The following is a 112,658-nucleotide window of genomic DNA, read 5'->3' as shown; positions in this document are numbered from 1 at the left end:
TACGGCTGGCGATTGTCGGGTTGCGACCTCTGCGTACTGCATGGCGACATTCCCGCTGCCGATTGAAACGGAGACCGACCCAACAGCCCCAAGTGCAATCGAGATTGGGGCAGAAAGACCCCCTGGTCTGTTCCGCATCGAAGCAAGACCACAGCATCTGATCGCTATCAGATGCTGTGATCTTTGCACTGACGGAATTGGGTAAGCGCGCGTCGGTGCCAGACCTCTTTCGGTCAGTAAAAGGCCGATGATGATTTTTGTCTTGTAGCCTCTCGTGGAGTGTTCAGCGTGGCGATCAGCGTATTCGACCTTTTCAAAATCGGCATCGGGCCCTCTAGCTCTCACACCGTTGGGCCTATGGTCGCTGGCGTGCTATTTGTCGGTGCGCTGCGCGAGCGCAAGCTGCTGGAGCGCGTTTCCAGGGTCGAAATACGCCTTTACGGCTCGCTCTCCGCGACGGGAATCGGTCATGGCACCGATAACGCCGTAATCATGGGGCTTATGGGGGAGCGACCCGACGTAATCGATCCGCAACAGATCGCGCCTCGTATCGCGGCGCTTCGATCCACCGGGCAGCTGCGGCTCGACGACAGTTGCACGATCGCCTTCGACTGGGACAAGGATTTGCTGTTGCTCGAGGAGAGCCTTCCTTATCATCCAAACGCGGTGACCTTCGTCGCAGAGGATCAATCGGGCGTGCTTCATGAGGACACCTTCTACTCGGTAGGCGGTGGTTTTGTGGTCAATGCCGAGCAGGCGGCAGCCGGGCAGTTGGATCAGGATCACACCGAGCTGCCCTATGATTTTTCCAATGCTGTCGAACTTCTGGTGCTGTGCAAGCGCCACGGCCTGCGCGTCAGTGAGCTGATGATGGCAAACGAGATGGCCTGGCGCAGCGAGGCGGAAATTCGCCAAGGTCTGTTGCGCCTGTGGGAAGCGATGAAGCAGTGTGTCGCCAATGGCTTGCGCCATGAGGGAATATTGCCCGGCGGGCTGAAGGTCCGGCGGCGTGCCGCCAGGCTGCATCAGAACCTGCTGGAGCTGGGCAAGCCAAACGTCATCGGTACCACCATGAGCGCAATGGAGTGGGTGAATCTCTTTGCCCTGGCGGTCAACGAGGAAAACGCAGCGGGCGGGCGTATGGTCACGGCCCCCACCAATGGCGCAGCGGGCATCATTCCGGCTGTACTGCACTACTACATGAAATTCCATCCGGAAGCGTCGGATAACGACGTGGTCGACTATCTGCTCGCCGCGGCGTCGATTGGCATTCTGTGCAAGAAGAATGCATCCATTTCCGGCGCTGAGGTGGGATGTCAGGGTGAGGTGGGTTCCGCTTGCGCCATGGCCGCGGCTGGCCTGGCCGAACTGCTCGGTGCGACCCCCGAGCAGTTGGAGAACGCAGCGGAAATCGGTCTTGAGCACAACCTGGGACTTACCTGTGACCCCGTCGGCGGGCTGGTTCAGGTGCCTTGTATCGAGCGCAATGCGATCGCCGCGATGAAGGCGATCAACGCGGCGCAGATGGCGATGCGTGGTGACGGCGAGCATTTCATCTCCCTCGACCGGGTCATCCGCACGATGCGTGACACGGGTGCCGACATGCATGACAAATACAAGGAAACGTCCCGTGGCGGCCTGGCGGTGAATGCCATCGAATGTTGAGCCAAATCCGCGCACCAGGAGCGGCATCCTGGTTACTTCTGGTGCGTTGGTAATACCCGCCGCGAGCAGCATTCGCAGCCGAATCTTTCGCCTGTAGCCCACCTGCAAGCGCCTCGCTGTTACCTTCCGCTGTTACCGATGGTTAGCCGCAAAGCGCAAAAGTGGTTACGAGACTGCTACCGAAGTGCTCACGGCCAGTAGCAGCAAGGCTTTCAGATGGTTCTCATCGAGGCGTATAGCTATAGTGAACCCGCTGCGTCGCGGTTTTGACCGACGCCGGTGCTTTTATTGAACGCATGTTCAAAGTAGGCACGCGGTTTGCGTCGGTATACGCAGGAGACGACGCCATCAGGCGCCGGAACATAACAATAGAGCCTTGTCGAAGGCTCACGTAAACGCCTAGTGTGAGGGTTCGCCAGTGTCACAGATCAATCCAGGGTCACAGTCCCCGAATCGGCTGCCGCAGACCATCGGCTTCCTGCTGTTGGACAATTTCACCCTGATTTCCCTTGCTTCGGCCGTGGAGCCGCTGCGGATGGCGAACCAGCTATCCGGCAAGGAGCTCTATCGCTGGTTCACCCTGACCCACAGTGGTCAGCCGGTGATGGCCAGCGATGGGCTGCAGATCACGCCCGATGCCAGCTTCGATACAGCTCCTGCCCTGGACTCCGTGGTCGTGTGCGGCGGCGTAGATATCTTGCATAGTGTCACCCGCGAACATATTCACTGGTTGCAGATGTAGGCCCGCCTTGGCCGTCAGATGGGTGCGGTGTGCACGGGAAGCTGGGCACTGGCCAAGGCCGGATTGCTCGATGGCTACGATTGTAGTGTGCATTGGGAGTGTCTGGCCGCAATGCAGGAAGCCTTCCCTCGCGCGACGGTCACGCCCCGGCTGTTTTCAATAGACCGCAACCGTTTCACGGCCTCCGGCGGCACTGCGCCGATGGATATGGCATTGCATCTGATTGGCGCGCAGCACGGCCGTGAACTGGCCGCAGCGATTTCCGACATGTTTATGTGTGAACGCATTCGCAACGAACAGGACCATCAGCGGGTGCCGCTCAAGCACATGCTGGGCACCAATCAGCCGAAGTTGCTTGAAATCGTGGCGCTGATGGAAGCCAACCTGGAAGAGTTGATCGATCTCGACGAACTGGCCACCTACGTGAACGTATCGCGACGCCAGCTCGAGCGGCTGTTCCAGAAATACCTGCACTGCTCGCCGTCGCGTTATTACCTCAAGCTTCGGCTGATCCGAGCCCGCCAGCTACTCAAGCAGACGCCCATGTCGATCATCGAGGTAGCCTCGGTTTGTGGCTTTGTTTCAACGCCGCACTTTTCCAAGTGCTACCGCGAGTATTTCGGCATTCCGCCGCGTGATGAGCGCTCAGGGCAACATCCTGCTCAGGTAGTGGCAATGATTCCGCTTCCTTTGGAAGGGAGCAAAAATCCAGCCGTGCTGGCGGCACTGCAGCGTGCCAAGGGCGAGTCGACCTATGCCAGTGTGCGCATCTGAGCGAATGTAGCGCAGTTGAATGAGGGCCTGGGCGGGGTCAGTTCGCCCAGGCGTTACGCAAGGAGGGTGGACTCATTGATCCGCCTTTTTGCGTTGCTGCGTTACCACGATCCCAAGGGCTGGCCGATGCCAAAGCCGTTGCAGCCCGATCGGGGCGGACGGCTAAAACCGAGGGCAGTGCAGTGCGTTCAGTGCCGGTAAGTAGTGGCATCTGGCGTCGCTCAGCCGCTTGAGCTCCTGTCTGGTTATCAGGGTTTGGTATCAGCTGACGCCAGGTGGATGCTGCCGGCGTTGCGCTAGGGACGCACCAATGCCGGCAGCAATTTTTTGCAGATCGCTTCACGTACCGAGGGCAGCAGAGTAGCGGAGCCGCCGAGGAGGTCTTCAACCATCCTACGCAGTGCCTGCGCACGCTCTTGTGACAAGCCGCTGACGGCCCGTTCGCAGGCCTGCTCAGCGCTGACACCACAGGGTATTTCAAAGCCCAACGACACGAGGCGATCGCGGAAATCGTCCTGGTCGATCAGATCGGCATGCATCATCAGCTTCTGCTCCTTTGGTTTCGATACTCAGGGTGATGCGCTCAACGCAGCACGCCTTCCTCGCGTAATAACTTGAAGATTGCTTCGGCGCTGTCTTCCGGCGACAGGTCCCGGAGTACTTGTCCACCATCACCCGATGCCTTGGCTGTGGCGGCTTTCAGCCGATCCGCGGCGGTCTTTCCTTGGATCACCTTCAGCCGCTTGGGCCGTGGGCGGGCGGGCTGCAGCTGGGCATCGGCGAACAGCTCGTCTTCAGTAACAGGCACCGCTGCAGCATTGAGCTGGCCCCGGCGGGCGGGGCCAAAGGCGCTTTGCCGTGCCGCCGGCCCTGCGCTGTCAATACTGGCGAGAAAGGGCAGGCGTACCTTGAGCCGGCGCCGTTGGCCTCGTGGTAGCGCCTGCAGTACTAGCGCATTGCCATTCTCGACGCTTTCCACTTCGGCCAGACCCACCACCAGCGGCCAACCCAGTCGCTCGGCCAGCAGATAGGGCAGCATGCCCGACCCTTCCCCTGTTTCGGCCTGGCTGCCGGTCAGCACAATCTGGGCACCGGCCTTGGCGAGATGCTCGGCCAGCACGGGCAGCGCGTCGGCCCCGCGCGACTGTTTGAGCACGGTGAGTTCAGCCAGCCCCATGCCTAGGTAGCCGCGCAACGCCTCTTCTTCAGGATCACCCGCATGCACCAGTTGCAAGCGGTCGCCTGCCAGGCGCAAGCCCAGCTCGACGGCGCGGGCATCCTGTTCGGCGCGGCGGGTACGCCCAGAGGTCGGGTGTGCCCCGACCGAAACCAGAGCAACGATATTCAGATCAGCCATGGACATTACTCCTTGCGGGGGTTCGTGCTTCATCCGCACGCCGGTCCGCAGTCATGGTAAGCAAGAGGTGCGTAACGTCAGGCTGCATCACGTGCACCCTCGCTGCGGAACGCCGCGACCTTTTCCATCAGCGCCTTGAGGATCGCAGCGGAGTCGCCGATAACCGAAAGGTCCGCACGCTTGACCATGTCGCAGCCCGGATCCATGTTGATCGCCACCACCTTGTCGCAGGCGGCGATGCCCTGCAGATGCTGGATCGCGCCGGAAATGCCCACTGCCAGGTAGACCCGCGCGGTCACCCAGGTGCCGGTCGCGCCGACCTGGCAGTGGCGCGGCATGAAACCATCGTCGACCGCGACCCGTGACGCGCCCTTGGTGGCGCCCAGCACTTCGGCGGCGCGGTGGAACAGGTCCCAGTCTTTCACGCCGTTGCCGCCGGACAGAATGAACTCCGATTCGGCCATGGGAATCAGCGCGGGATCTACCGCCACCGGGCCGAGATTCTCCAGGCGCGGCAGGCTGCGGGCCACGGTTTGGTTCAGCGCTACCGGCAGCACTTCATGACGAGTCTCGGCAACAGGCTCGGCACACTCGGCGGCGGCCAGGACCAGCCTAGGCAGAGGCCGCTGCAGATCCTCGCGCCCGGCACCGGCGCGTCCGGTGCAACGGGATTCGTCTACTTGCCAGACGCGCGTCGCCGGTCGCTCACCAAGCTTGGCAGCCAGGCGCCGTCCAATCTCGCCACCGCCGCCTCGGCTGTCGGGCAGTAACCAATGACGCGGCGCGAACTGATGCTCAATGGCGACCAGTGCGTGCAACCGCTGCTCCGGCGCATAACCTTCATATTCGTTGCCCTCCAGATGCAGGAGGCGATCGACGCCGGCAGTATCCAGGGTGGTCTCCTTGTGCTCGCCAAAAACCACAGCCAGTACCGCCCCGTCTTTGCCGGCGAGCTTGCGTGCCAGGCCCAGCAGGTCGCGGTCATGGCTCGAGAGACGGCCGCTAAGCATGTCCGGCACGGCAACGATATAGAAGCTTGGCTGCTCGATGCGATGCAGCGGCAGTTGGATGACTTCGCGCGCGGCAGCGCCCTTGCCGTTGCCGCCTTGCTGGGCGCCGCTGCGGTCAATGCGCTTGATCCCGTTGGGGCCGATGAATCCAACGGCGTATGGGTTCTTGCGGATCACCCCGTTGGGGCCCATCCAGCTCGTTTGGCCTTGTGTCTGCATCGCTGCGTGCAATGGATGCAGGCGGTTGCGAGCGATCCATTCAACGCGGGGATCGCGACGGATAATGGTCATGACAGAGCCTCCTGGTTCCGGGCGCTTATCGCTGGCGCAAGCACATTGGCGAATGGTTCAGCGCAGACGCTTGGACGTTTGTCGAGCACGCTCGCTGCTGCAGGTTTGTACCGCCAGATGGGGTGCGTGCTCATGGTTGCACCTCCGCCACTGTTTCATGCTTGACCGTTTTGGCTGCCTTTGCCGGGGTCGGCGCGCTTTCGAGCAGGACCTCCGCTACCAATTCGGCGATGTCCTTGATCTCGGGACGCGGCGCTACCACACCTTCGAGCATCGCTGTGCATTGCGGACATCCAACGGCCACCAGTTCGGCGCCGGTTTCCTTGATATCGGCCATGCGCATGTCGGGGATGCGCTGCTTGCCCGGGATGTCGGTGATCGGCGCGCCGCCACCGCCGCCGCAGCAGCGTGAGCGGAAGCCGGAGCGGGCCATTTCCTTCACTTCGATGCCGATGGCCTTGAGCACGGCTCGTGGCGCTTCGTATTCGCCGTTGTAGCGACCCAGGTAGCAGGGGTCGTGATAGGTCACGCTGGCACTCTGATGCTTGCCGAGATCCAGGCGGTCGCGGGCAATCAGTGTGGCGATGTAGGTGCTGTGGTGCAGCACCTCGTAGCGCCCACCCAGTTCGCCGTATTCGTTTTTCAGGACATGAAAGCTATGCGGGTCGCAGGTAACGATGGTCTGAAAACGGTACCGAGACAGGGTCTCGATATTGCGCTTGGCCAGCTGCTGGAAGGTCGCTTCGTCACCCAGTCGGCGCGCCACGTCACCGCTGTCGCGCTCTTCCAGGCCGAGCACGGCGAAGTCGACATCGGCGGCTTTCAGGACCTTGACGAAGGCGCGCAGGGTGCGCTGGTTGCGCATGTCGAAGGCGCCGTCGCCGACCCAGAACAGCACGTCGGCTTCTTTCTTTTCGCTCATTAGCGGCAGGTTCAGATCAGCCGCCCAGTTCAGGCGACCACCAGGGGCAAAACCGCCGGGGTTGTCGGTGGCGATCAGGTTGTCCAGCACCTCGGCGCCTTTGTTCGGGGTCGAGCCCTTTTCCAGGGTGAGGTGACGGCGCATGTCGACGATGGCATCGACGTGCTCGATCATCATCGGGCATTCCTCGACGCAGGCGCGGCAGGTAGTGCAGGACCACAGCGTCTCCGCCTCGACCAGGCCCTTGCCCTCGGCAAAGACGATGGGCTGGTGCGGATTGCCGCCATGTTCGCCCACCGGAATACCCGGGTAGGGGCTGCCGAAATAGCCCTTGTCAGTGCCGCCGGCTAACCCGACGACCATATCCTGAATCAGCTTTTTCGGGTTCAGCGGCTGGCCGGCAGCAAAGGCCGGACAGGCCGCCTCGCAGCGTCCGCACTGTACGCAGGCATCGAAGCCGAGCAGCTGGTTCCAGGTGAAGTCCTCTGGTTTCTCCACGCCCAACGGTGCGTTTGGATCTGCCAGGTCGAGCGCTTTCAAACCGCTGGAACGGGCCGCGCTGGCATTGTGCGGGCTACGGAACCGCTCCGGACGGCGGTGCCAGGCCAGGTGCAGCGCGCCGGCGAAGGCATGCTTCATCGGCCCGCCCCAGGTCATGCCGAAGAACATCTCGGACACGCCCCAGGCCACGCCCACAGCGAGGACGGCGGCAAGTATCCAGCCGCCGAAGTCCTGCGGCAGGATGCCGGCCACCGGCAGGGTGACGATGAAGAAGCTGAACGAGAACATCAGCAGGCTTTTCGGCAGGCGCATCCAGGGGCCTTTCGACAGCCGCGCCGGCGGGTTGCGGCGGCGTTTGGCGACGAACAGCGCACCGGTGAACATCAGCACACAGGCGGCCAGCAGGGCGAAACCGAGAATGCGGTTGTGCAGGCCGAAACCATGCACGACGATCGCCAGCAGCGCGGCCAGTACGAAGCCGCCGGCCGTGGCGACGTGGGTCTTGGACATGTACTTGTCGCGCTCGACCACGTGGTGCAGATCGACCAGGTAGCGTCGCGGCATCTTCAGCAGACCGCCGAGCCAGTCGACCTTCGAGGGGCGACCGCGACGCCACATGGCGAAGCGCTTGCCTGCGCCGAGCACGGCGAGCCCGAGGGCGGCGAATAGCAGGATGGGAAGTATTGTATTCAGCATTGCAGCGCACCCGTTGGAGAGCTGGAAGCCGGAAGCAGGAAGCAGGAAGCAACAGCGAAATGCAGTGCATCCGTGATTCCGCTCCGAGCGGCCGTTTGCTCTTGATCGTCTCGGCGGAAGCTCAGCCTGAAGCAGGGGACCGGGATTGCACCGACCATTTCCAGCTTCAGGCTTCAGGCTTCCAGCTTCTTAAAAATCCTTGCACAGCCGGAGCGCGTCGTAGATCGCCGCATGGGTATTGCGCTGGGCCACGCAATCGCCGATGCGGAACAGCAGATAGCCATCGCCGCTCTGGGAGAGGCAGGGCTGCGGCTGGATGGCAAACAGTGCCTCGACGTCGATCTGGCCCTTGTTGCGCGAGCCTTCCTTGAGTGCGTAGTAGAGCGTTTCGTCCGGTCGTACACCGTTCTCCACCACCACCTGGTCGACCACACGCTCTTCCTTGGCGCCGGTGTATTCGTTCTCCAGCACCGCTACCAGCTTGTCGCCTTCGCGGTAGACCTTCTCCAGCATCAGGTCCCCGGTCATGATGACTTCCTTGGGGTAGAGGCTGCGGTAGTAGGTGGGGAAGCTGGTGCCGCCGATCGCCACGCCAGGCTTGATGTCGTCGGTGACAATCTCGACCTTTGCGCCTTTCTCTGCGATGAAGTCGGCCACCGACATGCCGGTGAACTCGCAAATGGTGTCGTACACCAGCACGTTGTTGCCGGGCGCTACCTTGCCGTCGAGCACATCCCAGCTGCTCACCACTAGGCCCTCTTCGGCACCCCAGTGTTCGTTCTGCTCGATGAAGGGATGCCCGCCGTTGGCCAGTACCACGATGTCCGGACGCAGGTCGAGGATGGTCTCGACATCGGCGCCGGTCCCCAGGCGCAGATCGACACCGAGGCGGGCGATTTCCAGCTGGAACCAGCGGGTGATGCCGGCCATCTGGTCGCGTTGTGGTGCCTTGGCAGCGATGCTGATCTGCCCGCCGAGGCTGTCCTTCTTCTCGAACAGGGTGACGTCGTGGCCGCGTTCGGCAGCAACGCGTGCCGCCTCCATGCCCGCTGGGCCGCCCCCGACGATCACCACCTTGCGCTTCGGTCCGGTGCTTTTCTCGATGATGTGCGGAAGACCCATGTATTCGCGGCTAGTCGCGGCGTTCTGGATGCACAGCACATCCAGGCCCTGATACTGGCGGTCGATGCAGTAGTTGGCTCCGACGCACTGCTTGATCTGGTCCACCTGGCCCATTTTGATCTTGGCGATCAGATGCGGGTCGGCGATGTGCGCACGGGTCATACCGACCATGTCCACGTATCCACCTTCGAGGATGCGCTGGGCCTGGTTCGGGTCCTTGATGTTCTGCGCATGCAGTACCGGCACCTTGACCACTTCCTTGATCCCGGCAGCCAGGTGCAGGAAGGGCTCCGGCGGGTAGCTCATGTTGGGGATCACGTTGGCCAGGGTGTTGTGGGTGTCGCAACCCGAGCCGACCACGCCGATGAAGTCGATCATGCCGGTGGCGTCGTAGTACTTGGCGATCTCCTTCATGTCCTCATGGGTAAGCCCGTCCGGGTGGAACTCGTCGCCAGTGATGCGCATGCCGACGCAGAAGTCCGGGCCGACCTCGGCGCGCACGGCCTTGAGTACTTCAAGGCCGAATTTCATGCGGCCCTCAAAGCTGCCGCCCCATTCGTCGGTACGCTTGTTCACGCGCGGCGACCAGAACTGGTCGATCATGTGCTGGTGCACGGCTGACAGTTCAACGCCGTCCAAACCACCTTCTTTTGCACGGCGTGCAGCCTGGGCATAGTTGCCGATCACCCGCCAGATCTCCTCCGGCTCGATGGTCTTACAGGTGGCACGGTGCACCGGTTCACGGATGCCGGACGGCGACATCAGGGTCGGCCAGTTGAAGCCGTCCCAGCGCGAGCGGCGGCCCATGTGGGTAATCTGGATCATGATCTTGGCGCCATGCTTGTGCATGGCATCAGCCAGATTCTGGAAATGCGGAATGATCCGGTCGGTCGACAGGTTCACCGAAGACCACCATTCCTGCGGGCTGTCGATTGCGACGACTGACGAGCCGCCACAGATCGCCAGGCCGATGCCGCCCTTGGCCTTTTCTTCGTAGTACTTCACGTAGCGCTCTGTGGTCATGCCGCCATCGGTCGCATAGACCTCGGCATGGGCGGTGCTGATCACGCGGTTACGGATGGTCAGCTTGCCGATCTGGATCGGCTGGAACATTGCTTCAAAAGCCATTGCGGCATCCTCACGGAAAAGCGGCCTAGCGTTTTCTCTGCGGCGATACTTCGGCGGCGATGATGTCGCGGCTGAAGCCCCTCACGCATAGCTTGGTTTTTTAGAGCGGCCTGACGCGGAACAAACCGTGGTCGTGGCCTTCCTGCGACGCGCCATAGACCTGCTCGGCGACGGTGCGAAGACTGCTGCCCTGGGCCTGGAGAATCTGGTCCATGGCGCCGGCGAACCAGCCGGTGAACATGTAGTCCACAGGACGGCCGCATTTGCCGTAGACGTAGACAAAGGCCGAATGGTCCAGGCGCACCTCACAGGTGCCGGCTTCCAGGTCGATGGACTGGATCTTGAACAGGCCCCAGCCGCGCTGCGACAAACGCTTCATGTAGTGCTCGAAGACGTCGACGCCGGCCAGGCCGTGGCACTCGGCTTCCTTTTCGCACCAGTGCCAGGCCGATTTGTAGCCGGCCTTGTAGAGAATGTCGGCATAGGCCTCGGCGCCGAGGACTTCTTCGATGCCCATGTGGTTGTTGACGAAGAAATGCCGTGGCACATAGAGCATCGGCAGGGCGTCGGTGGTCCAGACGCCGGTTTCGTCGTCGACCTGGATGGGCATTTCGGGGGCGTGTGTGGCCATGTGGATCAACTCCAAATCAAGTCGGACGTAGGGTGGATGGCGCTTTATCCATCCACCGTGATGGTGGTTGGTGGATGAAAAGAGCGTCATCCACCCTACGAATCTGCGGGCTGCTTCTGCCCTCTCCCCAAGGGGCGAGGGAATGGCCCGAGAAGGCCAAGGGCGATTACTCGCCCCAGACGTCAGCGAGAACCCTCATCCAGTTTTCGCCCATCACCTTGCGCACCGTGCGTTCGGGCATGCCGCGCTTGAGGAGGGTTTCTGTGAGGTTGGGGAATTCGCCTACCGTGCGGATGCCCAGCGGGTTGACGATCTTTCCGAAGTTGGTCAGACGGCGTGCATAGCCCTTGTCATGGGTCAGGTATTCGAAGAATTCCTGGCCATGGCCTTGAGTGAAGTCGGTACCGATGCCGATGGCGTCCTCGCCCACAAGATTCATGACGTACTCGATGGCTTCGGCGTAGTCGTCGACGGTGGACTCGATGCCTTTGGCGAGGAAGGGCGCGAACATGGTCACGCCGACGAAACCGCCATGATCGGCGATGAACTTCAGTTCCTCATCGGACTTGTTGCGTGGGTGCTCTTTCAGGCCGGACGGCAGGCAGTGGGAGTAGCAAACCGGCTTCTTCGACTCGAGGATGACTTCCTCGGAAGTCTTGGAACCGACATGGGACAGGTCGCACATGATGCCGACGCGGTTCATCTCGGCGACGATTTCGCGGCCGAAGCCGGACAGGCCGCCGTCGCGCTCATAGCAGCCGGTGCCGACGAGGTTCTGGGTGTTGTAGCACATCTGCACGATGCCTACGCCGAGTTGCTTGAACACCTCCACGTAGCCGATCTGGTCTTCGAACGCATGGGCATTCTGAAACCCGTAGAGGATGCCGGTTTTGCCCAGCTCCTTGGCCTTGCGGATGTCGGCGGTGCTGCGTACCGGCATGACGAGATCGCCGTTCTCGCGGATCAGGTTGTTGCTGGCGACGATGTTGTTCACCGTGGCCTGGAAGCCCTCCCAGACGGACACGGTGCAATTGGCCGCGGTCAGGCCGCCCTTGCGCATGTCCTCGAACAGTTCGCGGTTCCATTTGGCGATGATCAGACCGTCAATGACGATACTGTCAGCGTGCAGTTCGGTAGGGTTCATCAGGTTACTCCCCAGTGCGGCGCATCGAATCTTTTGTCGACGCTTTGCGGCAGCTTATCCTTGGGGGGCATGTCGTCCCGATGCAAAAACGACCGGGGTATTGCTTAAAACGTCAGGACCGCTAAACCGATGGTCAGTGGCAGCTCCGGGCGCTTGAATAGTCGAGAGGCACGGCTGCCCATACCGGCTCGCAGCATCCTCCAGCAGGAAGGTGGGCTGTACGGATCTAGCTGAGGACTGCCATTGCAATGTTCATCACCTATCGCACCACCATCCTGCCTGACTGGGTCGACTACAACGATCATCTGCGAGATGCCTACTATCTGCTTCTGTTCAGCTTCGCCACCGACGCGCTGATGGATCAGATCGGCCTCGACCAGGCTGGGCGCGAGCGCAGCGGTCATACGCTGTACACCCTAGAGTGCCATCTGAGCTACCTGGCCGAGGTCAAGCTCGGCACTGAAGTGGAGGTGCGCACACAGCTGGTGGCCCATGATCGCAAGCGCCTGCACGTCTATCATGGGCTTTACCGGCCTGGGCAAGGGCAGCTGCTCGCAGCCAATGAGCAAATGCTGATCAACATTGATCGCCACGTCGGGCGCTCTGCGTCTTTCGACGAGGCCGTGCTGGCCCAGGTGGTGGCGCTGCGGGAAGCGCAGGGCGACTTGCCCCGGCCCATTCATGTCGGGCGAGCGATCGGCCTGCCGGGCAGGACCAAATGATGGGGCGGACGAGGCACCCGCGTAGAATGTGTCGAAACCGTGCGATGACTGCCGAACGGTGAGCGTGGCCAGTGACTGTCGACTGTGGCGATTTCAAATCGTGCCCCAGTGCCCTCATTGCACTGTGCATTCGCGGCGTGTGCTTCGCGCCGGGACAACACAGTGCAAGTGGCTTCTTGGGATAGCTACACGGCACGCGCTTGTTTGACTAGCCCGCGCCGTATCTGGTGTGCGATGTCACCGCGGCGGCGCAGGGGCTGGGCGGAGGCTGGCGGCGCCAGCCAACATTGCATCTTCCCGATAACCACTCAGTAGTCTATGACTACGTCGCCCTGCGGCACGCTGCAGCAGGACAGGATATAGCCTTCAGCTACATCCTCGTCGGTGATGCCGCCGTTGTGCTCCATGATCACCTCGCCAGCGGTCTTCATTACCTTGCAAGTACCGCATATGCCCATGCCGCAAGCCTTGGGTATATGGAGACCGAGCTGTGCTGCAGCCGAATGGACAGTGTCCTGTGGGCCAACGCGGATACTCTTGCCGGTCGCGGTGAACTCCACCTGATTGAGATCGGAAAGGGGAATTTCTGGTGCATCGGCGGCCAGGTCAGCCAGTTCCTGGACATCATCGCGCACGTCAGCCGGCGTCGCGCCAAAAGACTCCTCGTGATAGCGCTGCATGTCGAAGCCATTGTTGGCCAATAGTCGCTTTACGGCATTCATGTAGGGTGTCGGGCCGCAGCAGAAGATCTCCCGGTCGAGGAAGTCCGGCGCGATCAGCTCCAGCATGCGCTGGTCGAGATAGCCGCGGTAACCCGCCCATGCCTCGCCCATGCCGTGTCGTTCACAGATGATATGAAGACTGAAGTTGTTGACCCGCGATGCCATGTGTTCGAGCTCGCGGTGAAAAATCACATCCTTGGGCGAACGGGCGCTGTGGACGAACACCATATCCACGCTAGCGTTGGTATCAAAGAACCAACGTGCCATGGACATGACCGGAGTGATACCGACACCTCCGGACAGAAACAGAACCTTGTCGCTGGGATAGTCGATAACGTTGAAAAGACCGACCGGCCCGTGTACCGGCAACTGGTCGCCTTCGCTGAGATTGTCGTGTAGCCAGTTGGACACCTTACCGCCAGGAATGCGCTTGATGGTCAACGAGAAACTGTAGGGAACCGACGGTGAGCTGGCGATAGTGTAGGAACGCATCACCTGTTGACCGTCTATTTCAAGCTCCAAAGTGACGAACTGGCCTGGCTTGAAGAAGTACATGATCGGTTGATCGGACATGAAGCAGAAGGTGCGCACATCCCAGGTTTCCTGGATCACCTTCACGCAGCGCACCAGATGGCGGCCGTTGGTCCATGTCTGGGTATTGACCGGGTTGAGGAAATTGCTGGACATGCTCACCTCGATTGCGCGCTGGCTACTACGGCCTTTTAACGGGCCCTTTCCCGGGATGCGACTACTCGACGCATGGCCCTCTGGCGCAGAATTGTGCGCAACGCGCTACCGGCCCACTTACCTACCCGCGACATCGGCATGCTTATCGCGACCAGGCAGCTCTAAGGCGGCTCGGGGCGTCGGAAACTGATGTGTGGCTGTCGCCCATGGATAAGGTTTGCCTCTTTCGCCACTCCACACTCGGCCCCAGCCGAGCAGGGAAGAAGATCAAGCCGGAGTCGCTTTTTTTGACGGCATCGATGCAATCCGGCTCGCCGCCTTGCGTATCAACTGAATAGCCATTTTTGTCGCCAGCCACAGACGCCTGCAAGGCGCGGCCGGCTTGAGGAGCAACCGATGGATGCCACTTCCAAACTAAGCCTGGGCGATCCGCTCGAATCCGCGCGCAAGGCAACTGCCGAGATGCTGCAGACGCGCCAGCCGACATTCTCCCTTCCGCAGCCGTTCTATAACGATGAGCGGCTGTTCCAGATCGACATGCAGGAGATCTTCCACAAGGAATGGTTGATCGCCGGCATGACCTGCGAAATCCCCGCGAAGGGTAATTTCCTGACGTTGCAGGTCGGCGATAACCCGATCCTGGTCATCCGAGGTGCGGAAGGAGCGGTACATGCCTTCCACAACGTTTGCCGCCATCGTGGTTCCCGCCTGTGCACGAGTGACAAGGGCAAGGTCGCCAAGCTGGTGTGCCCTTATCATCAGTGGACTTACGAGCTTGACGGCCGGCTGCTGTTCGCAGGCACAGAGATGGGTGCCGACTTCGACTTGAATGAGTACGGGCTCAAGCCTGTGCAATGCAAAACTTCCGGTGGCTACATCTTCGTCTCGCTTGCTGAGAACCCGCCCGCAATTGACGATTTCCTTGCGACGTTGGCCCATTACATGGAGCCCTACGACATGGAGAACACCAAGGTGGCGGTGCAGACCACCCTGGTCGAAAAGGCCAACTGGAAGCTGGTGCTGGAAAACAACCGCGAGTGCTACCACTGCAACGGCGCACACCCTGAATTGCTCAAATCGTTGCTGGAATGGGACGACGTTACCGATCCGCGTGCCAGTCAGGAGTTCAAGGACCATGTCGCCGCGTCAGCCGCTGCCTGGGAAGCCGAGCAGATTCCTTACGCACATGCCAGCTTCGGCTTGCGCAACCGTATCGTGCGCATGCCACTGCTCAAGGGCACGGTGTCGATGACAATGGATGGCAAGCAGGGCTGCCAGAAACTGATGGGGCGGATCAAGAACCCAGAGCTTGGCTCGATGCGCATCCTGCACCTGCCGCATTCGTGGAATCACTGCATGGGCGATCACATGATCGTCTTCACGGTATGGCCGGTAAGTGCCCAGGAAACGCTGGTCACCACCAAGTGGCTGGTGCACAAGGACGCCGTGGAGGGTGTCGATTATTCGCCGGAAAACCTGCGCAAGGTCTGGGATGCCACCAACGATCAGGACCGCCGTTTGGCCGAGGAAAACCAGCGAGGGATCAACTCCACGGCCTACCAGCCCGGCCCGTACTCGAAGACCTATGAATTCGGGGTGGTCAACTTCATCGACTGGTACAGCGAGCGCATGTTGAACAACCTTGGGGCGGCTGCAGCGCCCTATCTAAGGCAGATCAATCAGTGACCGGCCCGGCGTACCCGCCGTAGCGCGGGTACGCCCTCTGCGCTGTGCAAACAAGAACAGCCGCTGTGCTTGGAAATCCGGACCGCTCCCGGTCCTCACTGCCGGAACGCAAGCAATCGTGCGGCGCCTCCAGCAACGTCCAGCTGTATGGCAGCTCGTTGCCTAGTCCGCCAGCTCGCAGCGGTTGCGGCCGTTGCGTTTGGCCTGCAGCAGTGCCACATCGGCGCGATTGATGGTCCTTGAGTAGTTCTCGTCGGCACGCAGTTGTGCCATGCCCAGGCTTACGGTAACCGACAGCGATTCGTCGTTGATCCGTACCCGTAGCTTGGCCACGGCTTCGCGCAAGCGCTCCATGACCAGTACGGCGCTGTCGGTAGCGGTCTCCGGCATGAGCACGAGAAACTCTTCGCCGCCCCAACGACCGCAAAGGTCGTGCTCGCGAATTTCCGCCTCCATCACCCGGACCACTTCCATCAGCACGTTGTCGCCGATTTCGTGGCCATGCTCGTCGTTGATGATCTTGAAACGGTCGATATCGATCATGACGATGCACAGCGGGCGTGAATAGCGCTTGGCCCGCTCGGTTTCTTCTCGAAGCCGCTCGGTGAGCAGGCGACGATTGGCGATGCCGGTCAGGGCGTCGTGGGTGGAGGCTTCCCGCAAGGCGATGTTCAGGTCACGCATCATCGTCTGGTAGCGATCGGAAATGCGCGCCACCTTTTCCAGTTGCCGCAGCTGTTTGTCGAAGCGGGCCGACAGGCTCATTTCGCGGTCGCGGACAATGCTCTGGTAGCCGTCGGAAACGCGTGCAATCCGCTCGATGCGGTTGAGCAGGTTGTGGTGCGCTTCCCACAGCTGTCTCAGGGTTTCATGCAGCGGATGTCCCTGGTTCTCGGGATCGGATAGTGACTCCAGAACCTGGCTTTCCAGGGGGTTGTGCCCGCGCATAGGAACCTTCTAGTCGTCGCTGAGGATCATGAATGGAAAGGTGCAGTCTTCCTTGAACTCTTCGGCCAGCTCTACCACACGTTCGTTGCGGCGATCATAGTGCCAGTTGACGGCCACTGGCTTGCCTTCCAGATGGGCTGCTTCGAGCAGGTCGAAAATATCCATCACGGCCTTGATGCTGCTTGTGTTGAGGTACAGCAGGTGCAATTCAAGCCGAAGCGGGCGCCCGGCTTCGGCCAGGTAGCGCTCTATCCACTCGATGACCTGATGGAAGAGTTCGTAGGAGTTTTCCGGGTAGGAATCGCCCTGCATGGCAAGCACGCCATTTTCCCAATCGGACTGGATGGCGGGCGATGACTGGCTGCCGGCGATGGTGAAATCATTCATGTTCAATGGGCTCTTGTAGTCAGATGACCGCGCTCAGGCTGATGAACGAGCGGCCGTTGGCAACGGTTTGCAGAGAGGCTTTCAGTGGCTCGCTGGATTTGCGGGCGATGTCGATCAGCCCCAGTCCGGCGCCACTGGCGGTGTTGTCTTCTCGTGGTTTGCGCAGCTGTTCCTTGTACCGGGCCTTGAGCTGGGCCTTGTCCAGGCTCGCCAACTCGTCAATGGTCGCCATCAGGGCTTCGCCATCTGCGGTTTCGATCAGATTGCCGGCAGAGACTACGTAGCGGCCATCGGCATCGTTGCGTGCGACCACGACCGTCGCGCCGGCTTCCTGATCGGCCCAGTTTCGCACCTTGGCATAGTGGCGAATGTTCTGGGTCATCTCGATGTAGACCGCGAAGACGTCCATCGCCGACGATGGATTGGCGTGATCGGCGGCAAGGTAGTTGCGCAGCGCGTTGCCGATTTCCTCGATCAGGCTGCGCGAGATCGGACCATTGAAGCAGAGCATGATCTGCTGTCTGTTGTAGCTTTCGCGCATGGCGAACAGGTCAAGGGTTTCCATGGGTCAACTCGACTCCGGTGAATGGCACTCAATCGAAACGGAAACACAACATTGTGATGTCGTCACGCTGGGGGTAATCGCCCTGGTACTCGGCCAGGGTGGCTTTGAACGCGGCGCCTTGCTCGGCCAGGGGCAGGCGGGCATGTCGCAGTATCATTTCGGCGAAGCGGCTGTTGCCGAAGCCATAGCCTAGCTCACCACCTGCCTGATCGAGGAAGCCATCGGTGGCGAGGTAGAAGGTGCGGCCCGGCGTCAGCGCAACTTCGGCATTCCGGTATTCGCCCACGCGCCGATCGCCGATGGCACGGCGGCCGGCCGGCTGCTCCTCGAGGCTGTCGCCGTCGCTGTAGTAGAGCGCGATCTTGGCTCCTGCATAAGTAACGTTGCGGCGGGCAAAATCGACATAGGCCAGGCCCACGTCCATGTTGGTAGCCAGCGCATGCTGGGTGCTGTCGTCGCGCAGCATATGCCGCACGATTCCGTCGGTGCGCACGAGCAGTGCCGCAGGGTCATCCAGGCCGGTGTCGGCGATGGCCTGCTCGATGGCAGCATGGGCGAGCATGGTCATCAGCGCGCCCGGTACGCCATGGCCGGCACAGTCGACCACGCCGAGCAGACAGCCTCCTTCGGTGGCCCTGTAGACATAGAAATCGCCACCGACTACGTCTCGCGGATGCCAGAGTACCGCGTGCCGCTCATCGAGATCGGTGACCAGCTGGCGCGCGGGCAGGATGGCATGCTGGATCAGGCTGGCGTAGTCGATCGAGTCGTCGATCTTCTTGTGCGCCGCAGCCATTTCGCGATTGGCCTGCTCAAGCTCCTGGGTGCGTTCCAGAACGCGACTCTCCAGCTCTGTGGTGTGGCTTCGAATCTTCTGCGCCATGCTGCCAAATGCCGCGCTGAGCTCGCCGATCTCGTCGTCGCGATGGGTTGGCAGCGGCGTATGGTAGTGCCCGGCGGCAATTGCCTGGGCGCTTTTACGCAGCTGCCGCAAGGGGCGTAGTACACGCTTGTCGACGAGCCAGGCACCCGCAACGATCAACAGGGCAAACAGGAGCAGCACAGCGGCTACGGCGGGTAGAAGGGGCCTGATCTCGATGACCTGCGCGGTACGCAGGTCGACGGCGCTGGCGACAAACCAGTTCAGTTCCGGAATCCAGGTCATCGCCAGCAGGCGCGGCTCACCGTCCAGAGCGACCTGCAGGGTGGCAGTCTCGCCCGGATTGTTTCGGCTGAACTCCATGGCATTGCGCAGTGCAGTGGCCTGCTCGATGTCATCCAGCAGGCCCAGCAGACTGGTGGCGAGCGATCGGCCCTGCGAGGTGTCGGCGTTGAGGGTTACCAGGTTCTGGTTGGGATGGATCAGGATCGAGCCGAAACCATCGAGCACCATGGACTCGACGCCGGACCTGTCGACCCTGATGAAGTCATCAATGAACGCGTTCAGGCTGATGCCCGACCCGACGATGCCAAGTGGCCGGTCGCCGTCCCGCACTACGATGTTGAACCAGATCTTCAGGTCCCCGGTGACGGCGGAGCGGTCAACGTTGAGATGGTAGGGCGCGTCCGAGCGCAGGGTAGTAAAGAACCATTCGTCAGCGTCGGCGTCAGGACTCATTTCATAGCGTGCGGCGTCGCTCAGGGGCTGGTTATCCCCGTTGGAGTAGTAACGATTGCTGGCCGCAGACGCCGCGAAATAGGAGTGGTCGCTCAGCGCCCGCTGATAGCCTGCGGCTTCGCTGAAGAACAGGGCACGCTTGGCCTCATCGCTCTCATCCTGCAACCAGGCGCGGGTAATGTGCGATTCGGCGAGACGTTGCGCCAGGGCCAGTTCGCGTGTAACGGGAGCGAACAGCCGTTCCCGGTTGAGCTGCACCACGTTGCGTGCATAGGCTTCGCCAAATCGTTTCTGCACGCCCTGCAGGGCTTCATGCCCGACCAGTGTCACGACGCCGACGGCAAGCAGAAAGGTCAACAACAGCGCCAGCAGCGATTTGCCGCGTAATCCCAGTGCCGCCATGATGGTTTCGCCCTTTCCCTGCGATTGTTGCCCAGCCCGGTCAGTGGCCTACCAAGCGTCGAAAAGCGGCGATTATCCGGTATAGGGCCACTTGCTACCAGTGCCGATTCGCCATGCAAAAACGGAGCCTTTCGGCTCCGCTAGGGTTTGCTACTGGGCAAGCTTCTTGTATTTCACCCGATGCGGCTGCGATGCAGCATCGCCGAGGCGCTTTTTGCGATCGGCTTCGTACTCGGTGTAGTTGCCTTCGAAGAAGATGATCTGGCCGTCGTCCTCGTAAGAGAGGATGTGGGTCGCGACGCGGTCGAGGAACCAGCGATCGTGGGAAATCACAATGGCCGCACCGGGGAAATCCAGCAGCGCCTCTTCCAGCGAACGCAGGGTTTCCACGTCGAGGTCGTTGGACGGCTCGTCGAGCAGCAGTACGTTGGCGCCTTCCTTCAGGGTCAGGGCCAGGTGAAGACGGCCACGTTCACCACCCGAAAGATCCTTGACGAACTTCTGCTGGTCGCCGCCCTTGAAGTTGAAGCGCCCCACATAGGTGCGTGACGGGACCTCATAGTTGCCGATGCGGATCATGTCGGAGCCACCCGATACCGCTTCCCACACCGTCTTGCTCCCATCCAGATCCTCGCGACCCTGATCGACGCAGGCGACCTGTACGGTATCGCCAATCTCGATGCTGCCCGAGTCCGGCTGTTCCTTGCCCATGATCATGCGGAACAGCGTCGATTTGCCGGCGCCGTTGCCGCCGATGACGCCGACGATGGCGCCCTTGGGCATGCTGAAGGACAGGTCCTCGATCAGAACGCGATCGCCGTAGCCCTTGGTGACGTTCTTGAAGTCGATCACCTTGTCACCCAGGCGCGGGCCGGCGGGAATGTAGATCTCGTTGGTTTCGCTGCGCTTCTGGAATTCCTGCGACTGCAGTTCCTCGAAGCGTTGCAGGCGCGCCTTGGACTTGGCCTGACGGGCCTTGGCGCCCTTACGTACCCACTCGAGTTCTTCCTTCATGGCCTTTTCATGGGCCGACTGCTGCTTGGATTCCTGCGCCAGGCGTGCGGACTTGGCTTCCAGCCAGCCGGAATAGTTGCCCTCGTAGGGGATGCCCTGGCCACGGTCGAGTTCGAGAATCCAGCCGGCGACGTTGTCGAGGAAATAACGGTCGTGGGTGATCGCCACGACAGTGCCATTGAAGTCGTGGAGGAAATGTTCCAGCCAGGCGACCGAATCGGCGTCCAGGTGGTTGGTCGGTTCGTCCAGCAGCAGCATGTCGGGGGCAGACAGCAGCAGGCGGCACAGCGCGACCCGGCGCTTCTCACCGCCGGACAGGTGTTCGACCTTCGCATCCCATGGTGGCAGGCGCAGGGCGTCGGCGGCGACTTCCAGCTGGCGCTCCAGGTTGTGGCCGTCGCTGGCCTGCAGGATGGCTTCGAGCTTGGCCTGTTCAGCGGCCAGCTTGTCGAAATCGGCGTCGGGCTCGGCATACGCCGCGTATACCTCGTCCAGACGCGCCTGGGCATCCTTGATGCTGCTGACCGCTTCCTCGACCACTTCGCGAACCGTCTTGTTCGGGTCGAGTTCGGGCTCCTGTGGCAGGTAGCCAACGTTCAGCTCAGGCATGGCGCGGGCTTCGCCATCGAAGTCGGTGTCGACGCCGGCCATGATCTTCAGCAGGGTGGATTTGCCCGACCCGTTGAGGCCCAGTACGCCGATCTTTGCGCCTGGGAAAAAGGACAGGGAGATGTTCTTGAGAATTTCGCGCTTCGGCGGAACGACCTTGCCGAGCCGGTGCATGGTGTAGACGTATTGAGCCATGGAAACGAGTGCCCGTGACGAAGAAATGAGGAGGCGAATCCCGCCGCCGCGGGCGGGTCGAACCGGACTGGCAAAGCTACCGGAATGCAGGGGGCAGGGCAAACCGCCCGGCTGATTCGGTCATCCTCTTTCTGCTTGCAGTGGGCCTCATGTTGTACATGACCAGCCCTCATACCCGCGCCCTGGCGGATGAGGTAGAATCCGCGCCTCTTTTATACCCGCCAGCTGATTCTCAGAGGACTGCCATGTTCAGCCGTGATTTGACCCTCGCCCGTTTCGACGCCGATCTCTTCGCTGCCATGGAGCAGGAAGCCAAGCGTCAGGAAGACCATATCGAGCTGATCGCCTCGGAGAACTACACCAGCCCGGCGGTGATGGAAGCCCAGGGCAGCGTGCTCACCAACAAGTACGCCGAAGGTTATCCGGGCAAGCGTTACTACGGCGGCTGTGAACATGTCGACGTGGTCGAGCAGCTGGCCATCGATCGTGCCAAAGAGCTGTTCGGCGCCGATTATGCCAACGTCCAGCCGCACGCCGGGTCCCAGGCCAACGCCGCGGTCTATCTCGCCCTGCTCAATGCTGGCGACACCATTCTCGGCATGAGCCTGGCCCATGGCGGCCATCTGACCCACGGCGCCAGCGTGTCCTCGTCCGGCAAGCTGTACAACGCCGTGCAGTACGGCATCGACGATCAGGGCCTGATCGACTACGACGAAGTCGAGCGCCTGGCTCTCGAGCACAAGCCGAAGATGGTCGTCGCCGGCTTCTCTGCCTACTCGCAGAAACTGGATTTCGCCCGTTTCCGCGAAATCGCCGACAAGGTCGGTGCCTACCTGTTCGTCGACATGGCGCACGTCGCCGGCCTGGTTGCAGCGGGCGTTTACCCGAACCCGGTTCCCTTCGCCGACGTCGTCACCACCACCACCCACAAGACCCTGCGCGGCCCGCGCGGTGGCCTGATCCTGGCGCGTGCCAACGCCGAGATCGAGAAGAAGCTGAACTCCGCCGTATTCCCCGGCGCCCAGGGCGGCCCGCTGGAGCACGTCATTGCGGCCAAGGCGGTGTGCTTCAAGGAAGCACTGCAGCCCGAGTTCAAGGCCTACCAGCAGCAGGTGGTGAAGAACGCCCAGGCGATGGCCGAAGTGTTCATCCAGCGCGGCTTCGACGTGGTTTCCGGCGGTACCCAGAACCACCTGTTCCTGCTCAGCCTGATCAAGCAGGACATCACCGGTAAAGATGCTGACGCGGCCCTTGGCCATGCGCACATTACCGTGAACAAGAACAGCGTGCCGAACGACCCGCGTTCGCCGTTCGTCACCTCCGGTCTGCGCATCGGTACTCCGGCGGTCACCACCCGTGGCTTCGGCGAGACCGAGTGCCGCGACCTGGCTGGCTGGATCTGCGACATCCTCGACAACATGGGCGACCAGTCGGTGATCGAAGCGGTGCGCGGCAAGGTCGAGGCGATCTGCGCCAGGTTCCCGGTCTACGGTAACTAAGCCGTCCTGCTGTAACGAGAGCCCGGCCAGTGCCGGGCTTTCTTGTTTCTGCAGGAGAGGTTCGGCCGGCGTCGCGTCAAGGCAGAGTGCCATCTGGTACCCTGCCTTCCATGCTGCCAGGTTATTTCTCGCTCAGGTTTCGTCCAGGTTCAGGTCATCGGAGAGGCTCGATGCAGCTCAAGCACAAGATCGCCGCACTCAGCATCCTGCCATTGCTGCTGGCTGTGGCCGTGGTCTGCGCACTGGTACTGGTCCAGAACCAGCGCCTCGGCGAGCAGCAGGCCAGGCTGATCGAGAGCAGCATTCTTGCCAGCAAGCAGGCCGAGCTGAAGAACTATGTGGAGATGGCCCTGAGCACCATCGCGCCGCTTTATGACAACGGGCTGGACGATGCCGAGACCAAGCAGAAGGTTCTCGCCGCGCTGGGGCGGTTCAGTTTCGGCAGTGATGGCTATTTCTTCGTCTACGACCGCAGCGGACGCAACCTGATGCACCCTCGGCAGAGCGAGCTGGTCGGCAAGGACCTTTGGAACATGACCGATCCCAACGGTCTGCCGGTGATCCAGGCCCTCATGCACAGTGCCGAGTCCGGCCGGGGCTTCCAGCGCTATGCCTGGCAAAAGCCATCGACTGGCCAGTTCGCGGAGAAGCTGGCGTACGTGGTGATGCTGGAGCGTTGGGGCTGGATGCTGGGAACCGGCATCTATCTGGAGGATGTGGATCAGGCGATCCTGCAGGTGCGCAAAGAAGTCGCCAGTGGCATCTACACCACTATGCTGGCGATTGCCGGCGTCGCGCTCGTTGCGGTCTTGCTGGTCTTTGCCAGCGGCTTGACGCTCAACGTCAGCGAGCGGCGACTGGCCGACCGCAAGCTGCAATTGCTGACCCAGCGAATCGTGAGCCTGCAGGAAGAGGAGCGCTCGCGAGTGTCACGTGAGTTGCACGATGGCATCAGCCAGCTGCTGGTCTCCATCAAGTTCCAGTTCGAGCTGGCGAGCCATGAACTGGCGAGCGGCAACCCCAAAGCGCAGGAAACGCTGGACCGCGGCACCGAGCGGCTGGCCGGCGCGATAGGCGAGGTGCGGCGAATCTCCCATGACCTGCATCCTTCGCTGCTCGACACCCTGGGTTTGCCGGCGGCGATCGGTCAGCTTGTGGCCGAGTTCGAACAGCGCAGCGGTTTGAAGATGCTATACAGCAATGCGCTCGGCGACGGCGATCCGGATGATTCGGTAGCTGTCGCGCTGTTTCGCGTGTTGCAGGAAGCGCTGGCCAACATCGAGCGGCACGCCGGGGCGCAATCGGTGCATATCAGCCTGGAAGGCGACGATGCCTCGGTGCGCCTGCGGGTGCGGGACGATGGTGTTGGTTTCAATCCGCGCCAACTCGACAGTATCAAGGGCGGCGGCATTGGTTTGCGCAATATCCGTGAACGGGTAGAACACTTCGGCGGACGTTTCAGCCTGCTGTCGGAAGCCGGCGGTACCGAACTGGATGTCACCTTGCCGGCGCGTGCCGGCTGAATTCTCAGATTCAGATAATAAGAGGCTCGCTCGATGACCCCGCAAGCTTGCATCAAGGTGGCACTGATCGACGACCATGCCCTGGTTCGGGACGGTATCCGCGCATTGCTGATGGCGGTTCCCGAGCTGGACGTGGTTGGCGAAGCCGGCAGCGGCGCCGAGGCGCTTGAGTTGCTTAGTCGCGTCGCGGCAGATGTCGTGCTGATGGACATCGGTCTGAAAGACGTTAACGGCCTCGAGCTGACGCAATCACTGCGCCAGCGGTTCCCGGCCATCCGGGTGCTGATTCTGAGCATGTACGACAACCAGGAGTACGTGAACACCTCGGTCAAGGTTGGCGCGTGTGGCTATGTGCTGAAGGATGCTCCCTCGCGGGAAATCATCACGGCGATCCAAGCCGTCGCTGCAGGAAACACCTATTACAGCGCCGGGGTTGCCGAAAAGCTCGCCAGTCGGGGCGCCGAGGAGCGCGAGCTGACGCCGCGAGAGCGGGAAGTGCTGCTCATGCTTGCACAGGGCCACAACAACAAGGCGATGGCGCGCGCTCTGAAAATCAGCGTGCGAACCGTCGAAACCCACCGTCTGAGTATCCGTCGCAAGCTCGACATCGATCGACCGGCGGACCTGATGAAGCATGCGATGGTTCACGGATGGTTGCCAGGTCAGCACTAACGCGGGTTTTGGGGTTCAAACTGGGCTGTCCGAATACCCCTGCTAAAGCAGACGGTTGTAATGGGATCGTCTTTACACCTATCTGGATACGCCATGCCTGCCAAAACCGCCGGATCTATCCCGCCACCGCCTTTGGTCTACCTGGTATTCATCGCTTGCGCCTGGGGGCTGGCCCGGTGGGCGCCGCTCGACCTCCCATCCCACCAGCTGGTGACCTACGGCGGCTGGGCATCAATTGTTGTCGGTGTGCTCCTGATGCTGTGGGCGGCGCGCGAGATGTATCGCCACCGCACCACCATCAATCCCTATGGCACGCCCAGCAGCCTGTTGCAGAGCGGGCCGTTTCGATTTTCACGCAACCCGATCTACCTGGCCGATACCTTCGTTTACTGCGGCGTTGCGCTGCTGCTCTCCAGCCTCTGGCCCTGGCTGTTGCTGCCGTTGCTGATCCTGTGCATGCAACGCATGGTCATCGTTTACGAAGAGCATCTGCTGACGCGCCTGTTTGGCGACCAGTACCGTGCCTACCGACGCCGTGTGCGCCGCTGGCTCTGAGCGCCGCCAGCCTTAGGGGTTGGCCTATAGTCAAAAGACGAATTACCGGGAGTGAATCGATGAGTGGGACAAACAGCGATCGTCGGCGCTTTCAGCGCATCGATTTCGATGCCGCAACGGAGCTTGTGCAGGGGCAGGATCGTTGGCAGGTCGAGCTGCACGACCTGTCGTTGAAAGGCCTGCTGGTCAACCGCCCGGCGAACTGGAGCGCGGACCCCGCACAGCCGTTCAAGGCGCGGATTCGCTTGTCAGACGATGCCGAGGTGCATATGGACGTCGAGATGATGCACGCCGAGGGTGATCTGGTTGGTTTTGTCTGTCGACATATCGATGTCGACTCGATTAGCCATCTGCGGCGACTGGTCGAGCTCAACCTTGGTGATCAGGCCCTGCTGGAGCGCGAGCTGGCTGCACTCGGCGAAGGCTAAGGATGCGGTTCGATGGGCTGCCCTGTATTGCGGTATCGCTACAGCGCAGCCCTCCGAGAGGCGGCGTTATTCGAACAAGGCGTCCAATGCCTGTTCAAGCCGTGTCACTGCAATGATTTGCAGACCCTTTGGAGCTTCTTTCGGCGCGTTGCCCTTGGGTACGATGGCGCGCTTGAAACCATGCTTGGCGGCCTCCTTGAGGCGTTCCTGACCGCTCGGCACCGGCCGAATCTCGCCAGACAGGCCAACCTCGCCAAACACCAGCAGGTCGGTATCCAGCGGACGGTTGCGCAGACTTGAGATGACGGCGGCCATCAGCGCCAGGTCGGAGGCCGTCTCGAGAACCTTTACGCCACCGACCACGTTGATGAACACATCCTGGTCATAGGTGGGAATGCCGCCGTGGCGGTGCAGCACGGCCAGCAGCATGGCCAGACGATTCTGATCCAGGCCAAGGGTGACGCGCCGTGGGTTGGCCATGTGGCTCGTGTCGACCAGCGCCTGAACCTCGACCAGCATAGGCCGCGTACCTTCCCAGGTGGCCATGACCACGCTGCCGGGCACCGCTTCCTGCGCCCGGGTGAGAAAGATGGCCGAGGGGTTGGTGACTTCCTTCAGACCTTTATCGGTCATGCCGAATACGCCCAGCTCGTTTATCGCGCCAAAGCGGTTCTTCACTGCGCGCAGCAGACGCAGGCGGCCATCGGATTCGCCCTCGAAATACAGCACGGTATCGACCATATGCTCCAGCACGCGCGGACCGGCCAGCGCGCCTTCCTTGGTCACGTGACCGACCAGGAAGATCGCCGTGCCGCTCTGCTTGGCGAAGCGCACCAGCAGCGCCGCGCTCTCGCGCACCTGGGCCACGCCGCCGGGTGCCGATTGCAGCTGCTCGGTGAAGATGGTCTGGATCGAATCGATGACCATCACCTTGGGTTTTTCCAGGCGTGCGGTGGCGATGATGGATTCGATGCAGGTTTCGGTCATCACCTTGAGACGGTCTTGCGGCAGGTCCAGGCGTCGCGCGCGCATGGCGACCTGCTGCTGGGACTCCTCGCCGGTGACGTAGAGCGCAGGAAACTGGCGGGCGATGTTGCACAGCGTCTGCAACAGGATGGTTGACTTGCCGATACCGGGATCGCCGCCGATCAAGACCACCGAACCGTCCACCAGCCCGCCACCGAGCACTCGATCAAGCTCACCGGAGGCAGTGGTGAATCGCGGTACTTCCTCGACGCTGACTTCAGCCAGCGTCTTGATATTGGCCGGGTCACCAGCCCAGCCCGCCCGACCGGATGGCGGCGCGGCGCCCTCGATGATGGTTTCCACCAGGGTGTTCCAGGCACCACAATCGCCGCACTGGCCAGCCCACTTGGGAAAGGTCGAGCCGCATTCGGTGCAGCCATACATGCGCTTGGCCTTGGCCATGGGGTACTCCGCGTCGGATAGGGGAGCTGCATGATAACGGCTGACTTGATCGCCATCAGTCACAAGTGCCGCGAGAGTCGCCAGACTGTAAACAAATCGAACAGGAGTCCGGCCATGCGCCATGTATTGTTCCTGCATCTGCTGGGTGCGAGTGTCTGGGTGGGCGGCCATCTGGTCCTGCTGTTCAGTGTCCTGCCCGGTGCGCTGCGCCGTCGGGATGTCGGGCCGGTGCGTGCCTTCGAGCAGCTGTACGAGCGTGTCGGCATTCCTGCGTTGCTGCTGCAGGTTGGGACGGGCCTCTGGCTGGCGGGCCAATGGTTGCCCCATGCCCAGTGGCTGGGCGATTCGCCCATTGCCCATCTGGTCCAGGCCAAGCTGGTGCTGCTGGCCCTTACCGCGTTGTTGGGGGTGCATGCACGGCTGGCACTGATACCCAGGCTGGACGGCCAGCGCCTGCCGCATCTGGGCGTGCATATTCTGTTGATCACCCTGACTGCTGTAGCTTTCGTCTGGGTGGGTTCAGGGTTCAGGTTTGGTGGGCTGTTCTGACCGCGGCGCGTCGGACGGGGGGAGGCGGCTCGGTTAAGCCGAGCCCGGTTATGGCAGTCCGGGATATGGGCTCAGGTCCGCGGCATCTCGGTTGATACCCGGACCTGCTGGCTGTTTCAGTTTCAGCCGCAGCAACCGCCGCAGCAGCTTCCACCGGCGCGCTTGAGATCGCGAGCAATAGCGTCCTTGAGAGTGACGCGCTCCAGCTTGAGGGCGCTCAGTGCGTCATCGTCAAGGGTTTCGACGCCGTCTTCTACGCGACAGATGTGTTTGTCCAGGGCCTCGTACTCGTCGGCCTTGCGCGCAAAGGCTGGGTCCTGCTGGCGCAGTTGATGGATCTGCTCGCGCTTCTCGGGAAAATCCTTGATCAACGGATGGTGTTCGACGTGTATGGTGCCGCTCCGGGGTGGGGATAGAGGTGCTGTACCTTAGCGTCGCGGCCGGGGATCTCTTTTGACGGCGATCAAGCCGTGCTCACTGTGTCGTCAAGTGCCGTCGCGCAAACTCTCTGGCTCGCCTGTTGAACCCAACCTATGCTGCCGGTGGTCGAAGCGGCACGGCGGTGTTTCCACTTTTTAATCAGAGGACAGACAGATGGGCATGCTCAGCGAGTTCAAGGCATTTGCGGTCAGGGGCAACGTGATCGACATGGCGGTCGGGATCATCATTGGTGCTGCGTTCACCAAGATTGTCTCGTCCTTTGTTGCCGATGTAGTGACGCCACCGCTGGGCATGCTGATCGGCGGGGTGGATTTCTCAGACCTGGCCGTCGTGCTCAAGCAGGCGGCAGGGGATACGCCCGCGGTGACCCTGAGCTATGGCCGCTTCATCCAGACGGTATTCGACTTCACCATCGTGGCATTTGCCATCTTTCTGGCCGTCAGGGCAATCAATCATCTCAAGCGCAAGGAAGCAGAGGTGCCGTCTGCTCCGCCGGCACCGAGCAAGGAGGAACAACTGCTGACCGAAATTCGCGATGCGCTGCGCGAGCAGGCCCGTCCAGGGGCCGAACGCCGCGAACCTTAAGACGGCTCCCGGCTTTGCCAAGCCGGGAGCCGCTGGCCTGTCACTCCGGTTTGGGCGTATCGGCCGAGCTGGGTGGCAGGACAGGATAGGCGACACGGGGCTGCTCGCCGGTCAGGCTGCGCAGAAATGCAGCGATCGCGGCGACCTCGTCATCCTTCAGCGTGCGGCCCAGCTGGCTATCGCCCATGATCGCCACGGCTTGCTCCAGCTCCCACACCTCTCCGCTGTGGAAGTAGGGCGGGGTCAGCGCCACGTTGCGCAGTGGTGCGGCGCGGAACACATATTCGTCCGTCGCGGTGTTGGTCACGGTGAAGCGGCCCTTGTCGCCGGTCGGCAGGATTTCCGCGCCCGGCTTCTTGATTACGCCGAAGGGGAAGTAGCCCTGGCCGCCAACGTTCACACCGCTGTGGCAGGCGCTGCAGCCGGTATCCATGAACAGTGCCAGGCCTTCCTTCTGCTTGGCATCGAGTGCCTTGTCATCACCTTTAAGGTAACGGTCGAAGGGCGCGTCCGGGGTGATCAAGCTGACCTCGAATGCTTCCAGCGCGTAGGCCATGTTGTCGAAGCTGACCGGGTCTTTGTCGTTGGGGAAGGCTTTCTTGAAACCGCTGGCATAGTCCGGAATGCTCTTCAGTGTCGCAACGACACGGTCCGGGGTGTTGTTCATCTCGACCCCAGCCTGCACCGGCCCCTTGGCCTGGGCCTGCAGGTCCTCGGCGCGGCCATCCCAGAACTGAGCAGCATTGAATACCGCATTGAGCACAGTAGGCGAATTGCGTGGTCCTTTCTGCCAGCCATGGCCAATCGAGGTGGTCACGTTGTCGCCGCCGCCGAGGCTGAGGTTGTGGCAGGTATTGCAGCTGATCACATGGCTGCGCGACAGCCTGGGATCGAACCACAGCTTATGGCCCAGTTGCGCCTGATCGGGGCTGACGGCCTGACCGCGAACTTCGGTTACCGTTGCCGGGATCGGCTTGAAGATGGCGTTGGCGCGTTCGCGCAGTTCGTCGGCATGTACCGCATTCGAGATCAGCATCAGTCCGCTGAGCAGGACGGGAGCAGGGAGGCGCATCAGGCGATCCTTTTTCTATGTTGGCCACGCTAGGAGGCGCTCTTTGCGATGAAGCCCCGTTGATTTGAGTCAAGGCGGTTGCCTGCCGTGGCATGGGCAGGATGTCGCATCGGTGTAAGGCGGGGTCCATGCGACGCCGAGACCATCTATCACTGCGCGTACGCTGTGCCGTCGGCGACATGCGAGCTTTACGGAGCCTTGCAGGTAGCCGGACGCATCGCCAGAATGGCGGCATCAATCGTGGTCATCAGGCCACTCCAGCAAGGATCTCCAATGCCCGAAACTGTCGCTGCCGGCCTGCGCCTGGCGCCCGATGCGCTGACCCGCCCCTTCGATCCCAGCCAGTTCGCTTTCAAGACCACCGACGAACTGGAGCCTTTTCTCGGTGTGCTCGGTCAGGAACGGGCGGTCGAGGCGCTGCAATTCGGTGTCGCGATGCCTCGCCCCGGTTACAACGTGTATGTAATGGGCGAGAACGGTACTGGCCGCTTCTCTTTCGTGCGCCGCTACCTGAAGGCCGAAGGCAAGCGACTGGACACCCCATCCGACTGGCTGTACGTAAACAACTTCGACGAGCCGCGCGAGCCACGCGTAGTGGAGCTGCCTCAGGGTGGCGCCAGTGAGTTCATCGCTGATATCGGACAGTTGATCGACAATCTGATGGCGACCTTTCCTGCGGTGTTCGAGCACCCCAGCTTCCAGCAGAAGAAGAGCGCTATCGACCGCGCCTTCAATCAGCGCTACGACAAGGCGTTGGATGTCATCGAAAAGCTCGCGCTGGAGAAGGAAATCGCGCTGTACCGCGACAGCAGCAACATTGCCTTCACGCCGATGAAAGACGGCAAGTCGATGGACGAGGCGGAGTTCGCCCAGTTGCCGGAAGAGGAGCGTGAGCGCTACCACGAAGATATCTCGGCGCTTGAAGTGCACCTGAACGAAGGGCTGGCTAGCCTGCCGCAGTGGAAGCGCGAGTCGAGTAACCAGTTGCGCCAGCTGCATGACGAAACCATCAGCCAGGCGCTGCAGCCTTTACTGGCTCCGCTCTCCGAGAAATATGCGGAAAACGCGGGTATCGAAGCCTATCTGCAAGCCGTACAGGTCAATCTGCTGAAGACGGTGGTGGAACAGCTCGTCGATGAAAACCGCCCCGATGCGCAGACCCGACAGCTGCTCGAGGAGCAATACAGCCCCAGTCTGGTCGTTGGTCATCCGCTCGATGGTGGTGCGCCGGTGGTCTTCGAACCGCATCCGACCTACGACAACCTGTTTGGCCGCATCGAATACAGCACCGATCAGGGCGCACTCTATACCAGCTATCGGCAGCTGCGTCCGGGTGCACTGCACCGGGCCAATGGCGGCTTCCTGATGCTTGAGGCGGAAAAGATGCTCAGCGAGCCCTTTGTCTGGGAGGCGCTCAAGCGTGCCTTGCAGTCGCGCAAGCTGAGGATGGAATCACCACTGGCCGAACTCGGTCGCCTGGCCACCGTGACCTTGAATCCAGCGGTGATCCCTTTGAACGTCAAGGTGGTGATCATTGGCTCACGGCAGCTTTACTACACGCTGCAGGATCTTGATCCGGACTTCCAGGAGATGTTTCGCGTACTGGTGGACTTCGACGAGGAGATCCCCCTTGCCGAAGACAGCCTTGAGCAGTTCGCGCAGCTGATGAAGACGCGCACCTCCGAAGAGGGCATGGCGCCGTTGACTGCCGCGGCCGTGGCCCGCCTGGCGACCTACAGCGCACGGCTGGCCGAGCACCAGGGGCGTCTGTCAGCGCGTATCGGTGATCTCTTCCAGCTGGTCAGTGAGGCCGATTTCATCCGCCAGCTGGCCAAGGACGAGGTCACCGACGTAGGGCATATAGAACGTGCCTTGAAAGCCAAAGCCACCCGGACTGGGCGCGTCTCGGCACGGATCCTTGAGGACATTCTCGCCGGTGTCATCCTGATCGACAGCGAAGGCGCAGCCATCGGCAAATGCAATGGTCTGACGGTGCTGGAGGTAGGAGATTCGGCGTTCGGCATGCCTGCCCGTATATCCGCGACGGTTTATCCCGGCGGCTCGGGAATCGTGGATATCGAGCGCGAGGTCAATCTCGGCCAGCCGATACACTCCAAGGGTGTGATGATCCTGACCGGCTTTCTGGGAAGCCGCTATGCGCAGGAGTTCCCGTTGGAGATTTCCGCCAGCATCGCGCTGGAACAATCCTATGGGTATGTCGATGGTGACAGCGCCTCTCTGGGCGAATGCTGCGCGCTGATCTCGGCGATATCGCGTACGCCTCTCAAACAGTGCTTCGCCATTACCGGATCCATCAATCAGTTTGGTGAAGTGCAGGCTGTTGGTGGCGTGAATGAAAAGATCGAAGGGTTCTTCCGGCTCTGCGAGGCGCGCGGACTGACCGGTGAGCAGGGCGCGATCATTCCCTTCGCCAATGTCACTACCCTGATGCTTGACGAGCGCGTGCTGGAGGCAGTGCGCCAGGAGAAGTTTCATGTCTACGCGGTGCGGCATGTGGACGAGGCCTTGTCGCTGCTGGTTGGAGAGCCCGTTGGTGGGGCTGACCCGGATGGAAACTTTCCTAAAGGCAGCGTCAACGCACGGGTGGTAGAGCGTTTGCGTGATATCGCCGAGATCGAACTCGAGGACGAAGGCAAGAACGACGCGCCAGCCGAGGGGATTGCGGATGCGTCGGCTGTCAAAGGTAACGGCGCGACCTAGGTGTCTGGTTGCACTGATCTCTGATTGAACGGAACGATACGGGCTGCGGCGGGTCTGCAATGAATAGAGGGTTCCCGCTCTCTATTCACATGGTTATCCGCAGATTCCTGGGGATAAGCCGGTTGGCACGCCGCCACGTTCAGTTGACGGCAACCAAGCGCGAGGATCGCCGTCATGTCTCACACGCTCTGTCTCAATCGCCAGTGCCTGGGATTGGTTACACGTATCGAATGCATGATCCGCCCTCTGGCGGGCGGCAACGGGTTATGGACGCTGTTGTGCGCAGCTGGAATCGATTCCGGGCAGCCTACTGCCATCAAGGCACAGGGCCCGTTTCATGGCCCTCGCGAGGCAGAGTCGGTGCTGAATTCGATCGCGGCCAACCTGCGCGGTCAGGGTTACGCCGCATCCGAGTCGCCATCGATCTGGCAGTTGCACATGCAGGCCGAGCTACGCAAGGTCAACACCAATCAGGCGCAATTTCTCAGCGGCTGGAGCTCCAAGCCCTGATCAGCCCATGAACGTTGGGTTTCTACCCTGCGTCCAGCGTCTCGTACCGCCAAGGCAGTTCTGTCTTGATGGAAATACGCTGCTACAGCGCCTTATTGAACCGGCTGTGGCGCTGCGTATACTCGCAGGTCGGTATCTGCATCACAGTAGGAACACATGGAACGCTTCGTCGAAAACACCATGTACGCGGCCCGTTGGCTGCTGGCTCCCATCTATTTCGGCCTCGCGTTTGCCTTGCTTGCGCTGGCGATCAAATTTTTCCAGGAAATCTGGCACATTCTTCCGGCTGTTCTCACGCTGAGTGAGGGCGATCTGATCCTCAAGCTCCTTTCGTTGATCGACATGGCATTGGTGGGCGGCTTGCTGGTGATGGTGATGCTGTCTGGCTATGAAAACTTCGTCTCGCAACTAGACGTCGAGGAAGGCAAGGAAAAGCTCGACTGGCTCGGCAAAATGGATTCCGGTTCGCTAAAGATGAAGGTCGCCGCTTCCATCGTGGCTATTTCGTCTATCCATCTGTTGCGCATGTTCATGGATGCACAGCAGCTCGAAAGCGAGCAGCTGATGTGGTACGTGATCATCCATCTGACCTTTGTCCTGTCGGCCTTTGCCATGGGCTATCTGGACAAGCTCACCAAGCACTGATCCGGCGCCGGGCCACGCTAGGCAATACTGTCTTCGCGTCGGCTCATCGTAGCTTTGCTTTCCTTTGCAGGTTCTGTACAAAATGCGCTCGTTTGTACAGGAGAAAGCGTATGACCCTGCTGAACCTGCTTGAAGAGGCGCGTGCGTCGCGTGTCCTGGCACTTGATCTGGTATCGCTGGAAGGTGGCTTTTATCTGTTGAGCATTCAGGCCAACGGCAAGTCCTATGTGCTTCGTGATGAGCACGGCAGTGTCATCCATCTGCGCTCCGTCGAGCATGCTCGAGACATTCTCAGCGAGCTGCCGGAAGTTCCTTTCTTTCTGGTTCACAGTTCGGCTTACGACGAGATGTGCGGCTTGGCCAATGGCGTGCGTGATCCGTTGCGCGTGCCCATCAGCATTCGCTCGGCCTGGTGATATAGGGTTCAATGTCAGGCTTGGCTCCGCTGGCGGTTGTGGCGAAAGCTCGCGTCGCTGATTGCTGTGCTAGGCTGTGCGCCCTTTTTTTGTCGCGGAGCCAGGCATGACCGATCTGAACCTTACAACCGACGAAACACGTGTCAGCTACGGTATTGGTCGCCAGCTGGGCGACCAACTGCGTGAAAATCCGCCGCCGGGTATCAGTCTGGACGCGGTCATCGCCGGTATCCGGGATGCGTTTTCAGGCGTGCAAAGCCAGGTCAGCCCCGCGGATCTGAACGCGAGCTTCGCAGTCATCCGTGAGCGCATGCAGGCCGAGGCACAGCAGAAAGCCGAAGCGGCTGCCGGCGAGGGCAGGGCGTTTCTGATGGACAACGCCAAGCGTGACGGAGTGGTCAGCCTGGCCTCCGGACTGCAGTACGAAGTGCTCACAGCGGGCGATGGCGCCAAGCCTTCGCAGGACGACCACGTACGTACCCACTACCACGGTACGCTGATTGACGGCACCGTTTTCGACAGCTCCTACCAGCGCGGTCAACCAGCCGAGTTTCCGGTTGGCGGGGTCATCGCCGGCTGGACCGAAGCACTGCAGCTGATGGCCGTAGGCAGCAAATGGCGGCTTTATGTACCTAGCGAGCTGGCATATGGCGCGCAGGGTGTCGGCAGCATCCCGCCACACAGCGTGCTGGTTTTCGACGTCGAGTTGCTTGCCGTCCTCTGAACCGTCTCAAGGGCGCAATGCCCTGGCGTAGGAAAACAGGAACAGGTTGCGCACCTGTTCCTTGAGTACACAGGGTTCGCTGGTGCTCAGTTCGTGAATGTCCAAATCGCCCTGGTCCCGAAGTTCGTCCAGGGCGTCTCCCTCCAACGTAATACAGACCGCACCGGTATTGCGGTCGAGTATCCGCAGGTAGGGGTGTGGGCGGTCCAGCCAGGCATCGATCAGATAAGTCATGTTCGCCTCCAGTTGATTGGCTTAATGAGAATAATTGTTATTTGCAAACATGCAAGCGCAAAGAGGTCGAGCATCGATCGGCGGTGATCAGGCAGGGAGGGCGGAGCGGGAGGGGAAAGCTGGCAGCGGACGAAGGGTGCCTTGTGGCACCTTCATCGGCAGATCAGTGCGTGCGAGCGACGGCGAAGCGGCTGAGTTCGATCAGGGCGTCGCGATAGCTGTTGGAGGGGATGAGTTCGAGGCAGGCGATGGCACGGTCGGCATAGTCGCGCGCCATGCGGGCCGTGTAATCCAGCGCGCCGGACGCCTCGACCGCGCTGCGGATACTTTCGAGATCTTCGATGCCGCCTTTCTGAATGGCTTTACGCACCAGGGCCGCCTGCTCAGGCGTGCCTTCGCGCATCGTATAGATCAATGGAAGGGTTGGTTTGCCTTCGGCCAAGTCATCGCCGACATTCTTGCCAAGGGTTTCGGCGTCGCCCTGATAATCGAGCAGGTCGTCCACCAACTGGAAGGCGATCCCGAGGTGGTCGCCAAAGGTGCGTAGCGCCTCGCATTGATCTGCACTGGCGCCGGCCAGGGTTGCAGCGCTATGTGTGGAGGCTTCGAAGAGCATCGCCGTCTTGCCGCGTATGACTTCCATGTAGATGTCTTCGGTAGTGCTTGCGTCACGGACCTTGGACAGCTGCAGCACTTCGCCTTCGGCAATCACGCGAGTGGCCTGGGAAATGATGCGCATGACATCCATCGAGCCGAGGTCGACCATCATTTCGAAGGAGCGGGCATAAAGAAAGTCGCCCACCAGCACGCTCGGTGCATTGCCCCAGAGTGCGTTGGCCGTAGATCGCCCGCGGCGCATGCCGGACATGTCGACCACATCATCATGCAAAAGGGTGGAGGTATGCAGGAACTCAATGATCGCAGCCAGCAGGCGCAACTGCTCGCCCTTGAGTCCCAGCGCATTGCCGCTGAGCAGGACCAGCAGGGGGCGCAGGCGCTTGCCGCCAGCCGAGGTGATGTAGTCCCCGATCTTTTCCACCAGCGGTACGCGCGAAGTCAGTTGGCTGCGGATAATGCCGTCAACGGCGGCGAAATCATCAGCCACTACTCTGTAAAAGGCCTGGGGTTGCATCGGGGACGAGTACTCCTCGGAGATTGCGCGGCATGCTATGGGGCAGGTCCCGCACTGTCAAGGCGAGGCCCGGCGGCTATTGCGCGGAGGTTGGTGCATGCGTACAATCGCGGACCCTGAACTTCCCCCTGGGCATTTCCCTGCCTTACGCAATTGCAAGGGCGTCCCTTCGGCCCCGAGCAGCCATGCCAGCCTCCAACTATTTCACTTAAGCGCTGGGTGAGCAGGATCAACGGAGATACACAGATGTACGCAGTTATCGTTACCGGCGGCAAGCAATACAAGGTCGCCGAAGGCGAATACCTCAAGATTGAAAAACTCGAAGTTGCCACTGGCGAAGCTGTCACTTTTGACCGCGTTCTGCTGATTGGCAACGGCGACGATGTAAAGATCGGCGCTCCGGTGGTCGATGGTGCCAAGGTCACTGCTGAAGTGATCGGCCAAGGTCGTCATGACAAGGTCACCATCATCAAATTCCGCCGTCGTAAGCACCATATGAAGCGTCAGGGCCACCGTCAGTGGTTCACTGAGGTCAAAATCACCGGTATTCAGGGCTAATCGGGCCTGAATCCCCTTATAGGAGTATTGAACTCATGGCACACAAAAAAGCTGGCGGTTCTACCCGCAACGGTCGCGACTCAGAAGCCAAACGCCTTGGCGTGAAGATGTACGGCGGCCAGGCCATCAAGGCCGGCAACATCATCGTGCGTCAGCGCGGTACCCAGTTCCATGCCGGTTACGGCGTTGGTATGGGCAAGGATCACACCTTGTTCGCCAAGGTGGAAGGCGTGATCAAGTTCGAAGTGAAGGGCCAGTTTGGTCGTCGCTACGTGAGCGTCGTCGCGGCCTAATCGCGGCGTTGCTGGAAAAGCCCTGTCATGCGACGGGGCTTTTTTGTTTCTGTATCCTCTGTAGGGCTCTTGCAAAACGCTGCTGCGCTCTAACTATCGTTGGGTTTTGCAAGACCCTTATGTTCCTGTTTTCTAGCCCGTCCGTGCGGCGGGAGGCGTTCCCATGAAATTCGTCGATGAAGTATCGATTTTTGTAAAAGCCGGCGACGGCGGTAATGGCATGATGAGCTTTCGTCGTGAGAAGTTCATCGAGAAGGGCGGCCCGAATGGCGGCGATGGCGGCGATGGCGGCTCCGTGTATCTGGAGGCTGACGAAAACCTCAACACCCTCGTCGACTACCGCTATACCCGTCGCTTCAATGCGCCCAATGGTCAGAAAGGTGGCAGCACGGAATGTACCGGTGCCAAGGGTGATGATCTGGTCCTTCCTGTGCCGGTTGGCACCACCGTGATCGATGCGGCAACCCAGGATGTGATCGGCGACCTGACCAAGGCGGGGCAGCGGTTGCTGGTCGCGCAGGGTGGCTGGCATGGTCTGGGTAACACGCGATTCAAGTCCAGTACCAACCGTGCGCCGCGCCAGACCACGCCGGGCAAGCCGGGCGATGCGCGCGATCTCAAGCTCGAGCTCAAGGTGCTGGCTGATGTGGGGCTGCTGGGGTTGCCCAATGCGGGCAAGAGTACCTTTATTCGCTCCGTCTCGGCGGCCAAGCCGAAGGTTGCCGATTACCCCTTCACCACGCTGGTGCCGAACCTTGGCGTGGTGAGTGTTGGTCGCTACAAGAGCTTTGTGATTGCCGATATTCCTGGGCTAATCGAAGGTGCCTCCGAAGGGGCTGGGTTGGGTATCCGCTTCCTCAAGCATCTGGCGCGCACCCGGTTGTTGTTGCATCTCGTGGACATGGCGCCGCTGGATGAGAGTGATCCGGCCGATGCAGCTGAAGTTATCCTCAACGAGTTGGAGAAATTCAGCCCGGCGCTGGCGCAGCGTGATCGCTGGCTGGTCTTGAACAAGGCAGACCAGTTGCTCGAAGAGGATCGGGAAGAGCGGGTCCGCCAGGTGGTGGATCGCCTCCAGTGGACCGGCCCTGTGTTCGTGATCTCCGCGCTGGAGCGGGAAGGCACCGAAGAGCTCAGCCAGGCGATCATGCGCTATCTCGATGAGCGTGCGGTGCGTATCGCCGAGGAGCCAGCTTATGCCGAGGCGCTTGCTGAACTGGACCAGCAGATCGAGGACGAGGCGCGTGCCCGCTTGCAGGAGCTGGACGATCAGCGAGCGTTGCGTCGCGCGGGTGTCAAGGCGGCCGACGAGCCCGAAGATGACGATTTCGATGACGACGATGATGACGAAGGTGGTGCCGAGATTTTCTACGTGCGTTGAGTGCGTTCCATTGCCTCGTTGCGAAAGGCTGTAGCGAGTGGGTGCGGGTAGGCTCGTTTGCCTCCCGCCAAGTGGTTTGGCCGGATACCGATTAGAAGGCAGGATCGATGCGGGACAAGGTGAGCGGCGCGCGGCGCTGGGTGGTGAAGATCGGTAGTGCATTGCTCACGGCTGATGGTCGAGGTCTCGATCAGGCGGCCATGGCTGTCTGGGTTGATCAGATGGTGGCGCTGCGCGCGGCGGGTGTCGAGTTGGTGCTGGTCTCCTCTGGTGCGGTCGCGGCTGGCATGAGTCGGCTTGGATGGACGGCCCGACCCAAGGCTGTGCATGAGTTGCAGGCAGCTGCAGCGGTGGGGCAGATGGGACTGATCCGTGCCTGGGAATCAAGCTTTGCGCGGTGTGCGCAGCAAACTGCGCAGGTTCTTCTTACCCATGACGATCTTTCTGATCGCAAACGCTACCTGAACGCACGCAGCACCCTTCGCACTCTGATCGAGCTCGGCGTGGTGCCGGTCATCAACGAAAACGATACGGTGGTGACCGACGAGATTCGTTTTGGCGATAACGATACGCTCGCAGCGCTTGTGGCTAACCTGGTCGAGGCGGACCTCCTGGTCATCCTTACGGATCGAGACGGCATGTTCGATGCCGACCCGCGAACCAATCCTGGTGCCAGCCTGATCAGTGAGGCGCGCGCCGATGATCCTTCCCTGGATGCCGTTGCCGGCGGCACGGGCGGTGCGCTCGGTCGCGGAGGCATGCAGACGAAGCTGCGCGCAGCGCGGCTGGCGGCGCGCTCCGGGGCTCATACCGTCATCATTGGTGGCCGGATCGAGCAAGTCCTAGCGCGGCTGAAGGCGGGCGAGCCCCTTGGTACCCTGCTTGCGCCTGAGCGCAGTCGGCATGCAGCCCGCAAGCAGTGGCTGGCTGGGCATCTGCAGACACGAGGTACGGTTGTTCTGGATGATGGCGCTGTGCACGCCCTGCAGCAAGGTAACCGCAGCCTGCTGCCGGTGGGCGTGAAGGCTGCACAGGGTGGGTTCCGGCGCGGCGAGATGGTTATATGCGTAGGGCTGGACGGTCGGGAGGTGGCGCGCGGGCTGGCCAATTACAGTGTCGCCGAAACGCAGCGGATCCTCGGGCGGCCGTCGGATGAAATCGAAAAGTTACTTGGTTATGTCGATGAGCCAGAGTTGATTCATCGCGACAACATGATCCTGATCTGAGGTAGCTCGATGCGGCTGGCAAAAGCTCTGATGGTGTTACTGATAGTGCCGGTGACTGGTATGGCTCGCGAAGTCGGCGAGGTCGATACGGTTTTCAAGTGGCTTGGGCCGAATCACAAGATCGTTGTCGAGGCGTTCGATGATCCGAAGGTGGAGGGTGTGACCTGTTATCTGTCGCGCGCCAAGACCGGAGGCATCAAGGGTGGGCTCGGCCTGGCGGAAGATCGTGCCGAGGCGTCCATCGCCTGTCGTCAGGTGGGTCCCATCCGGATGAGCGACAACCTCAAGGATGGCGAAGTCGTGTTCAAAGAGCGAACTTCGCTGGTGTTCAAAAGCATGCAGGTTGTGCGGTTCTTCGACGAGCCACGAAACTCGCTGGTTTACCTGGTCTACAGCGACAGGGTCATTGAAGGGAGCCCGCAGAACGCCGTGACCGCGATTCCTATACTGCCTTGGGCTCAGCCGTAAGGTTGAGCGCCTTTCTTCGCCGGCCCTGTTGTTTCGGTGGCGTATCGAAGACATAAAAAAACCGGCCGAGGCCGGTTTCTTCAAGAACGTACAGCTCAGGCAGCGGCAGCGGCAGCGCCGAGGGCCTTGATGTGGCCGTTCAGGCGGCTCTTGTGACGAGCGGCTTTGTTCTTGTGAATGATGCCTTTGTCGGCCATGCGGTCGATGACAGGCACGGCTGCAGTGTAAGCAGTACGAGCTTTATCCAGATCTTTTGCGTCGATGGCTTTGACCACATTCTTGATGTAGGTACGAACCATGGAGCGCAAGCTGGCGTTGTGGCTGCGACGCTTCTCAGCCTGAATTGCGCGTTTTTTGGCGGAAGGGCTGTTGGCCACCGTCGAACTCCTCGAAAACGTGGGATTACAAAGCAAATAAGGCCGCGAATCATGCCGATGCCGCGCGGGCTTGTCAAGCCTGCTTGAAGATTGATGATGCTGGCCGGACAGAAAGGGTGTCGCTAAACTCGCGGCCTCTTTATCTGTCGTAGTTGCCCATCGGTTCCGGTGGCTGGCACCTGAACGGACATTTCGCGGCAACTTCTAGGAAAACAAATGACCGAGACATCCGGTAAAGGCGGCTTGTTGCGTTCCAGTGCGGTAGTCAGCGTGATGACGCTGCTCTCCCGCGTGCTGGGAATGGTACGCGATATGGTGGTGGCGAGCTACTTCGGGTCCGGTGCGGCAGCTGACGCCTTCTTCATTGCCTTCAAGATCCCCAACTTCCTGCGTCGATTGTTCGCCGAGGGTGCCTTTGCCCAGGCCTTTGTCCCGGTTCTTTCCGAATTCCGGACCCAGCGCAGTCTTGCTGAGGTCAAGCTGCTGGTGGATCGCACGGCTGGCATGCTTGGCTTGATCCTGACGGGCATCACGGCGGTCGGTGTGCTGGCATCGCCGTACGTGGTCATGCTCTTCGCGCCCGGTTTCCATGACGATCCGGCAAAAATGCAACTGGCGGGCGAGCTGCTGCGCATCACGTTTCCCTATTTGTTGCTCATCTCCCTGACCGCATTTACCTCCGGTGTGCTCAATAGCTACGGCCATTTCGCGGTGCCTGGATTCACCCCGGTCCTGCTCAACGTCTGCATGATCACCTCCGCCGTATTCCTCACGCCCTATTTCGATCAGCCGATCATGGCGCTGGCCTGGGGCGTGTTCATTGCGGGGTTCGCCCAGCTGGCGTTTCAGCTCCCTTACGTGGCCAGGCTGGGATTGTTGCCCCGGCCTCGAGTGAGGTTTGGAGATGAGGGCGTGCGGCGCATCATGCTGTTGATGGTGCCGGCGCTGTTCGGGGTGTCGGTGAGCCAGATCAATCTGTTGCTCGACACCGTTCTGGCCTCATTTCTGCAAACTGGCAGCGTTTCCTGGCTCTACTATGCCGACCGCCTGTCGGAGCTGCCCCTGGGGGCATTCGGTATCGCCATTGGCACGGTCATCCTGCCAAGCCTGTCGCGCCAGCATGCCGGACAGGACCCCAAGGCCTTTTCCAATACGCTTAACTGGGCGCTGCGCATGGTGCTTCTGGTCGGTGTTCCTGCCGCTTTGGCGCTGGGGGTTCTCGCTGAGCCGCTGATAGCCAGCCTGTTTTTCTATGGCGCGATGAGTGAAGAAGCGGTCGTCCAGTCTGCCAACGCCCTCGAGGCCTACTCGCTTGGCGTGCTGGCGTTCATGTTGATCAAGGTGCTGGCGCCTGGTTTCTTTGCGCGGCAGGACATGAAAACGCCGGTAAGGGTGGCAATCATCTGCATGATTGCCAACATGGGCCTGAACCTGGCATTCATCTGGCCGCTCAAGCATGTCGGATTGGCGTTGGCGACATCGATGTCGTCGATGCTCAACGCTGGGTTGCTGTTCTGGGGTTTATACAAGGCCGGGATATTTCAGCTGGCGCCGGGTTGGCCTGTCTTCATGCTGCGATTGCTGGGTGGCTGCGCAGCTATGGTGGCCGCGGTGTGGTGGTTGAACCCTCCTTCGGTCGAGTGGTTCGGCTGGGGTTGGCAGCAGCGTGCCGTGCAGCTTTCATTGTTGGTTGGGGCTGGGCTGGGCGCGTTTCTCGCCGGTTTGGTCGTGCTTGGGTTAAGGCCGCGGCATTTGCGTCACTGATCGTCCCGGGCGGTCGAGCCAAGCCTGTCCGTGCCCGTCCCCTCGTGCGTATAATCGATGACTTTTCAATCAAGAAGTGCGGTATGCAGCTGGTTCGAGGTCTTCACAACCTGCGGCCCCGGCATCGGGGGTGCGTTGCCACCATCGGCAATTTCGACGGAGTTCATCGAGGGCACCAGGCAATCCTGGCGCGACTGCGCGAGCGTGCGGCTGAACTCGATTTGCCAAGCTGCGTGGTGATATTCGAGCCGCAGCCGCGTGAGTATTTTGCGCCAGACAAGGCGCCTGCCAGGCTGACCCGTCTGCGTGAAAAGCTCCGGCTGCTGGACGAGCAGGGCGTCGACCTCGTGCTTTGCCTGGCCTTCAATCGCCGCTTGCGTGAACTGAGTGCTGCCGAGTTCGTTCATGCGACGCTGGTCGAAGGGCTTGGGGTTCGCCATCTTGAAGTGGGGGACGACTTCCGCTTTGGTTGTGACCGAGCTGGTGACTTCGACTTTTTGCTCAACGCAGGCGCCGCGGAAGGATTCTCGGTCGAGGCCGCGACGACCATCGAGGTTGGCGGCGAGCGCGTCAGCAGTACAAGGCTGCGACAGGTACTGGCTGATGGAGACCTGGCACTGGCCGAGAAGCTGCTGGGTAGACCGTTCAGCATCACCGGGCGAGTCATGCATGGGCAGGCGCTAGGGCGCCAACTGGGTGCGCCGACCGCCAACATCCAGCTCAAGCGCAAGAGCACGCCTTTGAATGGCGTGTTTATGGTCAGCACTGATGTGGATGGCAAGGCGCAGCCAGCAGTGGCCAACATTGGCATGCGTCCTTCGGTGGAAAGCGACGGCAATCCTCATCTGGAAGTGCATCTGCTGGATTACAAGGGCGACCTCTATGGTCGCCTGCTGCGGGTAACCTTTCACCAGAAGCTGCGTGACGAGCAGCGTTTTGCCTCGCTGGAGGCACTCAAGACGGCGATCGAAGCGGATATCGCCGAGGCTCGCGAATACTGGCGAGCATCACCTTTTACCACGAGTCAGGACTGAAATGACCGATTACAAAGCGACCCTCAATCTGCCGTCCACGGCATTTCCGATGAAGGCCGGTCTGCCACAGCGCGAGCCGGAGACCCTGCAGCGCTGGAACAGCATTGACCTCTACGGGAAGCTGCGGCAGATAGGCGAAGGTCGCCCGAAATTCGTCCTGCACGACGGCCCGCCGTATGCGAATGGCAGCATTCACATCGGCCATGCGGTCAACAAGGTCATCAAGGACTTCATCGTCCGCTCCAAGACCCTGGCCGGTTTCGACGCGCCCTACGTGCCGGGCTGGGATTGCCATGGCTTGCCGATCGAGCACAAGGTGGAGATCACCTATGGCAAGAACCAACCGGCCGACCTGACCCGCGAGCGCTGCCGTGCCTATGCGGCCGAGCAGATCGAAGGGCAGAAGGCAGATTTCATCCGCCTGGGCGTACTCGGCGAATGGGACAACCCCTACCGCACCATGGATTTCGCCAACGAGGCTGGAGAGATCCGCGCTCTGGCGAAAATGGTCGAAGGCGGCTTCGTTTTCAAAGGCCTGAAGCCGGTCAACTGGTGCTTCGATTGCGGTTCGGCATTGGCCGAGGCAGAGGTCGAATATCAGGACAAGAAATCCGACGCCATCGACGTCGCCTTCCAGGTCGAGGACGCGGACAAGCTAGCGGCTGCGTTTGGTATTGCTGCGCTGAATAAGCCGGCAAGCATCGTGATCTGGACCACCACGCCCTGGACCATCCCGGCCAACCAGGCGCTCAACGTACATCCTGACTTCGTCTATACGCTGGTCGATACTGGCGATCGCCTCTTGGTGTTGGCGGAGGAACTGGTCGAGTCCTGCCTGCAGCGTTATGGGCTGACCGGTGAAATCGTTGCCCGTTGCGAAGGCCGTGCGCTGGAACTCATCCGTTTCCGCCATCCCTTCTACGAGCGTTTCGCGCCGGTCTACCTGGCCGACTACGTAGAAACCGGCGCTGGCACCGGCATCGTCCATTCCGCGCCTGCCTACGGCGAAGACGACTTCCGCTCCTGCAAGCACTACGGCATGGAGAACGACGACATCCTCGGGCCGGTGCAGAGCAACGGCGTGTACGTCCCGGATTTGCCGTTCTTCGGCGGCCAGTTCATCTGGAAGGCCAACCCCAACATCGTCGCCAAGCTGGAAGAAGTCGGCGCGCTGCTCAAGCACGAGAGCATCCAGCACAGCTACATGCACTGCTGGCGGCACAAGACGCCGCTGATCTACCGTGCCACCGCGCAGTGGTTCGTCGGCATGGACAAGGTCGCCCACGACGGCAGCTCGCTGCGCCGCCGGGCGCTGGACGCCATCGAGCAGACCCAGTTCGTGCCCGCCTGGGGCCAGGCACGCCTGCACGGCATGATCGCCGGACGCCCGGACTGGTGCATCTCGCGTCAGCGCACCTGGGGCGTACCGATCCCGTTCTTCCTGCACAAGGAAAGCGGCGAGCTGCATCCGCGCACCGTCGAACTGATGGAAGCCGTGGCGCAGCGCGTCGAGCAGGGCGGCATCGAGGCATGGTCAAGGCTGGATGCGGCTGAGCTGTTGGGTGACGAAGGGGCGCAGTACGAGAAGATCAGCGACACCCTGGACGTCTGGTTCGACTCCGGTACCACGCATTGGCACGTGATGCGTGGTTCGCACCCGATGGGTCACGACAACGGCCCGCGCGCGGATCTGTATCTGGAAGGCTCCGACCAGCACCGTGGATGGTTCCACTCATCGCTGCTAACCGGCTCGGCTATCGACGGCCGCGCACCCTACAAAGGGTTGCTGACGCACGGTTTCGTGGTCGACGAGAACGGCCGCAAGATGTCCAAGTCGCTGGGTAACGTGGTCGCGCCTCAGGAGGTTACCGACACCCTGGGTGCCGACATCCTGCGCCTATGGGTTGCATCGACGGACTACTCCGGTGAGATGGCGGTCTCCAAAGTCATCCTGCAGCGCAGTGCGGACTCCTATCGCCGTATCCGCAATACGGCGCGCTTCCTGCTTTCGAACCTCGACGGTTTCGATCCGGCGCAGCATCAGGTCCCGGCCGATCAGCTGATCGCGCTAGACCGCTGGGCCATCGACCGCGCCCTGTTGCTGCAGCGCGAGATCGAAGAGGCCTACGGCACCTACAAGTTCTGGAACGTCTACCAGAAAGTGCACAACTTCTGCGTGCAGGAGCTGGGTGGCTTCTACCTCGACATCATCAAGGACCGCCAGTACACCACTGGTGCCGACAGCCTGCCGCGTCGCTCCTGCCAGACCGCGCTTTACCACATCGCCGAAGCGCTGGTGCGCTGGATCGCGCCGATCCTGTCCTTCACTGCTGATGAAATCTGGCAGTACCTGCCGGGCGAGCGCAACGAGTCGGTGATGCTCAACACCTGGTACGCCGGCCTTGCCGAACTGCCAAGCGATGTCGAGCTGGGGCGCGAATTCTGGGAAAAGGTCATGGCGGTGAAGGCCGCGGTAAACAAGGAGCTGGAGACCCAGCGCGCGGCCAAGACCATCGGTGGCAACTTGCAGGCTGAGGTCACCTTGTATGCCGAAGACGCACTAGTTTCCGACCTGGCGAAACTGGGCGGTGAACTGCGCTTCGTCCTCATCACCTCTGCAGTGAACGTGGCGCCTCTCGCCGACGCACCTGCCGAAGCCGTGCAAAGCGAACTACCGGGCCTGAAGCTGCAGATCAGCAAGACTGGCCATGCCAAATGTGGTCGCTGCTGGCACCATCTGCCTGATGTCGGTACTCACGCGGCTCACCCTGAAATCTGCGGTCGTTGCGTCGAAAACATCGAAGGCGCTGGCGAGGTTCGCCATTATGCGTAACGGCAAGATCGCGCATGCGGGGGCGGTATTGCTGGCTGCGTGCCTCTCTTCTTCCCTGCGCCAGCGCACGAGCCGGCGCGTCGGGGTGGTGCCATGAGCGCCCGTCTCGGCAAGCTCGCGTGGTTATGGCTAAGTGTCTTGGTGATCGCGCTTGACCAGGCGACCAAGCATTACTTCGAGGCCAATTTCAGCCTGTACCAGACGGTCGAGGTCATCCCCGATTACTTCGCCTGGACGCTGGCCTATAACACCGGCGCAGCCTTCAGCTTTCTCGCTGATCACTCCGGTTGGCAACGCTGGTTGTTCGCCCTGATCGCGATCGGCGTCAGCGTTGTGCTGCTGGTCTGGATGAAGCGCCTGAAGCCTCACGAAACCTGGCTGGCTGTTGCGCTGGCGCTGGTGCTGGGTGGCGCGCTTGGCAATCTGTATGACCGCGTTGTGCTGGGCCATGTCGTCGATTTCATCTTGGTCCACTGGCAACATCGCTGGCGTTTTCCGGCGTTCAATATCGCCGACAGCGCCATCACCATCGGCGCCGTCATGTTGGCGCTGGATATGTTCCGTAGCAGTAAAGCGGGAGAAACGATAAATGAGTGAACAGCGTATCGGGTCAGATACACAGGTGACCTTGCATTTCTCCCTCAGTCTGGAGAATGGCGACCAGGTCGACAGTACGTTTGACAAGCAGCCCGCCACTTTCAAGGTGGGCGACGGAAGCCTGCTGCCGGGTTTCGAACAGCAGTTGTTCGGACTCAAGGCGGGCGACAAGCGCACCTTTCAGATCGCGCCCGAGCAGGGGTTTGGCCAGCACAACCAACAGAACGTGCAAGTTATGCCTCGGAACCAGTTCGAAGGCATGGAGCTGTCCGAAGGGCTGCTGGTCATCTTCAACGATGCGGCCAAGACGGAACTGCCAGGGATCGTCAAAGACTATGATGACCGTCAGGTGACGGTGGACTTCAATCACCCGCTGGCCGGCAAGGCGTTGACCTTCGACGTGGAAATCTTCGACGTCAAAGCCCTCTGATCGTAGGGTGGATCATGCTTCATCGATCCACTGCGGGCCGCTAGGGCGGGTGAAAGAGCGCCATCCACCCTAGGCATCAAAAATCTGCCATCCATCCCGCGTGCCGCGCGCATCGAGATATTGACCATGCAAATCAAACTCGCCAACCCTCGTGGCTTCTGTGCCGGTGTCGACCGCGCCATCGAGATCGTCAATCGTGCGCTGGAGGTATTTGGGCCGCCGATCTATGTACGCCACGAAGTGGTGCACAACAAGTTCGTGGTGGAAGACCTGCGTGAGCGGGGCGCCATCTTTGTCGATGAACTTGATCAGGTCCCTGATGGTTTCATCGTCATCTTCAGCGCCCATGGCGTATCCCAGGCCGTGCGGATGGAAGGGGAAAGGCGTGGCCTCAAGGTATTCGACGCGACCTGCCCCTTGGTTACCAAGGTTCATCTGGAGGTGGCCAAGTACAGCCGGGAAGGGCGCGAGTGCATTCTCATCGGGCACGCCGGCCATCCCGAGGTCGAAGGCACCATGGGGCAGTACGACACCGCCAATGGTGGCTCGATCTACCTGGTCGAAGATGAAAACGACGTGGCCGAGCTCCAGGTTCGCAACCCGGATGCTTTGGCGTTCGTCACCCAGACGACCCTGTCGATGGATGACACCAGCCGTGTCATCGACGCGCTGCGCACACGCTTTCCCAGCATCGGCGGCCCGCGCAAGGACGATATCTGTTACGCCACGCAGAACCGCCAGGACGCGGTCAAGCAGCTGGCCGCCGAAAGCGATGTGGTCCTGGTGGTCGGCAGCCCCAATAGCTCCAATTCCAACCGTCTTCGTGAACTGGCCGAGCGCATGGACACGCCGGCCTATCTGATCGACGGGGCAGAAGATCTCAAGCAGGAGTGGTTTGCGAACGTCGAGCGAATCGGCATCACCGCCGGCGCATCAGCGCCTGAGGTGCTGGTGCGCGGCGTGATCGATCAACTCAGGTTATGGGGTGCGACAGGGTTGGATGAGTTGGACGGCCGGCCCGAGAACGTGACGTTCTCGATGCCGAAGGAGTTGCGGTTGAAGGCGGTGTGAGATGACCTTAAGCAAGAAGCCCGGCGAGATGCCGGGCTTCTTGTTTTTGTGACTTAGCGCTTCCAGCATTCGGCAAGGGTCACTCCAGCCCCCTGTCCCTTTGCACCAGTATTGGAAAGCGTCAGGGTGCCGCATTTGTCAGCCGCCATGCTTCCTGTTGGAACGGCCTGCAATACATACGCGGTGGCGGATGGGCTGCCTTCGGCGAACCCGACATCGTATGTCTTGGTCCCGCCATCCTTGGGCGCCTGGTTGAACGGCAATGAAATTGCGTTTCCTGCGCTGTTCTTGTCATAGCGCCCGCTGCCGGTGTAGCTGCGCTCCATGAAATGCGCTAGTTCCATCAGGGCCGTCTCGGCGTCCGCGCGTTTGGCGCTGCGGACGTACTCTTGGTAACTCGGGTAGGCGATGGCAGCGAGGATCCCAATGATCGCGACTACAATCATCAGCTCGATCAAGGTAAAGCCCCGGCTTGATAGCCTTTCAGCTACGAATCGTTTCACAAGTTATCCCTCACTTCATTCCAAGACAGGCGGTTTGAGTCGTTGTTGTTTCCCATGACTTCTATACAAACCGGGGTGACGCCGTTAGAACCAGTGGCGGATGCCGAACTGGCATAGCAAAGAAAACGCCTGCCGGTGCTTTGATCATTTAGACCGATTGTTCCTTTTACTGCGCCCTCGTCAGGGTCAGCCACTCCGCTAGCCGGGACTTTTGTTCCATCTCCAAGCTCAATGTAATCCTTCTCATCGATATTCCCGTCACCGTTGTAGTCGAAGTAGGAATAGGCGAGCCGGCTTCCCGTCGCAAGGTCGAGACTCATGATCCAACTTGTCCCGCCGGCGTCGCATGGATTCGCCGATGGGATCAGGGTGCTGAAGGTAACCCGGTTGCCGCCCAGCTGAGCCTGCGAAATAACCCGCTCGCCCTTAGCTCCGGTTCCGCCTTCAGTGGTTTTCCAAAGCAGGTCCAGGTACCAGCCATCGTTGGTGTCGGTCATGGTGTTCTCGCTGACCGCTCGGCCATTGAGCTCCGTGCCGGTTACTTCTCGGAGAATTTCCTGCTCCAGCAAGGTGCTGCGACCGTCGATCTGCTCGCCGTTATCGATGATGCCGTAGAACGACTGTACTTGCGGGTTGGCCGGGACCTCGTTGTCTGTGGTTTGGTAGAAGCTACCGGTGCCAAACACGAGCATAACCTGGCGATCCTTGGTGTAGGCAGCATCTAGCGGCGCGGTAATCGGTTGCGCATTGCCGCTGGAGTCCTTGGCGAGGAACAGCGGGGTGATGTTGCTGCCTGACTTCAGATCGCTCGGTGCGTCCCAGCCGCCGGGTGTCGCGGCGTTGATGTCCAGGCGCCATACCTTGCCCAGCGTATCGGCTACATAGATGCGATCAGCCACGCGATCGTTATCCAGATCGACCGCCAGAGGCGCACCCAGGTCGCCGCTCTCGGGTAAATCGAAGCGTTTAATCACGCTGCCATCCGAGGCGTCTAGTACCCAGACATAACCAGCGGGGGTGTCAGTTGGGCGATCATAGCCGCTGGTTACGATAACGCCGAACTTACCGTTGTAGAGAGGAACCAGGCTGGGTCGGCCGAGGCTGTAGCCCATTTCCGCGTGGGTGAATTCCCAGAGGACGTTGCTAGCGGACATGTTGTTTGCGTTCGAAATATCCAACGCGAAGATGCTACGGCCGCCCGCGCCGGACGAGCCGACTACAAGAGTCTTCCACTGGCCGCTGACGAGCGCGTCACCGATACGGGGCGTACCGTCCACATAGTAACGGTGCGCATACGTCGGGTCCGTCAGTTCGTAAAGTTCATCAATCAGGTCATTCGGAATATAGGCGAACAGTTCTTTACCGCCCGTGGTGCCGACGCTCGCGTCGAAGCCATGCAGCATGCCGTCGTTAGCCCCCACCACGACCAATGGGGGGCGGTTCTGATAGGAGCTTTGCGAGCGGAAAGTGGTGTAAGCACTCTTGACCGTGCTGGTGAATCCGGCGCTTTCGGGCAACTGCGAATAACCGAAGTTCGGTTTGTAGATGTATTGCGGATCAGAGTTGGCGATGTCGCCCAGACGGCTGTCGCGCTGTCGGAACGGGTTGTTGGGCGCAGCATCGGTGCGCTCCTGGCTGCGGTCACCCCGAATAAAGGCGAGTCGCTCCTGACCACGTTGTTCAGTCACCAAGGTTCCGCTGGCGGTGGCGCGAAGAGCGTCCTGTTGTGCAGTATCAAGCTGGCCCCAGACAAAGGTTCTGCCAGTGGTCGATACCCGAGCGCCTGTCGTGGCGTCAGCAGTAGGCGGTGTGGATGTCAGAATGACGCGATCCGACGTTTGGGCGTTGGTCAGGGCATCGAGCTTCTGTGCAGCCTTCCAGGTAGGGGTTTCGCTCACGGTGCCGTTGCTCGATACGGCTTTGGCCAGCAGATCACCGCTCCACTTGGAGCTGTCGAGCATCGATTGGAAAACGACGGTATCGGTTTCGAGTTTGGTCGAGTTGGTGGAGAGCGCCGCAGTAGTGCTGCTCACCTCCTTGGCGATGTTGGCGAAGGCTGTTTTCAGACTCTCAACCATCTTCGTGGCATCGCTGGCAACATAGAAATTACGAGGCCGAAGCTCTCCGTTTTCGGTTTGATCGCCGTCGGTCCACCAGCTGGGTTGGATCACTGAGGAGGGGGCGTAAGGGTCACCATAGTCCTCAACGTCTTTATCGGTTGGAAACTTAATCCCGCCGTATTTTGCTGCAAGCCAATATTGGTTCTTGGCGCGGCCTTTCAGTACGCCGTTCTCACGTACATCTACCCAGTGAGTGGAGAGCAGCTGCTTTCCGCTGACATCGGCCCGAAGGTCAACTGTGTTGGCGTGATAGGCCATCCCAGCGATATAGGCGGAGTTATTACTGCAGCAATCGCCGAATCGGTCAGCGGTCTTCGCTTTTGTATCAACGCCCTCTAGAGTACCAACTACCGTTGTGGCAGTTGCGACGTTGAAGTTAGTAGCGTCAGCAGCGATTTCGGTTGGTACCGCCGGCTCGAGATTGGTTACTGTTGCTCCAGGCAGGTTGCGGTCGGCGTGAGTATTGGTATCGCCAATTCCTAAAATTACATTCTTCTGGCATGCGTACTGGATAGGGTCGTCCCAAGAAGTTATAACCGGGAACCCATCAAGCCATTTGTCTTTCGTTATGTCGTCCGGCGAGGGATTGTGATCTGGGGTCGGTGTGCTGTAAGCGCTAACATTGCCCACGTTCCGGAAATAACGGAACGCTGCATAATAAAGCTCGCTAACTGGATCATTGCTCTTGTGTTGGTTGTTCGTCAACTGCCCGAACTTGTTCAAGTAATTGATAACACCGCTATTACTGACAGTTCGACCAAATGCTGCTTGAGTCGCTGCGGCATCGGCAGGGTTCGGGTTAGTTGCCAGAATGCCCGTTGTCTTGCTCCATTCTGTACGAGCGTTCTCGGTCTGGCCGGCCACACCGCGTTCTCTTTTAAGTGGGCCGATATACTTTTGACCCGCGCGCAATACACCGCCGTCGCGTAGCTGTTTTTCGTCGTTCAGGTAACCGAAAACACTGTAGCGCATGTTTTCGTTATATTGCTGTAACAGGCCTTCAGGCTTGTAATTTGTATCGCTGTATTTTTTACAGTTTGATTCAATATTTCCGGCGACGCAGACCTTCACTCTGATCTTTATGCGGTACACGCTTTTTACTTGATTGCCTACATTAAAAGCGGTCTTAAGCTTTCCGTTCTCCCATTGGGCGGTATTGTTGGGGTCGTAATAGGCCCATTCATTGGTGTTTGTGCCGGTGGCACCTAATCCACCAATCTTGTCGTTCCAGTTGGAGAAAAGCATTTCTATTCCTCGGCCGCTCAGCCGGATATAGAAATTTGCCCAATCGCTCTTTATAGGGGTCGCTCCAGCAAACTCTGTCGCTGGCAATATTCCTGTATCGATTGCTGGCGATACTCCGGCAGCCGTTTTAAAACGGTCGCCAGCAGTGCTTTGCCCCGTATGGCGAGCCTTTTCAAGTACGGTAACGCCGATGGTGTCACGATAGCGATAGCCTCCAGTAAGGGCGCTCCGGAAGGGATCGATGGTCGGTGTGCCTGCCCAGTTGAGGAAATTGCCACTCCATTGTTTGGCAGCGCTGCACTTTCTCGCGGTAGCGTTGCCATTTGGTTCGAACCATTCGTTGGTGCCGTCATAGATATAGCACTTGCCGGCATCGAAATAGCCGAGGTACGTATTGGCTGAACTGTAGCTACCGGTATTCGCAATAGAGAGCAAAGTGGGCCACTCCACCGACGGAACCAGAGCAAGGTTCCCCGGTACGTTGCTGGCGCCTAAAAGCAATGGTGTTTGCGATACATCTGCGGCGGCCTGGCTGGCGCCTAGCGTCCAGCACAGTGCCGTCCCGGCCAGAAGCAACGGGCGCCACGTAGCGGCAAGGCCGTTCCAGGGCATGCGGCGATGATTGAGCGGCATCATGTCACTCCTCTACGAAATACAGGGAACGAAGGGTTACCTTCGAGTCCGGGCTGGCGCCGGTGCCGGTTGCTTCGATGCGCACCAGAACGAAGTCGAGAATCAGCAACTCGCCGGCAGCAAGCGAGTCGCCGCCAGCTGTCATGGGGTTGACCATGTTCTGCATATCGAGCTGTCCGGGATGGGGCAGGCGGGTAATGGTGTAAGTTGGGGCTTGGTATACATTTGCGTTAAAGCCAGAGAAGGTCACGACAGTCGGCGACTCATCATTGACGGGATAGAGCGCATCGTTGATTAAATCCGAATAGTTCGTCTTTACCTCTTGTTCGGCGAAGCGTAGGGCGGCCTCGGCAGCCTGAAATGCGAGTGCATGATCACGCATATTCCCCGCCATTCGTTCTTGAAGGTTGGTATCGCGCATGGCTGCGGCCCCGAGAATGGTGAGTAGCAGTAGCATGATCAAGGCGACGAGAAGTACGGCTCCTTCCTGTTTGGGGGGGGCGAAAGTTCCTTTTTTCATGGCAGGCGATTCCGTATGGCGACGGTGGCTGTGTAGACCTGAGCGACGCGGTTGTTTTTGATAGTGACGGTGCCGTCGTCTTCGTAGAGGGCATATTCATCGTCTCTGTCGATGCCGACGATGGCTGGAAAGTCAAACTTCTGCGGTTCTCCCAGCACATTGATTTCCGGGCTGATCGCGATCACGGATATCCGCGCCGAAACTACCTTGTCCCAGTCGCCTGTACCCGAGGAGACAAGATTGTTAGTCCCAGCTTTTACATACACATCCGCCAGCCGGTCACCATCCTTATCCAGGCCATAGGTGACTTGCATCTCGATAATACCTTCAACCAGCTCCTCGATAGCGGGGCTCGGACTGAGCACTTGGCGATAGAGCGAGGGTAGGCGGCCGTTATTTTCGCGAATAAAGTAAGTATGGCTTCGTAAGATATACGCAGTAAATTTGTTGTTATAGGCTTGGCTCATGCCAGTCTTTGTATTGCCAGGCGTTTCGTTGCCCCCATTTGTCTGAAACGTGCTTGCGTTTTGATTATTCGTGTTTTGGAAGATATCGCATCCTGTGGAGTTCGCGATCAGAACAATCTGGCCGCTGTAAGCACCTGTTTCACCTTTGACATTCAGATTGCCAGCTCCTACGGCATTTGTGCCGTTCGGTTCAAACTCCATGCCGTTGCCAGCGTATTTCACAATGAACGAGTCGGTGTCGGGGCGTGTTGTATCAGTGTTGCCAAAAAATATCGGCTTACTGTTATCCCAGCCTTGAATTGCAGGTGTTGTGCTGTAGGCGTTCTTTTCGTCTGTTGTGAAACCGTTTTTGCTTGCTGACAAATCCAGCTGGTTGAAGGGCTCACTTAAGCATTCACCTTTATAACCCGCCTGGCGCACATCAAACGCGATGAAGTCGGTCGCAAATCGGCCCGCTTCCTGAGCACGGGCAACCGCCGTATTGGTGCGATACATATCCTTGCTGGACAGAAATACCTGCAGAACACCGCCAAGTAAGATCAGGCTGATCAACATGGCGACCATCAGCTCGACGAGCGAAAGGCCCGCCTGCCGGTAAAAAGAGACTGGTTTCATAGCTGCGTCCGGTAGACAAAGGTTTCGCGATCGTCGTCATCGGCTTCGTCGATGCGCCCTCGGTTGTCATTCCACTCGATGGAGACCGTGAACACTCGATCGTTACGGACGACGCTGCCTTGCGCGTCTGCCGAGAGCAGGCACGAGAGCGAGTTCAGCCATTCGGCCACGTCTCTCTTGGCAAGTGTGCCGCTGGGAGCGATATCCGGATCACAGGTCTGGTTCTGAAGCGCGATGTCATAGACGCCATTGAGCGCTTCGGTGCGATTGGCGCGCATGCGGTCGATGATGTCGTAGGCGAGTATCGTGGCTTGGGAGCGGTAGTAAGCGCTCTGGTTGCTTTTCAATGCTGTCATCTGCATTCCGGCCAGGCCTAACAGGCCGACGGAGAGGATCAGCATGGCGACGAGCACTTCGATGAGCGTCGCGCCGCGCTGACGGGAAGATGGAACTAGGGGTCGTCTCATGGGCACGTTCCTTTTGTGCTCGTCACTCGTCCCGTTGCGGTCAGTGCAATGGTGTATTGGGGTTTGCCTGAGCAGTTGGGGAACTTCACGGTAAAGTCTGTCGCGGTTGTCTTGGTCAGCAGGCCGCTCGGCCGATAGGAGAGTGTTTCAGCCGGCCCGGTGACCGTATTCTGGTTACCGACCGCCCCCCATACGCGGATAACGGCGCCTCCATTCACTTTCACCAGCCAACCGTTTCCCCAATCGGCTGCATCTGCACAGACATCTCCGTTGCGGCGGCAGATATCCACCCTCACGCCACGCTTGACTGCCTCGGAACGGGCGAACTGCAATGCAGTGGTCAGGTCGTTGGCGATGGTCTGGGTCCGGTTGTTCTGTATGGTGTCTCGAAAAGAGGGGGCCGCGATTGCCAGCAGGATCGCGAGGATCGCCAGCGTGACCATCAGCTCGATCAGCGTGAAAGCTCGGGAGTGGTGCATGGTTTTTCTCAGTTTCAGGGTCATCGAATCATCCCGTTATGCCGTTCGGCTTCCTACCTGACCCGGACGTCCGGTCGGTTTCCGAGGCTGTGCGGCATGTTAGGTGCAAAGGTCGTCAGCCTTGGGTGCGTCAAGTCTCGCGCGTCCCGTGATGTTGATCACAATCTTCCTTAGCGGCGTTTCGTGCCGGCACAGGATGAAGGTGCCGTTGAGGCTGTGCGTCGTGCCATCGGGCTTGAACGTCATGTGTCGTTGCTGACGGAAGTTTCTCCACTTCCAGCTATGGCTCGGCGTCACTGCGGTGGTGCGTAGCGTCACGTCGGTCTCGTCGATCATGCCGTTGGCGTCCAGGTCGTCGAATATCAGAACCTGGCCGCTCCACATCGCTTGGTCATCGCAGCTGGCCGCCCCCGCGCAAAGGCTGACCGGTCGCCTGGTGGTTATCGCCCTGCTTCTTGCAAAGTTGAGGTCAGCCAGAAGCTGATTGACCAGCGTGCGCTGGCGAACCGACTCGAGCGACGAATTGAATGTCGGGATGGCTATCGCCAAGACAACAGCCAGTACCGTCAGCGTGACGAGCAGTTCGACAAGTGTGAAGCCTTGATCCTGATTCGGCATGGTGCGGTTCCTTTGCACGTATGATTGCGCCTTCCTGGCGGTATCGCTTTGCTTCGCCAACGAATGGCGAAGCGGGCTTTTTAGACCAGCGCGGCGGCTAGTCCAAGGACAAAAGGCTGGAATTGTGAACCTGACAGCTGGAGGCTGAGTGAAGCTACAGACGATCGTGGTAGGCGGTGGTGTCATCGGAATGCTGTCGGCTTATGGCCTGGCTGCTGCGGGCAGGGCTGTGGCGCTGCTCGATGCCGCCAAAACAGGCACTGAAGCATCCTGGGCTGGCGGCGGTATCGTTTCGCCCCTGTACCCCTGGCGTTACAGCCCAGCGATAACGGCCTTGGCACATTGGTCGCAGGATTTTTATCCGCAGCTCGGTGAGACACTGATGCAACAAAGCGGAGTCGATCCGGAGGTGCACCAGACGGGCCTGTATTGGCTGGATCTGGAGGATGAAGACGAGGCGCTGGCCTGGGCTGAACGCGAAATGCGTCCGCTGCGCCGAGTCGGTCTGGACGAAGTTCACGTCGCTGTTCCGTCACTTGCCAAGGGCTTTTCCAAGGCAGTGTTCATGTCGGGAGTAGCCAACGTTCGCAATCCACGCCTGCTACAGGCGTTGCGTGCTGCGCTGGTGAAACTGCCCAACGTAGAGCTCATCGAGCAGTGCCCGGTTACCGGGTTCGTTCGTGAGGGTGAGCGCGTCGTGGGCGTCACGACCGAGAAGGGTGATATCCGCGCAGACCAGGTCGTGGTAGCAGCAGGCGCCTGGAGCGGCAAGTTGCTTGCAACGCTGGGGCTCGAGCTTCCGGTCAAGCCCATGAAGGGTCAAATGATCCTGTTCAAGTGCGCCGAAGATTTTCTGCCGAGCATGGTGCTGGCCAAGCGGCGTTATGCGATTCCCCGGCGCGACGGCCATATCCTGGTCGGCAGTACGCTGGAGGATGTTGGTTTCGACAAGACGCCGACTCACGATGCGCTGGAAAGCCTCCGGGCGACTGCCATTGATCTGCTTCCTGGCCTGGCTGATGCCGAGGTAGTCAAGCACTGGGCTGGGCTGCGTCCTGCCTCGCCGGAGGGCATTCCGTTTATCGGGCCGGTGCTGGGGCACGACGGCTTGTGGCTCAACTGTGGGCACTTCAGGAACGGCCTGGTGCTTGCGCCCGCGTCGTGTCAGCTGCTCGCCGACCTGATGACAGGACGTGCGCCGTGCATCGACCCCGAGCCTTATGCTCCCGCTGGGCGGCTCTGACAGGGTTTGGTTGCCGAGCTGGATTCAGCTGATGCAAGGGCCGCCTGATAGGGAGTGCACAAGGTTTCTGCACCTGCGATGCAGCTAAGGCAGTGCCGGCTCGGTGCGAAGTGCTTGCTTGCCCTTCTGATATCGTCGGTCCTTGCCAAGGGCGTGCATGCTGATAGAAACCAGCGATCCCTCTCGAGGCAATGAGCTTCTGGCAGGTATTGGCCTCTTGCCCTACGTCCCTGGCGGTTTTGCTGTTAAATTGCGCGGCTGTTTGACGCTGGGTGTGACAGCGTCGGTTTCATCGCTCGTGAGGTTTGCGTGGCCAAGAAAACCACTTCCTTTTCCGGCCTTGGTGGGCTGGTGTTCTCCACCGATGCGGGGCGGCACTGCCCAGATTGCAGCCAGCCCCTTGATGCCTGTGTCTGCAAGCAGTCGATCATCCCGGAGGGCGACGGCATTGCCAGGGTTCGCCGGGAAAGCAAAGGGCGGGGCGGCAAGACGGTGACGACCATCGCTGGCGTCCCGCTCCCTGAAGCCGAGCTCAAGGAACTGGCCAGCGCGCTCAAGCGGCGTTGCGGTACCGGTGGCGCGCTCAAGGAGGGTGTCATCGAAATTCAGGGTGATCATGTTCAACTGCTTATCGATGAACTGGTCAAACGCGGATTCAAGGCCAAGAAATCCGGCGGTTGACCGCATTTTCATCTCATCAAACGTGTGCGCCTGTTTCCCGGCGCGCCGGCTGTCCGACCCGGAGAGCCTCTGTCGCGGACTACGCTTGGCAGAACCATTCATCTTTCAGGAGGCTTAGATGCCTGTACGACGCACACGTAAAGACGACGGCAGCCAGTGGACCGCAGCGGATAGCCGCAGCGTCTACGGAATTCGTCACTGGGGTGCCGGCTATTTTTCGATCAATGACGATGGTCAGGTCGAAGTGCGCCCTCAGGGCCCCAATGGCGAGTCCGTCGAATTTACGGGGTTGATCGAGCAGTTGCGCGAGGCGGGGCTGACGCTGCCGCTGCTGGTGCGCTTTCCAGGCATTCTGCAGGACCGCGTACGTCGTCTGACGGGCGCCTTCGATGCCAACATCGAGCGCCTCGACTACCAGAGCAAGTACACCGCGCTGTACCCGATCAAGGTCAACCAGCAGGAGGCGGTGATCGAGAACATCATCGCCACGCAGAACGTCTCCATCGGCCTGGAAGCGGGCTCCAAGCCGGAGCTGATGGCCGTGCTGGCGCTGGCGCCCAAGGGCGGCACCATCGTCTGCAACGGCTACAAGGACCGTGAGTTTATCCGCCTTGCGTTGATGGGGCAGAAGCTTGGCCACAACGTCTTCATCGTGATCGAGAAGATGTCGGAAGTCGGGATGGTCATCGAAGAGGCCGCAGAGCTGAAGCTCGTTCCCCAAGTCGGCTTGCGTGTGCGCCTGTCTTCGCTGGCGTCGAGCAAGTGGGCGGACACCGGTGGGGAAAAGTCCAAGTTCGGCCTGTCCGCTGCCCAGCTGCTGACCGTGATCGACCGCTTCCGTGCGGCGGGTGTCGATCAGGGCGTGCGCCTGCTGCACTTTCACATGGGGTCGCAGATCGCCAACCTTGCTGATTACCGCGACGGTTTTCGCGAAGCCATCCGTTATTACGCCGAGCTGCGCGCGCTTGGGTTGCCGGTTGACCATATCGACGTCGGCGGTGGCCTCGGCGTTGACTACGACGGCACCCACTCGCGCAACGCCAGCTCGATCAACTACGACATCGACGAATATGCCGGGACCGTGGTTGGCATGCTCAAGGAGTTCTGCGACCGGCAAGAGTTGCCGCACCCGCACATCTTCTCCGAAAGCGGCCGGGCGATGACCGCGCACCATGCGGTGCTGGTCATGCAGGTAACTGACTTCGAGCGGCACAACGACGAGGCGCCGACCATCGAGAACTACGACGAGCTGCCGGAAATCGTCCAGGCACTGGCCGACTTGCTCGGCCCGTCCGATCCTGAAATGGTCACCGAGACCTACTGGCGCGCCACGCACTACATGAGCGAGGCCGCAGCGCAGTACGCCTCGGGCAAGCTGAGTCTGGCGCAGAAGGCGCTGGCCGAGCAGAGCTACTTCGCCATTTGCCGTCGCCTCTACAACCAGCTCAAGGCCCGTCAGCGATCGCATCGCGCGGTCCTCGACGAGCTCAACGACAAGCTCGCCGACAAATACATCTGCAATTTCTCGGTGTTCCAAAGCCTTCCGGACACCTGGGCGATCGACCAGATTCTGCCGATCGTGCCGTTGCAGCGCCTGACCGAGGAGCCGGTGCGCCGCGCCGTGCTGCAGGACCTGACCTGCGACTCGGACGGCAAGATCAAGCACTACGTCGACGAGCAGAGCATCGAGAACAGCATGCCGGTGCACGAGATCCAGGCGGGCGAGGAATACTTTCTCGGTGTCTTCCTGGTGGGCGCCTACCAGGAGATTCTCGGCGACATGCACAACCTGTTCGGCGATACCGACTCGGTAAACGTTTATCAGCGCGAGAACGGCGGCTTCTATCACGCCGGCATCGAGACGCACGACACCATCGAGGACATGCTGCGCTACGTGCACCTGTCGCCCGAGGAACTGATGACCTACTACCGTGACAAGGTGTCGAGTGCGCGCCTGAGCGCCAAGGAACGCACCCAGTACATCGATGCGTTGCGCCTGGGGCTGACGCGCTCGTCTTATCTGACGCCTTGACTGGGTCAGGTCGCCGGCAGAGAGGGCGCTCAGATGTCATTTGCCGGGTTGAGACGCCGTAGGGTGGATGTCGCTTACATCCACCGTGAATTCGTAAGGTGCATCGACAAGGCGTGATCCACCTTACGGGGTCGCGTCGAGGTCAGGTCGGTCAGGGCAGTAGGGTGGATGTCGCCTTTTACATCCACCGTGGCTCCGCTCGGTGGATCGATGAAGCGCGATCCACCCTACGGACTGCAGGGCGCGCCTCCCACCAGAGCGCGCGGTGTGGTTTTTCTGCTTGTGTGGGAGGGCCGCCCCGGCGCGAAGCTTTTCGCTTCAAACCTTCCTGACGAACTCCGATTTCAGCTTCATCGCACCGATGCCGTCTATCTTGCAGTCGATATCGTGGTCGCCGTCGACCAGGCGGATGTTCTTGACCTTGGTACCGACCTTGACCACCAGCGATGAGCCCTTGACCTTGAGGTCCTTGATCACCGTGATGGTATCGCCGTCCTGAAGGGTATTGCCTACCGAATCCTTGATCAGCTTTTCATCATCACCGGACGATTCGGCCGCATTGGCAGACCACTCATGCGCGCATGCCGGGCAGACCAGCATCTGGCCGTCCTCATAAGTGTATTCGGAGTTGCATTGGGGGCAGGGTGGCAGAGCGCTCACGGGATATCCTCGGCAAGGTGCGAAAAGCCGCAGATTGTATAGGGTTTTGCTGCCGCATGAGCGTTGCGTTGCCGGGCGGATAAACCAGGCCGAGCCATATGGACATAGCGTACCGGCAGCGCCGCGTGGCGTTGGCGGAGTCGCTTGGCCAGCCGGGCTCAGTAATCATCCTTGATGGCGCGGTAGCGTTCTTCCAGCTCACGGCGGATCTGCCGGCGCTGCTGGGCTTGGGCGAATCGGCGTTTCTGATCGGGGGTTTGCGGTTGCAGCGCAGGGATGCTGGCTGGACGGCCATCTTCACCAACGGCAACCATGGTGAAAAAACAGCTATTGGTGTGGCGAACGGTCTTTTGGCGAATGTCTTCGGTGATGACCTTGATGCCGATCTCCATCGAAGTGTTGCCCACGTAGTTGACCGAGGCGAGAAAGGTCACCAGTTCGCCCACGTGCACGGGCTGCCGAAAATTGACCTGATCCACCGACAGGGTCACCACGTATTGACCGGCATAACGGCTGGCGCAGGCGTAGGCCACTTCGTCCAGATATTTGAGCAGCGTGCCGCCATGTACATTGCCGGAAAAATTGGCCTTGTCCGGGGTCATCAATACGGTCATGGTCAGTTCGGCATGTCCAACTAGCATGTGCGCGGCTCGTGCTGGCAAAAAGGGCCGCTACTTTAGTCGAATACAAGGCGGATGTGTGTGCAGTTGTTACCTCGGCTTCAGTTTTTTTGGACGGGTCAATGTGGCAATAGCGCACAGGTTGGTTGATACCTCCCGACCGGGTGCCATAGCCGCGCACTGCATCGCTTTGCCTGCGGACCGCGCCGAGAGAGACCTGACCTGGCTGCGCCGATACGGTTTATTGACTTGGGCCAGTATCGGAAATCCTGACCTCTCTATAGTCCGGGCGTTATTCGTCGTCAGATCGATCGTCGGGACTGCCCATGCGTCTACTTGCCGTTTTCCTGCTCAGTGGTCTTGCCTCGCTGGCCCATGCCGAAGAGCAGGCCATGGATCGTTTCAACTACCTCATGGGTGATCCCGTGCGGCGCGAGCAAGCCTTTTCGGCCGGGCGGGAGCGTGCGCTGTTCTGTGGCTATTGCCATGGCGAGAACGGCAACAGCAAGCGGCCGCATATCCCCAACCTGGCCGCGCAGAATCCTATTTACCTGTTTCACTCGTTTGAAAAGTTCGCCAACGGCGAGCGCATCGACTATGTGATGTCGAACCTGGCCAAGAGCCTGACGCTGGAAGATCGGGTCAACATCGCTGTGTATTTCAGCCAGCAAAAGGTCGTGCCGTCCGGAAAAGTGGCTGATGCTGCGCTGGTCCAGCGGGGCGCGAGCCTCTTCCAGGGCACCTGCGTCGGCTGCCACGGGGATCATGCACAAGGCATGGAAACCATGCCGCGTCTCGCCGGCCAACCGGATGAGTACATTCGCAAGGCCTTGACCCGCTTTCGCAACAACGACCCGAGTCGTGCCGGTTCGGTCATGATCGGTGTTGCCGGCAGGTTGTCGGAAGCGGAGATCGAGGCCCTGGTCGCCTATCTGAGCCAGCTCACCTTGACGGCGCAGCAGGAAAAGCGCGCCAGTGCCCAACTGATTGGCGCGGCGATTCGCGAGCCATGAACCTGACCTCGATCGATCAGGCCCCGGGCTCGCTCAGAACCCTGCGAGACAGGGCCATCCGCTGTCCGGCATGGAGCAGGATGTACCCTCCCGCCCCGACCAGGATGCCGACGATAGGTGCAACCCACGGCGAAAAGTAGGCGCAGGCCGCCCCAACAACATAGGCCGCCAGGCCCATGCCATTGAAGCGAGGCAGCTTCGCGTTGGCGAGCTTCGGATACCTGCCACGGTGCACGACGAAGTAATCCGCCATGATCACTCCTCCAATGGGCGGGATGATCGAGCCCAGCAGGACCAGAAACGGGATCAGCAGTTCATACATGCCGCCTAGCGCCAGCAGCGTGCCGATAAAGGCGCCGGCCAGTGTGACCAGCCGGCGACGCTCGGTGCGCAGAAGATTGCAGCCGGCGGCGGCGAAGTTGTAGATGGTGTTGTCCTGGGTGGTCCAGAGGTTGAGAAACAGCATCACCACGGCGGCCATGGACAAGCCTTGCAGTACCAGCACTTCGACGATATCCGGCTGCTGATAAACGATAGCGCCGTAGGCGCCGGCAACGATCATCAGTCCGTTTCCGATGAAAAACCCGATCAGGCTGGCAAACATCGCGACCTTGGGGCTCTTGGCGAAGCGCGTCCAGTTGGTGGCCTGGGTGGCGCCGCTGACGAAGGTACCGAACACCATGGTGATTGCCATTCCCAGGCTCATCCCTTCGCTGGGCTGTACGGCGAGCAACGGCTGAAGCCCGCCGATATCGCGGGTAGCAATCCATAGCGACACCACCAGCAGCACCAGCATCGCCGGTACGGCCACGCGCGACAGCAAGTCCAGCCCCTTGTAGCCTACGAAAGCAGTCAGGCAGAAACCGAAACCAAACAGCACCATCAGTGGCATGGTCAGGCTTTGTGGCAACTCCAGCAATTTGACCAGCACGATGGCGATGGTCGCCGTGCCCCACGCATACCAGCCGATCTGGGTGAAGCCGAGCAGAAAATCCGACAGCTTGCTGCCGAGCTCACCAAAGCAGAAACGTCCCATCAGCACCGAGTTGAGCCCACTGCGGCAGGCAATCACACCGAGCACGCCGGCGTAGAGCCCCAGCAAGAGGTTGCCGATGACGGCCGCCCAGATCATGGTCTTGAAGTCGAAGGCCAGGCCGATCTTGCCGCCAGCAAACATGGTGGCGGTAAAGAAGGTGAAGCCGAACAGCAGGACGGCTGTCGACCACAACCCCTTGCGGGCGTTGGCGGGCACCTCGCTAAGCGGATAGTCACGTTCTTTTTGGCTCATGGCGCAAGCTCCTGCAGATGGTTGTTCCCTTGCCTGTGCAGGGTGTATGCCAGCCATCCGCTGCTTGAAAACGGCCGCGTTGCATAACGGCGCGCACGATCCTGCCCCTGATGAGGGCGCAACGGCCGCGTACCGCACCGGAATCGAACCTGTCGCGCCCGTACGCAGCGGGCGAGGCAGGGCTGAGAAGCAGTTTGAAGCCTGAAGCTGGAAGCTTGAAGTAAAAGCCGAAAGAGCTTGAAGGTGTTTCGGCGCCGGCCCGCACGCTGATCCAGCTTCCAGCTTCTTATCGCCGTCGGTGCCGATGACTTGCTTGAGGCACTACGCGAACGCGGCGCCGATCCCGAGGCAAGCGACCCGCTAGGCAACAGGGTCGAGAGCCTGGGCGTGGAGAAATCCGTACCCGCTGATCAGTAACTCTTGTACGGCAGGAATTTGCCGGACAGCACGACATTGACGCGATCTCCCTTGGGGTCCGGCTGGCGCTGGATGTCCATGGAGAAATCGATGGCGCTCATGATGCCGTCGCCGAATTCTTCGTGGATCAGCTCCTTGATTGTGCTGCCGTAGACATTGACCAGCTCGTACCAGCGGTAGATCAGCGGGTCGGTGGGCACTGACGTCGGCAGCGACCCCTTATAAGGCACGATCTGCAGCCAGGCGATGGCTTCATCCGGCAGCTCGAAGAGCTTGCCAAGGGTTTCCGCCTGCTTCTTGTCGAAGGCCATCTGGCCGAGGCAGCCGGCGGTGGTCCATTCCTTGGACATGCCGATGGATTCAGCTACCTGGGTCCACTTCAGGTTCTTGCGCACCTTGGCGGAGACGATCATCTGGGTCACTTGGCTGCGGCAGGAGATCATATGCGGGTTCCTCTTCGAATGGCGTGAACGAGCCGCAGAGTGCGGCTGGACGCCTGTTTCGATGCAGAGGATGTGCCAGCGCCGATCAGGCAGGGCGGTGAACGAAGTGAGGGGTACGGCCGGGTTCGGTCAGCGGCCGCTTGGCCGGCCGTGCCGGTGCTATCTGGACGGCTTGAGATTGCGAGCGTAGAGCGCCTTGCCACCGGTGGACGTCGTACCCCGGGCTTCCAGCTCGAAGCGCCTGGGCTGGGATTTGATCAGGTCGCTGAGTTTCTTGAAGCCGTACAGGCGCGGATCGAAGGCCGGGCGGAGTTTGCCAATATTTGCGCCCAGCGCGCCGAGATGCACCCAGTCGTCCTCGTCGTCAGCAATGTCGCTGAGCACCTTGGCGATGAAATCCACCGGGACCTTCTGCGCTTTGACCTGGGCATTCCTGTCGGCAGCCCGGGACTCTTCCTCCTTCTCGGCGGGCGTCGCAACAGCTGGTTTGTCGCCGCTGGTCGGTGGCTCCTGCGAAGCCTTGGGCGCGTCGGCGCGCAGGATCTCGGTGTAGATGAACTTGTCGCAGGCGGAGACGAACGGCGATGGCGTCTTCTGTTCGCCAAAACCGTAGACAGTGAGCCCTTCCTCGCGCAGCCGAGCGGCCAGGCGGGTGAAGTCGCTGTCGCTGGAGACCAGGCAAAAGCCATCGAAGCGCCGGGTATAGAGCAGGTCCATGGCGTCGATGATCAGCGAACTGTCGGTGGCGTTCTTGCCCGATGTGTAGGCGAACTGCTGGATCGGCTGGATCGAATGGTCGAGCAAGACCTTTTTCCAGCTGCCCAGGTTGGGCTTGGTCCAGTCGCCATAGATGCGCTTGACGCTGGCGACACCGTACTTGGCAATCTCTTCGAAAAGCCCCTCGACAATGGCGGCGGGTGCGTTGTCGGCGTCGATCAGAACGGCCAGATGGATCTGTTGACGGGGGTTGCTGGGTTTGGCGGCCATGGCGCGTCCTGGAGAAAAATGTCCGGCCGACCATAACGCCAGCTAGGCCCGTTACGCCATAGCCGGGCCATGTAGCGAGTGCAATCGGCAGGCTCACTTGGTGGGTCGATGGAACCCTCGCCATCGAGGCGGTTCCGACCCTTGGTCCAGGCTGCTCGTAGCCGCGCTGGCTGGTGCCGGCCAGCATAGCGGCTAGAGTAAGTCGTACCCCTACGTCTCCTACGAATAGGCGCCTACATGACCGCAGTCATCGACTTCCTCAACACCATCTTCTGGGGCTACGTGCTTATCTACGGTCTGCTGGCAGTCGGTGTGTTCTTCACCATCCGCCTGGGCTTCCTGCAGTTCCTACACTTCGGTGAAATGGTTCGGGCTATCAGGGGAGCGAGACAGAGCGACTCCTCGGGTATTTCGCCGTTCCAGGCGCTATGCACCAGCCTGGCGTCGCGGGTCGGCACCGGGAATCTGGCCGGAGTGGCGGTTGCGCTGTATCTCGGTGGTGCCGGCGCGATCTTCTGGATGTGGATGGTGGCGCTGGTAGGCATGGCGACGGCTTACGCGGAAAGCTCGCTCGCCCAGCTTTACAAGGTGCGCGACGGGGAGGGCCAGTATCGAGGGGGGCCGGCCTTCTATATCGCCAGAGGCCTGAAGGCGCCCTGGGCTGGTGGCGTGTTTTCCGTTGCGCTGATCATTTCCTTCGGGCTGGTCTTCAATGCCGTGCAGGCCAACTCCATCGCCGATGCCATGCAGGGGGCTTTCGGCATTCCGAAGCTGTGGGTGGGCATAGCCGTCGCGATACTGGCGGGAATGGTGATCTTTGGCGGACTGCGCTCGATTGCACGTTTTGCCGAACTGGTGGTGCCATTGATGGCGGGCCTCTATGTGCTCATGGCCCTGATCGTCCTGCTGATGAACATCTCAGAGGTGCCAGGCGTGCTGATGACCATCGTCCGTAGCGCCTTCGGCCTGGAGGAAGCTGCGGGCGGCGTGGCAGGTTCGGTCACCGCGGCGATGCTCAACGGCATCAAGCGCGGGCTGTTTTCCAACGAGGCAGGTATGGGCTCGGCGCCCAACGTGGCGGCGACCGCCACGCCCGCACCGCACCATCCCTCGTCCCAGGGGCTGGTGCAGGCGATGGGTGTGTTCATCGATACCATCGTCATCTGCACCGCGACGGCCGTGATGATCCTGCTCGCGGGCGTGCTTGAACCAGGTTCCGGCGTGACCGGCACGCAGCTGACCCAGCAGGCGATGGAGACCCACATCGGTGTGGCCGGTACCTACTTCATTGCCATCGCCATCCTGTTCTTCGCCTTTACCTCCATCGTTGCCAACTATTCCTATGCCGAAAACGCACTGATCTTTCTCGGCGCCGGCAACAGGCTCGGGCTGACCTTGCTGCGGCTGGCCGCGCTGGGCATGGTGATCTGGGGTGCCTATGAAGCGGTGACGACGGTGTTCAACGCCGCGGATGCATCGATGGGGCTGATGGCGACAATCAACCTGATCGCGATCCTGTTGCTGTCCGGGACGGTGGTAAAGCTGACCAAGGACTACATGGCGCAGATCAAGGCGGGTGGTGTGCCCACGTTCAGGGCGGCCGACTACCCGGAGCTGAAGGCAAAGATCAACAACAACATCTGGCGCTGATCGAGAGGCTCCCCGGCCATCGGGCCAGGTGTCGCAGGCCGAACATTCGGGGAGGCGACCAGAACCCGGCCTAGAGCGGGATCACACCGAACCCCCGCGCCATCAGCGCTGCCAGCAGAGGAATCAGCAGCAGGGCGAGCAATTCCAGACGGATGACCAGCTTGACCCGACGCGCGCTGGCGGGGCTGATCGAGGGCACCTTTCCGGCTTTCAACGCCGGGCGCCACTTCAGGAAGGTTACGGTGGGGTAGATCGATAGCACCGCGACCGCGACGAACAGGCCGATCTTGGCGTGAAAGAAGCTGTTGTTCAGGTAATAGTCGAGGCCCTTGCCATAGCGCATCGCCCTTGCAGCGCCGGTAATCAGCACCAGCCCGGCCGCGATGCCAAAGGCCAGATCGACACGAAACAGGCTGCGTGCGCGCTTGAAGTTCAGCGGCAGGCGAAACAGCTGATGCTCGAGCACCAGCAGGGAAAACAGCAGGAAGATCGCCACGAAGTGCAGGTAGGCGGCGACGGCATAGGCCATTTGTTCAGGATCCTCAGGTCAGCGGTTGCTGCGCATGGTTGCTTCGGCGGGCGTGCCGTGGCTCTGGGTGAACCATTGCTGTCGCCGCTGCAGGCGACGGGCGATGCTGCCCAGACAGATGCCCCGCAGCAGCATGAAGGCGAGAAAGGCCAGCCACAATCCATGGTTGCCCATCCCACGCAACAGCCAGCCCAATGGTAGCGACATCAGCACCGCGAGCAGCATGGCGTTTCGCATTTCCCGCGCGCGGGTGGCGCCGATGAACAGACCGTCGAGCAGATAGCTCCAGACCGCGACCAGCGGCAGCGCGGCGAGATAGGGCAAGTACAGGGTCGCGGTGTCGCGCACCGAAGGAATGTCGGTCTGCAAGTTGATGAACAGCTCACCGCCGAACAGGAAAAACAGCCCGAACGCCAGGCTCGCCAGCAATGACCATCCGCCGGATACGGTCAGGATCCGGCGCAGCTCGGTGCGGCTCTGCGCGCCAATAGCGTGGCCGCTGAGCGCCTCGACCGCATGGGCGAGGCCGTCGAGGGCATGCGCGGTCAACATCAGGCCGTTAAGCAGTAGCGCATTGGCCGCCACCGTGGCATCGCCCAGCCGTGTCCCCTGTACCGTGACCAGAAAGAACACCAGCTGTAGCGCCAGTGAACGCAGAAAGATGTCGCGGTTGACCGACATCAGCGGTCGCCAGCTGGCCCAGCGGCTCAATGCCTGGCTGTCCAGCCGGCCGGGATAGCGCAGCAGGGCACTACGGGTCAGTGTCAGGCCCACCAGCACTCCGCTCCAGTCGGCAATCACCGAGGCACGCGCCGCGCCGGCCACGCCCCAGTCCAGGCCGATTACGAACCAAAGGTCCAGCGCTACGTTGGTGAGGTTCGTCGTCAGCAGGATCGCCAGCGGCGCGCGGGCGTTCTGGGTGCCCAGAAACCAGCCGATCAGCGCCAGGCTGGCCAGCGCGGCGGGCAGGCCGAACAGACGCGTGTGGAAGTAGGTCTCGGTGAGGCGGTCCAGTTCTGCCGAGGGCTGCATCAACAGCAGTGCGTAGCCTTTGAGCGGCAGCGCGACCAGGCTCAGTAGCAAGGCGAAGCCGATGGCCAGCAGCAACCCCTGGAGCAGAACCTGGCGTAAGCCACCGCCATCCTGTCGGCCGGCCGCCTGTGCTGCGAAGCCGGTGGTGCCCATGCGCAGAAACCCCATCACCCAGACCAGCAAGGTGTAGAGGCTGCCGCCGACGGCCACCGAAGCCAACTGATGGGCGTGCGGCAGATGGCCGATGACGGCGCTGTCCACCAGCGCCACCAGAGGCACGGAAAGGTTGGAAAGAATCATTGGCGCAGCCAGCGCCCAGACCCGTCTATGGGTGGGGGCGTGCCGCCAGGCGGTCAACAGCCGTGACATGTAGGGCTCCAGAACAGCCGGGCATCATACGCCTCGAGCCACAATCTCGCAGCTTCAAGCCCTCAATGAATCAGCCAGCTCAACAGCCATAGGCCAAGAAACAGATAGATCACACCGGCAATGATCGAGCGCCGAAAGAAGGCGCGGAAGGCTCCTACCAACAGCATCAGGCCGATAGCTAGGGCAATCAGGCTGATGAGCGAACGATCCATGCCGAGGGTTCGCGACAGGCCCTCGAGAAAGTTGGCACCGGCATCGGCGAACAGGCCGAAGAAGCCGCTCAGCGCATCGACGATGTAGCGGATTACCGTGCCGAGCGCCTGGCCCAACCATTCGAAGAAACTTTCCACCCGCATGTTGCACTCCTGCCGTACGATCCGAGGCTGCAAGCGCAGCCGTTCCCCGGGGCATTGGGCTGTTAAACCGTCTGGCAGTTCCCGGTCTGGCGATTGAACCGTCGTCTTTGCGGCGGGTCAGTACGAGGCTGAGCGGAGTTGCCATGCGCGGCGTCATGCAAATGCAATCCGTTCCGAGCAGTCTGTCAGCCAACCCATACCGAGAAAAATGACATGCCCAGCTCCAACCCCACCTGGCCGCGATGGCTTTCCGTGGTCCGCCCGCAGGTCTGGGCGCTGGGTATGCTGGCTGCCGTGTTGCTGTATCTCGGATCCACCGTTCATCTCGATGAGCGAGTGTTCTATTCGCTGCAATCTGCCTGGCATCAGGACAGCCGACAGGCGCGCAGCCTCTTGCTTCCAGGGTATCAGGTGCGTGTCGAAGCGCAGCCGGTGGCGTCCGTGGCCAACAATCTGTCCGGGCTGACCTTCGATGAGCAGCGCAATCACCTCTGGGCGGTGGTGAACAATCCCGAGGAACTGGTCGCGCTGGACGCGGACGGACGCTTCATGGCGCGTTATCCGCTGAAGGGTTTCACTGATGTCGAGGCCGTCACCTACCTCGGTGACGATCTGCTGGCCGTCGCTGAAGAGCGCAGTCAGTCGATCGTGATCCTGCCGGTGCCTACCGCACCGGGCGCGCTGCAACGAGACGAGTTTGCGTCGGTCACTCTCGCGCTGGACGCGCCGGACAATACCGGTTTCGAAGGGCTCGGCTACGATCGCGCCGGCGACAGGCTGTTCGTGGTGAAGGAGCATTCGCCGCGCAAGCTCTACGAAATTCGCGGTCTCAAGGCCAGCCTAAACGGACAGATGAATCTCAGTGTCATCGACCGCGAAGCCTGGATCGAGGACAAGGACATGGCGAGCGACCTCGCTTCGGTGCACTTCGACGGACGCACCGGCCATCTCGTGCTGCTTAGCGACGAAGCGAAGATGATGCTCGAGCTGGATGGCGAAGGGGAACTGGTCAGTTTTCGTTCATTGTGGAGCGGCTTTGCCGGGTTGAAGAGCAGCGTCCCGCAGGCCGAAGGCATGACCTTCGATGCGTTCGGCAATCTGTATCTGGTCAGCGAGCCTAACCTGTTCTACGCCTTCGAACGTGAGTAACTTAGCCGCGACGGATCATCCACACCCCACCGAATATCAGTAGCAGCCCGGCAATCTTGCCGAGGCTGATGGATGACTGGCGAAAGCCTGCCCAGCCAAAGTGGTCCAGCAGCAGCGCCATGCCCAGCTGCCCGGCGAGCACGAGGGCCATAAACAGCAATGCACCGATGCGCGGGCCGGCGAAGGCGGCCGTGGCGATGAAGAACATCCCCAGCAATCCGGCGCACCAGTGGTACCACTGCAGCCCCCGCAGCGCTTGCAAAGCTGGCATGTCCCGCTGGAACAGCACAACACAAACCAGCGCCACGGTGCCCACCGCGAACGACAGCATCGCTGCGCTCATCACACTGCCAAGGTGCTTGGCGACCTGCCCGTTGATGCCAGCCTGGAGGGGCAGAAAAGCTCCGGCGACAAAGGGCAGAACGAGAAGCCACCAGGCTACGACGAGCATGAAGATTTCCTCCGGGAAAAAAGAAGCCCGCCGACGTGGCGGGCCGGGTCGGCCGGCATGCTAGCGCGGCGGATACTGCGAAAGCACCTTGTTCACCGTTTCGCGAAACATCCCGGTGCGCTCTTGCGGGCTGCCGGGATCGTCGCGCAGGACCTGTTCGGCACTGCCGCGCCAGACAAGCTTGCCGTCGGCTGCGTCGTAGAAGTCCAGCTGCAAGGTGCCGACCTGATAGTGAATGGTGCGGGTGTCGGCGATCATCGGGCCGCCCCAGTAGCCGCGCCAGGGCCCACCCCAGGCGCTCATCGACGCGGTGGTGTATTGCTGGCTGCGTTCATCCACAAGGAACCATGCCTGTACCAGCACGTCCGCAGACGTGGCTGATCGGGCCTGGCGCAATCCGCGCAGATCCAGCTGCTCAGAGACGGCGCTGCGGATGCGCTGTTCGGTCAGGTCGCTCTTGATGCGCGGATCGTCCGGCCGGTATTGCAGGGCCGGCTCCTTCCAGCTCCAGGTGCGATAGGCGGAAAAGTCGCGTTGAGGGTCGAAATCCTGTTGCACCTGGGTGCTCTGGCAGGCGGCCAACAGCAACAGCAGGGGAAGCATCAGCAGTGACCGGAACATGGGGGTTCTCCTTGCGAAGGGCGCTGTTCAGCGCGGCGGGTAATCGGCGAGCGCACGGTTCACGGCTTCGCGCGCAGCGTCCTTGCGTTCGGCCTGACCATCGCCGCTGCGGGCTTCGGCGCGATTGCTCCAGACGGTCTGGCCTGAGGCACTGTCGATCATCTCGATGCGGACCGTGACCACCTCTTCCTCATAGTTGCGTACCACCGGGGCGCTGCCGCCGAAGCCATAACCGGAGTTGAACCCCGGGCCGTAGCCGCCATAGCGACCGGCACCGACGCCCACGCGAGGACCGTAGTCATCGTAGACCTGCCGCACGCGGGTCTCCATCTGCGCGCTGGCGCTGAGCATCACGTCCCCCTTGGCGCCGGTTGGTGCAGGTCGCAAGCCGCGTTGGTCCAGCGCGCCGGAGATCATTTGCTGCAGCTCCTCGGCCCCCAGCGAAGCCGTCCCGGCGGGAGGGTTGCGCCAGCTCCAGCTCCTATAGCTGGAAAAATCCTGCGGCGCGGCCGGGTAGGTTGGCGACTGGATTTGCTCGATGGGCGGTGCCGGCGGGATCGGCGCGGAGTCGTTGGTGTACGGGTTGCTGCCCTGGCACGCCGCGAGGCTCAATCCAAGCAGCGAGTACAGCAGGGGCAACGCAGGGCGGATCGACATCGGTACCTCCCGGTCGGCGCTTAGCGGGGCCGACACAACCAGTGCAGGTAACGCCCAAGGCCGGCGAATGTCGGATGGCGGCGGTAGGCCAATTCCATCTCGATCAGGTCGGCGGGCTCGGTGCGGGCCTGGAAATCGGCGGGCATGTAGTCATGGAATACGCGCACGCCACTGGTAGATTCGACCTGCCAGTGCGGTGCGAGTTGCGCCGCCAGTTCACGGGGGTCGAGCGGCTGTTGCGGGGTCAGGCTCTGACGCTCGCCGGCATAAGTCTGGGTGCGCAGCTTCTTGAAATGGCCCTTGAGCAGGTTGCGATAGATCAGCGCATCGCGGTTGTAGAAGGCCAGCGACAGCCAGCCGTCTTCGGCGACCAGGCGGTGCAGGACCGGCAGGATCGCCTGCGGTTCGGCCAGCCATTCCAGCACCGCATGACAAATGACCAGATCGAAACAGCCTTCGACGTGGCTTTCCACGTCCTGCCAGGGTGCCTGAATGAACGTAGCGGTCTGGCCTGCCTCGCCAAACTGCTTGCGAGCACCATCGAGCATCGGCTCGGCGGGTTCAGCCAGTGTCACCTCATGGCCCTGCTGGGCCAGCCAGAGGCTCATGTGGCCGAGGCCTGCGCCTATGTCCAGCACCCGTAACGGGCGCGCTGGCAGCATCTCGGTGAGATCCGCCTGCAGCACGGCGAGACGGATCGCGCCTTTGGCGCCGCCATAGATCTTCTCGGCGAAGCGCGTCGCCAGCTCGTCGAAATGGCGATCGCTCATCGGACGAACCGCCGTTCGTTGTCGGCCAGCTTGGCCAGCAGCGCCTGTTCCATGTCGATGCCCAGCTCGCTGCACAGCAACAACAGGTACATGAGGATATCGCCGACTTCCTGACCGGCATGCTCGAGCTTGTCGGCGGGCAGCTGGCGCGACTCGTCCTCGGTCTGCCACTGGAAAATCTCCACTAGCTCGGCCATTTCCACGCTGGCCGCCATGGCAAGGTTCTTGGGGCTGTGAAAGCGCTGCCAGTCGTTCCTGTCACGGATGGCGTGCAGGCGGCTGGTGATCTGTTCGATATTCATCTGAAGAAGGGGCTGGCTCGTTGAAAGGCGCAAGCTTCCGCCAGCGCGCCCGTGCCCGCAAGGGGAGCGTCAGAAGCGGCGCACCTTCAGCTCACGCTCGATAGCGATGACGCCTGGGCGGTAGTCGTTCTGCTCGATGGCCCGAATCGCCTGCTCCAGCGCCTGCTCGGCGATCTGCGCGTGCTGCTGGCATATCGCATTGACCCTGATCGGCAGGAAATCCAGCAGTTGCGCATCGCCGAAGGTGGCCAGTCGCAAGGCCTCGGGCCACAGCAGGTCGCGTTCGCGCAAGGCGTCGAACACCCCTTCGAGCAGTACATAGGCGGTCGTGATCAGCGCGTCGGGCAGCCGATCGCGATCGAGCAGGGCGAGCATCTGCTCTCGGCCGCAGGTGCGGCTGAACTGTTCGGCCTGCAGCACGCTGACCTTGCCGCTGTGGTCCAGGAGGGCCTGGTGGAAGCCTTCCTCGCGCTCTTGGCTGATACGCAGGGCCGGTCGCGCACTGATCAGGGCGATATGCGCATCGGCGGGAATGTCCAGCGAGCGGGTCAGTTGCGCCGCAGCTTCGCGGTCATCACTGATCACCGAACAGAAATGCCCTGCATCCAGCGCTCGGTCGAGCGCGATTACCGGTGTCCCGCCTGCCTGGATCCTGCGATAGCTCTCGTCATCAGTCGGCAGACAGCTGGCGACGATCAGCGCGTCGCAGCGGCGTGAACGCAGCACCTGAATGACCTGGCGCTCGGTATCGGGCTCGTCGTCGGAGCCTGCAATCAACAGTTGATAGCCGCGCTGCCGGGCACGCTGCTCGAGGAGCTTGGCCAGGCGTGCATAGCTGGGGTTTTCCAGGTCCGGAACGATCAGGCCGAGGGTGCGTGACTGGCCACGGCGCAGGCCGGCCGCCTGCTGGTCGAGCTGGAAACCCTGCTGCTCGGCCACCGCCATGACCCGCTCGACCGTAGCCGGGCTGATCCGACGCTGCGCGGCCTTGCCGTTGAGCACGTAGCTGGCAGTGGTCACCGAGACGTTGGCGAGGCGGGCGATGTCGGTCAGTTTCAACGGCTAATCCTGGCCCAGGGACGGGTGGTATGAACTCGGGCTTCTAGAATTACCCAATATTGAGTAATGTGCCAGCCTTGGGTGAAACGTTTCAGCAACGATTCGGTCATACCGCCAGCCCAGGAGCCGGGCATGTCGGTGCCATAGCCGGCATAACAACAATCGCGAGCCCGCAAGGAGTTCTCCATGCTTGAGTTGAATGCACAGCACATCCACATGCATCAGGTGGCGGCCGACAAGCCTGCCGCGCTGGCTCTGCTGGGCGAGGTGCTGGTTGCCGACGGGCTGGTGGCGCCCGGTTACCTCGACGGCTTGCGCGCCCGTGAGGCGCAGGGGTCGACCTATCTCGGGCAGGGCATTGCGATCCCCCACGGCACCCCGGAAACACGCGATCAGGTATTCACCACCGGCGTGCGGCTGCTGCATTTTCCGGACGGCGTCGATTGGGGCAATGGCCAGCAGGTGTACCTCGCCATCGGCATCGCGGCGCGTTCGGATGAGCACCTGCGGCTACTGCAACTGCTGACCCGAGCGCTGGGCGAGGGCGATCTGAGCGATGCGCTGCAGAAGGCCGAGTCACCCGAGGCGATCATCGACCTGTTGCAGGGCGCGCCCCAGTCGCTGGCGCTGGATGGCGAGCTGGTGGGGCTGAGTGTGGCCGCCGATGATTTCGACGAGCTGGCCTGGCAGGGCGTCAAGCTGCTCAAGCGTGCGCAATGCGTGGCCCCCGGCTTCAATGCCAGCCTGCCGCTTGGCCAGGCGTTGCCGTTGGGCGATGGCCTGTGGTGGCTGAGCAGCGAGCAGTCGGTGCAGAGCCCGGGGCTGGCGTTCGTCACTCCGGCATCGAGCCTCGAACATCTGGGCCAGCCATTGAACGGTCTGTTCGTGCTGGCCAGCCTGGGCGAAGCGCATCAGGCGATGCTCGAGCGGCTGTGCAACCTGCTGATCGAGGGTCGCGGCGCGGAGCTGAGCCAGGCCACCTCCAGCCGTGTGGTGCTCGAAGCCCTGGGCGGCGAGGTGCCGGCAGACTGGCCAAGCGCCCAGGTACCGCTGGCCAATGCCCATGGATTGCATGCACGCCCGGCCAAGGCGCTGACCGAAGTGGCGCAAGCCTTCGATGGCGAGATCCGTGTGCGCCTGGCTGGCAGCGAGAGCGCCGGGGTGTCGGTCAAGAGCTTGAGCAAGTTGCTGGCGATGGGCGCGCATCGTGGTCAGGTGCTGGAGTTCATCGCCGAGCCTTCCATTGCCGACGATGCACTGCCGGCGCTGGTGGGCGCTGTGGAAGAGGGGCTGGGCGAAGAGGTCGAACCCTTGCCGGCAGCTGGGGAGACGGTGCAACCCGTCATCGCGACGCAACCCGATGACTCGGCCATCGAGCAAGCCGCCCTGCGCCCAGGCGATCAGGTAAACGGCATCGCTGCTTCGCCGGGCATCGCCATCGGCCCGGTGCTGGTGCGCAAGCCGCAGGTGATCGACTATCCCAAGCGGGGCGAGTCGCCAGCGATCGAGCTGCAACGCCTGGATGAGGCGCTGAACCGGGTGCACGACGAAATCGGCACGCTGATCGAGGCAAGCCAGGTCACCAGCATCCGCGACATCTTCACCACTCACCAGGCCATGCTCCGGGACCCGGCGCTTCGCGAGGAAGTGCAGCTGCGCCTGCAGAAAGGTTTGAGCGCCGAAGCGGCGTGGATGGAAGAAATCGAAAGCGCAGCGCAGCAGCAGGAAGCGCTGCGCGACAAATTGCTGGCCGAGCGCGCCGCCGACCTGCGTGACGTGGGCCGTCGTGTGCTGGCCTGCCTGACCGGCGTCGAAGCCGAGCAGGCACCGGACGAACCCTACATTCTGGTGATGGATGAAGTGGCGCCTTCGGACGTTGCCACGCTCAACGCCCAGCGCGTCGCCGGCATCCTCACCGCCGGTGGTGGCGCCACGTCGCACAGCGCCATCATCGCCCGGGCATTGGGCATTCCGGCCATCGTCGGTGCAGGTCCAGGTGTGCTCGGGCTGGCTGCAAACATGCTGTTGCTGCTCGATGGGGAGCGCGGCGAACTGCTGGTCGCCCCAACCGATGCACAGTTGGAACAGGCCCGCCGCGAGCGCGCGGCCCGTGAGGAGCGCAAGCGCCTGGCGGACGAGCGACGCATGGAGCCGGCAATTACCCGTGACGGCCATCCGGTGGAGATCGCAGCCAACATCGGCGCGGCCGGCGAAACCCCGGAAGCCGTCGCCATGGGGGCCGAAGGGATCGGCTTGCTCCGCACCGAGCTGGTGTTCATGAACCACTCCCAGGCGCCGGACCAGGCGACCCAGGAAGCCGAATACCGCCGTGTACTGGAAGCCCTCGAAGGCCGGCCCCTGGTGGTGCGCACGCTCGATGTCGGCGGCGACAAGCCGCTGCCGTACTGGCCGATGCCGGCCGAAGAGAACCCCTTCCTCGGCGTGCGCGGCATTCGCCTGAGCCTGCAGCGCCCGGACATCCTCGAAACCCAGCTGCGTGCCTTGCTCGCCTCGGCCGATGGCCGCCCGTTGCGCATCATGTTCCCCATGGTCGGCAACATTGACGAGTGGCGTACCGCCAAGGCCATGGTCGATCGTTTGCGCGTGGAGTTGCCGGTGGCCGACCTGCAGGTCGGCATCATGATCGAGATCCCGTCCGCCGCGCTGATCGCACCGGTGCTGGCGCAGGAAGTCGATTTCTTCAGCATCGGCACCAACGATCTGACCCAGTACACCCTGGCCATCGACCGCGGGCATCCAACGCTTTCCGGTCAGGCCGATGGGCTGCACCCAGCCGTGTTGCGGCTGATCGGCATGACCGTCGAGGCGGCCCATGCCCATGGCAAGTGGGTGGGCGTCTGCGGCGAGCTGGCCGCCGATGCGCTGGCGGTGCCGATGCTGGTGGGGTTGGGCGTGGATGAACTCAGCGTATCGGCCCGCAGCATCGCGCTGGTCAAGGCGCGGGTGCGCGAGCTGGATTTCACCGCCTGCCAGAGGCTGGCTCAGCAAGCCTTGAGATTGCCCGGCGCCCATGAAGTGCGTGCCTTCGTCGGGGAGCATTGCTGATGGCCCGCGTGCTGACGGTCACACTCAACCCGGCCCTCGACCTCACCGTGAGGCTGCCGGCGCTGCGCCTGGGTGAAGTCAATCGCAGCGACAGCCTGCAGGTGCATGCCGCCGGCAAGGGCCTGAATGTGGCGCAGGTCTTGGCCGACCTCGGTCATCAGCTGACCGTGACCGGCTTTCTCGGCGAGAGCAATGCGCAGGCCTTCGAGCAGTTGTTCGCGGCGCGTGGTTTCGCCGACGAGTTCGTCCGCGTCGCCGGTGAAACCCGCAGCAATATCAAGTTGGCCGAAGGCAGCGGTCAGGTTACGGATATCAATGGCCCTGGGCTTGAGGTCGTACAGGCGCAACGCAGTGAACTGCTGGAGCGCATCAGGCGGCTGGCACCGGCTCATGAGCTGGTCGTCGTGGCCGGTAGCCTGCCGCGCGGCGTCGACAGCGAGTGGTTCGTCGAGCTGCTACAGATGCTTAACGGGCTGGGCGTGCGGGTGGCGCTTGATACCAGCGGCGCCGCATTGCGTGACGGGCTGGCGACCCGGCCGTGGCTGATCAAGCCCAACGAGGAGGAGCTGGCCGAGGCCCGCGGGGTCGAGCTCGCCGATGCACAGGCGCTGGCTGGCGAAGCCGTGCGGCTGCAGAGCGAGGGCGTCTCGCATGTGGTGGTTTCGCAAGGAGCTGAAGGTGTGTGCTGGTTTGCCCCGGATGCTGCACTGCAGGCCTGTCCGCCGAAGGTTCGGGTTGTCAGCACCGTTGGCGCAGGCGACTCGCTGCTGGCCGGCATGCTGCACGGCTTGCTGGAAGGCTGGCCAGCCGAGCGCACCCTCACGCACGCCACCGCAATCGCCGCGCAGGCGGTAGGTCAGGTTGGCTTTGGTATCACCGACACGGATGGACTTGCAGAGCTGGAGGCCGGGGTCCGGCTCCAGCCGCTCTGCCAATAACACGCCGTCCAATTCCAATAAGAGGTGAAGGAATGAATCTTCTCATCGTCACGGCCTGCCCCAACGGAATGGTCACCAGCGTGCTTACGTCACGCCTGCTTGAAGCGGCCGCCCAGCGTCTGGGCTGGTCGACCGCCGTGGAAGTCCACGACCCCAAGGCCATCGGCTCGCCGCTCACGCCGGCACAGATCGCCAACGCCGACCTGGTCGTTGTGGTGAAGACCGGGCCGCTCCCGCTGCAACGCTTCGTCGGCAAGCGCGTCGCCCAGTCCACGCCATCCGAAGCCCTGCTCGATCCGGAAGGCTTCCTGCGCAGCGCCGCCGATACGGCAACAGAACTGCAGCAGGTAGATGGCGCCGAGACCACCCCTGACAGCGGCAAGCCCAGGCTAGTAGCCATCACCGCCTGCCCGACGGGTGTCGCCCACACTTTCATGGCGGCCGAAGCCCTGCAGCAGGCCGCCATCCGCAAGGGTTACGACCTGCAGGTGGAAACCCGCGGTTCGGTGGGTGCGCGCAACGTGCTCGAAGCACAGGCCATCGAAGAGGCCGATGTGGTCCTGCTGGCCGCGGACATCGAGGTGGATGTGGCTCGCTTCACCGGCAAGCGGGTGTTCCGCTGCGGCACCGGTGTGGCCCTTAAACAACCCGACGCCACCCTGGATCGCGCGCTGGCGGAAGGCGCGGTGCTCAGCGGTGGCGCTGCGGCCAGTACTGGAGCCGGGGAGCAGAAGGGTGAGAAGACCGGGGTCTACAAGCACCTGCTTACCGGCGTGTCCTATATGCTGCCGATGGTGGTGGCCGGTGGCTTGCTGATCGCGCTGTCCTTCGTGTTTGGCATCGAGGCCTTCAAGGAGGAGGGCACCCTGGCCGCGGCGCTGATGAAGATTGGCGGCGAGACGGCCTTCCAGCTGATGGTGCCTCTGCTCGCGGGTTACATCGCCTATTCCATCGCCGACCGTCCGGGCCTTGCTCCGGGGATGATTGGCGGCTTGCTGGCGGGCACCCTGGGTGCGGGCTTTATCGGCGGCATCATCGCCGGTTTCGTGGCCGGCTATGCAGCCAAGGCGGTGAGCCGTTGGATTCCCTTGCCGGCCAGTATCGAATCGCTCAAGCCGATCCTGATCATCCCGCTGCTGGCAAGCCTGGTGACGGGCCTCGTGATGATCTACGTGGTCGGCACGCCGGTCGCGAAGATGCTCGCCGGTCTTACCGAATTCCTCGACACCATGGGCACCTCCAACGCCATCCTGCTCGGGCTGCTGCTGGGCACCATGATGTGCGTGGACCTCGGCGGGCCGGTGAACAAGGCAGCCTACGCCTTCTCGGTGGGGCTGCTCGCCTCGCAAAGCTATGCGCCGATGGCCGCGACCATGGCAGCCGGCATGGTGCCGCCGATCGGCATGGGTATCGCCACGCTGATCGCCCGGCGCAAGTTTGCCCAGACCGAGCGCGAGGCTGGCAAGGCTGCGCTGGTGCTGGGATGCTGCTTTATCTCCGAAGGTGCGATTCCTTTCGCGGCCAAGGACCCACTGCGGGTGATCCCGGCCAGCATCGCCGGTGGCGCGCTGACAGGCGCGCTGTCCATGGCCTTCGGCGCGAGACTCCTGGCGCCTCACGGTGGATTGTTCGTGCTGCTGATCCCCAACGCGATCAACCACGCCTTGCTCTATCTGCTGGCGATACTGGCCGGCAGCCTGGTTACCGGGGTGATCTATGCGGTGATCAAGCGTCCCGAGGCCCAGCCGCTAACCGTTGGGGCAGTTGCCTCATGAAGCGGTCGAAGGGCTGAACTAAAGCCTTCCAAACCCTATCCACTAAAGGCTGGTCGAGACTTTGTGTCAGGAAGTTTCGCCAGCTTTTGTTTTTTGACTTCGAGTTTGCGTAACGAATCGGCTGGAGACTGGAGATGAGTATCGAATACGGGCCGAGGCCCTTGCGTATCACGCTGACCGCCGTGGTGGTGCTGGTGCTGGGCGTGGTGATGGCGGCCGGCGGTGGGTACCTGGCGGTACTCGGCGGCTCCTGGTACTACCTGCTGGCCGGTATCGGTCTGTTAGTGGTGGGTGGGCTGCTGTTTGCCCGGCGCCGCGCGGCGATCTGGCTGTACGCGATTCTGCTGTTGGCAACACTGGTCTGGACGTTCTACGAGGTGCGCTTCGACTGGTGGCAGCTGGCGCCGCGAATCGATCTGTGGTGCATCCTCGGGCTCTGGCTGATCCTGCCTTTCGTCAACCGTTACGTGAGCGACCGGCTGGTCTGGCGTGACGGTGCGAGCGGCCTGCTCGGGCTCGGTCTGCTGGCCGGGGCGCTGATGGCAGGCTATTCGCTGACCCAGGACTATCACTCTATCGAGGGTGAGTTCAGCGACGCGCAGATGCAGGGACTCGATCCGCAGGGGCAGGCCGGTCGATCTAACAGCGAGTGGCCTTCCTACGGCGGATCCGAGAAGGGGGATCGCTATTCGACGGCGGATCTGATCACGCCTGAAAACGTCGGCAATCTCACCAAAGCCTGGGAATACCACACGGGTGATCTGCCGGGGCCGAAGGATCCAGGGGAATTCACCTATGAGGTCACCCCGCTCAAGGTCGGCAACAGCCTGTTCATCTGCACGCCTCACAGCATCGCCATTGCCCTGGACGCCGATACGGGCGAGGAGCGCTGGCGCTTCGACCCGAGCATCAACCGCGATGCCGAGTACTACCAGCACATGACCTGCCGCGGTCTGGCCTATCACGACGGTACCCGCTATTCCTCACCGGGCTCGACGGGCGGCCAGCCGGACCAACCCGCGACGCGTTGCGAGCGGCGCCTGTTCCTGCCCACCAACGATGCCACGCTGATCGCGCTCGATGTGGAAGACGGCAAGCCCTGCGAAGACTTCGGCAACGCCGGTGTCGTCGATCTGAAGCTGCGTCTGGGTGAGGGGGCGCTAGGAGTCTACCTGCCCACCTCACCGCCGGTGGTTACCGAAAAGCTGGTGATTATCGGCGGTTCGATCACCGATAACGGTGCTGTCGATTCGCCCGGTGGCGTAATCCGCGCCTACGACGTGAAGACCGGCCGCCTGGTCTGGAATTTCGATCCGGGCAACCCGGACGCCACCGAGCCGTTGCCACCGGGAGAAACCTACGTGCGCAGCACGCCGAATTCCTGGACCGTTGCCACGGCTGACGAGGCGCTGGGCCTGGTCTACATCCCTTCAGGCAACCAGACGCCGGATCAGTGGGCGGAGCCGCGCACGCCGCAATCCGAGCGATTCACGGATACCCTGATTGCGCTGGATCTGGCTACCGGCAAGATTCGCTGGGAATTCCAGACTGTCCACCATGATCTCTGGGACCGCGATCTGCCTTCCCAGCCAACCCTGGTCGACCTCGACCGGCCGGAGGGCAAGGTGCCGGCCATCATCCAGGCGACCAAGCGCGGTGACCTCTATGTGCTCGACCGGCGCACCGGCGAGCCCATCGTGCCGGTGACCGAGGTGCCTGTTCCGCAGGGCACCGATTACGGTGATTACACCGCGCCCACCCAGCCGGTCTCGGCGTTGACCTATGCACCGCAGGAGCCGCTGTACGAGAAGGACATGTGGGGCGGTACGCCGCTGGACCAGATGATGTGCCGCATCCAGTTCCGCCAGTTGCGCTATGAAGGCGACTTCACGCCGCCTTCGGAAAAGGGCTCGCTGATCTATCCGGGTAATGTCGGGACCTTCAACTGGCCGTCCGTGGCGGTCGATCCGAGTCGGCAGTTGCTCTTTGGCGCGCCGAACTATCTGGCGTTCGTCTCGAAGATGTACAAGCGTAGCGAAGTCGATCCCGAGGAGCGCACCGGCGGTGGCGAAACCGGCCTGCAACCGAACCTGGGCGCGCCCTACATGGTGAGTCTCAATCCCCTGCTGTCGGTCCTGGGGCTGCCTTGCCAGAGCCCGCCGTGGGGCTATGTCACCGCCGTGGACCTGCGCACCATGAAAAAGGTCTGGATGCACAAGAACGGCACCAGCCGCGACAGTGCTCCGCTGGGCATTCCCTTCCCGGTGGGTACGCCGGCGCTGGGCGGCCCCATCGTAACGGCGGGTGGCGTGGCGTTCATGAGCGGCACACTGGACTACTACCTGCGCGCCTATGACCTGCAGACCGGAGAGGAGCTGTGGAAAGGACGGCTGCCTGCCGGTGGTCAGGCCACCCCAATGACCTACGTATCTGAGCAGACAGGCAAGCAGTACGTGGTACAGGTGGCAGGCGGCCATGGGTCGTTCGGGACGGAAATCGGTGACTCGGTGATCGCCTGGACTCTCAAGGACGAGTGATAGCGGCAAGGCCGATCAGCTGAAAAAGGCGTCGCCCAGCGACGCCTCTCATGCCCTGTCAGGAGCCGGGATCTACAGGATCGGCTCAATCAGGACGGTTCTTTGACGACCGTTCGTCCGGGCGTCACGGTTCTGTCAAGCGTGTCGCTTAAACCCTTCTTCAGCCACTGATGAAGGGGACCGCACATGACCGAACCCACCAAACCCGAACTGGACCATACACGCCGCCGCCTTGTGCAAGGCATCGGCGCTGGCCTTGCGCTGCCAGCATTCGGCGTTTCGCCTGCGGTTATCGCGGCGCCCACCGCGCGTCCCTGGATCACCGATGGCGTCCAGTCTGGCGACATGCTGGCCGACCGTGCGGTGATCTGGAATCCTCGCAGCATCACCCTTCGCGACATCGATGGCGCTTCGGTCTTTTCCAAAAACCTCGAACCCCAGCACGCCTGAGCCAACGGAGCGACATCCCATGCGCCGCAACGCCCGATTCAAGCCGCACCCCCTGTCCGCCGCCCTGCTGGCCATCGCATCCCTGGGGGTGAGCTCCATGGCCACCGCCGACCTGCTGATCTCCGAGTATGTGGAGGGCAGCGGCAATAACAAGGCGCTGGAGTTCTACAACCCTGGCGAGACTGCGATTTCCCTCGACGGCTATCGCGTGGACTTCTACTTCAATGGCTCGACCAGTAGCGGCCGGAGCATCAGCCTGGCCGGTGAGGTTGCGCCGGGCGCTGTGCATGTCCTGGCACACGAGAGTGGCGAGCCCGCGCTGCAAGCCGCGGCGAACCAGCGCGGCAGCGGCAGCTGGTACAACGGCGACGATGCCATCGTCCTGCGCGGGCCGTCCGGTGAGATCCTCGACAGCATCGGCCAGCTCGGTGTCGATCCGGGCAGCGCCTGGGGTTCGGGGCAGACGCAGACGGCGGACCGCACGCTGACCCGAAGGGCGTCGGTCCGCATCGGTGATCGCAATCCCAGCGACGCCTTCGATCCGGCCAGCGAGTGGCAGGGCTATGCCGCCAATACCTTCGCCCACCTCGGCCAGTACGGCGAAGGCGAACCAGGTGGAGACGATGCAGGCCGACGCTCGATTGCCGAAGTGCAGGGCTCCGGCGACACCAGCCCGCTGGTGAACCAGAGGGTCACGGTGGAAGGCATCGTGGTGGCCGATTTCCAGGGCGAGAGCGAGCTGGGCGGCTTCTTTATCCAGGCGCCGGACAGCGAGACCGATAACGACCCGCTCACCTCCGAAGGCCTGTTCGTCTACGGCACCGGCAATGGTGTCGACGTGCAGGTAGGCGACCGCGTTGAAGTGCGCGGCATGATTGCCGAGTACAACGGCCTCACCGAACTGACGGCGCCCCAGATCACTGTGATTGCCCGTGCGCAACCGCTACCAAGTACGGTGCAGATCAGCCTGCCGATGTCGGCACCCGATGCGCTCGAGCGTTACGAGGGCATGCAGGTGCGTTTCGCCCAGACGCTTACCGTCAGTGAGGTCTACGACCTTGGCCGTTATGGCGAGATGGTGTTGTCCTCCGGTGGCCGCCTGTGGATTCCGACCAACAGGGTGTCGCCCGGCGAACCGGCCCGGCAGCTGCAGGTACGAAACGATCTCAACCGGATCGTCCTCGACGACGGCCGCAGCGGGCAGAATCCCGATCCGATCCGCTATCCATCACCGGAGCTTGACGCCTACCGTACCTTGCGAGTCGGCTACGAGGTCAACCAGGTGCAGGGCGTGTTGCATTACCTGGCCGGCAGCTATCGCGTGCAGCCGACACAGACGCCGCAGTTCGTTCCCAGGAACCCGAGACCAACCGCACCCGAGTCCATCGACGGGCGACTGCGTGTGGCGAGTTTCAACGTGCTCAACTACTTCAACGGTGACGGCCGTGGAGCGGGCTTCCCCACCTCGCGTGGCGCGGATACCGTCGAGGAATTCAACCGCCAGCGGGACAAGATCATCGCGGCGATCCTTGGCGCGGACGCGCACATCATCGGGCTGATGGAAATCGAGAACGACGGCTACGGTGAGAACAGCGCCATCGCTGACCTGGTGGCAGGGCTCAACGCCGCTTCACCGAGCCGGGACCGCTATGCCTTCATCGATCCGCGCCGCAGCCGGCTCGGTACGGATGAAATCGCCGTCGGGCTGATCTATCGCCAGGACATGGTCAGCCCGCACAAGGACGCAGCGGTGCTGGACGCCACCGTGGACGCCCGTTTCGACGACACCCGCAACCGCCCGGCGCTGGCGCAGACGTTCCGCGAGCGCCGCACCGGCGAACGGCTGACCGTAGCGGTCAATCACCTCAAGTCCAAGGGTTCGAGCTGTGATGATCGCGGCGACAAGGACATGGGTGACGGGCAGGGCAACTGCAACCTGACACGCGTCCGCGCCGCCCAGGCACTGGTCGACTGGCTGGGCCGCGATCCGACCCAGTCCTACGACCCGGACCGCCTGATCATCGGCGACCTCAACGCCTATGCGAAGGAGGACCCGATCAATGTGATCCGCGCGGCGGGCTACACCGATCTGCTGGCAACCTTCGTTGGGGAAGACGCCTATTCCTACGTGTTCTCTGGTCAATCGGGCTACCTCGACCACGGGCTTGCCAGTGCCAGCCTGGCGTCGCAGGTGAAGGGCGCCACCGAATGGCATATCAATGCTGACGAGCCGCGTGTGCTGGACTACAACCTCGAGTTCAAGACGCCTCGCCAGCAGTCGCAGCTATACGGTGCCGGGCCCTACCGCGCGTCTGACCATGATCCGCTGGTGATCGGTATCGATCTGCGCCGCTGAGTCCGACCACTCGGACCAAATGTGATGGAACGTCGTCCGCGAGTGGCCGCAGGCCAGGGACGGCTTCCATCTCCTTTCCGCGATACCGCCCTGGACAGGTACAGGGCGCATACCTGGCTATCCTCTGGTGAGCTGCGCCTTGCCTGATATCACTCGCAGCCCGGTGCGCGACCGGCGATCGTAAACCGCTCTCTCTCCCTGAAAAGCTGATTGGCATCAAGTCTACGCAGGCCACTAACACTGTAGAAAGTAACCCTGGCTTCCTGATTCTGGGGAGCCTGGTTCTTCAGCCGGCGGCACCCGTTTCGCCGGCTGTGCAAGTGGACGTGTCAGGAGGCCTTGTGCAAGTCATCGATCGGCGAAAAGCCCTCAGTATCCCGCCCATCTGGCGGCTCGCGTTTCGCCCGTTTTTTCTCGCCGGAAGCATCTTTGCGATGCTGGCGATTCCACTCTGGATAGCAGCCTGGACCGGCCTGTGGTCAGGTTTCCACCCCACCGGGGGCTGGCTCGCCTGGCATCGTCACGAAATGCTGTTCGGCTTCGCCATGGCCATCGTGGCTGGCTTCCTGCTTACAGCCGGGCAGACCTGGACCGGGCAGCCCGGCGTTTCAGGCAACAAGCTGGCGGCGCTGGCAGGTGTCTGGCTCCTGGCGCGACTGGGCTGGTTGCTGGGAGTGCCATTCGGTTTGCTGGTGGTTGCCGATCTGCTGTTCATGCTTGGCGTGGCCTGGTTGATGGGGCGCATGCTCTGGGTGGTCCGGCAGAAGCGCAATTACCCGGTGATTGCCGTGCTGGGTTTGATGACCGCCGCCGATGTGCTGGTGTTGTGTGGCGTCGCGCTGGCTGATGATGGTCTGCAGCGCCAGGGCGCGCTGGCCGGTCTATGGCTGGTGGCGGCCCTGATAGCGCTGATTGGCGGGCGGGTGATTCCGTTCTTTACCCAGCGCGGCCTGGGCCGTACCGAGGCGGTCAAGCCCTGGGTCTGGCTGGATGTTGCATTGCTCGTCGGCACCGGGCTGATCGCCGTGCTCTACGCCACCGGCGTCGCGCTGCTGGCAAACCCGCTGCTGGGCCTGTTGTTCCTGGCCATCGCTGCAGGACATCTGCTGCGACTGGTGCGCTGGTACGACGCGGGCATCTGGCGCGTGCCGCTGCTCTGGTCGCTGCACCTGGCCATGCTCTGGCTGGTGGTCGCGGCCATCGGTCTGGCGTTGTGGAATTTCGGACTGTTGAACAGCTCCAGCCCGTCGTTGCACGCCTTGTCGGTGGGCGGGATGAGCGGACTGATCCTGGCCATGATCGCTCGCGTCACCCTGGGTCATACCGGCCGCCCGCTGCAGCTGCCGGCGGGCATTGTCTGGTCGTTCGTGCTGTTCAACCTGGGCGCTGCGGCACGGGTTTTCCTCTCGGTCCGGTGGCCGGTCGAAGGGCTGTGGCTCGCTGCTCTCTGCTGGAGCCTGGCCTTCATGCTCTATGTCTGGCGCTATGCGCCGATGCTGCTCAGCCCTCGTGTTGACGGCCACCCCGGCTGATCGCTGGCGCGGCATCGGCTATCCAACTTTTCCAACCTGCCTGTCTACCGGGACGGGCAGCCTGCGGCTCGGCAAATGCCGGCATCGGAGATGATGATGAAGAACGAATTCAAGGACCGTCTGGCGGTGCTCACCGGCGCCAGCTCCGGTATAGGTCTGGCACTGTGCTCCGCGCTGCTGCAGCGTGGCGCGAGAGTGCTGGCGATGTCGCGCACGCTGGGCGGCCTCGGTCCGCTGATGGAAACCTATGGGGACAACCTGCAGTGGCTCGCCGGCGATGTCACCTCGGCTGATGACCTGCATGCGCTGTGCCGCCGCGCGGCAGCCCTCGGTCCGGTGGATTATCTGGTGCCGAATGCGGGCATCGCCGAACTGGGTGACAGCCTCGACATGGCGTGCTTCGACCGGCAGTGGGCGGTCAATGGCGCCGGCGCGCTCAATACCCTGGGCGCGTTGCGCGGTGAACTGGCCAAGCCGGCCTCCGTGGTGTTTGTCGGCACCTTCCTGACCCGCACGACCTTTCCCGGCCTCGCGGCTTACATCGCCAGCAAGGCCGCGCTTGTGGCGCAGTCACGGACCCTGGCGGTGGAGCTGGCGCCCTTGGATGTGCGTATCAACGTCGTCTCTCCAGGTCCGACAGCTACATCGATCTGGGGCAGCCTCGGGCTGGCGGACGAGCAGCTCGATCAGGTCGCCGAGCAGGTCAGCAAGCGCCTCCTGCCCGGGCATTTCCTCGAATCGGCGGCCGTCGCCAACGTCATCCTGTTCCAGCTGTCCCAGGGCGCCCGCGGCGTGTTCGGCCAGGACTGGGTGGTCGATAACGGCTACACCCTCAACTGACCGGTGAGGAACCATGCTCTTCGGATGGAAAAGGGCGGCCCGGCTGCTGCAACCGGAGCGTGATCGGGTGCGCGAACGTGCATTCGGCGGTGCATTGACACGGTAGCAGGCCCTTGAGGCGTTCTGCCGTGAGGTGCTGGAAGACAGGCCTGCCCATCCGGGTGAAATGGAAGAGCCAACCTCGAGGTGATGCGCATCGTAGCGGCGCTGCTTCGCGCACACGAGCAGGCGCGGCCTGTCTCTGGTGAAACAACCTTGCCAGCCTGACGCATCCACAGGTTGGGGCTGTGGTGGGTTTGCCTGCATGCGCAGGCTAACCCTTTCGTTGTTGCCAGCAAAATTTTTGCACTAGAGCAACAATACTATTCATTGGCATAGCGCCTTGAGTGCACCGAGAATGTGCGCTCGTTTGCCCGGTGCGTCTATTTGAAGCACTGGTCTTCCTCGATGAACGCGTCGCGCCGGATGCTGATTGCGCCCGCCAGCGTTCGAAACCCAATTCATACAAGCGAGACCTATGCAGCAACGCCTGTTCGACTGGTGCCGATCCTTTGCGCCCGCGCCGCTGGTGGCGCAACCCGTCGAGTGGTTGCGCGTGGCGTTTGGCGTCGCCCTGGCGATGCTGGTGGTGTTGCCGGCCTGCGCCTGGGCCTTTGGAGCATCGCTCACGTTACCTCTGGCCGCGCCGGCCGCAGCTTCCGCCGTACTGGTCTTTGCTGCGCCGTCGAGTCCGTTCGCGCAGCCCTGGGCAGTGTTTGCGGGGAACCTGCTGGCGACGCTGATCGGCGTGGCGCTTGGCGCCAGCGGGCTGGCGCCGATGATGGCGGCGGGTATAGCCGGTGCGTTGGTCATCATCTGCCTGCTTTGTGCGCGCTGCCTGCATCCACCGGGTGCAGCGCTGGCGCTGGTCGCAGTGGTTGGCAGCCCGGAGATCCATGCGCTGGGTTTTGCGATGCTTTACCCGGTGGCGTTCAATTCGGCACTGCTGGTGGCGGTGGCACTGATCTACAACAACCTCACCCGGCATGCCTATCCGAAGCCGCGTGCGGCCCGGGGCAACAGCCACCACACCTTCGATGCGCTTCCGAGCGAACGCATGAGCTTCAGTGAAGACGATGTAGCCAGGGCGCTGGCCGACTTTGGCGAGTATGTGGACGTGAGCCGGGACGACCTGGCTCAACTGATCAAGCAGACCGAAAAGCACGCCTTGCGCCGCAGCATGGGCGAGGTCACGGCGGCCGATATCATGTCCCGCGACCTTTACTGGGGCACTCCGGAGGCCACCACCGAGGCGGCCTGGAACACCTTGCGTCGCCATCGGCTGCATTCGCTGCCTTTGGTTCAGGCCGAAAGCCGGGAGCTGCTGGGCATCGTCACGCTGGTCGATCTGCTCAAACATCTGCGTTCCAGCCCGACACGTCGCCTAGGGTTGCGTCAGCTGAAACAGGCCCGGGCTGTTCGCCTGGAGGCCATCATGAGCTCTCCGGTCATCAGCGTTAACCAGGACACGCACATGGTCGACATGGTCTACCTGCTTTCCGATCGTGGCCTGCATTGCCTGCCGGTGGTTGATGGCCAGCATCGCCTGGTGGGCATGATCACCCAGACCGATCTGATCGCGGCGCTCTACCGGAACTGGCTGAAGCATCTGCCCGACTGAAGGCGTGCGGTTGCACCGCGTGGCCTGGCTGCTGCTGAGTTAAGGGGTTTTGAACCTGTGGCATAGTGGCATTGCCTGAGAGCAATACCCCACCTTCAAGCCGAGCCCATGCAAGAGCACTTTACCGACTGGCTGCGATCCTTCTTTCCGGCGCCTTTGAGCGTAGGACCGAAAGAGTGGTTGCGTTCGGTGATCGGCGTGGGTCTGGTGGTCTTGCCGATGGTCTCGATCGGTCTCTGGCTATTCGGTGGCCCGGTCACACTGCACATCGTGGCGCCAGCCGGCGCCTCGGCAGTCATCCTCTTCAGCGCCTCGTCCAGCCCCTTCGCCCAGCCGTGGTCGGTGCTAGGCGGCAACCTCATCGCTGCCACCATCGGTATTTCGCTGGGCGCCAGCGCCATGCCGACTGTTGCGGCAGCCGTGCTGGCGGTGTGCCTGGCCATCGGCTGCCTGTTCCTGCTGCGCTGCATGCATCCGCCCAGCTGTGCGCTGGCGATGGTGGCAGCCATCGGGGGGCCGGGCATCAGCGAGCTGGGCTATGGCCTGCTACTGCCGGTGGGCTTCAATTCGCTGCTGCTGATCGCCGCTGCCCTTGTCTACAACAACCTTACCCGCCACCCGTACCCGAAGCCGCGTACGGCAACCGTTGTGGAACAGAGCAGCAGCGTGCCGCTGGGTGAAGAGCACATGAGCTTTACCGGTAATGACGTGGACCGCGCGTTGCAGGACTTCGGGGAAATCGTCGACATCACCCGCGATGATCTGGTCGAACTGATCAAGCGCACCGAGACCCATGCGATCCGCCGCAGCATGGGAGCCGTGATCGCCGCTGACATCATGTGCCGCGAGCTGCACACCACAGGACCGGCGGCACGGGTCCGTCAGGCCTGGGAGATCGTACGCCGGCATCGCCTGCACTCGCTGGCGGTCGTCGACCCGGCCGATGGCAAGCTGGCCGGTATCGTTACGCTGACCGACCTGCTGCAGCACCTGGAGCCCAACCCGTCACGGCTCAATCTGCGGCGCCTGGCTTTCAACCGCCAGGCGCGGGTCGATCACATCATGAGCGCCCCGGTGGTTTCGGTGCATGAAGACGCCCATCTCACCGATCTGGTCTATCTGCTGGCCGATCGTCGCATGTCCTGTCTGCCGGTCGTGGACCAGGAGCATCGCCTGGTGGGCATGATCACCCAGAGCGATCTGGTAGCGGGGTTGTATCAGAACTGGATGAAGCGGCTCAGGGATTGAGCCGGGTGGGTCGCTCGGTTTTTCCGGGGCTCTAGATCTCATAGGTCCAGCGTGACCAGTCGTATTCCTCATCCGCGACGTCACGCAGCAGTTGTATGGCTCGCCGCAGGGGCGCCGACTCGGCTGCCCGCGAGTAGACCAGATACACCGGATAGCTGAACTCCGGCGCCTGCTCGACGCGCTTGAGCAAACCTTCGTCCAGGTAGCGCTGGACCACCCGTGTGCGGAAATAGCCCCTTCCGCCGTGTTGCACCAGGTACTGCAGCGCCAATGGTCCCAGACTGAACGAAACCGCTGCGCGAATATGTGCAGGCAGGGCGCGATCGTGCTGGCTGCGAAAAGCCGGGCCCCAGTCGACGTACAGATAGGGGTCGGGCTCATAGCTGTGTACGACCTGGATCAGTTTTTCCTCAAGCAGCTGCTCGACCTGAAGCCCTGCCCGGTATTCAGGTTGATGCACCAGTGCCGCATCGAGCACGCCGAGGTCGAGCCTGTTCTGCAGCTCGCTGTCGCTGGCGACCTCGCTGCGCACTGCGTGGTCGGGTAGCGCCTGGCGCAGCTGCTTGACCCAGGCAAGCATCAGCGGGTTGCAAAGGCTGACTTCCGCACCGAGCGCGAGCAGCTTGTCGTAGCCGCTCGGCAGCGGCAGGTCGCGCCGGGCCGCTTCCCAGGTCTGTACCAGCTGGTTGGCGTAGGCAACGAAGCGCTCACCATCGCTCGTCAGCCGCGCCCCGGCCCGGTTGCGGATAAAGAGCCTGCAGCCAAGCTGCGCTTCGAGACTGCGAACCCGAGCGGTGACGGCTGTCTGGGTAATGTGCAGGCGCTCGGCTGCGGCGATGAAGCTGCCGCTGCGAATGATCTCAAGGAAGGTACGGGCGAGATCGATGTCCATGGGAAGGAGGGGCTCATATCAACGGGAGTGATATGAAAGCAGGTTGGGATCAACGATGAAAGCCGACAACGGCGCTGGAGGCGTAAGGCTGGACGACTGGCGCCAGATGCCGGCCTGACGCTCGATTCCTCCTGCCTCCTGCCTCCTGCCTCCTGCCTCCTGCCTCCAGCGCTTCTATCGTCTATTTCGTTAATGCGATGTCCCTTCGGCAAACTCGATCTTGTTGCCCACGTTGTACTTGCCCGAGGGCTTGTTCATCGGGATGCGCTTGATCTCCTCGAGTGTCTTGGCGTCGTAGACGATCAGGGCGCCGTCGGTGTCCCAGACGCTCAGCAGGGCATAGCGGCCATCGTTGGTGAACTCGACGTGGGCGGCGTTCTTGCCTGGCATCGGCCGGAGCGTATGGGCGACCTCCAGGGTCTGCTTGTCGATCAGATGCACGGCATCGTTCTTGGGGCCGAAGAACACGTCGGTCCAGGCGTAGGGGGCATTCAGATGGCTGCGCATAAAGAAGCCCGGCCCTTCGGTGGGGATTTCCTTGATCAGCTTCCAGCTTTGCAGGTCCAGCACAGAGATCAGGCCCTTGCTCACGTTGGGCGTGGCGAACACCCACTTGCCGTTGCGCTTCCAGTAGATGCCCGAGCCCAGGTGCGGCATGCCCGGCAGCGGGATGTCGGTGACCGCCTTGCCGCTATCCAGATCGATAACCTGCCCACCAAGTGCCTTGCGCGAGGTGGCGAGCAGGTAGCGGTAGTCCGGTGTGAACGAGAAGTCGTCGAGGAAGTCGGCGGCCTCGATGCGTCGTGGCTGGAAGTCCGGTTCCCCGGCGTAGGACAGCTCCCAGGCCTCCTTCACATCCTTCAGGGCGACTACGAAGCTGTCGCGCGGCGGTGCGGTGTAGACGGCGCTGACCCGCGATTTGGTACCGTCAGCAGCCACTGCCGGGATGTGTTTGACCAGCGACAGGTCGCGGGCGTCGAGCAGCACCAGGTTGCCCGGCAGGTAGTTGCCCACCAGCACCCAGCGGCCGTCGTTGCTGACCGCCAGGTTGCGCGTGTTCAGCCCGGCGCGGACCTCGGCGATCATGGTCAGGTTGTGCAGGTCGTAGACGCTGATCCAGCCATCGCGCGAAGCGAAATAGACGAAGCGGCCGTCCGGCGAGAACTTCGGTCCGCCATGCAGCGCGAAATGCGAAGGGAAGTTGGCCAGCTCCTCGAACTTATCACCGTCCAGTACACGGACGTGATGGTTGCCGGCCTCGACCACGACGAACAGGTTGAGCGGATCGGCGCCGTGCTGTGGCGTGCTCGGCAGCGTGGCGACGTCGTTGATGATGCGGTGGCTGGCACGGATATCGGCGTCGCTCCAGGTCGGCGGCGTTGCGGCCGGCTGGTAAAGGTAGCTGACCAGCCCGTCGATCTGCGGGTCGGAAAGACGATCACCGAATGCGGCCATCTGGCTGGCCGGACGACCGTTGCGGATGACCTCGCGGGCTTCGTCCGGCTTGAGTCGGCTGAGACTTTCTGGCAGCAGGGCGGGGCCGGCGCCACCGAGGCGGTTGACGCCGTGGCAGCTCTGGCAATGCGTCTCGTACAGCGTGCCGGCCTGTTCCAGGGAGACGACCTCGGGCGCAGCCTGGAGCGCGCTGCTTAGCAACAGCAGGCCAAGGGGGATCAGTCGCATAGGGCCTCCACCTCGGTTGGCTGATGGCTGAAACTGGCATGCAGTCGCGCCGGAAACTCCAGCGTCCTGCCGGCGAAAAGGCCCACCACCTGGCCGATCACCGTCAGGGTTGGCGGTTTAAGCTCATGCTCCTGAGCCATCCTGGGAAGCTGCTTCAGGGTGCAGCGCACCACCTGTTGATCGGCTCGGGTACCGCTACCGATCAGCGCGGCTGGCGTGTCGACAGGCAGGCCGGCGGCGATCAGGTTGCGCGAGATTTCACCGAGACTGGCCAGGCCCATGTAAAACACCAGCGTCTGCTTGCCCTCGACCATGCTGCGCCAGGGCAATTGCAGCGCGCCGTCCTCCTGCAGGTGGCCGGTGATGAACTGGCAAGAGTGCGCCAGGTCGCGGTGGGTCAGCGGAATTCCGGCGTAGGCGCTGCAACCGGCAGCGGCCGTAACGCCCGGCACCACCTGGCCATTGATGCCGTGCGCCAGGAGATATTCGAGTTCTTCGGCGCCGCGCCCAAAGATGAAGGGGTCGCCGCCCTTGAGACGCACCACGCGCAGATTCTGCCTGGCCAGATCGACAAGCAGCTGGTTGATCTGCGGCTGGGGCAGGCTGTGATAACCGCTGGTCTTGCCCACGTAGTGGCGCGCGCAGCTGGCGGGCAGCAGCTGCATCAGGCCGTCACTGACCAGGCGATCGTAGACGACCGCGTCAGCCTGCTGCAGCAGGCTCCAGGCGCGCAGCGTGAGCAATCCAGGGTCGCCCGGACCGGCGCCGACCAGGGCAACTTCGCCAGCGGCGAGCGTGGCGCCGAGCGAAGCGGGAAGGGTGTTGGGCTGATCCATGGGAACTCCTTAACTCTCATCGGGCGGGCGGTATGTACGGGGCGGCCTTGGGGTCGCTCTTGCTCAAATGGCGATGCTGGGAATGCATTCTGGTTGTGGCAGACCGATCTCCTGGTCACTGAGGTAGCAGCCGGGGTCTTCGCCCCAGAGGTTGCCCTCGGCCCAGGCGCGGGTGCGGGTGTTGCCGTTGCAGATCGACAGCCAGCGGCACTCGGCGCAGCGTCCGGTCACGGCGCGGGGGTGCTGGCGCAGCTCGCTGAGCAGCGGCTCGGGATTGTCCAGCCAGAGCTCACGGAACGACTGTCGCCGTACATTGCCGACGGTGTGCTGCCACCAGTAGGTATCCGGGTGCACATCGCCGATGTTGTCGATATTGGCGATGCCGCCCCCCGACGCATTGCCGCCCCAGGCGAGCAACATCTGCTCCAGACGATCGCGGTGCTGTGGCAGATGGGTTTCCACCCACTGCAGCAGCAGGATGGCGTCGGCGTCGTTGTTGCCACTGACGAAATCGGTTTCCCTGCCGTTCCGAACGTCGTCCCAGGCTTGCTCGAACAGCTGGTGCATGGCGTCGCGGGTCATCTGATGATGGGCGTCGGCCTTGCGGCTGCGCTTGCCGCGGCCGCTGTAGTTGAGGTGCGAGAGATAAAATTTCTGCACGTCGTGTTCGCGCATCAGCGCCAGCAGCGCCGGCAGTTGCGGGTAGTTGTTCTGCGTCAGGGTAGTGCGCAGGCCGACGCGGATGCCATGCTGGCGGCACAGGTCGATGGCGTGCATCGAGGCGGCGAAGCTGCCCTTGAGCTGGCGCCAGTCGTCATGCACCGCTTCCAGCCCGTCGATGCTGATGCCGACATAGTCGTACTTGGCGGCGGCGATCTGCTCGATGTTCTGCTCGTCGATCAGCGTCCCGTTGGTCGACAGCGCGACGAAGAAGCCGCGCAGGCGTGCGTACTCGGACAGCTCGAAGATGTCATCGCGCAACAGCGGCTCGCCGCCGGACAGGATCAGCACACGCACGCCGGCTTCGTGGAGATCATCGATGACCTTGAGCGCCTCGGCGGTCTCCAGCTCGTCACGAAAGACGCTGTCAGCGGAGGTTGCATAGCAGTGCTTGCAGGTCAGGTTGCAGCGGCGCAGCAGGTTCCAGATCACCACAGGCGGCCGGCTCGCACCCTTACTCCGCGCACCCAGTACCGGCATGGCTGGCCGGGCGAGGGCGCGCAGGTAATGGCTGATTCTCAACATGGGCTTTTCTCCCCGCGTCACGGGCGTTGCGTGGATCGATGGATGCAGCATCCCCGAGCGGCACGGGCCAATCCTTGACTGGAAACAATAAAAGCCTTGGTCCGGGAAGGGGCATGGCGAGCCTTGGGTTGAAAGGGCATGGTCTGGCCTGTCACATCAGCAAGGCCTGCCAGTGAACGGAAGGGCCACATGGGGTGGATGTTGCCGCTCAGTGGTTCGCCACCCGGTGGACCGCCACCCGATGGATCGCCACCCGATGGATCGCCACCCGGAGTATCGGTGAAGCGTGATTCGCCCTACGAGAGGACGGGATCGGCGCGGAACAGGATGTCTCTTCATCGCTTTGGCGGGACTCAGACCGCCCGCGGGGTCTGGGGCTGCTCTAGCGTCGACTGCCCACACGCAGCCCGGTCTTTTTCAGTATGCGGCTGCTGACGAGCATTTCCTCGGCCCGGCAGGCGCTGCCGAGCAGGCGGCGAATCTCGGCGCGGTAGGCATCGATTTCTTCGGCGCTGCGGCCGTGGACCATGGCGAACAGGTTGTAATGCCAGCCCTGCCGGCGAGGCCGGCGGTAGCAGTGGCTGACGAAGGGCTGCGAACCGATCAGCGGGCCCAGGCGAGCAAGCTGGGCGTCATCCACATCCCAGACGGTCATGCCGTTGTGCCGATAACCGAGGCGGTAGTGGTTGGGTACTGCGGCGATGCGTCGGATGGCGCCGTCGGCCTGCAGGCGCTGCAGCAGTTCAAGGGTAGCCTCGACGCTGAGATCCAGCCGCTCGGCGAGCCAGGCCCAGGGGTCGTCTACCAGCGGCAGACCGGCTTCGGTAAGCGAGACCAGCCGTTTCGACAACTCGTCCAGGCCGGTCGGTTCAGACCGGGAAGTGCAAGCCGACATGGTAGGTCTCCTCCTTGGGCAGGTTGAGCACCGGCAGGCCCGTCTCGGCTTCGATGCGGGTGATCGTTTGGGCGATGCCTTCGGGCGTCGCGCAGCCGAGCACGAACCACATGTTCCAGGCGTGTTCGCGACGGTAGTTGTGTGCCACTTCGGGCATCGCCGCGAGCTGCTCGGCAACGGTATCGAAGCGCTCCTCGGGTACCGACAGCGCAGCCAGGGTAAAGGCGCCGCCAAGCCGCTCTATGTCGAACATCGGGCCGAAACGAGTCAGGGTGCCGTCATCGAGCAGGGCCTGGACCCGCTGGCGCAGCTGCATCGGGCTCGCGCCCAGTTCTTCAGCGAGGGCCTGCCAGGGGTGGCGAACCAGCGGCAGGCCGTGTTGCAGGCGGTTGATCAGCTGTCGGTCGAGTTCATCCATGGGCGTGCTCCAGCGCGGCGGATGGGGCATAGCGACCGCCGCACTGCTTGAACGCACGGGTGCTGAACAGCAATTGGTGCGGTACCTCACTCAGCCCATGCCTGGCCAGTAATGCGTCGATCAGCGCGCAGACCTGCTCGCGCTCACGGCCGTGAACCATGCAGAACAGGTTGTAAGGCCAGTCGGGCAGACGTCGCGGGCGCTGGTAACAGAGATTGATGCCCGCTTCCTGACCGAGCCTTTGGCCGATTTCATCGACCCGGTCGTCCGGGATGTCCAGCACCAGCATGGCGTTGGCGCGAAAGCCCAGCGCACGATGCTTGAGTACCAGCCCGACGCGCCGAAACAGTCCGCTCTCGTTCCAGCAGCGGACCTGTTCCAGCACCGCCTCTTCGCTGGTACCCACGCGCTCGGCCAGCACCTTATAGGGACGTGCGGCCAGTGGCAGGCCGGCTTCGAGCAGGCGCCGCAGCTGCAGTGCCTGGAGATCGTTCAGCAGTGCGGTCATGGCGCGTCTCCGATGGGGAAGCCCAGGTCGATGCGGTAGGCGGCCTGCATCGGCAGGTCGAGCGGGACCAGGCCGGTTTCGGCTTCGATCTGTAGCAGCAGCGCATCGATGCGGGCGCGGTCCGGGCCGGTGAGCACGAACCAGAGGTTGTAGTGATGCTCGCGCAGGTAGTTGTGGTTGACCTCTGGATAGCGGTTGATCAGCCAGGCGACCTGCTCCAGCTGCCCCTCGGGTACGGCAAGGGCGACAAGCGTGCTGGCACCGGCGCGGCTGTGTTCGAACACCGGGCCGATGCGCGACAGACCACCGCCGCTTTCCAGCTGTTCGAGGCATGCGAGGACTTCGCTTTCGCTGCAGTCCAGGGCATCGGCCATGGCGCGATAGGGTTCGGCGCACAGCGGCATGCCGTGCTGGAAACGGTCGATCAGGCGGCGACTGAGAGTATCGATATGCATGTCACAACCCCGTTTCGTGAGCGCGGCTGGTAAAGAAAATGCCGCTCGGGCTGTCGGCCGGCAGGCGCTTGATCAGTTTCAGCGCGTAGGGGTCCCAGACCTGTACCTCGTTGCCGTCGCGCACCGATAGCCAGAGCTGGTCACCGCGGGCGGTGAATTCCATGTGCAGCACCGCCGGGCCGGGTTCCAGGGTCTGGATGATCTGGTGGGTTTCGCTGTCGATGACCTGCACCTTGCCGTTGTCGGGATGGGCGAAGTTCACCCAGATCTGCCGGGCATCCGGCCGCGCCATGACGAACACCGGTTGGCCGGCGACGTCGATGGCATCGGTCTGCTTCCAGTTTTGCGAGTCCATCACCAGCACCCGGTGCTGGCCGATGGCGGGTACGAAGGTCTGGTTTCCGGCCACGGTCCAGCCTTCCAGATGCGGCATCTTGTACACCGGCAGCTTTTCCTGGCCGCGGCCGTAGCCGTCGATGATGCGCTCGACGCCACGCGCGGTGTGCCAGAGGTCGATCTTGGCCATGCCGTCCTCACCGAACAGGCCGGCGATGTAGTAACGGCCGTCGGGTGTCAGCAGGGCGTCATAGGGCTGCTTGCCGACGTCTTTGAAGCGCGTGATCTCCGGGGTGTTGCCCTGGCTGAAATCCAGCAGCCAGGTCTCGTTGGTATCGAACAGGCTGTAGATGAAGCGGCGGCCTGGCGCATCGATGACCCCGACCACCCGGGAGTTGCGGCTGCCATCGGCCATTGGCGTGGCGGGTACGTCCGCCACCAGTTCAAGGGTCTGGGCGTCGAACACTTTTACGCCACCGGGCTCGTAGTTGCCGACGGCGATCAGCGTGCCGTCCTGGCTGATGGCACCACCAATGCTGTTGCCACCCTGCACCACGCGCTTGTCGATGCGTTGCTCAAGCAGGTCGACCTTGGTCAGGCCGCCGTCACGACCGAAGACATAGGCGAAGCGCTCATCACGGGAAAACACCACCGATGCATGGGACAGGTCGCCGAGCCCCTCGATGCGCGCCAGGCGGGACTTGCCGCTGGTTTCGATGATCTGCAGGGCACCGGTGGCGCGTTCCACCACTACGCCCATGTCACCGGTTCCGCGTAGCGGCTGTCCGGCGCAGGCACCAAGCAGCAGGGTGGTCATGGCCACCAGCAGGGATGGACGAATCATGGTTTTGGGTATCCTTCGAGCAGTAGGTCCACCAGCCAGGCGATGTCCCCGTCGTCGAGCAGGGCATTCCAGCCAGGCATGGCGGTGCCCGGTCGTCCGTGGGTCACGGTGGCGATCAGGTTTTCGCGGGGTTTGCCGGCTATAGCGTCGCGGGTCAGTGCGGGACCAAGGCCGCCGGTCATGCGCAGGCCGTGGCAGGAGCCGCAATCCTGTACCAGCAGGTGTTCGAGCTGAGCCTGGCGCTCGGCTGTCGGGGCGTCAGCCAGGGCAGCGGAAAAGGGGAGGAGGGACACCAGGGCGAGCCCCAAACCGAATGCTGCATGTCGGGACCGGATCATGATGTCCTCCAGGCTGTTACTTGAGGCTCAGAACCCACTCGGCGAGGGTCTTGGCTTCTTCATCGGTGACTGGGTTTGGCGGCATCGGGATCGGGCCCCAGTTGCCCTGGGTACCGTTCTTGATGTGCCCGGCGAGCAGGTCGGCGGCACCTTCCTGGCCAGCATACTTGGCAGCTACTTCTTTCAGCGCCGGGCCAACCAGCTTGGCATCGATGCTGTGGCAGGCCGCGCAGGGCTTGCTCTTGAACAGCGCCTCACCGTCCTGCGCCACGGCGGGCTGCAGGACCATGGCGCCGCTCATGGCGAGCAGGGGGATCAGAAACTTCTTCATGAGTTACTTCCTCAAGGCTAAGTGGGGGGATCTTGCGTCCCCCCGGTTTGCACTCAGTACACGTCGTGCTGAGTGTTATGGACGTTAAATTTACCGGTCGGGGTAATCAACCTTTTGTCCTTGATCACCTTTTTCAGCTTTAACGTCTTGTCATCGACCACGACGATGGCCGATTGGTCTTCCTGACCGCTCCACACGGAGAACCAGACTTCGTCTCCCGCTTCGTTGTACTCCGGCTGCACGACGCGTTTGGCACCGTCGGTCAGGCCGGCCCATTCGGCGATGGGCAACACGGTGTAGCCAGCGCCCAGGTCATTGATGTTGAACACGGCAGCCGACTGGCTGACCTTGGCGTCCGGGTTGAAGGTGGTGTCCAGGTACATGTGGCTGGATTTCGGGTGGGTCTTGATGAACAGCGAGCCGCCGCCCTGGCCCTTGAGCGTCTCGACCACTTTCCAGGCCTGGTCAGGATGCTTGTCCGGGTCGGTACCGATCAGGGAGATGGTTTCGTCACCCAGGTGGCTGGTGGCCCAGACCGGACCGAACTTGGGATGCACGAAGTTGGCGCCACGGCCCGGGTGCGGGATCTTGCCGACGTCCACCAGGGCAGCCAGCTTGCGATCCTTGGAATCGATCACCGCGACCTTGTTGGAGTTGTTCGCCGCTGTCATGAAGTAGCGGTGACTGACGTCCCAGCCACCGTCATGCAGGAACGGCGCGGTGCCGATGATGGTGGTCGAGAGGTTGTCGATGTCCTCGTAGTTGACCAGCATGACCTTGCCGGTTTCCTTGACGTTGACGATGAATTCCGGGTGCTCGTGCGAGGCGATGATGGCCGCCACGCGAGGCTCCGGATGGTATTCCTGGGTGCCGACGGTCATGCCGCGGGTGGAAACGATCTGCAGCGGCTCCAGGGTCTCGCCATCCATGATGGTGTACTGCGGCGGCCAGTAGTCGCCGGCGATCACGTACTTGTCTTCGTAGCCCTTGAACTTGGAGGTTTCAACCGAGCGGGCCTCGATGCCCACCTTGATCTCGGCAACCTTGGTCGGCTCCTTGGCCCAGAGGTCGATCATGTCGATCTTGGCGTCGCGGCCGATGACGAACAGGTAGCGGCCGGAGGCTGACATGCGCGAGATGTGCACGGCGTAGCCGGTGTCGATGGTCTTGACGATTTCCTTGGTCTCGCCGTCGATCAGGGCGATCTTGCCGTCGTCACGCAGGGTGACCGAGAACAGGTTCGGCAGATCCAGCTTGTTCATCTGCTTCTTCGGCCGATCCTCTGGCTTGACCAGCACGTGCCAGGTGTCCTTCATCTGCGCCATGCCCCACTCCGGCGGTGTCGGTGGGGTGTGCTGGATGAACTTGGCCATCAGGGTGATTTCGTCTTTGGTCAGCGCGTTGGATGTGCCCCAGTTGGGCATGCCGGCGGGCGATCCATAGGTGATCAGCGCTTCGAGATAGGCCTGGCCGCGCTCCTGGGTGATGTCAGGTGTCAGTGGCTTGCCGGTTGCACCCTTGCGCAGTACGCCGTGGCAGCCGGCGCAGCGCTGGAAGTAGATTTCCTTGGCCTGCTCGAAATCGGCAGCGCTCAGGTCCGGCGCACCGGGCGAGTGGACAACCTGGGCGCTGGCCGGATCGATCGCCGACGCCTGGCCCTTGTAAGCAGCATCTGCGTTTTCCGGGTTCATCGCCGCCTGGGCAACTGCCAGACCGAGCAGTGAAAAGCCGGCGATGACACCTGTTAAGAATGGTTTGCGCATACTGTTTTTCTCCTCTGGCCGCTTCGTGCGGCGCCTGCTAACTAGCAACGGTGTGGCAGTGCCTGAGTCTCGCTGTTGTGCGGTTGCATCCTATGGCGGGGGTTGCGCGAGTGCGCTTGATGGCAATCAAGAGTCGATTCGGGATGCCCCGAGCGTGACGTCGTGTCGCGGGGATGGGGTTGCGTATGAAGCAAAACCGGGTTGCGCCAAGGCCCCATGGCTGTCTGGCTTGCCGCTCGATCTGGCCTGGGCTTGACCGCAATCAAGCTTTGCCGGCGGGCGGCTTGAGGCAGGACGACGCGGCGGTTAGCGTGGCGATAGATGATTGTCCAACTGCCGCAGTGAGGTATTGCCAATGAACGCGCCCGAGAACCTGGTCGGCATGACTGCCGCCCCGTTCTATCAATCGCTGGGCAACGAAGAGGTGCTTTTCGAGCAGGCCTGGCGGCACGGCATGCCGGTGCTGATCAAGGGCCCGACCGGCTGCGGCAAGACCCGCTTCGTGCAGCACATGGCGCATCGGCTGAACCTGCCGCTGTACACCGTGGCCTGCCATGACGACCTCTCCGCCGCCGACCTGGTCGGTCGTCACCTGATCGGCGCCCAGGGCACCTGGTGGCAGGACGGCCCGCTGACCCGCGCGGTGCGCGAAGGCGGCATCTGCTATCTGGATGAGGTGGTCGAGGCACGCCAGGACACTGCCGTGGTGCTGCACCCGCTGGCGGACGACCGTCGCGAGCTGTTCATCGAACGCACCGGCGAATCGCTCAAGGCGCCGCCGGGGTTCATGTTGGTGGTCAGCTACAACCCCGGTTACCAGAACCTGCTCAAGGGCATGAAGCCGAGCACCCGCCAGCGCTTCGTGGCCATGCGCTTCGACTACCCGCCGGCCGCCGAGGAAGTGCGCATCGTCGCCAACGAGGCTCAGGTGGATGCGCAGCTGGCAGCGCAGGTAGTCAAGCTCGGGCAGGCACTGCGCCGCCTCGAGCAGCATGATCTGGAGGAGGTCGCCTCGACCCGTCTGTTGATTTTCACGGCGCGCATGATCCGTTCCGGCATGAGCCCCCGCGACGCCTGTCTGGCTTGTCTGGCCGAACCGCTGTCGGACGATGCGCAAACGGTCGCGGCGCTGATGGATGTGGTCGATGTCCACTTCGCTTGAACCGATGACTGCCCGGCGCCTGCCGGGTGACCTGGCGATGTGGTTTTTTATCCTCGCCGAGCTGACGGTCTTCGCCATCCTGATCCTGGCATTCGCCGTGACACAGGTGCTGAGCCCCGAGTTGTTCAGCCAGAGCCGTGAGGCACTGGACAGTTCGACGGGGCTCGCGCTGACCCTGAGCCTGCTGACATCGGGCCTCTTTGCCGCGCTGGCGGTTGAGCAGGTGCGAATGGCAAGGCCCCGCCGTGGAGCGTTGCTGCTGGCGGTTGCGCTGTGTTCATCCTGCGTCTATGTCGCGCTCAAGCTCAACGAGTATGGCCACCTGGCGGAGCTGGGCCTGGGCATCGAGCACAACACCTTCTTCACCCTGTACTGGATCCTTACCGGATTTCACTTTTTGCATGTGCTGCTGGGCATGATGATCCTCGGCTGGATGGCCTTGCGTTGCCAGCGCGGGCTCTACACGCCGGGTGACTGCGCCGGGCTCGAATCCGGCGTGCTCTATTGGCATATGGTGGACATGGTCTGGGTGCTGCTCTTTCCGCTGGTCTACGTACTCAACTGACGAGGTCACGATGTCCGCTTCAAAGGTGCTGATCGGCTGCTGGCTGGCACTGGCGCTGCTGTCCTCGGCCACGGTGCTGTTGGGCAATGCCGGCTCGACGTTGCTGCTTGGCGGTGCGGTGCTGGTCATCGCGCTGGCAAAGGCCTGGCTGATCACCGACGGCTTCATGGAATTGCGTCATGCACCGCTGATGTGGCGCCTGCTGCTGCTCGGCTGGCCGATCGCAATGGCCGGCGGGATCCTATTGGCCATGAGCCTCTGACGGATCGGGAGGCGGGCGGTACAGCGCTCGCATCTGCCGTCACGCTTCCGACCGGCACTTGGCGGGTGATTTCTGGTGGGTTGAAACCCACCCTGACGAGGCTCATTCCCGCCTGCCGTTTGGCTAAAGCCCCGCTCCGGGTTCAGGGATCAGAACCCAGGGAAGACCCAGTGCCGCGTTCAGGTTTTTCTTGATTGTCATCAAGCAGGTTTCGATAGCCACCTTCTTAAACTGGCCACGCCAAGCCATGAGGAGGCGACCATGTCCGAGACCTTCACCAAGGGAATGGCCAGGAATATCTACTTCGGAGGAAGCGTGTTTTTTCTCCTGGTATTCGTGGGCCTGACCTATCACACAGAGCAGACCTTTCCAGAACGATCCAATGAGTCGGAAATTTCCGAAGCAGTCGTTCGTGGCAAAGCCATCTGGGAAAACAACAACTGCATCGGCTGCCACAGCCTGCTCGGTGAGGGTGCCTACTTCGCACCGGAACTGGGGAACGTATTCGTTCGGCGCGGCGAGGATGCGGCCTTCAAGCCCTTCCTGCAGGCCTGGATGAAGGCCCAGCCGCTGGGGGTTCCAGGTCGCCGTTCGATGCCGCAGTTCAACCTGAGCGAACAGGAAGTGGACGACATGGCGGAGTTCCTCAAGTGGACTTCGAAGGTCAATACCAACAACTGGCCGCCAAATAAGGAGGGTTAAGAGATGAGCATCCTGAATCCGCATCTCAAATTCCAATCGCAGGCCGTCGCCAAACCCTATTTCGTGTTTGCGCTGATGCTGTTTGTCGGGCAGATCCTGTTCGGCCTGATCATGGGCCTGCAATACGTTGTCGGTGACTTCCTGTTCCCCCTGCTGCCATTCAACGTGGCGCGGATGGTTCACACCAACCTGCTGATCGTCTGGTTGCTGTTCGGCTTCATGGGCGCGGCCTACTACCTCATTCCCGAGGAAGCGGACCGTGAGCTGCACAGCCCGAAACTCGCCATCATCCTGTTCTGGGTATTCGCCGCCGCGGGCGTGCTGACCATCCTCGGCTACCTGTTCCTGCCCTATGCGGGGCTGGCCGCAGTCACCGGAAACGACATCCTGCCAACCATGGGTCGCGAGTTCCTGGAACAGCCCACCATCACCAAGGTCGGCATCGTGGTGGTGGCCCTGGGCTTTCTCTACAACATCGGCATGACCATGCTCAAGGGTCGCAAGACTGCCATCAGCATGGTCATGATGACGGGGCTGATCGGTCTGGCGGTGTTCTTCCTGTTCTCCTTCTACAACCCGGAAAACCTGGTGCGCGACAAGTACTACTGGTGGTTCGTGGTGCACCTGTGGGTCGAAGGCGTGTGGGAGCTGATCATGGGTTCGATGCTGGCCTTCGTCCTGATCAAGATCACCGGTGTCGACCGCGAAGTCATCGAGAAGTGGCTCTACGTGATCATCGCCATGGCCCTGATCACCGGCATCATCGGCACGGGCCACCATTTCTTCTGGATCGGTGCACCTGAAGTGTGGCTGTGGCTGGGCTCGATCTTCTCCGCCCTGGAACCGCTGCCCTTCTTCGCCATGGTGCTGTTCTCGCTGAACATGGTGAGCCGTCGTCGTCGCCAGCATCCAAACAAGGCCGCGTCCTACTGGGCGATCGGAACCACCGTCACGGCGTTCCTTGGAGCGGGCGTGTGGGGCTTCCTGCACACCCTGGCGCCAGTGAACTACTACACCCACGGTTCGCAGATCACCGCTGCCCACGGTCACCTGGCCTTCTACGGCGCCTACGCCATGATCGTCATGACCATGATCAGCTACGCCATGCCACGCCTGCGGGGGCTCGGCGAAGCACCGGATGCCCGTGCACAGCGCATCGAGATCTGGGGCTTCTGGGCGATGACCATGTCCATGGTGGCGATCACCCTGTTCCTTACCGCAGCTGGTGTGGTGCAGGTCTGGTTGCAGCGGATTCCGGCGGACGGCGCTGCCATGTCCTTCATGAACACCGCTGACCAACTCGCCGTGTTCTTCTGGCTGCGGCTGATCGCAGGGGTGGTTTTCCTTGCCGGTCTGGTCTGCTACCTCTACAGCTTCCGCCAGCGCGGCCGGGTGCCGGCCGACATCAGCTCAGCTGTCGCTGCGGCCTGAGACAAGACGTTGACCTAATGCGCGGCCCGGCTGATCCAGCGGGCCGTTGTCGTTTCCAAACCGCGCTACGGAGTTGACGCCATGGCCTTTACCATCGAAGTCGAAGAGTGGGTCGGCAGTGTCTGGCACCGCTTCATCACCCGCCGCGCAAGTCCGGATTTCCCCGACGCAAGCGTCGCGCTGGAAAGCATGCAGCGCCCGCTGTCGGTGCTGTTTCGCGCCATGGGCGGCGCCAGTGGAGTGGACGTTGGTGCCGCCAATTCACGGGACCTGATGCTGCGGCGCAACCTGTTGCAGCAGGTGGCCGGTACCTGCAAGCAACTTCCGGTGGCATGGTGTGATTCTGGCAATCTGCGCCTGCCGCAGAGCCTGGCCGTCTACCCCGAGCGATCACTCAACGAAGACCTCTACCGCTGGCTGGCACTGCTTGCGGCCCAGGCGGGCGAGATGCGCCACTGGGCGCGTGACAACCAGCGCTGGACCCAGGCCATCCTCGAACGATTCCCTGCCATGCGCCCGCGCTATCACCGGCTGGTCGAGGCGCACCTGCAACTGCGCCCCGACCCTGCCAGCCTGCCGAAGGCCGAAGGCGCGCTGGAGCAGGCGCTATGCCGGGCCCTGCGCGAGCCGGGAAGCGTCAGTCAGTTCCCGCGCAGCGAGGTGGCGCCCTGGCCGCTGCCGATGTGGCTGTATCCAGCAGAGAACCTTGGCGTGCCTCAGGCTACCGAGCTGGCCGACGAGGACCAGGACAATAACCTGCAGGCGCCGCCTACCGAGCAGAAGGGGATGCGCAAGCGCGCCAAGCGCGTCGAGGACAGCACCAGCAAGGGCGGGCTGATGCTGTTCCGCCTGGAAAACCTGTTCAGCTGGTCCGAGCATGTCGAGCTTGATCGTCAGGGCGATGACAGTGAAAACGAAGACGCCTCGCGTGTCGCCGAAGATCTCGACGAAATTGCCATGTCGCGTCAGCGGATGCGCAAGGGCGGCGGACTCAAGCTTCACCTGGACTTGCCACCCAGTGACGTCGATGACATTCCGCTGGGCCAGGGTATCAAGCTGCCGGAGTGGGACTACCGCAAGCAGCGGATGCAGGACGATTTCGTCAACCTGCAGATGATGCTGCCGCGCGGTTCGGAGCCCAAGGGGCTGCCGCTGCGCCTCAGCCCACTGGCGCGCAAGCTGCGTCGGCAGTTCGAGCACCTGCGCAACGACCGGCAATGGCTGCGAGCCCAACCACAGGGTTCCGAACTGGATATGCAGGCCTGGCTGGATTTTCATGTCGAGCGCCAGCACGGCCAATGTGCCGAGCGCGGGCTGTTCATGGAGCAACGGCAGAACCGTCGTGATCTGGCCTGCCTGCTGCTGGCCGACCTGTCCATGTCCACCGACGCGCACCTGGACGACGAGCACAAGGTAATCGATGTGATCACAGATAGCCTGTTGCTCTTCGGCGAGGCGCTCTCGGCAGTGGGCGACGATTTTGCGCTGTATGGTTTCTCCTCGCTGCGTCGGCAGCAGGTGCGGATGCAGGAACTCAAGAGCTTCAGGCAGCGCTACGGCGACGATACTCGCGGACGCATCCAGGCGCTCAAGCCCGGTTACTACACTCGCATGGGCGCCGCGATCCGCCAGGCCACCGAGCTGCTCGGCAACTGCCAGCAACGGCGCAAGCTGCTGCTGCTGGTGACTGATGGCAAGCCCAATGACCTTGATCTCTACGAAGGCCGCTACGGCGTCGAAGACACCCGCCAGGCAGTGCTCGAAGCGCGGCGCAAGGGGCTGTTGCCGTTCTGCATCACTATCGACAGCGAGGCCGGTGACTATCTGCCACATATGTTCGGCGCCAACGGCTACACCCTGATCAAAGACCCGCAGCAGTTGCCGTTCCGCCTGCCGCAGCTGTATCGGCAGCTGACGAAGGAGTAGGGGTGGTGGTGGAGGCTGGAAGCCGGAAGCTGGGAGCTGGGAGCCGGAAGCCGGAAGCCGGGAGCTGGTAGCCGGGAGCTGGAAGCAGCAAGCCGGGAGCTCAAGGCGAGCAGCTTTGCTGTTTCCTCGCTGCAGGTGGACGCAGGCTATGCGAGGGGCGAGGTCGCTTCCTTTGGCTATCAAGCCGCCTGATGGATCGGTAAGGCGTGATCCAACCCTGCCTGCCGGAGGCGGTAGGCTCAGGCGAGCAGCCGCTGCCGGGCGGTCTGTCCGCTAGAAAAGGTTGCGTGGCAGCCAGATGATCATCACCGCACAAAAGACGGCGAGTGCAATACAGAACAGCAGAAAGTTGCGCTGCCGCCGGGCGCCGGCGGTTTCGGCCAGGGCCGGCAGGGGCATGCCGCAATTTTGGCATTCGGCTTCTTGGGGGGGATTGTCCTGTTGGCAATAAAGGCACTTGGGCATGGCAACTTCCTCATCAATGAAGGCAGCTTGCCACGGCGATGTGCTGAGGGCGGTTGACCGGGATCAACCGCCGCCGAACGGGCATTTCGCACGGGCAGGGCGCCACCTCATTCGAATTGCTCGAGGCGCTCCCGATCGAGAATGGTGATCTGCCGACCGTCCTGGCGGATGACGGCTTCGTCGATCAGGCGCCGCATGATCCTCGAAAAGGTTTCCGGCTGGATCGACAGGTGCCCCGCAATCAGCTGCTTGGCCATTGGCAGCTCGAAGCTGTTGCCGCCCTCACGCACCCGTGCCAGTTGAGTCATCAGGTAGCGCACCACACGGTGCGTGGCGTTCTTGAGCGATAGCGTTTCGATCTCGTTGATGCGCTGGTGCAGGCGCACACTGAGTTTGCCAAGCAGGGCGAAGGACAGCCGCTGGTTGGCTTCCAGCAAGCGCATGTAGGCGGCGTTGGAGAAGCGGTAGACCTGCGTCGGGCAGACGGACTGCGCCGAGGCGACATAATTGGGCGTGTCCATCAGCATCATGGCTTCAGCGAATGTTTGCCGATTGCCGATGACTTCGAACACTTTTTCCTGCCCGTCGGGCGTCAGGCGGTAGATCTTGATCGCGCCGGAGATAACGAAATAGAACGAATGCGCCGGCTCGCCCTGATGGAACAGGTTGTCGCCCTTGTCCAGGTTGAGCAATTGGCTGGCACCCATCAGCTCATCCATCTGCTCGTCATTCAACGGCTCGAACAGATGGTGGCTGCGGAGAATCTGGTTGTGTACGCGGTGAAGCACCATGCAAGGCATCCTGTTTCTAAGAATTGGCGGTTCGCAACTGCTCAGCGGAGCGAACAGATCGTCTCGTTCATGCTGTCTGCGTCGCCGACGGCTCGGCAGGGATGCTCGGACGCTGAGCCTGTTGAGCCTAGTTCAACTGCAGGCCTCGAGTATTGATGCAGGCCATTGTTGTGGTTGCCGGCTTGGCCGTCGCGCCACGAGGCATGCCTTGTCTCCCTGAAAGCTTCGCTTCAATTCCGCTGCGGCGCGGCAAACACCCCGGGTGCCTGCAGCTGTAGCGCCTGGCTCCTGCCAATCGCCCCCGTCGGTTCGCTCGGTCACGCCGTGTCTACTGCCTGCCGCGGACGGGTCATGCCGTCGCGGCCGCATCGGTGGACATTTGGCCACTGGCGGCAGCTGGTGCAGCCGATTGGCCGTGGTCGTGGTGGATGACCGCTGCCTGGGTGGTGTTGATGGCCATGTCGAGTGCAACGCCGCTGGCCAGTGCAAGAATGGTTGCCATGGCCAGGCCCCAGGCCAACGGTTGGATAACTGCTTTCATATCGCCTCCACTAGAGCCGGCACGTGGGTCGGGATGACCCGCGTGGTGCGTTCACCTGACTTCACTGCGAAGCCTTGATGAACAGAATGTTGTTTTCCAGGTGAATGTGTTGCATCAGATCGTCACGCATCTCCTCCAGCCCGCGATATAGCGCGCGCCAGGTATTGCAGGCGTTTGCCGGCGGGGTGATGTCGTCTGTCAGCGCGGCCAGGCGATCCAGTGCGATGCCGTGCTGGTCGTGCTCGTAGCGCATCACCGCAATCGGGCCTTGCTCACTGGGCACGCGCATTCCGCGGCGGATCATGGGGAAAAGTACCTGTTCCTCCTTGAGCATGTGGCTTTCCAGCTCCTGCTGCATGCCCCACAGATGCTCGGCGAGCCCGGCCGGGCAGTCCGGTTTGTTGCCATGAACCTGCTCGACACGGCTGGCCAGGCGGATCAGCTCCGGGAACTGCTCACGGTGCCGCTCATGAAAGCGTTCCAGGAGATGATCGATCAGGGTGGCGGAGGGAACATTACGCCAATCGGTTTCGTGCTCAGCCTCAGCGCCCAACGCCGTCAGCTCGTCTGCGATGCGCTGGGCATCCAGCTCGCGCCGGGCGGCGGCATCACGAAGCGGGGTATCGCCGCCACAGCAGAAGTCCAGCTTGTACCGGCGAAATAGGCGAGTGGCGCCAGGGATCAGGCAGGCCAGGCTGCCCAGGGTTTGCTCGGTAGACACGCTTGTCATGGTGGGAATCCGCGAAATGGCCTCGATACGCTGCCTATCGCAATCGCTATGCCATCCCTATCTATCTGTTTTTCAAGCGTTAAAAAAACGCATTGGTCAAAACTACCGAGGCGGGTTAGGGTTGAAAAAACCATAAGGGTATGAAAGACCATGATGGAAGACGCCTTGCTGGCCGATCTGGTGACCGAGCTGCCTAATGCGGTTCGGCTTCAGCGCCTGGTGCATACGCTGCATCAGCGCTTTCGCTGTGGCGCCGTAGTGTTGCTTCGGCTGGACGACGACACGCTCCGCCCGTTGGCCGCCGTCGGGCTGGTGCGCGAAGCGCTCGGTCGCCGCTTCGTGGTGGCTCAGCACCCTCGCCTGGCGGCCATTCTTTCGCAGCGCGAGCCCACCTGGTTCGAGCCCGACAGTGGCCTGCCCGACCCCTACGACGGTCTGCTCGACGAGCGCATCGGTGAACCCTTGCCAGTGCACGACTGCATGGGCGTGAGCCTGTTCGTGGAGGGCAAATTATGGGGCGCGCTGACCCTCGATGCGCTGCATGCCGGCACCTTTGACGACGATGCGCGGCAGGATCTTCAGCGCTACACGCTTTTGATCGAGGCCGCCATCCGTATCACCCGCCTGGAGCATGAGAATCGCAGCCTGCGCCTGGCGCGCAGTGATGTGCTTGAGCCCAGCCAGCTGCCGAAGGACGGCGAAATCCTTGGCCAGAGCCCGGTGATCCGCGAGCTGTTGCGCGAACTGGAAGTCGTCGCCGACTCCGAGTTGCCCGTATTGCTGCTGGGCGAGACCGGTGTCGGCAAGGAGCTTTTTGCGCGCTGGTTGCATCGTCATTCGCGGCGACGCAACAAGCCGCTGATACTGGTCAATTGCGCGGCCTTGCCCGAGTCGCTTGCCGAGAGCGAGCTGTTCGGCCACGTCAAGGGCGCCTTTTCCGGTGCGACGACGGACCGGCCGGGACGCTTCGATGCGGCCAATGGCGGCACGCTACTGCTGGACGAAGTTGGCGAATTGCCGCTGGTGGTGCAGGCCAAACTGCTGCGTACCTTGCAGAACGGGGAAATCCAGCGCCTGGGCGCCGACAAGCCGCGGCAGGTCGATGTCCGGATCATCGCGGCGACCAATCGCAATCTGCGTGAAAGCGTGCGCGACGGCCATTTCCGTGCTGATCTCTATCATCGTCTGTCGGTGTATCCGGCACCGATTCCCCCGCTGCGTGAGCGCGGCAACGATGTGCTGATCCTTGCCGGCTTTTTCCTGGAGCTCAATCGTGCGCGCCTGGGGCTGCGCAGCATGCGCTTGTCGCCGGCTGCGGAGCGGGCTCTGCTGGGCTACAGCTGGCCGGGCAATGTGCGCGAGCTGGAACACGTGATCAGTCGCGCGGCGCTGCGTCTGTTGAGCAGTGGGGTGTCTCGCAGCGATATCCTCACGCTGGAACCCGACTTGCTCGCCCTCGACAGTACCCAGACCGCGGACCTGGCGCCGATCGCCGAGCAGATGCCTGCGGCCCAGGCGCCAATCGTTTCGCTGCGTGAGGCGGTAGATGCCTGCCAGCGTCAGGCCATAGTCCGCGCGCTGGAAGCCAGCTCAGAAAACTGGGCCCAGGCGGCCCGGCTGCTGGATGTGGATTCGAGCAACCTGCACAAACTGGCGCGGCGGCTCAAGCTCAAGTGAGCTGAGCCCTGTCTCGTCGCGGCTGGCGGGCGGTCCGCCAGTCGGTGCGAGTCGTCTTGCTGGCGGGGTGGTCTAAGGTTCAATCACCACGATCGAGGAGACGCCCATGGCTCTGGACCATGAACAGTTCCAAACGCTGCTGACCGAGGCCCAGGCGCATGCCGACCGGGCCGCCAGCGAGAACAACCCGCAGCACTACCAACAGGCCTTCGAAGCCAGCCTCAAGGCCATGCGCCTGCTGGCGGAGGAATCCGGCGCCTGGCGGCAGATGGTGGCCCGCGCTACCGAGGAGTTCGAGGGAGACGAGGGAATCTAGCCTGGCCGAAAACCCGCTAAAGGCTGCTGGTTGAGCGAGAAACCTGCAGCCTGCCTGCAAGGGTGGATTGGCGGGCCCCGCTGCAGCCTGAATCACTCTGCCTGCATCTGCAGGCAGGCGCTCCGGTGGCCAGTCTCCCTTGACGCTCATCAATGCCGATCGCCGGCCTAGTACCTAGACTGCCGGCCTCCCGTCCCTTCCCGGACGGCCGCCTGTGCCTGTTGGCGCCGGCGCGCATGATTTCGATTGTCTAGGAGTTGCCATGCACCTGGTCTGTCCGGCAGGAAGCCTGCCCGCGCTCAAGGCCGCCGTCCAGCAGGGCGCCGATGCCATCTATGTCGGTTTTCGTGACGACACCAATGCCCGCCATTTCGCCGGTCTCAACCTCGACGAAAAACAGCTCGACAAGGGCTTGCAGCTGATTCGTCAAAAGCGTCGCCAGCT

Annotated in this window: 107 protein-coding genes and 1 pseudogene (1 of these 108 running past the window's edge); 52 read left to right on the top strand and 56 right to left on the bottom strand. The window is 61.9% G+C overall.

Annotated elements, in window-relative coordinates; all coding sequences use genetic code 11:
- The first annotated feature begins 288 nt into the window (after positions 1 to 288).
- Both AC4LFW_RS14845 and gbdR read left to right on the top strand, forming a co-directional pair.
- Entirely contained in the window at positions 289 to 1,665 is a 1,377-nt protein-coding gene (locus AC4LFW_RS14845) for an L-serine ammonia-lyase (RefSeq protein ID WP_491819874.1), read from the top strand.
- A 418-nt stretch (positions 1,666 to 2,083) separates the two neighbouring features.
- Positions 2,084 to 3,181 (top strand): annotated as a pseudogene (gene gbdR / locus AC4LFW_RS14840) (choline metabolism transcriptional regulator GbdR).
- Between the two features lie 296 nt (positions 3,182 to 3,477).
- Here gbdR and AC4LFW_RS14835 read toward each other — a convergent pair.
- The 7 genes from AC4LFW_RS14835 to AC4LFW_RS14805 all read right to left on the bottom strand — a co-directional run bounded on the left by AC4LFW_RS14835 (position 3,478) and on the right by AC4LFW_RS14805 (position 11,983).
- Complete coding sequence (locus AC4LFW_RS14835; RefSeq protein WP_491819873.1) at positions 3,478 to 3,723, bottom strand: hypothetical protein; 246 nt, start codon at positions 3,721 to 3,723, stop codon at positions 3,478 to 3,480.
- Between the two features lie 41 nt (positions 3,724 to 3,764).
- Positions 3,765 to 4,538, bottom strand: coding sequence for an electron transfer flavoprotein subunit beta (gene etfB, locus AC4LFW_RS14830; RefSeq protein WP_491819872.1), 774 nt, complete (start codon positions 4,536 to 4,538; stop codon positions 3,765 to 3,767).
- Positions 4,539 to 4,615: 77 nt separating this feature from the next.
- Positions 4,616 to 5,839, bottom strand: coding sequence for an electron transfer flavoprotein subunit alpha (gene etfA, locus AC4LFW_RS14825; RefSeq protein WP_491819871.1), 1,224 nt, complete (start codon positions 5,837 to 5,839; stop codon positions 4,616 to 4,618).
- A 130-nt stretch (positions 5,840 to 5,969) separates the two neighbouring features.
- On the bottom strand, positions 5,970 to 7,958 hold the full coding sequence (dgcB, locus tag AC4LFW_RS14820; protein WP_491819870.1) for a dimethylglycine demethylation protein DgcB: 1,989 nt from the start codon (positions 7,956 to 7,958) through the stop codon (positions 5,970 to 5,972).
- A gap of 189 nt (positions 7,959 to 8,147) precedes the next feature.
- The gene (gene dgcA / locus AC4LFW_RS14815; protein ID WP_491819868.1) at positions 8,148 to 10,208 is read right to left on the bottom strand and encodes a dimethylglycine demethylation protein DgcA; all 2,061 of its coding nucleotides are present in this window, start codon (positions 10,206 to 10,208) and stop codon (positions 8,148 to 8,150) included.
- A gap of 100 nt (positions 10,209 to 10,308) precedes the next feature.
- Complete coding sequence (locus AC4LFW_RS14810; protein WP_491819866.1) at positions 10,309 to 10,839, bottom strand: DUF5943 domain-containing protein; 531 nt, start codon at positions 10,837 to 10,839, stop codon at positions 10,309 to 10,311.
- Between the two features lie 166 nt (positions 10,840 to 11,005).
- Entirely contained in the window at positions 11,006 to 11,983 is a 978-nt protein-coding gene (locus AC4LFW_RS14805) for a dipeptidase (RefSeq protein WP_491819864.1), read from the bottom strand.
- 248 nt (positions 11,984 to 12,231) lie between these two features.
- Here AC4LFW_RS14805 and AC4LFW_RS14800 point away from each other — a divergent pair, with 248 nt between their 5' ends.
- A complete protein-coding gene (locus AC4LFW_RS14800; RefSeq protein WP_491819863.1) occupies positions 12,232 to 12,705 on the top strand; it encodes a thioesterase family protein in 474 nt (157 codons plus the stop codon).
- A gap of 308 nt (positions 12,706 to 13,013) precedes the next feature.
- On the opposite strand, the gene gbcB is transcribed toward AC4LFW_RS14800, so the two are convergent.
- Positions 13,014 to 14,114 carry a glycine betaine monooxygenase reductase subunit gene (gene gbcB / locus AC4LFW_RS14795; protein WP_491819861.1) on the bottom strand — a complete coding sequence of 367 codons (1,101 nt, stop codon included), beginning with the start codon at positions 14,112 to 14,114 and terminating at the stop codon, positions 13,014 to 13,016.
- A gap of 396 nt (positions 14,115 to 14,510) precedes the next feature.
- Here gbcB and gbca point away from each other — a divergent pair, with 396 nt between their 5' ends.
- On the top strand, positions 14,511 to 15,800 hold the full coding sequence (gene gbca, locus AC4LFW_RS14790) for a glycine betaine monooxygenase oxygenase subunit (RefSeq protein WP_491819859.1): 1,290 nt from the start codon (positions 14,511 to 14,513) through the stop codon (positions 15,798 to 15,800).
- Between the two features lie 162 nt (positions 15,801 to 15,962).
- On the opposite strand, the gene siaD is transcribed toward gbca, so the two are convergent.
- From siaD to ettA, 5 genes are all read right to left on the bottom strand, one after another.
- A complete protein-coding gene (siaD, locus tag AC4LFW_RS14785) occupies positions 15,963 to 16,748 on the bottom strand; it encodes a biofilm regulation diguanylate cyclase SiaD (RefSeq protein ID WP_491819857.1) in 786 nt (261 codons plus the stop codon).
- 9 nt (positions 16,749 to 16,757) lie between these two features.
- On the bottom strand, positions 16,758 to 17,135 hold the full coding sequence (gene siaC, locus AC4LFW_RS14780; protein WP_491819855.1) for a biofilm regulation phosphoprotein SiaC: 378 nt from the start codon (positions 17,133 to 17,135) through the stop codon (positions 16,758 to 16,760).
- 19 nt (positions 17,136 to 17,154) lie between these two features.
- Positions 17,155 to 17,700: a biofilm regulation protein kinase SiaB gene (gene siaB / locus AC4LFW_RS14775; RefSeq protein ID WP_491819854.1), complete on the bottom strand. Its 546-nt coding sequence runs from the start codon at positions 17,698 to 17,700 to the stop codon at positions 17,155 to 17,157.
- A 28-nt stretch (positions 17,701 to 17,728) separates the two neighbouring features.
- Positions 17,729 to 19,720: a biofilm regulation protein phosphatase SiaA gene (gene siaA / locus AC4LFW_RS14770; RefSeq protein ID WP_491819853.1), complete on the bottom strand. Its 1,992-nt coding sequence runs from the start codon at positions 19,718 to 19,720 to the stop codon at positions 17,729 to 17,731.
- A gap of 150 nt (positions 19,721 to 19,870) precedes the next feature.
- Positions 19,871 to 21,538 (bottom strand): energy-dependent translational throttle protein EttA, encoded by a 1,668-nt coding sequence (ettA, locus tag AC4LFW_RS14765; protein ID WP_491819852.1) that lies wholly within the window; start codon positions 21,536 to 21,538, stop codon positions 19,871 to 19,873.
- Between the two features lie 245 nt (positions 21,539 to 21,783).
- Between ettA and glyA the strand changes: the two genes are divergently transcribed.
- The 5 genes from glyA (at position 21,784) to AC4LFW_RS14740 (ending at position 26,215) form a co-directional block, all read left to right on the top strand.
- Positions 21,784 to 23,037, top strand: a complete 1,254-nt coding sequence (gene glyA, locus AC4LFW_RS14760) for a serine hydroxymethyltransferase (RefSeq protein ID WP_491819851.1) — start codon at positions 21,784 to 21,786, stop codon at positions 23,035 to 23,037.
- 170 nt (positions 23,038 to 23,207) lie between these two features.
- Complete coding sequence (locus AC4LFW_RS14755) at positions 23,208 to 24,560, top strand: cache domain-containing protein (protein WP_491819850.1); 1,353 nt, start codon at positions 23,208 to 23,210, stop codon at positions 24,558 to 24,560.
- 33 nt (positions 24,561 to 24,593) lie between these two features.
- The gene (locus AC4LFW_RS14750; RefSeq protein ID WP_491819848.1) at positions 24,594 to 25,232 is read left to right on the top strand and encodes a response regulator; all 639 of its coding nucleotides are present in this window, start codon (positions 24,594 to 24,596) and stop codon (positions 25,230 to 25,232) included.
- Positions 25,233 to 25,325: 93 nt separating this feature from the next.
- Positions 25,326 to 25,787: a methyltransferase family protein gene (locus AC4LFW_RS14745; RefSeq protein ID WP_491819846.1), complete on the top strand. Its 462-nt coding sequence runs from the start codon at positions 25,326 to 25,328 to the stop codon at positions 25,785 to 25,787.
- A 59-nt stretch (positions 25,788 to 25,846) separates the two neighbouring features.
- Entirely contained in the window at positions 25,847 to 26,215 is a 369-nt protein-coding gene (locus AC4LFW_RS14740) for a PilZ domain-containing protein (protein WP_491819845.1), read from the top strand.
- Positions 26,216 to 26,281: 66 nt separating this feature from the next.
- Here AC4LFW_RS14740 and radA read toward each other — a convergent pair whose 3' ends face one another.
- Entirely contained in the window at positions 26,282 to 27,643 is a 1,362-nt protein-coding gene (radA, locus tag AC4LFW_RS14735; RefSeq protein ID WP_491819844.1) for a DNA repair protein RadA, read from the bottom strand.
- A gap of 114 nt (positions 27,644 to 27,757) precedes the next feature.
- On the opposite strand from radA, the gene AC4LFW_RS14730 reads away from it, so the two are divergent.
- Positions 27,758 to 28,192, top strand: a complete 435-nt coding sequence (locus AC4LFW_RS14730; RefSeq protein WP_491819843.1) for a CopD family protein — start codon at positions 27,758 to 27,760, stop codon at positions 28,190 to 28,192.
- Between the two features lie 122 nt (positions 28,193 to 28,314).
- Here the strand turns inward: AC4LFW_RS14730 and AC4LFW_RS14725 are convergent, their stop codons facing one another.
- Entirely contained in the window at positions 28,315 to 28,584 is a 270-nt protein-coding gene (locus AC4LFW_RS14725; RefSeq protein ID WP_491820240.1) for an HP1242/YdcH family protein, read from the bottom strand.
- Positions 28,585 to 28,786: 202 nt separating this feature from the next.
- Here AC4LFW_RS14725 and mscL point away from each other — a divergent pair, with 202 nt between their 5' ends.
- Positions 28,787 to 29,218 (top strand): large-conductance mechanosensitive channel protein MscL, encoded by a 432-nt coding sequence (gene mscL, locus AC4LFW_RS14720; protein WP_491819841.1) that lies wholly within the window; start codon positions 28,787 to 28,789, stop codon positions 29,216 to 29,218.
- Positions 29,219 to 29,258: 40 nt separating this feature from the next.
- On the opposite strand, the gene AC4LFW_RS14715 is transcribed toward mscL, so the two are convergent.
- Complete coding sequence (locus AC4LFW_RS14715) at positions 29,259 to 30,290, bottom strand: cytochrome-c peroxidase (protein ID WP_491819839.1); 1,032 nt, start codon at positions 30,288 to 30,290, stop codon at positions 29,259 to 29,261.
- Between the two features lie 273 nt (positions 30,291 to 30,563).
- Between AC4LFW_RS14715 and AC4LFW_RS14710 the strand changes: the two genes are divergently transcribed.
- The 5 genes from AC4LFW_RS14710 (at position 30,564) to bamJ (ending at position 35,306) form a co-directional block, all read left to right on the top strand.
- The gene (locus AC4LFW_RS14710) at positions 30,564 to 33,011 is read left to right on the top strand and encodes a Lon protease family protein (protein WP_491819838.1); all 2,448 of its coding nucleotides are present in this window, start codon (positions 30,564 to 30,566) and stop codon (positions 33,009 to 33,011) included.
- 174 nt (positions 33,012 to 33,185) lie between these two features.
- Positions 33,186 to 33,521 carry a PA4575 family protein gene (locus AC4LFW_RS14705; RefSeq protein WP_491819837.1) on the top strand — a complete coding sequence of 112 codons (336 nt, stop codon included), beginning with the start codon at positions 33,186 to 33,188 and terminating at the stop codon, positions 33,519 to 33,521.
- A gap of 156 nt (positions 33,522 to 33,677) precedes the next feature.
- Entirely contained in the window at positions 33,678 to 34,166 is a 489-nt protein-coding gene (locus AC4LFW_RS14700) for a TIGR00645 family protein (protein WP_491819836.1), read from the top strand.
- A gap of 110 nt (positions 34,167 to 34,276) precedes the next feature.
- The gene (locus tag AC4LFW_RS14695; RefSeq protein WP_491819835.1) at positions 34,277 to 34,582 is read left to right on the top strand and encodes a DUF6482 family protein; all 306 of its coding nucleotides are present in this window, start codon (positions 34,277 to 34,279) and stop codon (positions 34,580 to 34,582) included.
- Positions 34,583 to 34,688: 106 nt separating this feature from the next.
- Positions 34,689 to 35,306: a BamJ family beta-barrel-assembly machinery protein gene (bamJ, locus tag AC4LFW_RS14690; protein WP_491819834.1), complete on the top strand. Its 618-nt coding sequence runs from the start codon at positions 34,689 to 34,691 to the stop codon at positions 35,304 to 35,306.
- A 6-nt stretch (positions 35,307 to 35,312) separates the two neighbouring features.
- Here bamJ and AC4LFW_RS14685 read toward each other — a convergent pair whose 3' ends face one another.
- Together AC4LFW_RS14685 and AC4LFW_RS14680 are read right to left on the bottom strand one after the other, a co-directional pair.
- Positions 35,313 to 35,540, bottom strand: coding sequence for a PA4570 family protein (locus AC4LFW_RS14685; RefSeq protein ID WP_491819833.1), 228 nt, complete (start codon positions 35,538 to 35,540; stop codon positions 35,313 to 35,315).
- A 163-nt stretch (positions 35,541 to 35,703) separates the two neighbouring features.
- Positions 35,704 to 36,672: a polyprenyl synthetase family protein gene (locus AC4LFW_RS14680; RefSeq protein ID WP_491819832.1), complete on the bottom strand. Its 969-nt coding sequence runs from the start codon at positions 36,670 to 36,672 to the stop codon at positions 35,704 to 35,706.
- Between the two features lie 246 nt (positions 36,673 to 36,918).
- Between AC4LFW_RS14680 and rplU the strand changes: the two genes are divergently transcribed.
- The 5 genes from rplU to AC4LFW_RS14655 all read left to right on the top strand — a co-directional run bounded on the left by rplU (position 36,919) and on the right by AC4LFW_RS14655 (position 40,598).
- Positions 36,919 to 37,230 carry a 50S ribosomal protein L21 gene (rplU, locus tag AC4LFW_RS14675; RefSeq protein ID WP_491819831.1) on the top strand — a complete coding sequence of 104 codons (312 nt, stop codon included), beginning with the start codon at positions 36,919 to 36,921 and terminating at the stop codon, positions 37,228 to 37,230.
- Positions 37,231 to 37,265: 35 nt separating this feature from the next.
- Positions 37,266 to 37,523, top strand: coding sequence for a 50S ribosomal protein L27 (gene rpmA, locus AC4LFW_RS14670; protein ID WP_256074547.1), 258 nt, complete (start codon positions 37,266 to 37,268; stop codon positions 37,521 to 37,523).
- Positions 37,524 to 37,686: 163 nt separating this feature from the next.
- Entirely contained in the window at positions 37,687 to 38,904 is a 1,218-nt protein-coding gene (cgtA, locus tag AC4LFW_RS14665) for an Obg family GTPase CgtA (RefSeq protein ID WP_491819830.1), read from the top strand.
- 107 nt (positions 38,905 to 39,011) lie between these two features.
- Positions 39,012 to 40,130, top strand: coding sequence for a glutamate 5-kinase (gene proB, locus AC4LFW_RS14660; protein ID WP_491819829.1), 1,119 nt, complete (start codon positions 39,012 to 39,014; stop codon positions 40,128 to 40,130).
- A gap of 9 nt (positions 40,131 to 40,139) precedes the next feature.
- Positions 40,140 to 40,598, top strand: coding sequence for a CreA family protein (locus AC4LFW_RS14655; protein WP_491819827.1), 459 nt, complete (start codon positions 40,140 to 40,142; stop codon positions 40,596 to 40,598).
- 95 nt (positions 40,599 to 40,693) lie between these two features.
- On the opposite strand, the gene rpsT is transcribed toward AC4LFW_RS14655, so the two are convergent.
- On the bottom strand, positions 40,694 to 40,975 hold the full coding sequence (gene rpsT / locus AC4LFW_RS14650; protein ID WP_491819825.1) for a 30S ribosomal protein S20: 282 nt from the start codon (positions 40,973 to 40,975) through the stop codon (positions 40,694 to 40,696).
- 216 nt (positions 40,976 to 41,191) lie between these two features.
- On the opposite strand from rpsT, the gene murJ reads away from it, so the two are divergent.
- The 6 genes from murJ (at position 41,192) to ispH (ending at position 48,704) form a co-directional block, all read left to right on the top strand.
- Positions 41,192 to 42,739 (top strand): murein biosynthesis integral membrane protein MurJ, encoded by a 1,548-nt coding sequence (gene murJ / locus AC4LFW_RS14645; RefSeq protein WP_491819824.1) that lies wholly within the window; start codon positions 41,192 to 41,194, stop codon positions 42,737 to 42,739.
- Between the two features lie 83 nt (positions 42,740 to 42,822).
- Positions 42,823 to 43,773, top strand: coding sequence for a bifunctional riboflavin kinase/FAD synthetase (gene ribF / locus AC4LFW_RS14640; RefSeq protein ID WP_491819823.1), 951 nt, complete (start codon positions 42,823 to 42,825; stop codon positions 43,771 to 43,773).
- 1 nt (position 43,774) lies between these two features.
- Entirely contained in the window at positions 43,775 to 46,606 is a 2,832-nt protein-coding gene (ileS, locus tag AC4LFW_RS14635) for an isoleucine--tRNA ligase (RefSeq protein ID WP_491819822.1), read from the top strand.
- Positions 46,607 to 46,699: 93 nt separating this feature from the next.
- Positions 46,700 to 47,203, top strand: a complete 504-nt coding sequence (gene lspA / locus AC4LFW_RS14630) for a signal peptidase II (RefSeq protein WP_491819821.1) — start codon at positions 46,700 to 46,702, stop codon at positions 47,201 to 47,203.
- A complete protein-coding gene (fkpB, locus tag AC4LFW_RS14625; RefSeq protein ID WP_491819820.1) occupies positions 47,196 to 47,633 on the top strand; it encodes an FKBP-type peptidyl-prolyl cis-trans isomerase in 438 nt (145 codons plus the stop codon). Before lspA ends, fkpB begins: the two co-directional genes overlap by 8 nt.
- 126 nt (positions 47,634 to 47,759) lie before the next feature.
- Positions 47,760 to 48,704, top strand: a complete 945-nt coding sequence (ispH, locus tag AC4LFW_RS14620) for a 4-hydroxy-3-methylbut-2-enyl diphosphate reductase (RefSeq protein WP_491819819.1) — start codon at positions 47,760 to 47,762, stop codon at positions 48,702 to 48,704.
- A 53-nt stretch (positions 48,705 to 48,757) separates the two neighbouring features.
- Here ispH and AC4LFW_RS14615 read toward each other — a convergent pair whose 3' ends face one another.
- From AC4LFW_RS14615 to AC4LFW_RS14585, 7 genes are all read right to left on the bottom strand, one after another.
- A complete protein-coding gene (locus tag AC4LFW_RS14615; RefSeq protein ID WP_491819818.1) occupies positions 48,758 to 49,207 on the bottom strand; it encodes a type IV pilin protein in 450 nt (149 codons plus the stop codon).
- Positions 49,204 to 53,208 carry a pilus assembly protein gene (locus tag AC4LFW_RS14610; RefSeq protein WP_491819817.1) on the bottom strand — a complete coding sequence of 1,335 codons (4,005 nt, stop codon included), beginning with the start codon at positions 53,206 to 53,208 and terminating at the stop codon, positions 49,204 to 49,206. Before AC4LFW_RS14610 ends, AC4LFW_RS14615 begins: the two co-directional genes overlap by 4 nt.
- A 1-nt stretch (position 53,209) precedes the next feature.
- Entirely contained in the window at positions 53,210 to 53,725 is a 516-nt protein-coding gene (locus tag AC4LFW_RS14605; RefSeq protein ID WP_491819816.1) for a pilus assembly PilX family protein, read from the bottom strand.
- Positions 53,722 to 54,807 carry a PilW family protein gene (locus AC4LFW_RS14600; protein WP_491819815.1) on the bottom strand — a complete coding sequence of 362 codons (1,086 nt, stop codon included), beginning with the start codon at positions 54,805 to 54,807 and terminating at the stop codon, positions 53,722 to 53,724. Before AC4LFW_RS14600 ends, AC4LFW_RS14605 begins: the two co-directional genes overlap by 4 nt.
- The gene (pilV, locus tag AC4LFW_RS14595; protein WP_491819814.1) at positions 54,804 to 55,274 is read right to left on the bottom strand and encodes a type IV pilus modification protein PilV; all 471 of its coding nucleotides are present in this window, start codon (positions 55,272 to 55,274) and stop codon (positions 54,804 to 54,806) included. The genes AC4LFW_RS14600 and pilV overlap by 4 nt, the downstream gene beginning before the upstream one ends.
- Positions 55,271 to 55,777, bottom strand: a complete 507-nt coding sequence (locus tag AC4LFW_RS14590) for a GspH/FimT family pseudopilin (RefSeq protein ID WP_491819813.1) — start codon at positions 55,775 to 55,777, stop codon at positions 55,271 to 55,273. Before AC4LFW_RS14590 ends, pilV begins: the two co-directional genes overlap by 4 nt.
- 75 nt (positions 55,778 to 55,852) lie before the next feature.
- The gene (locus AC4LFW_RS14585) at positions 55,853 to 56,371 is read right to left on the bottom strand and encodes a GspH/FimT family pseudopilin (RefSeq protein WP_491819811.1); all 519 of its coding nucleotides are present in this window, start codon (positions 56,369 to 56,371) and stop codon (positions 55,853 to 55,855) included.
- A 148-nt stretch (positions 56,372 to 56,519) separates the two neighbouring features.
- Here AC4LFW_RS14585 and thiO point away from each other — a divergent pair, with 148 nt between their 5' ends.
- The 3 genes from thiO to speA all read left to right on the top strand — a co-directional run bounded on the left by thiO (position 56,520) and on the right by speA (position 60,327).
- Entirely contained in the window at positions 56,520 to 57,614 is a 1,095-nt protein-coding gene (gene thiO / locus AC4LFW_RS14580) for a glycine oxidase ThiO (protein ID WP_491819810.1), read from the top strand.
- A gap of 309 nt (positions 57,615 to 57,923) precedes the next feature.
- Entirely contained in the window at positions 57,924 to 58,295 is a 372-nt protein-coding gene (locus AC4LFW_RS14575; RefSeq protein ID WP_491819809.1) for a translation initiation factor Sui1, read from the top strand.
- Between the two features lie 118 nt (positions 58,296 to 58,413).
- Positions 58,414 to 60,327, top strand: coding sequence for an arginine decarboxylase (gene speA, locus AC4LFW_RS14570; RefSeq protein WP_491819808.1), 1,914 nt, complete (start codon positions 58,414 to 58,416; stop codon positions 60,325 to 60,327).
- 318 nt (positions 60,328 to 60,645) lie between these two features.
- Here speA and AC4LFW_RS14565 read toward each other — a convergent pair whose 3' ends face one another.
- Positions 60,646 to 60,987 carry a zinc ribbon domain-containing protein YjdM gene (locus AC4LFW_RS14565; RefSeq protein WP_491819806.1) on the bottom strand — a complete coding sequence of 114 codons (342 nt, stop codon included), beginning with the start codon at positions 60,985 to 60,987 and terminating at the stop codon, positions 60,646 to 60,648.
- A gap of 158 nt (positions 60,988 to 61,145) precedes the next feature.
- Entirely contained in the window at positions 61,146 to 61,628 is a 483-nt protein-coding gene (locus tag AC4LFW_RS14560; RefSeq protein ID WP_491819805.1) for an acyl-CoA thioesterase, read from the bottom strand.
- Between the two features lie 305 nt (positions 61,629 to 61,933).
- Between AC4LFW_RS14560 and AC4LFW_RS14555 the strand changes: the two genes are divergently transcribed.
- Positions 61,934 to 62,620 (top strand): c-type cytochrome, encoded by a 687-nt coding sequence (locus AC4LFW_RS14555; protein WP_491819804.1) that lies wholly within the window; start codon positions 61,934 to 61,936, stop codon positions 62,618 to 62,620.
- Between the two features lie 16 nt (positions 62,621 to 62,636).
- On the opposite strand, the gene codB is transcribed toward AC4LFW_RS14555, so the two are convergent.
- The 3 genes from codB to AC4LFW_RS14540 all read right to left on the bottom strand — a co-directional run bounded on the left by codB (position 62,637) and on the right by AC4LFW_RS14540 (position 65,755).
- Positions 62,637 to 63,908 carry a cytosine permease gene (codB, locus tag AC4LFW_RS14550; protein WP_491819803.1) on the bottom strand — a complete coding sequence of 424 codons (1,272 nt, stop codon included), beginning with the start codon at positions 63,906 to 63,908 and terminating at the stop codon, positions 62,637 to 62,639.
- 410 nt (positions 63,909 to 64,318) lie between these two features.
- Positions 64,319 to 64,768 (bottom strand): cyanase, encoded by a 450-nt coding sequence (gene cynS, locus AC4LFW_RS14545; protein WP_491819801.1) that lies wholly within the window; start codon positions 64,766 to 64,768, stop codon positions 64,319 to 64,321.
- A 159-nt stretch (positions 64,769 to 64,927) separates the two neighbouring features.
- On the bottom strand, positions 64,928 to 65,755 hold the full coding sequence (locus AC4LFW_RS14540; RefSeq protein WP_491819800.1) for an NYN domain-containing protein: 828 nt from the start codon (positions 65,753 to 65,755) through the stop codon (positions 64,928 to 64,930).
- A 237-nt stretch (positions 65,756 to 65,992) separates the two neighbouring features.
- On the opposite strand from AC4LFW_RS14540, the gene AC4LFW_RS14535 reads away from it, so the two are divergent.
- Positions 65,993 to 67,405: an alanine/glycine:cation symporter family protein gene (locus tag AC4LFW_RS14535; RefSeq protein WP_491819799.1), complete on the top strand. Its 1,413-nt coding sequence runs from the start codon at positions 65,993 to 65,995 to the stop codon at positions 67,403 to 67,405.
- Positions 67,406 to 67,475: 70 nt separating this feature from the next.
- Here AC4LFW_RS14535 and AC4LFW_RS14530 read toward each other — a convergent pair whose 3' ends face one another.
- From AC4LFW_RS14530 to AC4LFW_RS14520, 3 genes are all read right to left on the bottom strand, one after another.
- Complete coding sequence (locus tag AC4LFW_RS14530; RefSeq protein ID WP_491819798.1) at positions 67,476 to 67,934, bottom strand: DUF2214 family protein; 459 nt, start codon at positions 67,932 to 67,934, stop codon at positions 67,476 to 67,478.
- 18 nt (positions 67,935 to 67,952) lie between these two features.
- On the bottom strand, positions 67,953 to 69,335 hold the full coding sequence (locus tag AC4LFW_RS14525; RefSeq protein ID WP_491819796.1) for an MATE family efflux transporter: 1,383 nt from the start codon (positions 69,333 to 69,335) through the stop codon (positions 67,953 to 67,955).
- Between the two features lie 62 nt (positions 69,336 to 69,397).
- The gene (locus tag AC4LFW_RS14520) at positions 69,398 to 69,691 is read right to left on the bottom strand and encodes a hypothetical protein (protein WP_491819795.1); all 294 of its coding nucleotides are present in this window, start codon (positions 69,689 to 69,691) and stop codon (positions 69,398 to 69,400) included.
- Positions 69,692 to 69,904: 213 nt separating this feature from the next.
- Between AC4LFW_RS14520 and AC4LFW_RS14515 the strand changes: the two genes are divergently transcribed.
- Positions 69,905 to 70,840 (top strand): SdiA-regulated domain-containing protein, encoded by a 936-nt coding sequence (locus AC4LFW_RS14515; RefSeq protein WP_491819794.1) that lies wholly within the window; start codon positions 69,905 to 69,907, stop codon positions 70,838 to 70,840.
- Between the two features lies 1 nt (position 70,841).
- On the opposite strand, the gene AC4LFW_RS14510 is transcribed toward AC4LFW_RS14515, so the two are convergent.
- The 6 genes from AC4LFW_RS14510 to cra all read right to left on the bottom strand — a co-directional run bounded on the left by AC4LFW_RS14510 (position 70,842) and on the right by cra (position 74,700).
- Positions 70,842 to 71,291: a DMT family transporter gene (locus tag AC4LFW_RS14510; protein ID WP_491819793.1), complete on the bottom strand. Its 450-nt coding sequence runs from the start codon at positions 71,289 to 71,291 to the stop codon at positions 70,842 to 70,844.
- Positions 71,292 to 71,351: 60 nt separating this feature from the next.
- A complete protein-coding gene (locus AC4LFW_RS14505; RefSeq protein ID WP_491819792.1) occupies positions 71,352 to 71,912 on the bottom strand; it encodes a DUF4136 domain-containing protein in 561 nt (186 codons plus the stop codon).
- 27 nt (positions 71,913 to 71,939) lie between these two features.
- Entirely contained in the window at positions 71,940 to 72,569 is a 630-nt protein-coding gene (locus AC4LFW_RS14500; protein ID WP_491819791.1) for a DUF4136 domain-containing protein, read from the bottom strand.
- Between the two features lie 20 nt (positions 72,570 to 72,589).
- Positions 72,590 to 73,339 (bottom strand): methyltransferase domain-containing protein, encoded by a 750-nt coding sequence (locus AC4LFW_RS14495; protein WP_491819790.1) that lies wholly within the window; start codon positions 73,337 to 73,339, stop codon positions 72,590 to 72,592.
- Positions 73,336 to 73,641: a nucleotide pyrophosphohydrolase gene (locus AC4LFW_RS14490; RefSeq protein ID WP_491819788.1), complete on the bottom strand. Its 306-nt coding sequence runs from the start codon at positions 73,639 to 73,641 to the stop codon at positions 73,336 to 73,338. The genes AC4LFW_RS14495 and AC4LFW_RS14490 overlap by 4 nt, the downstream gene beginning before the upstream one ends.
- Positions 73,642 to 73,710: 69 nt before the next feature.
- Positions 73,711 to 74,700: a catabolite repressor/activator gene (gene cra, locus AC4LFW_RS14485; RefSeq protein WP_491819787.1), complete on the bottom strand. Its 990-nt coding sequence runs from the start codon at positions 74,698 to 74,700 to the stop codon at positions 73,711 to 73,713.
- 186 nt (positions 74,701 to 74,886) lie between these two features.
- Between cra and ptsP the strand changes: the two genes are divergently transcribed.
- From ptsP to AC4LFW_RS14435, 10 genes are all read left to right on the top strand, one after another.
- Positions 74,887 to 77,766 carry a phosphoenolpyruvate--protein phosphotransferase gene (gene ptsP / locus AC4LFW_RS14480; protein ID WP_491819786.1) on the top strand — a complete coding sequence of 960 codons (2,880 nt, stop codon included), beginning with the start codon at positions 74,887 to 74,889 and terminating at the stop codon, positions 77,764 to 77,766.
- The gene (gene pfkB, locus AC4LFW_RS14475) at positions 77,766 to 78,704 is read left to right on the top strand and encodes a 1-phosphofructokinase (protein WP_491819785.1); all 939 of its coding nucleotides are present in this window, start codon (positions 77,766 to 77,768) and stop codon (positions 78,702 to 78,704) included. Before ptsP ends, pfkB begins: the two co-directional genes overlap by 1 nt.
- A 32-nt stretch (positions 78,705 to 78,736) precedes the next feature.
- Complete coding sequence (locus AC4LFW_RS14470) at positions 78,737 to 80,479, top strand: PTS fructose-like transporter subunit IIB (RefSeq protein ID WP_491819784.1); 1,743 nt, start codon at positions 78,737 to 78,739, stop codon at positions 80,477 to 80,479.
- Between the two features lie 134 nt (positions 80,480 to 80,613).
- Positions 80,614 to 83,016: a membrane-bound PQQ-dependent dehydrogenase, glucose/quinate/shikimate family gene (locus AC4LFW_RS14465; protein WP_491819783.1), complete on the top strand. Its 2,403-nt coding sequence runs from the start codon at positions 80,614 to 80,616 to the stop codon at positions 83,014 to 83,016.
- Between the two features lie 186 nt (positions 83,017 to 83,202).
- Positions 83,203 to 83,466 carry a hypothetical protein gene (locus AC4LFW_RS14460; RefSeq protein WP_491819782.1) on the top strand — a complete coding sequence of 88 codons (264 nt, stop codon included), beginning with the start codon at positions 83,203 to 83,205 and terminating at the stop codon, positions 83,464 to 83,466.
- Between the two features lie 19 nt (positions 83,467 to 83,485).
- A complete protein-coding gene (locus AC4LFW_RS14455; protein ID WP_491819781.1) occupies positions 83,486 to 85,822 on the top strand; it encodes an ExeM/NucH family extracellular endonuclease in 2,337 nt (778 codons plus the stop codon).
- Between the two features lie 341 nt (positions 85,823 to 86,163).
- Positions 86,164 to 87,354 carry an NnrS family protein gene (locus AC4LFW_RS14450; RefSeq protein WP_491819780.1) on the top strand — a complete coding sequence of 397 codons (1,191 nt, stop codon included), beginning with the start codon at positions 86,164 to 86,166 and terminating at the stop codon, positions 87,352 to 87,354.
- Between the two features lie 96 nt (positions 87,355 to 87,450).
- Positions 87,451 to 88,194 (top strand): SDR family NAD(P)-dependent oxidoreductase, encoded by a 744-nt coding sequence (locus tag AC4LFW_RS14445; protein ID WP_491819778.1) that lies wholly within the window; start codon positions 87,451 to 87,453, stop codon positions 88,192 to 88,194.
- A 517-nt stretch (positions 88,195 to 88,711) separates the two neighbouring features.
- A complete protein-coding gene (locus AC4LFW_RS14440; RefSeq protein WP_491819776.1) occupies positions 88,712 to 89,854 on the top strand; it encodes an HPP family protein in 1,143 nt (380 codons plus the stop codon).
- A 108-nt stretch (positions 89,855 to 89,962) separates the two neighbouring features.
- Entirely contained in the window at positions 89,963 to 91,102 is a 1,140-nt protein-coding gene (locus AC4LFW_RS14435; protein WP_491819774.1) for an HPP family protein, read from the top strand.
- Between the two features lie 31 nt (positions 91,103 to 91,133).
- Here AC4LFW_RS14435 and AC4LFW_RS14430 read toward each other — a convergent pair whose 3' ends face one another.
- The 12 genes from AC4LFW_RS14430 to AC4LFW_RS14375 form a co-directional block, all read right to left on the bottom strand.
- A complete protein-coding gene (locus AC4LFW_RS14430) occupies positions 91,134 to 91,994 on the bottom strand; it encodes a LysR family transcriptional regulator (protein ID WP_491819772.1) in 861 nt (286 codons plus the stop codon).
- Between the two features lie 189 nt (positions 91,995 to 92,183).
- Positions 92,184 to 93,677, bottom strand: coding sequence for a cytochrome D1 domain-containing protein (locus tag AC4LFW_RS14425; protein WP_491819770.1), 1,494 nt, complete (start codon positions 93,675 to 93,677; stop codon positions 92,184 to 92,186).
- Positions 93,668 to 94,513: a uroporphyrinogen-III C-methyltransferase gene (cobA, locus tag AC4LFW_RS14420; RefSeq protein ID WP_491819769.1), complete on the bottom strand. Its 846-nt coding sequence runs from the start codon at positions 94,511 to 94,513 to the stop codon at positions 93,668 to 93,670. The genes AC4LFW_RS14425 and cobA overlap by 10 nt, the downstream gene beginning before the upstream one ends.
- 63 nt (positions 94,514 to 94,576) lie before the next feature.
- Entirely contained in the window at positions 94,577 to 95,758 is a 1,182-nt protein-coding gene (gene nirJ / locus AC4LFW_RS14415) for a heme d1 biosynthesis radical SAM protein NirJ (protein ID WP_491819768.1), read from the bottom strand.
- 382 nt (positions 95,759 to 96,140) lie between these two features.
- A complete protein-coding gene (gene ahbB / locus AC4LFW_RS14410) occupies positions 96,141 to 96,653 on the bottom strand; it encodes a siroheme decarboxylase subunit beta (protein ID WP_491819767.1) in 513 nt (170 codons plus the stop codon).
- Entirely contained in the window at positions 96,628 to 97,071 is a 444-nt protein-coding gene (locus AC4LFW_RS14405; RefSeq protein ID WP_491819766.1) for an Lrp/AsnC family transcriptional regulator, read from the bottom strand. Before AC4LFW_RS14405 ends, ahbB (AC4LFW_RS14410) begins: the two co-directional genes overlap by 26 nt.
- On the bottom strand, positions 97,064 to 97,579 hold the full coding sequence (ahbB, locus tag AC4LFW_RS14400) for a siroheme decarboxylase subunit beta (RefSeq protein WP_491819764.1): 516 nt from the start codon (positions 97,577 to 97,579) through the stop codon (positions 97,064 to 97,066). Before ahbB (AC4LFW_RS14400) ends, AC4LFW_RS14405 begins: the two co-directional genes overlap by 8 nt.
- Positions 97,576 to 98,034 carry an Lrp/AsnC family transcriptional regulator gene (locus AC4LFW_RS14395; RefSeq protein WP_491819763.1) on the bottom strand — a complete coding sequence of 153 codons (459 nt, stop codon included), beginning with the start codon at positions 98,032 to 98,034 and terminating at the stop codon, positions 97,576 to 97,578. Before AC4LFW_RS14395 ends, ahbB (AC4LFW_RS14400) begins: the two co-directional genes overlap by 4 nt.
- Position 98,035: 1 nt before the next feature.
- Positions 98,036 to 99,214, bottom strand: a complete 1,179-nt coding sequence (locus AC4LFW_RS14390; protein WP_491819761.1) for a cytochrome D1 domain-containing protein — start codon at positions 99,212 to 99,214, stop codon at positions 98,036 to 98,038.
- Complete coding sequence (locus AC4LFW_RS14385; protein WP_491819759.1) at positions 99,211 to 99,552, bottom strand: c-type cytochrome; 342 nt, start codon at positions 99,550 to 99,552, stop codon at positions 99,211 to 99,213. The genes AC4LFW_RS14390 and AC4LFW_RS14385 overlap by 4 nt, the downstream gene beginning before the upstream one ends.
- A 16-nt stretch (positions 99,553 to 99,568) precedes the next feature.
- A complete protein-coding gene (locus tag AC4LFW_RS14380; RefSeq protein ID WP_491819758.1) occupies positions 99,569 to 99,883 on the bottom strand; it encodes a c-type cytochrome in 315 nt (104 codons plus the stop codon).
- 53 nt (positions 99,884 to 99,936) lie between these two features.
- The gene (locus AC4LFW_RS14375; protein ID WP_491819757.1) at positions 99,937 to 101,646 is read right to left on the bottom strand and encodes a cytochrome D1 domain-containing protein; all 1,710 of its coding nucleotides are present in this window, start codon (positions 101,644 to 101,646) and stop codon (positions 99,937 to 99,939) included.
- Between the two features lie 355 nt (positions 101,647 to 102,001).
- On the opposite strand from AC4LFW_RS14375, the gene AC4LFW_RS14370 reads away from it, so the two are divergent.
- From AC4LFW_RS14370 to AC4LFW_RS14345, 6 genes are all read left to right on the top strand, one after another.
- Positions 102,002 to 102,808, top strand: coding sequence for a CbbQ/NirQ/NorQ/GpvN family protein (locus tag AC4LFW_RS14370; protein ID WP_491819756.1), 807 nt, complete (start codon positions 102,002 to 102,004; stop codon positions 102,806 to 102,808).
- On the top strand, positions 102,792 to 103,373 hold the full coding sequence (locus AC4LFW_RS14365) for a cytochrome c oxidase subunit 3 (RefSeq protein ID WP_491819755.1): 582 nt from the start codon (positions 102,792 to 102,794) through the stop codon (positions 103,371 to 103,373). The genes AC4LFW_RS14370 and AC4LFW_RS14365 overlap by 17 nt, the downstream gene beginning before the upstream one ends.
- A gap of 10 nt (positions 103,374 to 103,383) precedes the next feature.
- Positions 103,384 to 103,635, top strand: a complete 252-nt coding sequence (locus AC4LFW_RS14360; RefSeq protein ID WP_491819753.1) for a cytochrome C oxidase subunit IV family protein — start codon at positions 103,384 to 103,386, stop codon at positions 103,633 to 103,635.
- A 261-nt stretch (positions 103,636 to 103,896) separates the two neighbouring features.
- Positions 103,897 to 104,337 (top strand): c-type cytochrome, encoded by a 441-nt coding sequence (locus AC4LFW_RS14355; RefSeq protein ID WP_491819752.1) that lies wholly within the window; start codon positions 103,897 to 103,899, stop codon positions 104,335 to 104,337.
- A 3-nt stretch (positions 104,338 to 104,340) separates the two neighbouring features.
- Positions 104,341 to 105,768: a cbb3-type cytochrome c oxidase subunit I gene (locus AC4LFW_RS14350; protein WP_491819751.1), complete on the top strand. Its 1,428-nt coding sequence runs from the start codon at positions 104,341 to 104,343 to the stop codon at positions 105,766 to 105,768.
- An 81-nt stretch (positions 105,769 to 105,849) separates the two neighbouring features.
- On the top strand, positions 105,850 to 107,694 hold the full coding sequence (locus AC4LFW_RS14345) for a nitric oxide reductase activation protein NorD (RefSeq protein WP_491819749.1): 1,845 nt from the start codon (positions 105,850 to 105,852) through the stop codon (positions 107,692 to 107,694).
- A 273-nt stretch (positions 107,695 to 107,967) separates the two neighbouring features.
- On the opposite strand, the gene AC4LFW_RS14340 is transcribed toward AC4LFW_RS14345, so the two are convergent.
- The 4 genes from AC4LFW_RS14340 to ytfE all read right to left on the bottom strand — a co-directional run bounded on the left by AC4LFW_RS14340 (position 107,968) and on the right by ytfE (position 110,221).
- Complete coding sequence (locus AC4LFW_RS14340; RefSeq protein WP_491819747.1) at positions 107,968 to 108,159, bottom strand: DnrP protein; 192 nt, start codon at positions 108,157 to 108,159, stop codon at positions 107,968 to 107,970.
- 107 nt (positions 108,160 to 108,266) lie between these two features.
- Entirely contained in the window at positions 108,267 to 108,950 is a 684-nt protein-coding gene (locus AC4LFW_RS14335; RefSeq protein ID WP_491819746.1) for a Crp/Fnr family transcriptional regulator, read from the bottom strand.
- 349 nt (positions 108,951 to 109,299) lie between these two features.
- Complete coding sequence (locus tag AC4LFW_RS14330) at positions 109,300 to 109,491, bottom strand: hypothetical protein (protein WP_491819745.1); 192 nt, start codon at positions 109,489 to 109,491, stop codon at positions 109,300 to 109,302.
- Between the two features lie 61 nt (positions 109,492 to 109,552).
- Positions 109,553 to 110,221 (bottom strand): iron-sulfur cluster repair protein YtfE, encoded by a 669-nt coding sequence (gene ytfE / locus AC4LFW_RS14325; RefSeq protein ID WP_491819744.1) that lies wholly within the window; start codon positions 110,219 to 110,221, stop codon positions 109,553 to 109,555.
- 150 nt (positions 110,222 to 110,371) lie between these two features.
- Here ytfE and norR point away from each other — a divergent pair, with 150 nt between their 5' ends.
- From norR to ubiU, 3 genes are all read left to right on the top strand, one after another.
- Complete coding sequence (gene norR, locus AC4LFW_RS14320; protein ID WP_491819743.1) at positions 110,372 to 111,898, top strand: nitric oxide reductase transcriptional regulator NorR; 1,527 nt, start codon at positions 110,372 to 110,374, stop codon at positions 111,896 to 111,898.
- 106 nt (positions 111,899 to 112,004) lie between these two features.
- On the top strand, positions 112,005 to 112,214 hold the full coding sequence (locus tag AC4LFW_RS14315) for a hypothetical protein (RefSeq protein WP_491819742.1): 210 nt from the start codon (positions 112,005 to 112,007) through the stop codon (positions 112,212 to 112,214).
- Between the two features lie 262 nt (positions 112,215 to 112,476).
- A protein-coding gene (gene ubiU, locus AC4LFW_RS14310; RefSeq protein WP_491819741.1) for a ubiquinone anaerobic biosynthesis protein UbiU crosses the window boundary here: on the top strand, positions 112,477 to 112,658 show its start. 814 nt of this gene lie beyond the right edge of the window; the window shows 182 of its 996 coding nt (coding positions 1–182); the start codon lies at positions 112,477 to 112,479; the stop codon falls past the right edge of the window.

Source organism: Stutzerimonas sp. C6.4V, assembly GCF_058536345.1.
The sequence above is the reverse complement of the archived record's forward strand: the minus strand, read 5'-3'. Positions and strand labels throughout refer to the sequence as shown.

Coding starts and splice junctions, on each gene's coding strand:
- AC4LFW_RS14835 (WP_491819873.1), bottom strand. CDS start 3,723: ATGATGCATGCCGATCTGATCGACCAGGACGATTTCCGCGATCGCCTC.
- etfB (WP_491819872.1), bottom strand. CDS start 4,538: ATGGCTGATCTGAATATCGTTGCTCTGGTTTCGGTCGGGGCACACCCG.
- etfA (WP_491819871.1), bottom strand. CDS start 5,839: ATGACCATTATCCGTCGCGATCCCCGCGTTGAATGGATCGCTCGCAAC.
- dgcB (WP_491819870.1), bottom strand. CDS start 7,958: ATGCTGAATACAATACTTCCCATCCTGCTATTCGCCGCCCTCGGGCTC.
- dgcA (WP_491819868.1), bottom strand. CDS start 10,208: ATGGCTTTTGAAGCAATGTTCCAGCCGATCCAGATCGGCAAGCTGACC.
- AC4LFW_RS14810 (WP_491819866.1), bottom strand. CDS start 10,839: ATGGCCACACACGCCCCCGAAATGCCCATCCAGGTCGACGACGAAACC.
- AC4LFW_RS14805 (WP_491819864.1), bottom strand. CDS start 11,983: ATGAACCCTACCGAACTGCACGCTGACAGTATCGTCATTGACGGTCTG.
- AC4LFW_RS14800 (WP_491819863.1), top strand. CDS start 12,232: ATGTTCATCACCTATCGCACCACCATCCTGCCTGACTGGGTCGACTAC.
- gbcB (WP_491819861.1), bottom strand. CDS start 14,114: ATGTCCAGCAATTTCCTCAACCCGGTCAATACCCAGACATGGACCAAC.
- gbca (WP_491819859.1), top strand. CDS start 14,511: ATGGATGCCACTTCCAAACTAAGCCTGGGCGATCCGCTCGAATCCGCG.
- siaD (WP_491819857.1), bottom strand. CDS start 16,748: ATGCGCGGGCACAACCCCCTGGAAAGCCAGGTTCTGGAGTCACTATCC.
- siaC (WP_491819855.1), bottom strand. CDS start 17,135: ATGAATGATTTCACCATCGCCGGCAGCCAGTCATCGCCCGCCATCCAG.
- siaB (WP_491819854.1), bottom strand. CDS start 17,700: ATGGAAACCCTTGACCTGTTCGCCATGCGCGAAAGCTACAACAGACAG.
- siaA (WP_491819853.1), bottom strand. CDS start 19,720: ATGGCGGCACTGGGATTACGCGGCAAATCGCTGCTGGCGCTGTTGTTG.
- ettA (WP_491819852.1), bottom strand. CDS start 21,538: ATGGCTCAATACGTCTACACCATGCACCGGCTCGGCAAGGTCGTTCCG.
- glyA (WP_491819851.1), top strand. CDS start 21,784: ATGTTCAGCCGTGATTTGACCCTCGCCCGTTTCGACGCCGATCTCTTC.
- AC4LFW_RS14755 (WP_491819850.1), top strand. CDS start 23,208: ATGCAGCTCAAGCACAAGATCGCCGCACTCAGCATCCTGCCATTGCTG.
- AC4LFW_RS14750 (WP_491819848.1), top strand. CDS start 24,594: ATGACCCCGCAAGCTTGCATCAAGGTGGCACTGATCGACGACCATGCC.
- AC4LFW_RS14745 (WP_491819846.1), top strand. CDS start 25,326: ATGCCTGCCAAAACCGCCGGATCTATCCCGCCACCGCCTTTGGTCTAC.
- AC4LFW_RS14740 (WP_491819845.1), top strand. CDS start 25,847: ATGAGTGGGACAAACAGCGATCGTCGGCGCTTTCAGCGCATCGATTTC.
- radA (WP_491819844.1), bottom strand. CDS start 27,643: ATGGCCAAGGCCAAGCGCATGTATGGCTGCACCGAATGCGGCTCGACC.
- AC4LFW_RS14730 (WP_491819843.1), top strand. CDS start 27,758: ATGCGCCATGTATTGTTCCTGCATCTGCTGGGTGCGAGTGTCTGGGTG.
- mscL (WP_491819841.1), top strand. CDS start 28,787: ATGGGCATGCTCAGCGAGTTCAAGGCATTTGCGGTCAGGGGCAACGTG.
- AC4LFW_RS14715 (WP_491819839.1), bottom strand. CDS start 30,290: ATGCGCCTCCCTGCTCCCGTCCTGCTCAGCGGACTGATGCTGATCTCG.
- AC4LFW_RS14710 (WP_491819838.1), top strand. CDS start 30,564: ATGCCCGAAACTGTCGCTGCCGGCCTGCGCCTGGCGCCCGATGCGCTG.
- AC4LFW_RS14705 (WP_491819837.1), top strand. CDS start 33,186: ATGTCTCACACGCTCTGTCTCAATCGCCAGTGCCTGGGATTGGTTACA.
- AC4LFW_RS14700 (WP_491819836.1), top strand. CDS start 33,678: ATGGAACGCTTCGTCGAAAACACCATGTACGCGGCCCGTTGGCTGCTG.
- AC4LFW_RS14695 (WP_491819835.1), top strand. CDS start 34,277: ATGACCCTGCTGAACCTGCTTGAAGAGGCGCGTGCGTCGCGTGTCCTG.
- bamJ (WP_491819834.1), top strand. CDS start 34,689: ATGACCGATCTGAACCTTACAACCGACGAAACACGTGTCAGCTACGGT.
- AC4LFW_RS14685 (WP_491819833.1), bottom strand. CDS start 35,540: ATGACTTATCTGATCGATGCCTGGCTGGACCGCCCACACCCCTACCTG.
- AC4LFW_RS14680 (WP_491819832.1), bottom strand. CDS start 36,672: ATGCAACCCCAGGCCTTTTACAGAGTAGTGGCTGATGATTTCGCCGCC.
- rplU (WP_491819831.1), top strand. CDS start 36,919: ATGTACGCAGTTATCGTTACCGGCGGCAAGCAATACAAGGTCGCCGAA.
- rpmA (WP_256074547.1), top strand. CDS start 37,266: ATGGCACACAAAAAAGCTGGCGGTTCTACCCGCAACGGTCGCGACTCA.
- cgtA (WP_491819830.1), top strand. CDS start 37,687: ATGAAATTCGTCGATGAAGTATCGATTTTTGTAAAAGCCGGCGACGGC.
- proB (WP_491819829.1), top strand. CDS start 39,012: ATGCGGGACAAGGTGAGCGGCGCGCGGCGCTGGGTGGTGAAGATCGGT.
- AC4LFW_RS14655 (WP_491819827.1), top strand. CDS start 40,140: ATGCGGCTGGCAAAAGCTCTGATGGTGTTACTGATAGTGCCGGTGACT.
- murJ (WP_491819824.1), top strand. CDS start 41,192: ATGACCGAGACATCCGGTAAAGGCGGCTTGTTGCGTTCCAGTGCGGTA.
- ribF (WP_491819823.1), top strand. CDS start 42,823: ATGCAGCTGGTTCGAGGTCTTCACAACCTGCGGCCCCGGCATCGGGGG.
- ileS (WP_491819822.1), top strand. CDS start 43,775: ATGACCGATTACAAAGCGACCCTCAATCTGCCGTCCACGGCATTTCCG.
- lspA (WP_491819821.1), top strand. CDS start 46,700: ATGAGCGCCCGTCTCGGCAAGCTCGCGTGGTTATGGCTAAGTGTCTTG.
- fkpB (WP_491819820.1), top strand. CDS start 47,196: ATGAGTGAACAGCGTATCGGGTCAGATACACAGGTGACCTTGCATTTC.
- ispH (WP_491819819.1), top strand. CDS start 47,760: ATGCAAATCAAACTCGCCAACCCTCGTGGCTTCTGTGCCGGTGTCGAC.
- AC4LFW_RS14610 (WP_491819817.1), bottom strand. CDS start 53,208: ATGATGCCGCTCAATCATCGCCGCATGCCCTGGAACGGCCTTGCCGCT.
- AC4LFW_RS14605 (WP_491819816.1), bottom strand. CDS start 53,725: ATGAAAAAAGGAACTTTCGCCCCCCCCAAACAGGAAGGAGCCGTACTT.
- AC4LFW_RS14600 (WP_491819815.1), bottom strand. CDS start 54,807: ATGAAACCAGTCTCTTTTTACCGGCAGGCGGGCCTTTCGCTCGTCGAG.
- pilV (WP_491819814.1), bottom strand. CDS start 55,274: ATGAGACGACCCCTAGTTCCATCTTCCCGTCAGCGCGGCGCGACGCTC.
- AC4LFW_RS14590 (WP_491819813.1), bottom strand. CDS start 55,777: ATGACCCTGAAACTGAGAAAAACCATGCACCACTCCCGAGCTTTCACG.
- AC4LFW_RS14585 (WP_491819811.1), bottom strand. CDS start 56,371: ATGCCGAATCAGGATCAAGGCTTCACACTTGTCGAACTGCTCGTCACG.
- speA (WP_491819808.1), top strand. CDS start 58,414: ATGCCTGTACGACGCACACGTAAAGACGACGGCAGCCAGTGGACCGCA.
- AC4LFW_RS14560 (WP_491819805.1), bottom strand. CDS start 61,628: ATGCTAGTTGGACATGCCGAACTGACCATGACCGTATTGATGACCCCG.
- AC4LFW_RS14555 (WP_491819804.1), top strand. CDS start 61,934: ATGCGTCTACTTGCCGTTTTCCTGCTCAGTGGTCTTGCCTCGCTGGCC.
- codB (WP_491819803.1), bottom strand. CDS start 63,908: ATGAGCCAAAAAGAACGTGACTATCCGCTTAGCGAGGTGCCCGCCAAC.
- cynS (WP_491819801.1), bottom strand. CDS start 64,768: ATGATCTCCTGCCGCAGCCAAGTGACCCAGATGATCGTCTCCGCCAAG.
- AC4LFW_RS14540 (WP_491819800.1), bottom strand. CDS start 65,755: ATGGCCGCCAAACCCAGCAACCCCCGTCAACAGATCCATCTGGCCGTT.
- AC4LFW_RS14535 (WP_491819799.1), top strand. CDS start 65,993: ATGACCGCAGTCATCGACTTCCTCAACACCATCTTCTGGGGCTACGTG.
- AC4LFW_RS14530 (WP_491819798.1), bottom strand. CDS start 67,934: ATGGCCTATGCCGTCGCCGCCTACCTGCACTTCGTGGCGATCTTCCTG.
- AC4LFW_RS14525 (WP_491819796.1), bottom strand. CDS start 69,335: ATGTCACGGCTGTTGACCGCCTGGCGGCACGCCCCCACCCATAGACGG.
- AC4LFW_RS14520 (WP_491819795.1), bottom strand. CDS start 69,691: ATGCGGGTGGAAAGTTTCTTCGAATGGTTGGGCCAGGCGCTCGGCACG.
- AC4LFW_RS14515 (WP_491819794.1), top strand. CDS start 69,905: ATGCCCAGCTCCAACCCCACCTGGCCGCGATGGCTTTCCGTGGTCCGC.
- AC4LFW_RS14510 (WP_491819793.1), bottom strand. CDS start 71,291: ATGCTCGTCGTAGCCTGGTGGCTTCTCGTTCTGCCCTTTGTCGCCGGA.
- AC4LFW_RS14505 (WP_491819792.1), bottom strand. CDS start 71,912: ATGTTCCGGTCACTGCTGATGCTTCCCCTGCTGTTGCTGTTGGCCGCC.
- AC4LFW_RS14500 (WP_491819791.1), bottom strand. CDS start 72,569: ATGTCGATCCGCCCTGCGTTGCCCCTGCTGTACTCGCTGCTTGGATTG.
- AC4LFW_RS14495 (WP_491819790.1), bottom strand. CDS start 73,339: ATGAGCGATCGCCATTTCGACGAGCTGGCGACGCGCTTCGCCGAGAAG.
- AC4LFW_RS14490 (WP_491819788.1), bottom strand. CDS start 73,641: ATGAATATCGAACAGATCACCAGCCGCCTGCACGCCATCCGTGACAGG.
- ptsP (WP_491819786.1), top strand. CDS start 74,887: ATGCTTGAGTTGAATGCACAGCACATCCACATGCATCAGGTGGCGGCC.
- pfkB (WP_491819785.1), top strand. CDS start 77,766: ATGGCCCGCGTGCTGACGGTCACACTCAACCCGGCCCTCGACCTCACC.
- AC4LFW_RS14470 (WP_491819784.1), top strand. CDS start 78,737: ATGAATCTTCTCATCGTCACGGCCTGCCCCAACGGAATGGTCACCAGC.
- AC4LFW_RS14465 (WP_491819783.1), top strand. CDS start 80,614: ATGAGTATCGAATACGGGCCGAGGCCCTTGCGTATCACGCTGACCGCC.
- AC4LFW_RS14460 (WP_491819782.1), top strand. CDS start 83,203: ATGACCGAACCCACCAAACCCGAACTGGACCATACACGCCGCCGCCTT.
- AC4LFW_RS14455 (WP_491819781.1), top strand. CDS start 83,486: ATGCGCCGCAACGCCCGATTCAAGCCGCACCCCCTGTCCGCCGCCCTG.
- AC4LFW_RS14445 (WP_491819778.1), top strand. CDS start 87,451: ATGAAGAACGAATTCAAGGACCGTCTGGCGGTGCTCACCGGCGCCAGC.
- AC4LFW_RS14440 (WP_491819776.1), top strand. CDS start 88,712: ATGCAGCAACGCCTGTTCGACTGGTGCCGATCCTTTGCGCCCGCGCCG.
- AC4LFW_RS14435 (WP_491819774.1), top strand. CDS start 89,963: ATGCAAGAGCACTTTACCGACTGGCTGCGATCCTTCTTTCCGGCGCCT.
- AC4LFW_RS14430 (WP_491819772.1), bottom strand. CDS start 91,994: ATGGACATCGATCTCGCCCGTACCTTCCTTGAGATCATTCGCAGCGGC.
- AC4LFW_RS14425 (WP_491819770.1), bottom strand. CDS start 93,677: ATGCGACTGATCCCCCTTGGCCTGCTGTTGCTAAGCAGCGCGCTCCAG.
- cobA (WP_491819769.1), bottom strand. CDS start 94,513: ATGGATCAGCCCAACACCCTTCCCGCTTCGCTCGGCGCCACGCTCGCC.
- nirJ (WP_491819768.1), bottom strand. CDS start 95,758: ATGTTGAGAATCAGCCATTACCTGCGCGCCCTCGCCCGGCCAGCCATG.
- ahbB (WP_491819767.1), bottom strand. CDS start 96,653: ATGTCGGCTTGCACTTCCCGGTCTGAACCGACCGGCCTGGACGAGTTG.
- AC4LFW_RS14405 (WP_491819766.1), bottom strand. CDS start 97,071: ATGGATGAACTCGACCGACAGCTGATCAACCGCCTGCAACACGGCCTG.
- ahbB (WP_491819764.1), bottom strand. CDS start 97,579: ATGACCGCACTGCTGAACGATCTCCAGGCACTGCAGCTGCGGCGCCTG.
- AC4LFW_RS14395 (WP_491819763.1), bottom strand. CDS start 98,034: ATGCATATCGATACTCTCAGTCGCCGCCTGATCGACCGTTTCCAGCAC.
- AC4LFW_RS14390 (WP_491819761.1), bottom strand. CDS start 99,214: ATGATTCGTCCATCCCTGCTGGTGGCCATGACCACCCTGCTGCTTGGT.
- AC4LFW_RS14385 (WP_491819759.1), bottom strand. CDS start 99,552: ATGATCCGGTCCCGACATGCAGCATTCGGTTTGGGGCTCGCCCTGGTG.
- AC4LFW_RS14380 (WP_491819758.1), bottom strand. CDS start 99,883: ATGAAGAAGTTTCTGATCCCCCTGCTCGCCATGAGCGGCGCCATGGTC.
- AC4LFW_RS14375 (WP_491819757.1), bottom strand. CDS start 101,646: ATGCGCAAACCATTCTTAACAGGTGTCATCGCCGGCTTTTCACTGCTC.
- AC4LFW_RS14370 (WP_491819756.1), top strand. CDS start 102,002: ATGAACGCGCCCGAGAACCTGGTCGGCATGACTGCCGCCCCGTTCTAT.
- AC4LFW_RS14365 (WP_491819755.1), top strand. CDS start 102,792: ATGTCCACTTCGCTTGAACCGATGACTGCCCGGCGCCTGCCGGGTGAC.
- AC4LFW_RS14360 (WP_491819753.1), top strand. CDS start 103,384: ATGTCCGCTTCAAAGGTGCTGATCGGCTGCTGGCTGGCACTGGCGCTG.
- AC4LFW_RS14355 (WP_491819752.1), top strand. CDS start 103,897: ATGTCCGAGACCTTCACCAAGGGAATGGCCAGGAATATCTACTTCGGA.
- AC4LFW_RS14350 (WP_491819751.1), top strand. CDS start 104,341: ATGAGCATCCTGAATCCGCATCTCAAATTCCAATCGCAGGCCGTCGCC.
- AC4LFW_RS14345 (WP_491819749.1), top strand. CDS start 105,850: ATGGCCTTTACCATCGAAGTCGAAGAGTGGGTCGGCAGTGTCTGGCAC.
- AC4LFW_RS14340 (WP_491819747.1), bottom strand. CDS start 108,159: ATGCCCAAGTGCCTTTATTGCCAACAGGACAATCCCCCCCAAGAAGCC.
- AC4LFW_RS14335 (WP_491819746.1), bottom strand. CDS start 108,950: ATGGTGCTTCACCGCGTACACAACCAGATTCTCCGCAGCCACCATCTG.
- AC4LFW_RS14330 (WP_491819745.1), bottom strand. CDS start 109,491: ATGAAAGCAGTTATCCAACCGTTGGCCTGGGGCCTGGCCATGGCAACC.
- ytfE (WP_491819744.1), bottom strand. CDS start 110,221: ATGACAAGCGTGTCTACCGAGCAAACCCTGGGCAGCCTGGCCTGCCTG.
- norR (WP_491819743.1), top strand. CDS start 110,372: ATGATGGAAGACGCCTTGCTGGCCGATCTGGTGACCGAGCTGCCTAAT.
- AC4LFW_RS14315 (WP_491819742.1), top strand. CDS start 112,005: ATGGCTCTGGACCATGAACAGTTCCAAACGCTGCTGACCGAGGCCCAG.